The sequence below is a fragment of the Streptomyces sp. LX-29 genome (assembly GCF_029541745.1).
In the GTDB taxonomy this organism is placed as follows: domain Bacteria; phylum Actinomycetota; class Actinomycetes; order Streptomycetales; family Streptomycetaceae; genus Streptomyces.
Window position 1 is genome coordinate 7,581,431 of record NZ_CP089746.1, and the last position, 114,629, is coordinate 7,696,059.

Consider the following 114,629-nt stretch of genomic DNA (forward strand, 5'->3'; position numbering starts at 1 on the left):
CCGAGGTCTCCGCCGGCGCCGAAGCCGCCCCGCTCGCCGACTCGCGGGCCGGATCGGCGGCCGGGGCGGCCGCCGAGGAGGGAACGGGAGGCGCCTGCTGAGGGCCGCTCTTGTGGCAGACCTGTGCGTTTCCTGAGCGGGGGTGGGCACGCTCGCATCACGGCGTTTCCGGGCGAACGGCGCGGAACGCCGCGACCCCACCACCTCACCACCGGTGACGTTCCGAGGAGGAACCGTGAGCGCACAGCATGTCCCCGTCGTCTCGCTGGGCGATGTCGCGCCCGACCGCCGGCGCGGCGGAGAGCTGCGCACCCTGCTCAGCCCCAAGTCCGTCGGCTCCACCTCGGGCTTCCTCGGCGTGGCGGGCATCCAGCCGGGTGACTACGTCGCCGAGCACTACCACCCCTACTCCGAGGAGTTCGTCTTCGTCGTCCAGGGCAGCCTGGTCGTGGACCTCGACGGCACCCCGCGGGAGCTGCACGCCGACCAGGGTCTGATGGTGCCCATCGGGGTGCGCCACCGGTTCCGCAACGTCGGTCCGGTCCCGGCGCGTGTCGTCTTCCACCTCTGCCCGCTGGCCCCGCGCCCGGAGCTGGGGCACGTCGACACCGAAACCCATACCGGCTCCACCAGCGCCGTCGGCGGGGAGTGAGCGGGATGACCGCGCGTGTGGACAACTCCATCGTCATCCAGGCCCCGATCGACCTGATCTGGGACATCACCAACGACGTCGAGTCCTGGCCGGAGCTGTTCAGCGACTACGCGGCCGCGGAGATCCTGGTCCGGGAGGGCAACACCACCCAGTTCCGGCTGACCCTGCACCCGGACGACTGCGGCTCGTACTGGAGCTGGGTCTCCGAGCGCACCGTCGACCCCGCGACCCGCACCGTGCGCTCCCGTCGGGTCGAGACCGGTCCCTTCGAATCCATGGCCAGCGTCTGGGAGTTCACGGAGGTCGGCAGCGGCACGCAGATGCGCTGGGTGGACGAGTTCCATCTGAAGGCCGAGGCCCCCGCCTCCGCCGAGGCGATGGCGGCGCACATCAACCGCAGCACCCAGCTGCAACTGCGGGGCATCCGCGACCGGATCGAGGCTCGGCTCGCCGACTGACCGCTCGCCGTCCGGGCCCCGACTCAGCCCACCTCGTCGCCCGCGTGGCTCCGCCGCACCGGCGGCAGGAAGTCGCGGACCGGCGTCCGGTGCCACCACGCGCCGGTGGCGCGCAGCTCGCTCCAGGTCGTGAAGCGGTAGAGGTAGACCCGGGCCCGGACGTAGGTCGGCGGGTTGCCGGGGAAGGGGCTGGAGCGCAGCAGTCTCAGCGTCGCCCGGTCGTTGTCCAGCAGCTTGCCGACCAGCGGCACGAACCATGATCTGGCGTAGGCGGGGGAGAGCGCGGCGAACCACATCAGCCAGTCCAGCCGCAGATGGTACGGGGCGAACTGGCGCGGCAGCCGGCGCACGTCCCCCGGCTTCCCCCTGAACTCGTACTCCCGCCACACGGTGTCCTGGGTGACCACGGCCTCGTCCGTGCCCTCGATCACCACCTCGAAGCGGCTGCGGCTGATGGAGCCGAAGGCCCCGTAGGCGTTGACCAGGTGCAGCGGGTTGAAGGAGTAGTTCATCAGCTGATGGCCCGACAGCAGATTGCGGGCGGGCCAGTAGCTGAGCCACAGCGTGAAAGCGGTCACCGCCAGCACCAGTGCCGCGAACCACAGCGGGGCGGCGGGCGTCGACGGCGGCGCGGGCAGCGCCAACGCCTCGGCGGCGCGCCGGCCGTCGACCGCCGGCACCGCCAGCAGGATCGTCAGCCAGTTGAGCCAGGAGAAGTTGCCGGAGACCACCAGCCACAGCTGGGTGACGATGATCAGTCCGGCCGCCACACTCGCCACCGGCTGCGGGGTGAAGAGCAGCACGGGGAGGCCGAGCTGGGCGACGTGGTTGGCCGCGACCTCCACCCGGTGCAGCGGCCGGGGCAGGTGGTGGAAGAACCAGCTCAGCGGGCCGGGCATCGGCTGTGTCTCGTGGTGGTAGTAGAGGCAGGTCAGATCGCGCCAGCAGCGGTCCCCGCGCATCTTGATCAGCCCCGCGCCGAACTCGACCCGGAACAGCACCCAGCGCAGCAGCCACAGCACCAGCACCGGCGGGCCGGTCTCGTCGTTGCCGAGGAAGACGGCGAGGAAGCCCGCCTCCAGCAGCAGCGACTCCCAGCCGAAGCCGTACCACACCTGTCCGACGTTGACGATCGACAGGTACAGCGCCCACAGCACCGCCCACATGGCCATCGCCGCCCACAGCGGCACCGCGTCGGCCGCGCCCAGCAGCACCGCCGCCGCCAGCGCCGCACCCGACCAGGCGCAGCCGGCGAACAGCCGATCGGAGTAGCGGAGCTGGAAGAGGCTGGGGGCGCGGCGGAACGGCACCCGCTCCGTGAACTCCGGCACGGGCAACATGCCCCGCTCGCCGATCAGCGCCCGGAACTGGTTGCCGGCCACCACGAACGCCACCAGGTAGACGGCGGCCAGCCCGCGCTGGAAGACCAGCCGGCTCAGCCAGTAGTCGGCCGAGGTGAACCACTCCATACCGGCTGCTCCCTGCCCGTGTCCCCGCCTCGACGTGCGGCTATCCGTACCACCTCGACCGCCGTCGGGTCGCCTGGTACGGCCGGCGGCCCGGCGCGTTCGCCCGGCAGGGGGATCCGCGGCCGAGGGCCGCCCACCGGGTCACGGCAGGCCGGCCCCCGCGCAGTGCACGTCCCGTGCCGGCACCGCCCCGTCGACCAGGTACGCGGCCACCGCCCCGTCCACGCAGGCGTCGCCCCGGCTGGCGAAGACGCCGTGGGAGTAGTCGTCGTGCAGGGTCACCAGCCGGGAGCCGGAGAGGGCGCGGCGCAGTCGATGGGCGCCCTCGACGGGGGTGACGGGATCGTGCTCGGAGGCGACCAGCAGGACCGGCGGGAGGTTCGGGCCGCCGAGTGGGGTGCGCGCGGCCGGCCGGTGCGGCCAGTAGGCGCACACGTCCGCCTCCAGCCCGGTCAACACCGGCAGCGGGTCCAGCCGGCGGAGCCGCCGCAGCTCGGGGAGGAGCCGGCCGGCCTTCGGCCCCGGCCCGTCCGCGCACTTGACCGTGCGGTTGGCGGCCTCGTACGTCCGGGAGTCCGGGCCGTCGAAGGGGACGCCGGGGCGCAGTCCGACCACCGTGCCCTCGCGGAGGTAGCCGCGCAGCCCCTCGCCGAACGGGGCCCAGCGCTCGGTGCGGCCCAGCGTCCGGTAGACGGCCCGGTCGAAGGCCGCCGCGCCGAAGCCGTCCACCGGCCGGGCGGTGAGTCCCGCCCGCGCCCGGGTGTACCCGGCGCGCACCTCGGCCGCCGTGTCGCCCAGGCCGAAGCGGTCGTGGTGCCGGGCCAGCCAGCCGAAGAGCCGGGCGCGCTGCGCCAGCAGGGCACGGGCCTGACGCAGGTCGAAGTCGTACCAGTCCTCCGGCCCGACGACGCTGTCCAGCACCATCCGGCCGGTGCGGTGCGGGTACCGGGCGGCGTAGGCGGCCCCCAGATAGCTGCCGTAGCTGACGCCGAGGAAGGACAGCTTCGGCTCGCCGAGGGCGGCGCGTATCGCCTCCATGTCGCGGGCGGTCTCACGGGTCGACAGATGCGGCAGTGCCCCGCCCACGCCGGCGGCGCAGTCGGCGGTCATGCGGCGCAGCGCGGCGAGGTGGGCGCGCTCGGCGGCCGGCCCACGGGGGACGGGGTCGGCGCCGGGGGCGTCGGCGGCGAACAGGCCGCCCATCGGGCCGCAGTCGGCGGGCGCGCTGCGCCCGGTGCCGCGCGGGTCGAAGCCGATGACGTCGTAGCCGCGGCGCACCCGTTCCGGCAGCTTGGCGCGCTTGGTCACGGCGTACGACAGTCCGGCCCCGCCCGGTCCTCCGGGGTTGACCAGCAGGATCCCGCGCCGCTCGGCGGGCGTCCCGGAGGCCGGGACGCGGGAGACGGCGATGCCGAGGTGGCGGCCGTGCGGCCGGCGGTGGTCCAGCGGGACGCGCAGCGTGCCGCACTCGACGCGGTCCGGCGGGGCGGGGGCGGGGACGGAGGACGGGCAGGGGCCGAAGGCGATGCCGCCGGCGGTGGTGGCGTCGGCGGTGGTGGGGGCCGCGGCGGGGTGCGCGGCCGGGGGCAGCACGGTGGCGCACGCGGTCAGCGCGGCCAGCACGGCGGTGCGGCGAAGGGCGGGTGTCACGGCGGAGCTCTCTCGATCGGACGTATGTCAGTCAGTCAGATGACAATGAAAACGATTATCGATAACGTGGTGAGCGGTCAACCGCCGCCGTGACAGCGCCGTCGGTGCGCTCCGCCGCGCCCGGACGCGCCCGTCGCGCCCCGGCGGCGTCGCGGCCCCCACCGGGGCGCCGTCGACGGCCTCATCGAGACGAAGGAGAGACGTGGGTCACCTGCTGATGGTCGAGAGCTGGGTCGGGTCGATGAGCAGACTGCTGCCGCGGGCGATCCGCGAGGGCGGCCACGAGTTCACCTTCCTCACCCGCGATCTGCACCACTACCTGCGATCGGCCCCCGAGGGCACCGCCCACCCGCTGCTCGCGGCGCGCAACGTGCTGACCGCGGACACCAACGACCTCGACGCGCTGCTGCCCCAGGTCGAACGGCTCCACCACGTGCTCGGCTTCGACGGCGTCCTCACCTCCTGCGACTACTACCTGCCGGCCGTCGCCCGCATCGCCGGCCATCTCGGGCTGCCCGGCCCCGCCCCCGCCGCCGTCGAGGCCGCCTGCCGCAAGGACGCCACCCGGCAGGCGCTCTCCGCCGCCGGCGTGCCCGGCCCCCGGTACGCGGTCTGCGACGACTGGGCCGGCACCGCCGCCTCCGCCCGCGAGATCGGCTACCCCCTCGTCCTCAAGCCCGTCGACCTGTGCGCCGGGATGTACGTGCGGCGGGTGGACGACGAATCCGCGCTCTCCGCCGCCTACCGGGCCCTGGCCGACTTCCCGGTCAACGCGCGCGGCCAGCGGCGCTCCCCCCGGGTGCTGCTCGAAGAGCTCCTGGACGGGCCCGAGGTCAGCGTGGAGACCGTCTCCCACCGCGGCGCCACCCACGTCGTCGGCGTCACCGACAAGAGCGTCGGCGGCGCGCCCGCCTTCATCGAGACCGGCCACATGTTCCCCGCCGCGCTCGCCGCGGACGACGCGGCCGCCGCCGCGGACACGGCCCGCGCCGCCCTGGCCGCCCTCGGCCTGGACGACGTCGTCGCCCACACCGAGATCAAGCTCACCGCCGGCGGCCCGCGCGTGGTCGAGGTCAACCCCCGCCCCGCCGGCAACCGCATCACCGAACTGGTCCGCCACGTCACCGGCGTCGACCTCGCCGCCGCCTGCGTGGAGGTGGCGCTCGGCCGCGCACCCGAACTGACGGTGCGGGACACCGGCGTCCACAGCGCCGCCATCGGCTTCCTGGTGCCCACCGCCGCCGGCGTGCTGGAGCGGATCGACGGCGCCGCGCACCTCGACGGCGCGCCCGGCGTCCTCGAAACCCAGCTCGCCCGCCCCGGCACCACCGTCACGGCTGCCGGCAGCAACAACGACTACCTGGGACACGTCATGGCCGCCGACGCCGCCGGAACCGGCGCCCGCGCCCGCGTCGCCGAACTGCTCGCCGGCGTGCGGCCGTGTGTGGTGAGCCGATGACCACCGCCTACGACGCGCTCGTGCGCCGCGTGCGGGCCGGCGAGCTGGGCCCCGACCCGCGCCGGCGGACCGTCTCCGTCGCCTTCACCACCAGCCAGGCCGTACGCCACGCGGGGCGCGCCGGCGGCTACCGCAACGAGGTGCTCAGCCTGCGCCTGGACGAGGCCGTCGGTTCCTGCGCCGTGGAGCCGGGCGCGCTCCGCGCGAGCGCCCTGGACGACTGCGTCGGCGCCGACGTCGCCACGCTGCTGGACCACCCGCTGCGGGCGGTGCGGGTCGCCGCCCTCGACGCGTACCTCATGCACGCCACCCCGCACAGCCGACCCGCCGGCGGGGCCCGCCCCTGGCCGCTGCCGGGCGGCGACTCGCTGCTCAAGTCGCGGGCCCGCGCCCGCGCCGTCACCGAGCTGCTCGACCTGGAGCCCGGCCGCACCGTGCTGGTCGTCGGCGTCGTCAACTCGCTGCTGGAGCGGCTGCGTTCGCGCGGCCTGGCGTACATCCCCTGCGACCTCAAGGGCGGCAGCACCGAGTGGGGCGAGCCCGTCGCCACCGACGCCACCGCCCACCTCGACGGCTGCGACGCCATCCTCGCCTCCGGCATGACGCTCGGCAACGACGGCTTCGAGACGCTGCGCGCCCACGCCGCCCGGCACGACAAGCCCCTGGTGATGTTCGCGCAGACCGGCAGCGCCGTGCTGCCCCACTTCCTGGGGAACGGGGTCACCGCCGTGTGCGCCGAGCCCTACCCCTTCTTCTGGCTCGACGGCGGGCCGGGCTTCGTCTACCGCTACGGAGGCGCCCGATGACCGCGACCGCGCTCCGAGCCCCCACCGCCGACCCCGGGCTGCTCACCCTGCTGGGCCGCACCCCGCTCGCCCGCATCGGCTGCGACCTGCCCTGCCCCCAGCCCGGCTTCTTCGCCAAGCTCGAAGGGCTCGGCGCCGGCGGCATGAAGGCGCGGGCCGCCGTCTCCATGCTGCTCGGTGCCCGCGAGCGCGGCGAACTGCGCCCCGGCGCCCCGGTGGTGGAGTCCACCTCCGGCACCCTCGGCCTCGGGCTCGCCTTCGCCGGCCAGGCCCTCGGCCACCCGGTGGTGCTGGTCTGCGACGGTGAACTGGAGCCCGCCATGCGCCGCCTGCTGCGCGCCCACGGCGCCCGGCTGGAGCTCGTCGACCGCCCCGCCGCCGACGGCGGCTGGCAGGCCGCCCGGCTGGCCCGGCTGCGCGAGCTGCTGGCCGACCTGCCCGGCGCCTACTGGCCCGACCAGTACAACAACCCCGACAACGCCGCCGGCTACGCCTCGCTCGCCGCCGAACTCGCCACCGCCCTGGACCACCTCGACATCCTGGTGTGCAGCGTCGGCACCGGCGGCCACAGCGCCGGCGTCGTCGCCCCGCTGCGCCGCTACTGGCCCGCGCTGCGCCTCATCGGCGTGGACGCCACCGGCTCCACCATCTTCGGCCAGCCCGCCCGCGGCCGGCTGATGCGCGGCCTGGGCAGCAGCATCCACCCGCGCAACGTCGCCTACGAGGCGTTCGACGAGGTGCACTGGGTCGGGCCGGCCGAGGCCGTCGACGCCTGCCGCCGGCTCGCCCGCGCCAGCTTCGTCAGCGGCGGCTGGAGCACCGGCGCCGCCGCCCTGGTCGCCGCCTGGGCCGCCCGCGTCCACCCCGGCGCCGTCGTCGCCACCGTCTTCCCCGACGGCCCGCACCGCTACCTCGGCACCGTCTACGACGAGGACTACACCGCGGCCCACGGCGTCGACCCGGCCACCGCCGCCACCCGCCCCGTCGAGATCCCCCACCCCACCGCCGCCGAGGCCACCGGCTGGACCCGCTGCACCACCGTCGTCGACCCGCTGGGCGACACCGGGCCGACGGCCGCCGCCCCGGCGCCCCGCCCCGTCCCCGCAGTGGAGGCCACCCCGTGAAGAGCACCCTGCGCACCGTACGCCTCCAGCTCGCCGAACCGCTGCGCATCTCCCGCTCCGTGATGACGGCGCGGGACGCCGTCTGGCTCTCCCTCGAACACCGCGGACTGCGCGGCCACGGCGAGGCCGTGGCCAGCGCCTACTTCGGCCTCGACGCCGCCACGATCGGGCGGCTGCTCACCGACGCCGGCGGCGCGCTGGCACGGTTCGCCGACCCCGAGAGCGCGCTGGCCGCCCAGCGCGCCGGGGAACTGCTCCCGGAGGGCACCCCGCCGGCCGTCGCCGCCGCCGTCGAGTCGGCGCTGCTGGACCTCGTCGGCAAGCGCGCGGGGGCCGCGGTCCACCAACTGCTCGGCACCCTCACCCCGCCCGCCGCCGCGACCGCCCGCACCATCGGGATCACCGACCCGGAGCACGCCGCCGCGCAGGCCCGCCGGCTGGCCGCCGCCGGCTTCCGCCTGCTCAAGGTGAAGGCCGGCACGCCGGACCCGGAGGACGACCTGGCCCGGGTGGCCGCCGTCCGGCGCGCCGCCCCGGACCTCAGGCTGCTGCTCGACCCCAACGGCGCCTGGACCCCCACCGAGGCGCGGGAGCTCCTCCCGCGCTACGCCGACCTGGGCGTGGAGGCCGTGGAACAGCCCACCGCCCCCGGCGACCCCGAGGCCCTCGCCCGACTCGCCGAGGGCGCCCCCCTGCCCGTCATCGCCGACGAGGACGCCGTCGGCTACGACGACGCCCGCCGGCTGGCCGGCCGGGTGCACGGCGTCAACGTCAAGCTCGCCAAGTGCGGCGGGGTGCACGCCGCGCTGCGCATCGCCGAACTGATCGCCGGCAGCGGCACCGCGCTGATGCTGGGCTGCCTCACCGCGAGCTCGCTGGGCATCGCCCCCGCCGTCCACCTCGCCGACCGCGCCCGCTGGGTCGACCTCGACGGCCATCTGCTGCTCGCCGGCGACCCGTGGAGCGGGATCGGCGGGGCGGACGGGACCGTGCGGGCGAGCGGCCGGGCCGGCCTCGGCGTACGACCGGACCACCAAGAAGGGCACTTCCGTGAAGACGTGGCGTGAGCTGCGCGGATTTCCGTTCGCGATACGCCTGCTGTTGCTCAACCAGCTCGGTGTGAACACCGGCTTCTACCTGCTCGTCCCCTACCTCGCCACCCACCTCGGCGAGGACCTGGGCATGTCGGCGGCCGTCGTCGGCATCGTGCTCGGCGTCCGCAACCTCAGCCAGCAGGGGCTGTTCATCGTGGGCGGCTCGGCCGCGGACCGACTGGGGGCGCGCGGCGTCATCATCGCCGGGTGCGGGCTGCGCACCGTCGGCTTCGCGCTGTTCGCGCTCGGCGACGGGCTGCCGGTGCTGATCGCGGCGTCCGTGCTCAGCGGGCTCGCCGGGGCGCTGTTCAACCCCGCCGTGCGGGCGTATCTCGCGCGGGAGGCCGGGGACCGCAAGGCCGAGGCGTTCGCGCTGTTCAACGTGTTCGCCACCACCGGCGCGCTGCTCGGCCCGCTGCTCGGCAGCGTCCTGCTGCTCGTGGACTTCCGCGCCTCCGCGCTCACCGCCGCCGGAATCTTCGCGGTCCTCACCGTCGCCCAGGCGCTGGTGCTCCCGGCCCGCGAGACCCCGCCGGCGGGCGGCAGCGTGCTCGGCGACTGGCGCGAGGTCCTCGGCGACCGGGCGTTCCTCGCCTTCTCCCTCGCCATGACCGGCATGTTCACCCTGGAGAACCAGCTGTACCTGCTGCTTCCCGACGGCGCCCGGCGGGCCACCGGCTGGGAGGGGGCGGCCGGCGTCGTCTTCCTCACCGGCACCCTGGCCAACCTCGCGCTGCAACTGCGCATCACCCGCGCCCTGAAGGACCGGGGCCGCCGGACGGTGTGGATCGGCTGCGGACTCGCCCTGATGGCGCTGGCGTTCCTGCCCCCGCTGCTGACCGCCGGGGAACCGGCCGCCGAGGGCACCGGCGGGGCCGCGCTCGCGCTGCTGCCGATCCTCGCCGGGGCGCTGCTGCTCTACCTCGGACTCATGATCGCCCAGCCCTTCGTCATGGAGCTGATACCCGCCTTCGGCCGCCCCGAGCTGACCGGCACCCGTTTCGGGATCTTCTACGTCACCTCCGGGATCGCCGCCGCCCTCGGCAACACCCTCGTCGGCTGGGCCATGGACACCGGCCGGAGCGGGGCGGCCTGGCTCCCCTGGGTCTGCTGTGCCGTCTTCGGCCTCCTCTCGGCCGCCGGCGTCGGCTGGCTGCACCGCCTCCGCGCGGTGCCCGAGCACCAGCCGCCCCGCCCGGTGGCGGCGGCCGGCGGCGACACCGGCAGGCAGCGTGACGAGGTGACGACATGACGGCACGACAGGGAAACCTCCTCACCGACCACCCCGAGCTCTACGAGGCCCGCTTCCCCGACCCCGACCGGCTCGCCGCCCGCTGGGCGGAGGACCGGCTGCGGCACCACGGCGCCGGGCCGCGCGTCCTCGACCTCGGCTGTGGCACCGGCCGCGACGCGGCCCACCTGCACGCGGCCGGGCGTCGCGTGGTCGGCGCCGACACCTCCGAGGCGATGCTCGCCCACGCCCGCGACCACCACCCGGGACCCGAGTACGTCCACGCCGACCTGCGCGGGTTCGACCTGGGGGAGCGGGCGTTCGACGCGGTCGTCTGCCTGGACAGCGCCTTCCTGTACGCCCACACCAACGACGAGCTGGACGGGCTGCTGTCCTCCTGTCGACGGGCGCTCGCCCCCGGTGGGCTCTTGATCGCCGAGATGCGCAACGGCGCCTTCTTCCTCGGCCGCACCGAACTGCTCGACGCGCCCGCCGTCAGCCGCTTCACCTGGGAGGGCACCGCCTACCGCGCGGTCACCACCCTGCACGTCGACCGCGCGGCGCAACTGCTGCGCCGCCGCCGGGTGTGGACCGCCGACGACGGCCTCCCCCCGACCGAACAGCACTCCGCCTGGCGGCTGCTCTTCCCCCAGGAGCTGCGGTACGCGCTGGCCGCCCACGGATTCACGGTGCTGGCCCTGCACGACGGCCCGGGCCCGCGCACCGAGCCGCCCTGGCGGGAGGGCGATCCGGAGCCCGGCGCCACCGCCGACGGCGACCGGCTGCACCTGGTCGCCCGGCTGGCGGCTTCGTAGCGGCTTCGCAGCGGCTCCGGAACGCGACCGGCTGAGACCGGCCCGGCCCGCCGCCCACGGCGGTACGGCCTTCCGCCGCGACGGCCACCACGACGGCGCGGCCCGGCGGCCATCCGTCACCGCGCCCCACCCACCCCCCCACCACGGCACCCACCACGAGGAGATCTCATGACGCACACCCCGGACAACGAACGCCACCCCGGCCTCCACCGCCGTGGCTTCCTCGCCGCCACAGGCGGCCTGGGGATCGGCATCGGCGCGCTCGCCGTCACCGGCTGCGGCGACTCCGGCTCGGGCACCGCCGAATCCGGCACCAAGGGCGGCAAGCCCCAGCGTGGCGGACGCCTGCGGGCCGCCTTCGCCGGCGGCGGGGCCAGCGAGACCCTCGATCCACACCTGGGCAACCTGTTCGCCGACGCCGCGCGCGCCAAGGCCCTCTTCGACAAGCTGGCCGACTTCGGCGCCGACCTGTCGCCCCGGCCCCGGCTGGCCGCCCGATGGGAGCCGAACGCCGCCCTGGACCGGTGGACGATCACCCTGCGCCAGGCCGAGTTCCACGACGGCCGGCCGGTCACCGCGGAAGACGTGTTGTACAGCTACCGCCGTATCGCCGACCCGAAGAAGGCGTTCCGCGCCAAGGCGTCGCTGGAACCCATCGACCTCGACGCCAGCCGGGCGACCGGACCGCGGACCCTGGAGTTCCGGCTCAAGCGGCCGACCGCCGAATTCCCCAACATACTCGCCGCCTTCGGCGCGTACATCGTTCCCAAGGGATCCGGTGAGAAGGGCGAGTTCGACCGGCGCCCGATCGGCTCCGGCCCCTTCCGCTTCGAGTCCTTCGCCCCCGGCCGCTCCGCCGTCTTCCGGCGCAACGAGGAGTACTGGGACGGCGCCCCCTACCTGGACGAGCTGGAATTCGTGGTCGCCAACGAGGAGTCGGCGCGGATCAACGCGCTGCTCGGCGGACAGATCGAGTACGCCCACGAGCTCAACCCCACCACCGCCCGTGCCCACCAGGACGGCGGCCGGATCGAGATCGTACGGCTGCGCAACAGCGCCATGCAGGCGTTCGCGATGAAGACCGACCGGGCGCCCTTCGACGACAAGCGGGTCCGCGAGGCGTTCTTCCTCATCGCCGACCGCAAGGAGCTGATCGACGGGGCGCTGTCCGGGGCCGGTGAGATCGGCAACGACCTGTTCGGTAAGGGGTACACGTACTACGCCGACGGGCTGCCGCAGCGCGAACAGGACCTGGACCGGGCCCGCCACCTCCTCAAGAAGGCCGGCGCCGAGGACCTGCGGATCACCCTGGACACCTCCGACGTGGCGGCCGGCTTCACCGAGGCGGCCGGGATCTTCCGCGACCAGGCCGCCAAGGCCGGCGTGCGGATCAAGGTCAGGACCGGCAGCAAGGACAGCTACTGGGCCGACATCCTGGACTCCGGCACCCTGTGCTGCTACCGCTCCGGCGCCATGCCCATCGAGTCGCACATCTCCCAGCGGCTGCTCACCGACTCCACCACCAACGCCACCCACTGGCGGCACAAGGACTTCGACGCCCTCTACCAGCAGGCCCAGTCCACCAGGGACGACCAGCGGCGGGCCGCGCTCTACGAGAGGATGCAGCGCCGACTGCACGCCGAGGGCGGCTTCCTGGTGTGGGGCTTCGCCGACTGGATCGTCGGCACGGCCCGCACGGTGCGCGGCGTCGAGCGCCAGGCGCCGGCCAACACCCTGGACTGGGCGCGGTTCGACAAGGTCTGGCTGGCGACGGCGTGACCGGACTGCGCGGCTGGCTCGTCCGGCGGCTGCTGCTCGGTGCCGTGCAGATCGCGGCCGTGGTGCTGTTGGTCTTCGCGCTCACCGAGGCGCTGCCGGGCGACGCCGCCACCTCGCTGGCGGGCGACCAGCCCGACCCCGCGCGGATCGCCGCCATCCGGGCCGAGATGGAGCTCGACCGGCCGGCACACCAACGGCTGCTCGACTGGGCGGCCGGACTGCTCCACGGCGACCTCGGCACCTCGCTGGTCTCCGGCCGCCCGGTCACCACCTACCTCGGCGACGGCTTCGGCCCCACACTGCTGCTGGCCTCCCTCACCCTGGCGCTGCTGGTGCCGATCGCGCTGGGCCTCGGGGTGCTGGTGGCGAGCCGCGCGGGCGGCCGCACCGACCGGCTGATCGCCTCGGTCACCCTCGGGGTGTACGCGGTGCCGGAGTTCGCCCTCGGCGTGCTGCTGGTCACCGTCTTCGCGCTGCGCCTGGACTGGCTGCCGCCGACCGCCGTGGGCTACGGCACCGACCTGCTCGACCACCCCGCCGTGCTGGTGCTGCCGGTGCTGGTGCTGCTCTCCCGGCCGGTGTGCTCCCTCAGCCGACTGGTGCGGGCCGGGATGATCGACGCGCTGGCCGCGCCGCACGCCGCGCAGGCCCGTCGCTACGGCCTCTCCGAGACCCGCGTCCGCTACGCCCACGCCCTGCCGAACGCCATCGCGCCCGCGGCGCAGCAACTCGCCCGCACCGTCGACTGGCTGCTGTGCGGGGTGATCGTGGTGGAGGCGCTGTTCGTCATCCCGGGCCTGGGCACGGTGCTGATGAACGGGGTCGCGGAACGGGACCTCCCGGTCGTCCAGGGGCTCGCGGTGGTCTTCGGCGTCATCGCCGTCGTCCTCAACCTCGCCGCCGACCTCGTCGCGCGGCGCTTCTCCCCGCGGACGGAGGTGGCGGCGTGACCGAGCGTCCCCTCACCCCGCCTCAGCCGACACCGGCGGATCCCGGGCCCGGCGTGTCGCATACCCCGTCGGTGGCCCCTGGCGCTGGTGTGTCGGACACCTCGTCGGTGGCCGCCGGCACTGGCGTGTCGCACCCCCCGCCGGCCGCCCCCGACACCGGCGTGTCGGGCTCCTCGTCGCCCGGCCCCCGACCGGACACCCGCGCGTCGCGGATGTCGACCCGGTTCGGCCCGCGATGGTCGGGTCCTGCCGGCTCCGGCTCCGGCTCCCGCGCGGCGCGGCCCGGCCGCTATGCGCTCGGCGCCGTCCTGGTGAGCGTACCCCTGCTGCTCGCCCTGCTGGGGCCGCTGTTCGCCGGCGCCCCGGGGCCGCGTGCGGCCTCCTTCACCCTCGGCGGCGGCCACTGGCTGGGCACCGACTTCGTGGGCCGCGACGTCTGGCGACAGGTGCTGCTCGGCGGGGAGTCCGTGGTGCTGGTCGCCCTCGCGGCCACCGCGCTGGCCTACGCGGTGGCGCTGCCGCTCGGCCTGGGCGCCGCGCTCACCCACCGGTCCTGGCTGGAGGAGTCGCTGATGCGACCGCTGGACGTGCTGCTCGCGGTGCCGTCCCTGCTGGTGGTCCTGTTGGTGGCCGCCGTCAGCGAACCGGGGGCGGCCGGCCTCGCGCTGCTGGTCGCGCTGGTCAACATCCCCGACGCGGCCCGTATCGTCCGGGCCGCGGCGGCGCAGGCGGCCGCCAGCCCCGCCGTGGAGGCGCTGCGCATGCAGGGCGAGAGCCGGTGGCGGATCGCCTTCGGCTTCGTCGGCCGCTCCCTGCTGCGCACTCTCGCCGCGGATGCCGGCGTACGCCTCACCGGCGTGCTCTACCTCGTCGCCACGGCCGCCTTTCTGGGCGTGGGCGTCGCCCCCGACGCCGCCGACTGGGCGGTCATGGTCGACCGCAACCGCACCGGCCTCTTCGTCCAACCCTGGGCGGTCGTCGTGCCCGCGCTGCTGATCGTGGCCCTGTCGACGGGCACCAACCTGCTCTTCGACGCCGCCCTCGACGGCGGTCGCCGAAGCGAGAAGCGAAAGGAGCCGCGCCGGTGAACCCCACAGCGGACGACGCGATACCGGATCCCCCGACACCTCCCGCGGCGGCGGTGCGGGAGGGCACGGCCTCGGTGACCGCCGCGCGGCAGCCGGTGGCGGAGGTCGAGGACCTGCGCGTCGAGGTCGACGGCCGCGCGATCGTCGACGGCGTCTCCCTCCGCCTCATGCCCGGTCGGATCACCGCCCTCGTCGGCGCCTCCGGCAGCGGCAAGACGACCACCGGCCGCGCCCTGCTCGGGGAGTACCCCGAGACCGCGCGGGTGACGGGACGGGTGCGTGGGCCGGGGCGTGGCCTGGTCGGCTATGTGCCGCAACACCCGGCCTCCGTACTCAACCCGGCGCGCCGCGTCGGGGCCCTGCTCTTCGACATCGCCCGCGCGCGGACGGCGGAGGGGCCCCGGCGCGCGCGGCGGGCCGCGGCGCGGGAGCGGGTGCTGGACGCGCTGGCCCTCGCCCAGTTGCCGGACGGCGCCGAACTGGTCCGGCGCCACCCGCACCAGCTCTCGGGCGGCCAGCAGCAGCGCGTCGTCATCGCGCATGCCCTGCTGTCGGGCGCGCGCCTCGTGGTCGCCGACGAGCCGACCACCGGACAGGACGCGCTGACCAAGCGGCGCGTCGTGGCGGAGCTGGCCGCGCTCGCGGACCGGGGCATCGCGGTGCTGCTGCTCAGCCACGACCTGGAGGCGGTGCGGGAACTCGCCGACGAGGTCCTGGTGATGAAGGACGGGCACGTGGTGGAGTCCGGCCCGGCCGAGCGGCTGTGGCGTGCCCCGCGCCACGCCTGGACCCGCACCTTCCTGTCCGCCGCCGCCCGCCCCGAGCCGGCGGCGGCCATCGGACCGGACGCCCCTGCTCGCCGTGCGCCGGCCGAGCCCGCTGGGCTGACCGCCCTGGTGCGCCCTGAGCGGGTCGAGCCTGCCGGGTCGGGGGCGGTTGTTCGTCTTGAGCGGGTCGAGCCCGCCGGGTCGGACGCGGCTGTTCGTCCCGGGCCGGTCGAGCCCGCCGAGCCCGCTGGGCTGGATGATCCCGCGCGCCCCGAGTCGGCCGCGCCCCTGCTCCGGGTCTGTTCCCTCACCGCCAGACATGGCTCGGCCGTCGTTCTCCGGGACGCCGCGCTGTCCGTGCGGGCGGGGGAGTGCCTGGCCGTGGTCGGGCGCTCGGGAAGCGGCAAGACGACGCTCGCGCGGTGCGTGGCGGGGCTGCACCGGGAGTACGCGGGGGAGGTGCTGCTCGACGGCGTGGCGCTGCCGCGGAGTCTGCGGGACCGGAGCCGCGATCAGCTCGCCGCCGTGCAGTACGTGTTCCAGGACGCGCACGCCGCGTTCGACGGGCACCGCGCGGTGCTGGACCAGGTGGCCCGCACGGCGGTGCGGCTGCGCGGCCTCGGCGCGGACGAGGCGACGGCGGAGGCGCTGGAGACCCTGCGCGGGACGGGACTCGCCGCGGAGCTGGTCCGGCGGCGCCCGGGCGCGCTGTCCGGCGGCGAGCTCCAGCGGGCCGCGCTGGCCCGCGCGTTGCTGGCCCGGCCCCGCGTCCTGATCTGCGACGAGGTCACGTCCGGGCTCGACCCGGTCACCCGGCGGGACGTCCTCGACCTGCTCGCCGCCCTGCCGCGCGAACGGCGGGGAATGGCGCTGCTGCTCATCACCCACGATCTGGACGCGGCGGCGCTCGGCGGACGCGTCGTGGTGCTGGACGGCGGCGAGGTCGTGGAGAGCGGCCCGACCCGGGAGGTGCTGGCCGCGCCCCGGCACCCGTTCACCGCCGCGCTGGTGACGGCTGCCGGACGGGCTCAGTCCGCGCGCAGCAGGTGCCCGATGCCCGGATAGGTCAGCACCAGCCCGTCGCGGCTGAACTCGATGTCGCTGCTGAAGTCGCCGGAGGTGTAGCGGATGCGGGCGCCCCGCGCGGTCAGGCTGATGTGCTCGTAGGTCTGCGCCGACGGCCGGACCGTGAGGTCGGGCACCGACACCCAGGCCATCAGGAAGTCACGGCGGCCGGGCCCGGTGTGCAGCTGGTGGCGGAGCGTCGGCATGGCATTGGTCAGCGGGGACAGCCCCAGGTCGCAGTCGAGGGCACCGGCCACCTCGGGCAGCGGCTTGCCGTCGGCCGTCCAGGTCCCGCCGTCGCGGCGCAGGTCCAGCCGGTGGGTGGCGGAGGGGGTCTCGGCGGTCACCTGGAGCCGGCGCGTCACATAGCCCTGCCCGGTCTCCAGCTCGTACGTCATCCAGTACGGTCTCGGCCGCAATCCCAGCACCCGGCCGCGGGCCCGCAGCCCGGTGCCGGAGAGGGTGACCCACGCCGTCTCGTATCCGCCGCTCTCGGTGACCGCCCAGGTCAGGACGTGCTGATCGGTCATCGGTCTCCTCGGGACGATGCGAGCGGGACAGCGCGGCCGGACGGTGCGGGGCCACCGCCACAGCGCAGGCTACCCGCGTGGGGTGCCCGCCGCCCCGCATCGGGACAGGCGGCTCCGACCGCCGAGGCGACGCCGCCGCGGCGATGTCGCCAGGAAGATGCCGCTGGTGCGACCGGACGCGACCGGCCGGCGGCCGGATGCGATCGGCGGGGCGGCCGGTCCGATCGCCGAGTCGCTCCACCACGCCAGACCAGGCGCTCCAACGCACCCACGAAGGCGGTCCATCACGTTCGCCGAGGCGATCGACCACGCTCGCGGAGGTGATCGACCACGTCGCCGAGGTGATCGACCACGTCGCCGAGACGAGCGACCGCGGTCACCGGGGCGATCCCTCACCCCCGCTGAGGCGATCGACGCCGCTCGTGGACGCGATCGCCCACGCTCGCCGAGACGAGCGCCCACGCTCGCGAGACGAGCGCCCACGCTCGCCGAGGCGCTCCACCGCGCTCGCCGAGGCACCCTTCCGATCACTTAGGATCGCCAGAATGGCACCTCACGCACCTCATGACCCGTTCGTCCGCGTCCGCGGTGCCCGTGTGCACAATCTGCGCTCCGTCGACGTGGACGTTCCGCGCGACGCGCTCGTCGTCTTCACCGGCGTGTCGGGCTCCGGGAAGTCCTCGCTGGCCTTCGGCACCCTCTACGCGGAGGCGCAGCGGCGCTATCTGGAGTCCGTCTCGCCGTACGCCCGCCGGCTGATCCACCAGACCGAGGCGCCCAAGGTGGCGGAGGTCACCGGGCTGCCGCCGGCGGTGGCGCTGGAGCAGCGGCGCTCCGCGCCCACCTCGCGTTCCTCCGTCGGCACCGTCACCACCCTGTCGAACTCGCTGCGGATGCTGTTCTCGCGGGCCGGCACCTACCCGCCGGGCAGTACCGGCCGGCTGGACTCCGACGCCTTCTCGCCGAACACCGCGGCCGGCGCCTGCCCCGAGTGCCACGGGCTGGGCACGATCCACCAGGTCACCGAGGAGTCCCTGGTCCCCGACCCGTCGCTGAGCATCCGCCAGGGCGCCATCGCTGCCTGGCCCGGCGCCTGGCAGGGCAAGAACCTCCGCGACATCCTCGGTGCGCTCGGGTACGACCTCGACGTCCCCTGGCGCGAGCTGCCGCCGGAGGACCGCCGGTGGATCCTCTTCACCGACGAACAGCCCGTCGTCACCGTCCACCCCGAGCGCGAGGCCCACCGCATCCAGCGCCCCTACAAGGGCACCTACATGAGCGCCCGGCGCTACGTGCTGCACACCTTCGCGGACTCCAAGAGCCAGACGCTGCGCACCCGGGTGGGGCGGTTCATGGTGAGCGCGCCCTGCCCGGTGTGCCGGGGGCGGCGGCTGCGCGCCGAGGCGCTGGCCGTCACCTTCGCCGGACACGACATCGCGGCGCTGGCCGCGCTGCCGCTGACCGCGCTCGCGCGTGTGCTCGCCCCCGCCGTCGACGGCGCCGACGAGACCGCGGCGACGCTCGCCCACGACCTCGTCGCGCGCATCGAGGTGCTGACCGAGCTGGGGCTCGGCTATCTCAGCATGGACCGCGCCACGCCCACCCTCTCCGCGGGCGAGCTCCAGCGCCTGCGGCTGGCCACCCAGTTGCGCTCCGGCCTGTTCGGGGTGGTCTATGTGCTGGACGAGCCCTCGGCGGGGCTGCACCCGGCCGACAGCGCGGCCCTGTTGACCGTCCTGGACCGGCTCAAGGCCGCCGGGAACTCGCTGTTCGTCGTCGAGCACCACATGGACGTGGTGCGGCGCGCCGACTGGATCGTCGACGTCGGCCCGCGCGCCGGTGAGCTCGGCGGCGAGATCCTCTACAGCGGGCCCGTGCCCGGCCTGGCGGACGTCGCGGCCTCGGCCACCCGCCGCTACGTCTTCCCGGACGGGGAAGAAGGGGCCGTACGCGAGCCCCGCACCCCGGCCGGCTGGCTGCGGCTGCACGGCGTGACCCGGCACAATCTGCGCGACGTCGACGCCGAGGTGCCGCTGGGCGTGTTCACCGCCGTCACCGGGGTCTCCGGCTCGGGCAAGTCCACCCTCATCTCCCAGGTGCTCGCCGACGCGCTCGCCGAACACCTGGGCCTGGCCGGAGCGGAGGCCGAGGAACCGGAGCAGCCGGGCGCCGCCGCCCGCCCCGGCCTCGCCGACCTGCGGGCCGTCAGCGGCCTGGACGCCGTCGACCGGCTGGTACGGGTCGACCAGAAGCCCATCGGCCGCACCCCGCGCTCCAACCTCGCCACCTACACCGGCCTCTTCGACGCCGTGCGCAAGCTGTTCGCCGGCACCGAGGAGGCCCGCGCCCGGGGCTTCAACGCCGGGCGGTTCTCCTTCAACGTCGCCGGCGGCCGCTGCGACACCTGTCAGGGCGAGGGCTTCGTCGCCGTGGAGCTGCTCTTCCTGCCCGGCACATACGCCCCCTGCGCGGACTGCCGGGGCGCCCGCTACAACGCCGCGACACTCGAGGTCGGCTACCGAGGCGCCTCCATCGCCGACGTGCTGGGCATGACGGTCGACGCCGCGGCCGACTTCCTCGCCGACGTCCCGGCCGCCGCCCGCGGCCTGCGCGCCCTGCGCGAGGTGGGGCTGGGCTATCTGCGGCTGGGGCAGCCCGCCACCGAGCTGTCCGGCGGCGAGGCACAGCGCATCAAGCTCGCCACCGAACTCCAGCGCACCCGACGCGGCCACACCGTCTACCTGCTGGACGAGCCCACCACCGGGCTGCACCCGGCCGACACCGAGCTGCTGCTGCGTCAGCTGCACGGTCTGGTCGACGCGGGCCACTCCGTGGTGGTGGTCGAGCACGACATGGCGGTGGTCGCCGGCGCCGACTGGGTCATCGACCTCGGCCCCGGCGGCGGGGACGAGGGCGGCCGCGTCGTCGTGAGCGGCCCGCCCGCCACGGTGGCCCGCGCCGCGGCGAGCCGCACCGCCCCGTACCTGGCCGGGGCGGTGCGCGGACCGCAGCGCTGAGGAGCCGCCGAGGTCCCCCGGAGGTGTGGCCCGCCGGCCGTGTCGACGGGCCGGCGCGGCGCTACAGTTCGCCGCCGGGGATCGCGCGGCGGCGCGCCTCCGCCTCCTCCTTGGCCAGCTCCGACTTCCGGTAGCCGTAGGCGAAGTAGATGACCGCGCCGATGGCGAACCAGATGGCGAACCGCACCCAGGTCCGCCAGTCCAGGTAGGTGGTCAGCCAGATGGAGGAGGCGACCCCGACCAGGGGCACCAGCGGCATCCACGGACAGTAGAACTGGCGTGGCAGCTCGGGCCGTCGGTAGCGCAGCATGATGACGGAGACGCAGACCACCACGAAGGCCAGCAGGATGCCGATGTTGGTGAGCTCCGCCGCCTCGCCGATCTTGACGAAGCCGGCGATGCCCGCCGAGGCGAAGCCGACGATCCAGGTGACCCGGGTGGGTACGTGCCGGGTCGGGTGGGTCTTGGCGAACCAGTGCGGCAGCAGGCCGTCGCGGCTCATGGAGAACCAGACCCGGGTGACGCCCAGCATGAAGGTGAACATGACGGTGAGGATGCCGATGATCGCGCCCACCGCGATCACATCGGCGACGCCGCTGAGCCCCACCGCCTTGAAGGCGCTGGAGAAGCCGCTCTCCGGGTCGATGTCCGTGTAGTTCTGCATGCCGGTCAGCACCAGGCAGGCCAGCACGTACAGCACCATCGAGATGCCCAGCGAGTACAGGATCGCCTTCGGCATGTGCCGCTGCGCGTCCTTGGACTCCTCGGCCGCCGTACTCATCGCGTCATAGCCGAAGACCGCGAAGAAGACGGTCGCGGCGCCGGTGAACGCGCCGCCGAGGCCATAGGGGAAGAACGGCGTGTAGTTGTCGGTGTTGATGTGGAAGAAGCCGATCACGATGACCAGCAGCACCACCGCGACCTTCAACACCACCACGACCATCTCGAACCGGGCCGCGCTCTTGATGCCCAGGTTGAGCAGGTACGCCACGAACAGGCACAGGATCACGGCGAAGAGGTCGACCCGATGGCCCGGCCCGGTGCCCGGCGCGCCCAGCATCCAGGCCGGCAGGTCCGCGCCCATCTCGCCCACCAGGAACGAGAAGTAGCCGGAGATGCCGATCGCGACGACCGCGACGATCGCCGTGTACTCCAGCAGCAGGTCCCAGCCGATGAACCAGCCCGCGAACTCGCCGAGGACCGCGTAGCCGTAGGTGTAGGCCGAGCCCGCCTTCGGGATGAGCCCGGCGAACTCCGCGTAGCTGAAGGCGGCCGCCGCGCTCGCCACGCCGGCGATGAGGAACGAGATGAGCACCGCCGGTCCTGCGGTGCCGTTGGCGACCGCGCCCGCCAGCGTGAAGATACCGGCGCCGATGATGCCGCCGACACCGATGGCGGTGAGCTGCCACAGCCCCAGGGTGCGGGTCAGCCGCTCGCTCGTGGCCCCCTCGGGCTCCTCGATGTGGTCGATCGGTTTCTGGCGCAGTACGCCCGATCCCATTCGGAGTCTGGCCATGGTCTGTCCTCTCCGCCGACGCCGACTGCTGACGGCCGATGATGATGAAGCAGCCCGGAGGCCGTGGGAAGGCACCGCGCTGGACCATGGCCGGTTCCGGGCCCCGGCGCCGGCGGGGGTCGGCGGCGGGCGTGACCGGCCGGCGGCCGACGCCTCACGCCCGGCGGCCGACGCCTCACGCCCGGCGGCCGACGCCTCACGCCCGGCGGCCGAGGCCCGGCGCCTGGCGGCCGACGCCTGGCGCCTGGCGGTCGGGGCCTGGCGTGGCGCGGGTCGCCGGCCGTGCCACCCGCGGCCCCCGCGGCACCGGGGGCGTGTGCGCCGCCGCGGCCCGTGCGCCGGGTGCGGCGACCGGCCGCGCGGTGCCGACGGCGGGACTGCGGTCCGCCCCGCTCACCAGCCTCGTCCTGCGCGCTCCGCGCGGTGTCGGCCATGCACGCACCGTAGTCAGCCTCGGCCATCGGCGCAGCCGGGGCGTGGTATGCGGGTGATCGGGCGGACGCGGGGGCGCTGCGGCACACTGGTCACATGCCGGAGCTGCCCGAGGTCGAGGCACTCGCCGGGTACGTGGCCGAACACGCGGTCGGCCGGGAGATCGCCCGGGTGTACCCGGTCGCGATCAGCGTGCTCAAGACGTACGACCCGCCGCTGACGGAGCTGGAGGGCCGCTCCCTCACGGCCGCCGGGCGATACGGAAAGTTCCTGCACCTCGCCACCGGCGACGGCCCCCACCTGGTGATGCACCTCGCCCGCGCCGGCTGGCTGCGCTGGCGGGACGAGCTCCCGCCGGAGCCGCCGCGCCCCGGCAAGGGGCCGCTGGCGCTGCGGGTGCGGCTGGTCGAGCGGGAGGGCGCGGCCGGAGCCGGCTTCGACCTCACCGAGGCCGGCACGAAGAAGGGGCTCGCCGTCTACTGCGTCCGCGACCCGCGGGACGTCCCCGGCGTCGCCCGCCTGGGCCCCGACCCGCTCGACGCCGCCTTCGACTACGCCGCCTTCGCCGCCCTGCTGCGCGGCCAACGGCACCGGATCAAGGGCCTGTTGCGCGACCAGTCCGTCATCGCGGGCATCGGCAACGCCTACTCCGACGAGATCCTGCACGCCGCTCGCCTCTCGCCCTACCGCCTGGCCGACGACCTCACCGCGGAGGAGACGGCCACCCTCTACGAGGCGATGGGAACCACCCTGCGGGACGCCGTCGAACGGTCACGCGGTCTGGCGGCGGGGGAGCTGAAGGCGGAGAAGAAGACCGGCCTCCGGGTGCACGGCCGGACCGGCCAACCCTGCCCGGTCTGCGGTGACACCATCCGCGAGGTGTCCTTCAGCGACTCCGCGCTCCAGTACTGCCCCACATGCCAGACCGGCGGCAAGCCCCTGGCCGACCGACGACTGTCACGCCTGCTGAAGTAGCTTCCGGGTACGTGAGAGAGGTGGGCCGACCAGGGAGACCGCGAGGCGTGTGGCGGCCGGGGGTGGGCGGTCGGCCGCGCGGTGGGGTGCCGGCCAGGTGGGAGGTGAGCCGCTGCGCGGACGCCGTGGAATTCACCCCCTTGACGTGATCGCGTTCGATTAGGCTGAGGCCATGCTTTGACGCCTGCCCGGCATCCGGGCACCCCCGTGACTCCTTCGTCCGTCGCATACCGATCCGCGTCCCACGAAGGAGACCTTTCCATGAACACGTCGACCACCATCGACGTACCCGACGCCTTCGCGGCGTCCTACGGCGCACACGACCCCCAGGCGCGGGCCTGGGTCACCGCGCTGCCGCGACTCGCAGCCGACCTGCTCGACCGCTGGGAGCTGCGACTCGACGGCAGGGCCGCGTACGGCATGGCCTCGCTCGTCCTCCCGGTGCTCCGGGCCGACGGCACTCCCGCCGTGCTCAAGCTCCAGGAGCTCCGGGAGGAGACCGCCGGTGCCGCCGCCGGGCTGCGGGCGTGGCGGGGCGAGGGCGTGGTGCGCCTGCTCGACCACGACGAGGCCAGCGGCACCCAACTGCTGGAACGGCTGGACGGGTCCCGCTCCCTGTCCTCGGTCACCGACGACGCCGCCGCCATGCGGATCCTGGCCGCGCTGATGGCCCGTCTGGCCTCGGTACCGGCCCCCGACGGCCTGCGGCGGCTGTCCGACATCGCCGCCGCCATGCTCGACGAGGTCCCGCGGGCCGTGCCCGCCCTGCGCGACCCCGCCGAACGGCGCCTGGTGCGGACCTGCGCGTCGGCCGTGGCCGAACTGATCGGTGAGTCCGGCGACCGCCTGCTGCACTGGGACCTGCACTACGACAACGTCCTCGCCGGCGAGCGGGAGCCCTGGCTGGCCATCGACCCCGAACCGCTGGCCGGTGATCCCGGGTTCGAGCTGCTGCCGGCGTTGGACAACCGGTGGGACGAGGTGACGGCGACGGGCGACGTGGCGCGGGCGGTGCTCCGCCGCTTCGACCTGCTGACCGAGGCCGTCGGCCTCGACCGGGAGCGGGCCACCGGCTGGACCCTCGGCCGGGTGCTGCAGAACGCGCTGTGGGACGTCGAGGACGGCAAGACGTCGCTGGAGCCGGCCCAGGTCGCCATCGCCACGGCTCTGCTGCGCCGTTCGGCATAGGGCCGCGGCGGATGGCGCCGAGTCGTCCGCCGGGTGGCCTGCTGGGCCACCACCTGCTGAAGCCCGCCTGCTGGGAGCGCGCCGCCCGGCTCCTGTGCTGTCTGGTTCCTTTACTGCCCGAAGCCCGCCCCACCTGCGCCGCGCAAGGCTCGCGCTGTGGCGCCCGCGCCGTGGGCGGCTGGGCACCGGGGCACGGTCCGTGCCCCGGCGGCGTCGCGCGCCGTAGGGCCTTCGCGCCCCGTGGCCGTGCCCTCGCGCGGGCTCCCGGGCTCAAGGGCAGCCGGGTGCTCGCGCGGGGAGCCGGGCCCTCGCTCGGGCCGTCGGGCCGCACCGCGCGGGCTGTGGCGCGGGCCGTCGGGCTCAAGGGCAGCCGGGTGCTCGCGCGGGGAGCCGGGCCCTCGCTCGGGCTGTCGGGCCGCCCCCGCGCGGGCTGTCAGAGCCGCCCCGCGCGGGCCCGCTCGCCGGGTGAGCCCGTCCAAGGACCGGCCACCGGGCCGGAGCGCGCGCCGCAGACGCGCCCACGGCGTGCGCCCGGTCCGGCGGGGTGCTACGACGCGCCGTCCATCGCGGCGACAAGGCTCTTGGGACGCATGTCGGTCCACTGCGTCTCGATGTGCTCCAGACACTCCTGACGGCTGCTCTCCCCGAGGGCCACGGTCCAGCCCTCCGGCACCTCCGCGAAGGAGGGCCACAGCGAGTGCTGGCCCTCGTCGTTGATGAGCACGAGGTAGAGCGCGTCCGGGTTCTCGAACGGGTTGGTCATGGGCCTTCCCCTCAGGTCACAGGTTCTTGACGGCCCGTCGGATGAACGCCGCCCACCCGACCGGCCGTGTCACGACCGTATCTCGCGCGGCCACCGGAAGCGGTGGCGGGGGACCCCTGACGATGTGCTGTACGGGTCGGGTATGTCCGGGCACACTGGGCATCCCCCACTTTCTGTTCCGCCCGGAGGCTGCGGCGTCGGCGATCGCGAGGGGGATCGCCAACGGGGAGACGACGATGGCATGGAATCCACTGGTCAAACGGTTTTCCGCGCGACTACGCGAGGAGAACGCCCTGCTGCGCGCGGAGGCCGCCGAACTGCGCGCCGAACAGAGCATGCTGCGCGCGGAGGCGGAGCTCCCGCATCCGGTGGTGTCGGAACTGCTCGCCATAGCCGACCGGCTCACCGAACTCACCAAGGAGGGCGGCGCACCCGCCGACGCCGCCCAGGCCGCGGCCGCGCTGCGCTGGCTGGACGGCCGGCTGTCCCGGCTGCTGTCCGCCTGCGACGTGGCCGACGTCCACGACGAGGGGCCCGTCGACCCGGCCCGCCACCACGTCGTCGGCGTCCGTCCCGCCGACGACGGCCGTCCCGTCGGCTCGATAGCGGAAACCGTCCGCCGCGGCTATGCCTGGCACGGTCATGTGCTGCGCCACCAGCAGGTCATCGTCTACGTCGAGCCGGACCCCGACTGACCCGTGCCGAGCCGCTGATTCCGCTCTGGGCGGTCTGGACGTCGCCCGCCCGCCCCTGATAGCGCTGGTCCTGCCCCTGCCCCTGCCCCTGCCCCGCCCGACCGGCACATGACCGGTTCCGACTGCTGGGAGCACCCCCCCATGACCCCCCAACCCCTGATCATCGGTGGCGGCATCGCCGGCGTGGTGGCCGCGCTGGCGCTCCACAAGGCCGGGTTCGACCCGGTCGTCTACGAGGCGCGGCCCGAGACCGAAGGGGCCGACGACACCGGCGCGTTCCTGCTCGTCTTCGCCAACGGCCTGGCCGCGCTCCGGGCCGTCGACGCCCACCGAGCCGTATGGGACGCCTCCTTCCCCGCCGAGACCGTCACCTTCGTCAGCCCCACCGGCAAGCGCCTCGTCACCAGGCCCCTCGCGGGCTCGGCCCCGGCCCCCGCCCCGCCGGACTCGACCCGTACGCCGGGCCCGGACACGGCCCCGGACACAGGCGCGGGCGCGCGGCGGCACGCCGGGGCGGACGACGACGCCCTGGGCCCACGCACGCTCAAACGGGCCACCCTGTGCCGTGTGCTGCGCGCCGAGGCGGCACGCCGCGGCATACGGATCGAGTACGGCAAGCGCTTCGTGGCCGCCCACACCGGCCCGGACGGGTGTGCCGTCGCCTCCTTCGCGGACGGCGGACGAGCCTGCGGAGACCTGCTCATCGGGGCCGACGGCGTCCACTCGGCCCTTCGGAAGACCATCGACGCCGCCGCGCCCCGGCCTCGCTACACGGGCCAGAACACCGTCTGCGGCTACCGCCGAGCGACCGACCCCGCGCTCCCCGCCGACCTGATCGACGGGTACACCATGATCTATGGGAAGCGCGCCTTCTTCGGCTGCACCCGCGCACCGGACGGCGAGCTCTGGTGGTTCGCCAACGCTCCCGGGGCGGAGCTGAAGCGGGAGGAGCTCGCGACCGCGACCCCACGGCAGTGGCGGGACCGCGTCGCGGAGCTCTTCGCGGGCGACGACACGCCGGTCGCCGACCTCGTCCGCACCACCGACGGCCCCATCGTCGGCAGCAACGCCTACGATCTCGCCACCACGCCCACCTGGTCCCGTGACGCCATGGTCATCATCGGGGACGCCGCACACGCCGCCGCGCCCAACGCCGCCCAGGGCGCGTCGATGGCGATCGAGGACGGGGTGCAACTCGCCCGCTGTCTGCGCGATCTGCCGGACCGTGGGCGGGCGTTGGCGGCGTACGAAGGGCTGCGCCGGGAGCGGGTGGAGCGAGCGGTGGCCACCAGCGCCGCCATGGCCCGGCAGGTGGCGCCGGGCCCGGTCCAGCGCGTGCTGCGCGACGCGCTGTCGCCGCGCCGGCTGGAGCGCGGTGGGAACGGCGCCGACGACTGGCTCACCGGCCACCGCATCGACTGGGACGCGCCCGTCACGGCGCTCTGACACTCCCTCGGCCGCTCACGCGGTGCCCGTGTTCCGACGCCCCGCGGGCGCTCGCGGCGCGGTGCTCCGTCCCCGCGAGCTCGTTCCCTTGCGATGCTCCGTCGCCCGCGAGCCCGTGCTCTCGCGGCGCTCCGACGCCCGCGAGCCCGTTCCCTCACGGCGCTCTGACGCCCGCGGGCCCGTCCTCTCGCGTGCTCCGTCCCCCGCGCGCCCGTTCCCTTGCGATGCTCCGTCGCCCCCGGGCCCGTCCTCCCGCGGTGCTCCGTCGCCCGCGGGCCCGTCCCCTCAGGGTGCTCCACTGCCCGTGGGCCCGTTCCCTCACGGCGCTCTGACACCGCGGCCATGCCCGCCCGGCGTGCCGGGCACGGTGCGGACGCCCCTACAGGGCGGGGACGCCCCCGTGCCCCGACGCCCGCGCGGGCGCCCGTTCCCGTCCCGGGCACACCGTGTGCCGGCGCGGGTCACGAAGATCACTCGTGGTGCCGCACGCGCCTCACGTACGCTGCTGTTGTCAGGGGCGCGGCAGCGAGGGCGGGGGATATGACGATGCGTCGGCGCGGTCCGGCCGCGGAGGCCGTGGGCCGCCGCCCCGGGCGCCGTCCGCATACCGGGGGCGGTGGCGCGCGCCCGGGATCGCGGGGGCGGTGCTCAGGACTCCGCCTCCTCCAGTCGGAACCCCACCTTCAGACCCACCTGGTAGTGGCCGATCTTCCCGTCCACCAGATGGCCGCGGATCTGACCGACCTCGAACCAGTCCAGGTTGCGCAGGGTCTTGGCGGCCCGCGCCAGGCCGTTGCGGATCGCGTCGTCGACGCCTTGCTCGGAGCTGCCGACGATCTCGGTCACCCGATAGGTGTGGTGGGACATGGCGCTCTCCGCGTTCCGTGCGAGGGTTCGGTGGTCCCTCTCACCGTGCCGCACCGCACCCCACCGCGCGAGCCGGACGCCGCCCGAGGGGTAACCCGCCACCCGCGGCCGGGTGTGGACTTAGGGAACCACGGTCACCGGCCAGCGCCCCGCCTTGACCAGCCGCACCGCCACCGAGCCCACGATGCGGTGCCCGGCCTGCTCGGACGCGCCGACCACCACGGCGTCCGCCTTCAGCTCGTCGGCGGCGGTCACCAGGCCGTTGTACGGATCGCCGGCGAAGGTGTGGAACTCCCAGCGCACCTCGAAGACGCCGCGCAGCCGCTCCACCGACGCCTTGATCTCGGTCATCAGCTCCTCGGCCACCCCCTCGGTCGCCTCCGCCACCGGCGCCCCCAGCGCCGCGCCCGCCGTCAGCAGCGGCTGTACGTAGACGACGGCGAGCAGGGCGTGCTGCCGCCGGGCGAGCCCCGCGGCGTAGGCGGCGGCGCGCCAGGAGGAGTCCGAGCCGTCCACACCGACGACGATGACCTTCGGCCCGTCCGTCCCGCGTTCGAAGGACGCGGGCAGTTTGTCCACCACATCTGCGAGGCTAGCGCCAGAGCCGGTCAAGTGATCAACCGGCCCGCACTGGCGAGTCAGCGCACCATGATCGCCACCGTACGACAGGAGAAGTAATGGGCGGCACCCACCGGGGCGAACTACTCGCCATCAGTGACCTGCACGTGGCCTATGAGGAGAACCGGGCGATCGTCGAGCGGCTGCGGCCGGGCTCCGACGAGGACTGGGTGATCGTCGCCGGCGACGTCGGCGAGGTCTTCGCCGACATCGAGTGGGCGCTGGGCCTGCTCAGCGAGCGGTTCGCCAAGGTGATCTGGACGCCGGGCAACCACGAGCTGTGGACCCACCCCAAGGACCCGCTGGAGCTGCGCGGCGTCGCCCGCTACGAGCACCTGGTGGAGATGTGCCGGTCCAAGGGCATCGTCACGCCCGAGGACCCGTACCCGGTCTGGGAGGGCAACGGCGGTCCGCTCACCATCGCCCCGCTCTTCCTGCTCTACGACTACACCTTCCGGCTGGACGGCATCACCACCAAGGAGGCGGCGCTGGCCCACGCCCACGAGGTCGGCGTGGTCTGCACCGACGAGCACTTCCTGCACCCGGACCCGTACCCCACCCGTGACGCCTGGTGCCGGGCCCGGGTGGCGGAGACCGAGGCCCGGCTGGCCGCCCGCGACCCCGAGCTGCCGACCGTGCTCATCAACCACTGGCCGCTCACCCGGCTCCCCACCCGGGTGCTGCGCTACCCCGACTTCGCGCTGTGGTGCGGCACCGAGCTCACCGCCGACTGGCACCAGCGCTTCAACGCCGAGACGGTGGTCTACGGACATCTGCACATCCCCCGGGTGACCGTGGAGGACGGGGTGCGGTTCCAGGAGGTCTCCGTGGGCTATCCGCGGGAGTGGAAGCGGCACGGCCGGCTGCCGGACGACCCGCTGCGCCGCATCCTCCCCGTCCCGGTGCGCTGACCGGTCACTCCACCGGCGCTACGGCGTCGGTTGAGCCTCTCCTGAGCGACGCTGGCCACAGTGGGAGCCGGCGGCTAAGGAAGTGAGGCGACCATGGCCCATGTCCATGAAGACGGCAACGCGGTGCTTCGCGGCGGCCCCGCGGCCCTCTCGGCGGACCCCGCCGTCGAGAACGAGTGGATAGTGCGAGTGGAGGACCTGGAGCAGACCCTCAAGCTGCCCTGTGGCAGCCACTACGACCATTACGCGCCCACCGCGGAGTGGTTGGAGAGGTCCGGCCGGACGCTGCGGGTCTTCCGGTGGAGCCGCCGCACCTACGTGGCCGAGTGAGGCGCGCGGCGTAGACCGCGCCCCACCGCGCCGACGGAATCAGAGCCCGGAACCCCGAGCGGGGCGTCGCATGGCGACGCCCCGCTCCGTCGTGTGCCCGCCCGCCCGTTCGGCCGGCCCCGCCTTCCCCGCACCCGCCCTGCGTACACCTCCCCGCTCCCTTGCGTCCGGCACATGCCGTAGGGGTGTACCGGGATGGCCACCCCTACCTCCCCTGTCTTGGTGAGGGTGACCCCTAAGAGGCTTCAGGTGTCCTGTCATCGTGACCAACGCGCTGCCTAGGTTGAGGGCGACTCTGTTGCCCAACCCCCATGAAGGTGACCGATGATCACCATTCCGCAGGAAGGCGCCCGGATGGGCGTGGCGGTCGACGAGCTCGACGCGCTCAACGCGCCCGCCGAGGATCTCACGGCGCTCAAGCAGCTCGTCTACCGGCACCGCATCGTGGTCCTGAAGAACCAGCACCTGACGCCCGCCGAGTATGTGGCGTTCGGCCGGCGGCTGGGCGAGGTGGAGACGTACTACCAGCCGATGTACCACCACCCCGAGCAGAAGGAGATCTTCGTCTCCTCCAACGTGAAGGAGGACGGACAGCAGGTCGGCGTGCCGCAGACCGGGAAGTTCTGGCACCACGACTACTCGTTCATGCCGCGGCCGTTCGGGCTGACGCTGATCTACCCGCAGGTGGTCCCGCAGCACAACCGCGGCACGTACTTCATCGACATGGCGCGGGCCTACGAGAAGCTGCCGGAGGAGCTCAAGACCGAGATCAAGAACACCCGCAGTGAGAACAGCGTCCGCCGGTACTTCAAGATCCGGCCCAGCGACGTCTACCGCCCGGTCGTCGAGATCCTCGCGGAGATCGAGGAGGAGACCCCGGCCTCCCGGCACCCCACCGTCTTCACCCACCCGGTGACCGGCGAGTCGGTGCTCTACCTCAGCCAGGCCATCACCTGCGGGCTGGAGGACGAGTCCGGCAACCCGCTGCGGGAGGGCCTGCTGGAGGAGCTGTTCGAGGCGGTCGGCCAGTCCGACCCCACCTGCCAGCACGAGAACGTCCACCTTCAGCGGTTCGACAAGGGCGACATGCTGATCTGGGACAACCGCACGCTGGTGCACCGGGCCCTGCACACCGTCAAGCCCGAACCCACGGTCTCCTTCCGGGTGACCGTGCACGACGAGTTCGAGTTCTACCCCGGAATCGGCTGAGGAGGCCATGTGGAGTTCCCGAACGACGAGGCACTGCTGGAACGGGTGTTGCGGGTCTACAAGCCGCACTGTCGCTATCTGACCTCGGTCACCACCATCGCCAAGGGCGACCCGGGTGAGGCGGGCGGACAGGTCAGCGTCCGCGGCCGGTTCCACATCCCCGAGTCCTGCTACATCGACGACACCGGCCACTTCAACTCGGTGGAGTTCAACATCTGCTTCAACCAGATGTACTACTTCATCGTCGCCAAGTCGGTCAAAGAGCGGCTGGTCCACGCCCTGAGCGACTGGACCCTGGACGACTTCTGGGAGCGGCAGCTCCAGGACATGTTCCTGGTCGACTTCCGCTCCAGCTTCCGGCGTGCCATCACCACAGGTGACTTCTGGGGCCAGCTCGACCTCACCGGCGCCCAAGAGCGGGACGGCGGCAACGGACCGCTGCTGATCCTGAACACCGAGGTCCGCTACGGCGAGGACGAGACCGCCGCCTGCAACGGGAAGGTCCGCCTGGCCATCCGCAACCACAAGCCGTCCTCCGTGCCCACCGCGTGACCCCGTCCAGCCGACCCAGAGCAGGAGCCATGCCCTCTTCCATCGACGAGCCCATCGCCATCGTCGGTATCGGTCTGCGCCTCCCCGGCGGCAACAACACCCCCGAGGAGTTCGCCGAGTTCCTGCGCACCGGACAGTCCGGTGTGCGGCCCTTGCCCACGGACCGCTGGGACCCCGGACTGGAGTCCGACGACCCCGAGTCCAAGGGCACCATCCGGTGCGCGCAGGGCGGGTTCATCGACAAGCCCGACCACTTCGACGCGAAGTTCTACAACATCTCGCCGAAGGAGGCCGACTTCGTCGACCCGCAGCAGCGGCTGGCGCTCGAAGTCGGCTGGGAGGCGCTGGAGGACGCGGGCATAGACCCGACGCCCCTGCGCCACGGGCGCGGCGGCGTGTACATGGCCGTCAGCAACTTCGACTACGCCGGCGAGATGGCCGGCTACTCCAACCTGGAACTCAACAGCTACATGCCCACCGGCGCCACGCTGAGCGCGGTCGCCGGCCGGCTCTCGTACTTCCTCGGCTGGCGTGGCCCCTGCGTGACCGTGGACACCGCCTGTTCGGCCTCGCTGGTCGCGGTGCACCTGGCCGCCCAGGGTCTGCGCAACGGTGAGACCGACATCGCGCTGTGCGGTGGGGTCAACGCCATCCTCAGCCCGCGCCCCTACATCATGGCCAGCCAGTCGAACATGCTCGCCCCCGACGGGCAGTGCAAGACCTTCGACGAGTCCGCCAACGGCTACTGCCGCAGCGAGGGCGGCGCGGCCCTGATCCTCAAGCGGCTCTCCGACGCCCAGCGCGCCGGCGACCGCGTCTACGCCCTGATCCGAGGCTCGGCCATCGGCCAGGACGGCGAGAGCAGCTCCCTGATGGTTCCCAACGGCACCGCCCAGGAGGGGCTGCTCCGGGTCGCCCTGGAGTCCGCGGGGCTGCGGCCGCACGACATCTCGTACGTCGAGGCCCACGGCACCGGCACCCCGCTGGGCGACCCCATCGAGATCGGCGCCATCAGCGCCGTCTTCGGCGAGTCGCACACCCCGCGGGACCCGGTGACCGTCGCCTCTCTGAAGACCAACGTCGGCCACATGGAGTCCGCGGCCGGCATCGGCGGTCTCGTCAAGACCGCCCTCCAACTGCGGGACGCCGCCATCTACCCGCACCTGAACTTCACCACCCCCTCCAGCCGCATCGCCTGGGACACGGCACCGGTCGCGGTGCCCACCACCCTGAAGCCCTGGAAGGCCGAGACCCGACGGGCCATGGTCAACTCCTTCGGCCTCACCGGCGTCATCGCCTCGGTCGTCCTGGAGCAGGCCCCGGAGCCGGCCCCGCGGCCCGCGGAGGAGTCGCGGCGACAGGACGACGACGGCGCCCACCTCTTCACGCTGTCCGCCAAGACCGCGCCCGCGCTGCGCGGTCAGATCCAGCGCTACCAGCGGCTGCTGCGGGACGAGCCCGAAACCGACGTCGGCGACCTGTGCTACTCCGCCAACACCGCGCGGGCCCACTTCCCGCTGCGGCTGGCCGGCGTGGTCCGGGACCACGACGACCTCGCCCGACTGCTGGACCGCGGGCTGACCCGGGCCGCGCAGGGCGCGCCCGCCGCCGGGCCGGCCAAGGTGGCCTTCCTCTTCTCCGGCGGCGGCACCCAGTACGTGGGCATGGGCCGGCCGCTGTACGAGCGGTTCGAGGTGTTCCGCGAGCACCTCGACGCCTGTGACCGGCTCTTCGCCCCGCACCTGGGCCGCTCCATCCGGGACATGATCCTCGGCGACGCCGAGGACGCCGAGCTCATCCACCAGATCCGCTATATGCAGCCCGCCCTGTTCGCGCTGGAGTACGCGGTGGCGAAGCTGTGGCTGTCCTGGGGCGTGCGGCCCTCCGTGCTCGCCGGGCACAGCGTCGGCGAGATCGTCGCGGCCACCGTCGCCGGGCTGTTCACCCTGGAGGACGCCGTCGTCCTGATGGACGCCCGCGCCCGCTTCATGGACGCCTCGCCGCCCGGCGCGATGGCCGCCGTCGAGGCCGCCGTCTCCGAGGTCGCCCCCTATCTGGAGCGGTACGAGGACCTGTCCGTGGCCGCCGTCAACGGCACCCGGCAGATCGTGCTCTCCGGCGGCAAGGAGTCGCTCACCCAGGTCGAGGAGGCCCTCGCCGCCCGGGACATCAAGACCAAGCGGCTCGCCGTCTCCTGCGCCTCCCACTCGCCGCTGATGGCCGAGGGCGCCGAGGCGCTGCGCGAGGTGGTCGCCGGACTCACCTTCCACGAGCCCGAGTTCACCCTCGTCTCCAACCTGACCGGGAAGATCGCCGAGCCGGCCGAGCTGGCCACCCCCGACTACTGGGCCCGCCATCTGCGCGGCGCCGTGAAGTTCGCCGACGGCATGCGGGCCATCGCCGAGCGCGGCCGCCACGTCTTCCTGGAGACCGGCCCCGCCACCGAACTCATCGGCATGGGCAAACAGTGTCTGGAGGACGCGGCCGACCACCAGTGGCTCAACAGCCTCCACCCGGAGGACACCGACGCCACCGTCACCCGGCAGACCCTCGCCCAGCTCTACACCGCCGGCGCCCCCGTCGACTGGCCCGAACACCACCGCGGCCGCACCCGCCGCCGGATCACCCTGCCCACCTACGCCTTCGACCGCCGCCGGCACTGGCTCCCGGCCCCCTCCGGCGCCCTCCCGGCCGCCCGCGGCGGCTCCGACGGCCACCCGCTGCTCGGCGGAGAGGTCTCCGCCGAGGCCCAGCGCGCCGCCGGCGTGCGCGAGTTCGCCGCCCGCGTCGCCGCCGACCGGCCCGGCTACCTCGCCGACCACAAGGTGATGGGCAAGGTCGTCTTCCCCGGCGCCGGCTACATCGAGATGCTGCTGGCCCTCCAGGACGCCGTGCACGGCGAGACCGGGCTGCCGGTCACCGACGCCCGGATCCACGAGGCGCTGTTCCTCCCCGAGGACACCACCGTCGAGCTGCGCACCCGGCTGCGGACCCTGCCCGACGGCACCGCCGAGGTGGAGATCGTGAGCCTGGTGCCCGGCGAGGAGCCCGACGCCCCGGCCCTGGAGCGCACCCATGTCACCGCCACCCTCGGCACCGGACCCGCCCCGGAACTCGCCGAGACCGACGAGATCCTGCGCGGACTGACCCGGCAGCGCGCCGAACCCGACCGCCGACACCAGGCCGACGACCTGTACGCGGACTTCTCCGAGCTCGGCGTCGACTACGGCCCGACCTTCCAGGGACTGCGCCGGGCCGATGCGTACGGCACCGACCTGGCCGTCGGCGAGCTGCGCGGCCCCGCGTCGCTCACGGCCGAGCACCTGCCGCCGGCCATCCTCGACTGCGCCTTCCAGACGCTCGCCGCGCTCGCCGGCGACAGCGAGGTCGTCGCCATGCCGGTCGGCTTCACCCGCTGCCGGCTGCTGAAGAAGCCGCGCGGCGAACAGCTCCGCAGCATCCTGCGGCTCCATGTGCCCGAGGCGGACGCCGACACCGCCGGCGGCCCGGACGAGCCGCCCGCGCCCACCGCCGACCTGCTGATCCTCGACGGCGAGCGCACCGTCTTCGTCCTGGAGGGCCTGGCGCTGCGCCAGGTGGCCGGCGCCGCCCCGGACCGCGACCGGATGTACTCCGAGGTGCGATGGGTCAAGCGCTCGCTGCGCACCACCGACCCCGAACCGCGCCGGGCCCTGCTGATCGGCCCCGGACCGGAGGGCCTCACCGCGCTCACCGGGCCCGCCGCCGCGCGGGACGTCACCCTGGCCGTCGTCGACACCACCGCCGAGGCCGTGGAACAGCTCCGGGACCGGCCCACGGACGTCTGCTGGTTCTGGCAGCCCGCCCGCCCCGGCGAGGAGCTGCGCGAGGAGTGCGAGCGCAACTACCGCGACGTGCTGGAGCTGCGGGACGCCCTGGAGGAGATCGGCTTCGGCCGCGACCAGCGGCTGTGGCTGATCACCGAGGGCGGCCAGTGGGTGCCCGGCGACCGGCCCGGGGGCGAGGCCGGACACGCGCCACCGGCCGCCGCCACCCTGTGGGGCTTCGGCCATGTGATGTGGACCGAGTACCCCACCTACCGGGTCACCCTGGTCGACCTGCCCGCCGCGGGCGAGGACGGCTCCGGCTACCCCGCGCTGCTGGAGGAGTGGGCCGCCAACGACTCCACCGACTACCAGGTGGCCTACCGCGCCGGGCTGCGCCATGTGCGCCGGGTCTACGCCGAGACGGGCGGCCCGCGCACCGACGTCGAGCTGGTCGTCAAGGAGTACGGGCAGGTCAGCGGCGTGGTCCCGGTGCCGCTCCAGGAGCAGCCCGACCCCGAGGGCAGCCGGATCCGGGTCCGGGTGCGCGCCGCGGGCCTGAACTTCAAGGACGTCTTCAACGTCCTGGGTCTGCACCGGCAGTTCGCCGAGGAGGCCGGCACCGGGCCGCTGGAGCTGCCGCTCGGCCAGGAGTGCGCGGGCGTGGTCACCGCGGCCGGCCCCGACGCCGCCTTCCAGGTGGGCGACGAGGTCGTCGTCGCGCACCTCGGCTCGCTGCGCGGACAGGTGACCGTGGAGTCGGCGCAGGCGGTCGGCAAGCCCGCCCACCTGAGCTTCGCCGAGGCCGCGGCGCTGCCCACCGCCTTCCTCGTCGCCCATCACGCGCTGCACGAGCTGGCCCGCGTCCGGCCCGGGGAGCGGGTGCTGATCCACTCGGCGGCCGGCGGCGTCGGCCAGGCAGCGGTCCAGCTCGCCCAGCGGGCTGGAGCCGAGGTCTTCGCCACCGCCCACCCGGACAAGTGGCCGTTGCTGCGCTCCCAGGGCGTGCGCCAGGTGCTGGACTCCCACTCCCTCGACTTCGTCGACCAGGTGCTGGACGCCACCGACGGCAACGGCGTGGACATCGTCATCGGCGGGCTGAACAAGGACTTCGCCCAGGCATGCCTGCGCGCGGTGGCCCACGGCGGCCGCTTCGTGGAGCTGGGCAAGGTCGGCCTGCTGACGTCGGACGAGGTCTCCCGGCACCGCGCGGACATCGACTACCTCGACTTCAGCGACGTCTCCGCGGAACAGACCCGGCGGCTGGCCGAGACCACCCTGGCCTCGGTGGTGGAGCTGGTGTCCACCGGGGAGCTGACCCCGCCGCCCGTCACCGTGTACACCCTGGACGAGGTCGACGAGGCGTTCGGGGTGCTCAGCCGAGGCGCCAACATCGGCAAGGTCGTGATCGGCTTCGGCGCGGAGCGCTCGCCCGCCGCGGCCCCGATCGAGATCAGCCCGGACCACACCTACCTGATCACCGGCGGTTTCGGCTCACTGGGCCGGCTGGTCGCCGAGCGCCTCGCCGGACTCGGCGCCCGCCACCTCGCCCTGCTGGGCCGGCGCACCCCGCACGCCGAGGAACTCGCCGCCCTCCGCGCCCGGCTCGGCCCGTCCACCGAGGTGCTGGCGCTGGCCGGCGATGTCGCCGACGCCGCGGACGTCGCCCGGATCAGCGAGGAGCTGCGCTCCCGCCCACAGCCGCTGGGCGGCATCGTCCACGCGGCCGGTGTGCTCGCCGACGCGCCGGTGGCCGCGCAGACCTGGGAGAGCATCGACACCGTCTTCGGAGCCAAGGTCTACGGCAGCTGGCTGCTGCACCAGGCCGCGCTCACCCATCCCGAGCTGCGATTCTTCATCGGCTACTCGTCCGTCACCTCGGTGCTGGGCTCGCGCGGCCAGGCCAACTACGCGGCCGGCAACGCCTTCCTGGACACCCTGCTGGTGCGCCGCCACGCGGCCGGGCTCCCCGGCACCAGCGTCAACTGGGGTGCCTGGGGCGAGATCGGCCTGGCCGCCGGCATGGACGAGCAGCACATCGCCAACATCGAGCACCAGGGCTTCAGCTTCTTCAAGCCCACCGCCGGCGTCCGGGCGCTGTTCCGGCTCTTCGACGCCCCGCCGGCCCAGGTGACCATCGCCGAGGCCGACTGGGACCAGGTCGCCGCCTCGCGCCCGCAGACCAACGCCCTCTACCACCAGGTCGGCAGGGTCTCCGGGCCCGCCGCCATCGACGTCGACCTGGACGCGCTGCTGGAGCGGCCCCGGGCGGAGCGGCAGGAGGCCGTCACCCTGGTGGTGCGCCAGGTCATCGCCCATCTGCTGCACTTCGACGGGCCCGACGACGTGCCGCCGGACGCCCGCTTCTTCGAGGTCGGCCTGGACTCGCTGGCCGCCGTCGAGCTGAAGAACGCGCTGGAGCTGATCTTCCGCATCCCGCTCTCGGCCTCCAGCGTCTTCGACCACCCCTCGGTCGCCCAGCTCGCCGAGTTCATCGACACCCTGCTCACCACCACCGCGACCGAAGGAGCCCGATGATGAGCGGCGGGAGCGCCGCCGTGCCCCGGCTGCCCACGATCGCCGCCACCGCGGCCCACCACGCGGAGGCCCGGCCGGACCGCATCGCCATCGAGTGCGAGGGAGTCACGGTCACCTTCCGGGAGCTCCAACTGCGCAGCAACCGCACCGCGCACGCCCTGCTCGCCGAGGGGGTCGCCCGCAGCGCCCGGATCGCCTACCTGGGCAAGGACTCCGAGCACTACTACGACCTGCTGCTGGCGTGCGCCAAGACCGGCGCCGTGCTGGTGCCGGCCGACCCGCGACTCACCCCCGGCGAGATCGAGCACATCCTGGGTGACTCCGGGGCCGAGCTGCTGTTCACCGAGGAGGAGCACCTCCCCGCCGTGGCGGGCATCCGGGCCCGGCTGGGCGGGCTGCGCACGGTGATCCCGCTGGAGGCCACCGAGACGCACGGCAGCGGATTCCTCACCTGGAAGGCCGAGCAGCCCGACACCGACCCGGGCACCGGCGCCAGCCCCGGCCGTCCGCTGGCCCAGATCTACACCAGCGGTACCACCGGGGCGCCCAAGGGCGTGATGCTCAGCCAGGCCAGTTTCTGGGCCGTCAACGACCTGCTGGCCCGGCACCGGCTGGACTGGCTGGACTGGCGCGAGGACGACCGGAGCCTGAGCGTGCTGCCCGGCCACCACATCGGCGGGCCCTGGTGGTTCCTCCAGGGCTTCCGGGCCGGGGCCACCAATGTCCTGACGCGCAGCTTCGACGCGAAACAGATCATGGGGCTGATCCGCGACGGCGGCGTCACCACCACCCTGATGGTCCCCTCCATGCTCCAGATCCTGCTCGCCGAACCGGCCACCACCCCGGCCGACTTCACCGGTCTGCGCAAGGTGGTCTACGGCGGCTCGCCCATCCCCGAGCCGCTGTTGAAGGAGTGTCTGGAGGTGATGGGCTGCGAGTTCGCGCAGATATACGGGCTCACCGAGACCTGTGCCTCCGCGGTCTGCCTGCCCCCGGCCGACCACGTCCCCGGCAACCCCCGGCTGCGGGCCGCCGGGCGCCCCTATCCGGGGGTGGCGGTGCAGGCCGTCGGCTCCGACGGGAGCCCGCTGCCGCCCGGTCGGATCGGCGAACTGCGCATCGACACCCCGGCCGTGATGGACGGCTACTGGAACCGGCCCCGCGAGACCGAGCGCACGGTCGTCGACGGCTGGCTGCACACCGGGGACGCCGGCCATGTCGACGAGGACGGCTACGTCTACATCCGCGACCGCATCAAGGACGTGATCCTGGTCGGAGGGGAGAACGTCTACCCGGCCGAGGTCGAGGCGGCGCTGAGCCGGCACCCCGCGGTCGCCGAGGCCGCCGTGGTCGGCGTGGAGCACCAGGTCCGCGGAGAGGCGGTGCACGCGTACATCGTGCCCCGCCCCGGCCAGCGGCCCACCGCGCGGGAGCTGGTGCTCTTCCTCAAGGGGCACCTCGCCGACTACAAGACGCCCACCGCCTACGAGTTCGTCGACCGACTGCCGCGCAACGCGGGCGGGAAGATCCTCCGCCGCGCGCTGCGCGAGCGGGCCTAGGAGGGACCATGGACGCAACCACGGACCGGTCCGGCGGGCAGGACCTGCTGGACCTGCCCATGCCGCGACCGAGCGAGTGCCCCTTCGGGCCGTCACCGGAGTACGCCCGGCTGCGGGTGGAGGCCCCGGTGACCCGGGTGAAGTGCCCCACCGGGGTCACGGCCTGGCTGGTCAGCCGGTACGCCGACGTCCGCGAGGCGCTCGGCGACTCGGAGCGCTTCAGCAGCCGCCCCGGGCAGGTCGTGCACTTCATGGCGCACGCCGACCCCGACCGCCCGGTGGCGCCGGGGGAGTTCACCCGGATGGACGGGCCGGAGTACCAGCGCTTCCGCCGGCACATCGGCCCTGAGCTCGGCACCCCCAAGCGGCTGGACCAGCTCCGGCCGAAGGTGCAGCGGATCGTGGACGAGCGGCTGGACGCCATGGCGGCGGCCGGCACGACCGCCGACTTCTACCACGACTTCGCGGTGCCGGTCACGACCGCCGCGATCGGCACGGTGGTCGGGGTGCCCTACGCCGACCGGGCGCTGTTCCACGATGCGGCGGCGGTGGTGTTCAGCGGGCTCACCGACGCCCTGCAACTGGCCGAGGCGATCAGGCCGCTGCACGGCTACCTCTACGAGCTGGTACGGGAGCGTCGGAAGAACCCACAGGACGACGGGGTCAGCCGAATGATCGCCCGCAGCGCGGCGGCGGACGAGTCGTTCAGCGACATGGAACTGGTGTCGATGAGCGCGGTGATGCTGGTCGCCGGCTTCGACACCACCGCCACCGCCCTCTCGCACGGCATGCTCGCCCTGCTCGCCCACCCGGAGGAGCTGGCGCGGATGAGCGCCGACCCGAAGCTGATCCCGGGCGGGGTGGAGGAGATCGTGCGCTTCTTCGGCGGCGCGGCGGGGATCTTCCGCGAGGCCACCCGGGACACCGTGCTCGGCGGTCAGCCCATCGCCAAGGGTGACTATGTGATCCTGGCGATCCAGGCGGCCGACCGCGACCCCGGCATCTTCCGCGACCCCGACCGGCTCGACATCGCCCGGAAGACCACCGGACACCTGGGCTTCGGATACGGGGCACATCAGTGTTTCGGCCAGCAGACCGCGCGGGTGGAGTTGACAGTGGCACTGGAGACGATCCTGCGGCGCGTGCCCTCGCTGCGGCTCGCCGTGCCGCTGGCGGAGGTCCCGTTCAAGACCGGCACCCCCGTGGCCGGGCCCGCGGCCGTGCCCGTAGCGTGGGAGGCCATCCTGCCGGCAGAGAAAGGGCATTGACGATGAAGGTGAAGGTCGACGCCGATCGGTGCGTGGCCTCGGGGATGTGCGCGTTCAGCGCGCCTGAGGTCTTCGACCAGAATGAACACGACGGCGTGGTCGTGCTGTTAACGGAGCTGCCGTCGGCCGAGCACCACGACGCGGTCCGGAGCGCGGTCCGCAACTGTCCCAACATGGTGATCGCGATCGAGGAGTAGCCGGCGGGCACCCGCCCGCCGGTCGTGATCCCGACCCGCAGCGGCGGCTGTTGTGCGCGATATCGCGCACAACAGCCGCCGCTGTTCGTCGTGCCCCCTCATCTGTTCGATCGATTCGGTCGAATGGTTTCGGCCATTTCGTCGCGTGATCGAGGTCATGTTTGGCTTAATCGGTTAGGCGCATGCTTACACTGGCGGGTGTCGAGGCGCACGCCGGTATAGGAATTTCGGGCTGGCGCATCGGTTCGCTGGTACCCGGCGGTGCGGGGGAGGGGATATTGCTTATCGAGCGGGAATGTGAATTAGGGTTTCTGCAGGATTTGCTTTCCGGGAGGTACTCGAACGCTCCTCGGGTGGTGCTCGTGGAGGGGGCGGTCGGATGCGGTAAGAGTCGGTTGCTGGATGTCGTCGCGGAGCGGGTCGCGGACGCGGGCTGTCTCGTCCTGGCCTCCGCGGGCTGCGCCGTGGGGGCGCAGCAGCGGACCGGGCTGCTGCGGCAGCTGCTCGCCGGTCCCGCGCTGACCGATTCCGCCAGAATGAGGATGCGTTTGGTTCTGGATGAGTTGATTACTTCACGAGCCTCGCTCGAATTTCCTTCGAATCTCCCGGGAGCGGTACGGCTCGACGCGGTGGGAGACATCTGTTCGGCCCTTGTCGAGGCGGCGTGCGGTCGCCATGTGGTCGCTTTTGTCGACGATGTCGAAAAGGCCGACAAAGTGTCCTTGGAGTATCTTCTCGCAATCGGTAGGGAGCTTCGGTCCGCGGGAATGTCGCTGGTGTTCGCGGAATCCCTCGACCGCGATTCCAGCGACCCGGTCTTCCATACGGAACTGCTGCGGCAGGCGAGCTTCCAGCGAGTGCGGCTGGGGCGGCTGAGCCGCCACGGCGTGGACCGGATGCTGGCCGCCGAGATCAGCGAGCCCGCCGAGTCGACCCTCCACCAGGAGCTGTGGGCGGCCAGCGGCGGCAACCCGCTGCTGCTCCGGGCGCTGTTGGAGGAGCACCGGCTGAGCGGGCGGTCCGACGGCGCGGTCGAGAACGCGGACGGCGCCCTTCGACTGAGCGTCGGCGGCCCGTTCGCCCAGGCCGTCCTCGCCTGCCTGCACCGCAGCGGGGCGCAGACCGCCGAACTCGCGGCCGGCGCCGCCGTGCTCGGCGCGTACAGCACCCCCGAGCTCCTGGGCGGGCTGCTGGGGGCCGGAGCCGCCGTGGCGGCCCGGCGCAGCCAGGCGCTCAGCGAGGCGGGCATCCTCGACGGCGGCCACTTCCGACATCCGGTCGCCGAGGCGGCCGTGCTGGAGCACATCCTTCCCCAGCGCCGCCTGGAGCTGCACCGCAGGGCGGCACGGCTGCTGCACACCGCCGCCGTCCCCTCGCGGGAGGTCGCCCGTCATCTGCTCGCCGCCCGCCACACCGACGAGCCATGGGCCACCGCGGTGCTCCAGGAGGCCGCCGACGAGGCCCTGGAGCGCGACGAGGCGAAGTCCGCCATCGACTACCTGGAGTTGGCGTCCGCCGGCTGCCCCGACGAGCGGCTGCGCGCCTCGATCAGAATCAGGATCGCCTTCGTCACCTGGCGGCTGAGCCCCTTCATCGCCGAACAGCACCTGGCAGGACCCGTCGAGGCCGACCGCGCCGGACTGCTCTCCGCGTCCTCCGCCGAACTGCTCGGCAGGCTGCTGCTGATGCACGGCAGGACCGAGCCGGCCGGGCGGGGCCTCGCCCCGGGGGCACCGGGCGCGGTGGGCGCGGTGGGTGTGGTGGGCGCACCGGAGCACGCCCGGCGGCGGGGGCCGGGCGCCGAACCGGAGCGCGCCCCGGGCCCCCACCCCCTCCGCTCCTCCCCGGCGGCCCCGGCCGCGCTGCCCGCCCTGCTGGCGTCCAGCACCGTGTGGCTGCACCTCGGCCGGGGCGTCGACGGCTGCACGGTGGCCGAGGCGGAACGCGCCCTCGACGCCTCCCCGCTCATGGACACCACGCTGCCGACCGTGGCCAACTACCTCAAGGTGCTGTCGCTCGCCGGGCATCCGGAGCGGGCCGCGACGCGCGGCCGGCGGCTGTACGAGGAGGCCGGCCGCCGCGACGCTCCCGGTTGGCAGGCGCTGCTCTGCGCCGTGCTGGCCGAAGTGGCCCTGATGCGCGGCCGGTTCGCCGAGGCGGAGGAGTACGGACGGCTGGCCCTCGGCCACGCCCCCGTCCGCAACCGCAGCATCTTCGGCGTCGGGCCGACCGTGAGCCGCATCCTGGCCTGCACCGCCATGGGCCGCTACGCCGAGGCCGGAGTGCTGCTGGAACAGCCCGTCCCGGACGACCTGTTCAACAGCCTCGAGGTGCTGCCCTACCTACGCGCCCGAGGGCGCTACTACCTGGCGACCAGCCGCCACCACGCCGGGCTGGGCGACTTCCTGAGCATAGGGTGGCTCGCCCGGAAGTGGGGCGTCGACCGGCCCGCCCTGCTGCCCTGGCGGATCGACGCCGCCGAGGCGCTGCTCGCCCTGGGGCGCCGCGCCTGCGCCGAACACACCATCCGGGAGCAGCTGGCCGCCGTCGAGCAGAGCCCCGCACGCGTCCGCGGCATGGCCTGGCGCGCCCAGGCCGCCGTCGCCGACGAACAACAGCGGCCCCGGCTGCTGGCCCAGGCCGTCGACGAGCTCCACCCCGTGGGAGACGGCTATGAACTCGCCCGCACCCTGGCCGACCTGGCCGACGCCTACCAGACCACCGGAGATGTCGCCCGCTCCAGCATGATGAAGCGGCGCGCCTGGCAGATGGCCGGCGAGTGCGGAGCCCAACCGCTGTGCGACGCGGTCCTCCCCGGGCACCACGAGGAGGACTACCGGGAGTTCGGGCAGGCACCAGGCCAGGACAAGATCAGCGACTCGGAGCGCCGGGTGGCCGCGCTCGCGGCACACGGCTACACCAACCGCGAGATCGCGGCCAAGCTGTTCATCACCGTGAGCACCGTGGAACAGCATCTGACCCGGGTCTACCGGAAACTCAACATCAGCCGCCGACAGGACCTGTCCTCCGTCGACTTCACGGACCGGATCGACGAGTCGGCCTGAACGGACCCCGGCGCGCCGGGCTAGTCGCCCCGCGCGCCGGGGAACAGGCATTGCTTCTTCTTGCGCCTAAAGTACGTCGAGCTAGTCGCCCCGCGCGCCGGGGAACAGGTCGGTGAACGGGCCGACGGCGTCCGCCATGTCCCGGCCGAAGGGGGCGTCGAAGTCCCAGACCAGGAACAGCAGGAACGCGATGAGCATGCTGAACAGCCCGGAGAGCATCAGCTCGCGGGGCGAACGGCGGATCTGGAGCGTGAAGATGAGCCCGACGGCCAGCACCGCTCCCAGCACCAGTCCGAACCACACCACGCTCGGCATCGTCGGCCCCGCGCTCTCCCGCCGTGCGCCTCGCGCGTCGTCGGCCGCGGCCACCTGGTCCAGCAGCCCCGGATACGCCAGCGCCGCCTCCGCGCCCTCGCCCCGCAGCTCCGAGACGTCCCTGCGCACCCTGGCCAGGAGCTCGTCGCCGCGCTCGGTCAGCTCCCCCTCGTCGAGCATCACCCGCCACTCCACGTTGACGACGTGGTCCACATACGCCGCCACGTCCCGGCGGATCCGCTCCCGGCCCTGGGCCGGATAGGCGTCCGCCCGCAGACTCACCTCGTGCAGCGCCTGCGCCTCGGTCCGCACCCCGTCCTGCGCCGCGCCGCGCGACTCCCACACTCCGGCGATGGCGAGCCCGAGCACGATGGCGTAGACCACGCCCACCATCATCGTCATGTACTCGATCACGTCCGGGGTTTCGCTGGGGTCGTAGTCGTCGCTCACCCGGCGCTCCTTGGCGACCGTGATGACGACGACCACCAGACACGCCCCGCCCATCGCCAGCAGCAGTACCAGCCATTCGGACATCAGTTGACCTCCCGGGTCGTCAGCGGCCGCGCCTGCCGCCGGAGCCGGCGCGCGAGCGGGGGCGGAGGATGGCGGCCGCCAGCACGGCGGGAACCGTGAGCAGCAGGGTGAAGGTGACCAGCGAGGTGCGGCGCTCCGGCCGCTTCGGCAACGGACGGTGCTGGGCGCGCAGTTCGACCTGCGCGACGGTCGGCTTCGGCGACGGCGTCGGCCTGGGCTTCGGCGACGTCCTCGGGGGCGGCGCCGGCCGCGCCACCCGTGTGGGCAGCGGCTCCGGCGCGGGCCGGGAGATCGGCGGCGCGGGCGCCGGCGTGGGCCTCGGCGGCGTGGGGCTCGGTCGGGGCGGCAGCGGGGGCGTGGTGACCGGACTGGGCGTGGGCCGCGGGCTCGGCGTCGGTGTGGGGCTCGGGGTCGGCGTGGGGGTCGGCGTCGGCGTGGGGGTCGGTGTGGGGGTGGGGCAACGGTGCATCCGGGCCACGGCCCCGCCGGGGCCGGCGGAGGCGGTCAGACACCACCCCGCCCCGCGCGTCGTGGCCACGGCCCCGTCGTCGGCTGTCGCTATGGTGCCGGAGGACAGGGCCACGAAGGCCGCGGCCAGGGCTCCCGCCCGTCGGGCGCGCTTCCGTGTTTTCACGCGGAGATGGTGGACGAGCGGGGCCGCCCACCCGTCGCATCACCCCGATAATTAGCCCGATAGGGGGAGTTGGGGGCCGTATCTGCCGGGTCGGTGTTTAGACGTCGACCAGCCGGATGTCGGAGCGGAACTCAGGTGCCCGGCGACCTGCTGAGGAGCTCGCCCGCCGCCCCTCGACGGCGCCCGCGCCTCGACGCCCGGACCGCCGCGTCCCGTTCGCACGCTGTGGCCAGAGGCTCGCGCAAGGGTGAGTAACTCGCCGGTGAACATCGTGGTTTGTTCAAGTCTCGCTCAAGAGCGGGCCAAACGCGGGAGGATTCCGGAGAGTCCGGGGGCGGGCGCGCCTAACTTGTGCCGGTATGAGCGGTGATGCTGGTGGTCCCCCCGGGGTCGACGCATGGCTGCGCCGGCGCCAGTTGATGCGGGCCGGGGTCGGCGGCGTGGTCGCCCTGGGAACCGGGTCGAGGTGCGGAGCCTCGGCGGCGTCGAGCGGCGCCGCCGCTGTCGTCGCGGCCGCAGACTCCCGCCGGGTGGCCGCCGACCCCCGCGGGACGGGCGCCGACCCCTGCGTGATGGCCGTCGACCCCCGCGGGATGGTCGCCGCCCCCTGCGGGATGGGCGCCCGGCCGGGGACTCCGGAGGCGGCGCTGCGGGCGCTGGCGGCGGGGAACCGGCGCTGGCGGACGTTCCGCGAGCGCCATCCCGACCAGGGCCGCGCCGTGCGGGAGTCGCTGGCCGGCGGCCAGCATCCCTTCGCCGTGGTGCTGGGGTGCGTCGACTCCCGCGTCCCTCCGGAGCTGGTGTTCGACCAGGGGCTGGGTGATCTGCTGACCGTGCGGTCGGCGGGCGAGGTCCTGGACGAGGCGGTCCTCGGGAGCATCGCGTACGGGGTTCTGGAGCTGGGGGTCCCGCTGGTCGTGGTGCTGGGGCACCAGTCCTGCGGGGCCGTCTCCGCGGCCGTCCGCGCCGACGAGGGTGGATCGGAGCTGTCGGCCCATGTGCGGTATCTGACGGATCAGATCCGCCCGGTGATCGACCGCACCCTCCAGGGCGATGCCCGGGTGGACGCGGCGATCACGGCGAACGTGCGGCGGGTGCGGTCGCGCCTGGCCTCGGAGTCGGATCTCGCCGCGAAGATCACGGCAGGGGTGCTGGACGTCGTGGGGGCCCGCTACGAGCTCACCAGTCAGCGGGTTCACCGGGTCCGCTGAGAAAACCAGGACGGGCCTGCCCGTCCCACGAAGGGGACGGGCAGGCCCGTCTGCGGCCCTCTCCGGCGGCTCCTCGCGTGGGCTCGCCGGATCCGGGTCGGTCTCAGGCCGTCGCGGGCTCCGCCGCGTTGGCGGAGTCGGCGGGGCGGGGGATGCGGTGCAGGCCCTTGCGGTCGTAGAGGCGGGTGATGCCGAAGCCGAAGAGCAGGGCGGCGACCAGGGCGACGCCCATGGAGGTCCAGGCGCGGGCGAGGCCGGCGTCGGCCTGCGCGTCGAAGTAGAGGATGGAGCGCGCGCCGTCGGTGATCTGCCGCAGCGGCTCGAACTCCGCGAGGGTGCGGAAGAAGTCGGGCATCGCGTGGATCGGCACGGTCGCTCCGGAGGAGGGGACGGCCATGGCGACGAAGACCACGGTCGACAGCAGGAGGCCGGGGGTGCCGAAGACGGCGAGCAGCGCCAGGACGCCCACGCCGACGACCGCGATGGTGGCGACGGAGTAGAGCCACAGCAGGCCGCGGTGGGGGGCGTCCATGTCGAGGAGGCCGACCGTGGCGGCCTCGACCAGGGAGCCCATGAGGACGGAGAGCCCGAGCATGACGACGGTGTTGATGGCCAGCGTGCGCGCGCGGCTGGTGTGCTGGACGGGCTTGCGCAGGCGGATGGGGCCGTAGTCGCTGTGCAGGTAGCCCAGTGCGGTGTCGACCTGGGAGTGGATCACATTGGCGCCGAGCATGCCGCAGACGACCAGGACCAGCGCGTAGTAGAAGGCGCTCAGGCCCATGGCGCTGTGCGAGCCGAGCGGGTGGCCGACGGCCACCTTCACCGAGACGGGGTCGGCGAGCATCAGCTGGGCGGCCGGGGCGAGTCGGGCGCCCTGTTGGTCGGCCCGGCTGAGGAGGTCCTTGCCGATCTGGGCGGAGGCCGCGTGGGCGGCCTGCTGCGTCGCCTGACCGGCCAGGGAGGAGCCGATGCTGCCGGCGGCCTGGTTGGTCAGCACCGTCAGGGTCGGCCGGGCGACCTGCTGCTTCTGCTGCGGGCCGGCGAGCCCCGTCACCGCGGCGGTGAAGTCCTTCGGCACGACGAGCGCGCCGTAGACCTTGCCCTGCCCCAGCCGCTTGTCGGCCTCCTGTCGGCTGAGCACCTGCCAGTCGATGCTGTCGCTGTCCGCGGCGGACTTCTCGATCCCGGAGACGACCTGGTCGCCGAGGTTGAGGTGCTTGCCCTGGACATCGGCGCCGTTGTCGCTGTTGACCAGCGCGATGGGCAGATCGCGCAGGTTGCCCTTCGGGTCGACGTTGCCGCCGACGTAGAGCAGGGCGAACACGGTGGAGAGCACCGCGACGATCAGGCCAGCGCCGATCCACAGCCGTGGGCTGCGGAGCACGGAGGAAGGCTGAGGGGAAGGCATGGTGGCAGACTGCTCCAGTGCGATGACATTCCGTAACTAGATACTTAAGGTATCTAGCTGCTAGATAGTGACAGTATCGAGGTGGGGTGTCCAATCGCCTGCCGGCGGGGGCCCGGCCGCACCACCAGTCGAGGAAGTCATATGAAGATCTCGGAGCTCAGCCGCGTGACCGGCGTGCCGGTCGCCAGCATCAAGTACTTCCGGCGGCAGGGCCTGCTGCCCGCCGGCAGGGCGACGGCCGCGACGCTGGCCGAGTACGGGGAGGAGCACGTCCAGCGGCTGCGGCTGATCAAGGCGCTGACCACCCTCGGCGGGCTGTCCATCGCCGCCACCCGAGACGTGCTGGCCGCCGTCGAGCAGTCCGACAGCACCGAGGGGGCCCTCGGGGCGATCAGCTATGCCCTGCCGGTGCCCGTCGCGGAGTCGCCGGCGGGGGAGGCCGACGGGGAGGCGGAGGCCGAGGCGGCCGCCGAGGCGGACGTGGCGGACCTGATCGAGGCCATGGGCTGGCAGGTCCCCGATACGTCCCCGCACGTCCGCGGGCTGACGACGGCGCTGAAGGAGCTCAGGCGACTGAAGGCGGACTACCAGCTGGACCGGCTCCTCGCCTACGCGGAGCTGGCCCGCTCCACCGCCCGCCTGGACCTCCAGCGCGCCGCCGCCATCGACGATCCGGCGGCCCAGGCCGAGCGGGCGGCCATCGTCTTCGCCCTCTCCGCCCCCATGCTCGAACTGCTGCGGCGGCTCGCCCAGGAGGACCAGGTCCGCCGCCTCGCCGCGGGCGGCGACCTCGAGACCGAATGACCCCGAGGTCCGTCGCGCGCGGCGACGACCGGGGACGGCTCCGTCATGGGCCGGGCGGCGGACGGACGGCGCGCGGAGCCGGGGCCGGCCTGGGGCGGTCGCTCAGACGGCCCGCCACAGGGCGAGTGCCGACGGAGGCTCCCAGCCGCGCTGGGCGGTGTGCGCCTGGAGGCACGCATAGCCCGAGGAGCCGTAGGTGACCCGGTCCCCGGCCGCGTAGGCGGTGCCGACGGCCCATGTCCCGCCGGGCGGCGGGGTGGTCGCGGTGGCGGTCGGCGTGGGCGTCGGACCCGGGCCCTGGAACACGTTCAGCACGAAGTCGAAGGCGGCCTCCTTGGCCCCGCCGGTGTCCCGCACGGACATGAGCAGCCGGCGGTCGAAGATCGGGTCGGTGTTGTTGCGGGGCTCTCCCGGGAAGTACAGCTGGGTCGTCAGCACCGGCCTGCCCGGTGCCTGCAGCTTGACGTGGAGGTGCCGGGTGCGGCCCGGGTAGAGGCCCGGCACGATCGTGGTGAGCGCGAACGCGCCGCGGGAGTCGGTGAACTGGTGGCCGCGGAGGCGGAACCCGGCGTTGTCGTAGGCGCCGTCGGTGTCGGCCTGCCAGAAGTCCAGCAGGACCCTGGAGACCGGCTGGCAGGCGAGCCCGAAGACATAGCCGCTGACGGTCAGCCGGACGCCGGGCAGGCCGGGCTCCAGCAGACTGCTCCGCCGGGGCGAGTCGGGCTTGAAGTACGGGCCCTCGGTCTGCGGCGGGGTCGGGTCGTCCCCGTCGTCGCACGGCGGGGTGAGCGCGGGGGGCTCGCCGCTCCCGGTGAGGGTGCGGGCGAGCGCCGGTACGCCCATGAGGGTCACGGGCACCGCCATGCCGACGGCGGCCGCGGCGCGCAGCACCGTCTTGCGGCTGACGTGGGCGGGGTTGGCCTCGCTGTCCATGCCTGCTCCTCGTCGGGGGAGGTGAGGGGGGTCGGCAATGAACCTAGGCCGGCGTGTCCGCGGCTTCGATGGACGGGGCGCGGTGACCGTGGTGTTTTCGGAAGTCGCCCGGACTCGTCCCGGTCTCCCGCCGGAAGAAGCGGCAGAAGTAGGCGGGGTCGGCGAAGCCGGTCCGGACGGCGACCTGACGCACCGACAACTCGGTGCTGACGAGGAGGCGTTGCGCCTCGCAGACGCGGGCCTCCCGGAGCAGTCGGGCGGGGGTCCGTCCGGTGGCCGCCCGGACCGCCTCGGTGAGATATCCGGGAGTGACCCCCAGTCGCTCGGCGCACTCCCGCACGGACCCCACCGCCGTCTCGGTGCGGGCGACCAGTCGGGCGAACTCCTCGGCGACGGCCCCCGGGCGGGTGGGCGGCGGCGCCGCACCGGAGCCGCCCAGCCGTGCCGTACGGACGACCAGGATGTGCAGCAGGGAGCGCAGCACGGTCTCGAAGCCCGCCGTCCCCTGCCGGTACTCCTCGGTCAGTTCGGTCATCAGCCGCGCGGTCCGGGCGTGCGCGGACGCGTCGAGGCCGAGCCAGGGGCGCTCCCCGAGGCGGCGCAGCAGCGCCCGGTCGCCCGGGTGGTCCAGCAGGAAGTCCTCGGTGAACAGGACGACGGTGCCGTCCAGCTCGCGGACGTCGTCCCAGTGGTGCACCCGCCCGGGCAGGATCACGCACAGGTGCGGCGGGCGCAGCTCCCACCGGACCAGGTCCAGGACGTGTGTCCCCGTGCCGGCCGTGACATGGACGATCTCGTAGAAGGTGTGCCGGTGCGGGAAGGGCGCCCGGGACAGCGGGCCGATCGCGTCGAAGCTCCCCGCGGCGAACGGCACCGCGTCGGGCAGGGACACCTCCAGGCGGTGCAGGGGTGGTTCGCCGTCCCTGGGAGTGGCGCAGGGCGTCCCCGGTGTCACGGTGGTGTCGCGCATCGACCCTCCGGTGGCAGGTGCAGACCAATCGGGCGGCTCCACGATGGCACGGCCGCCGCCGCCGGTCACCGGGGCAAGCACGTCCCGCGCACCCGTCGGGTATGCGGTCCGGTCGCCGTGCGGCAGATGGATCAGCGGTCGGGTCCGTGCGGGTGCAGCGGCGCGGTCGCTGGTCCGCCGGCGCCGGCGGGCGACGCAGACTCGTGCCCATGGAGGTTGGGGTTCGCCGGCTGGCCGCGCAGTGGCCCGTGCTGGTGCCGCTGATCGCGATCGGGGTACTGGCCGCCACCTGGGGGCGGTCGCTCCCCGTGGCCGTGGTGGTGCTGGTGGACTGCTGTCTGGCGGGGGCGGTGCTGGCCGCCGTGCAGCACGCGGAGGTGGTCGCGCACCGCGTCGGGGAACCCTTCGGCTCCCTGGTCCTGGCCCTGGCGGTGACCGTCATCGAGGTCGCCCTGATCGTCACGCTGATGGCCGGCGGTGACGGCAAGGGCGCCACCCTGGCGCGGGACACCGTCTTCGCCGCCCTGATGATCACCTGTAACGGCATCGTGGGACTGTCCCTGCTGGTGGGCACGGTCAAGCGCCGTATCGCGGTGTTCAACGCCGAGGGCACCGGGGCGGCGCTGTCGACGGTGGCGACGCTGGCGGGGCTGAGCCTGGTCCTGCCCACCTTCACCACCAGCACCCCGGGGCCGCGGTTCTCCCCGGCCCAACTCGTCTTCGCCGCGCTGGCCGCACTCGTCCTGTACGGGCTGTTCGTCGCGACGCAGACCGTGCGCCACCGCACCTACTTCCTCCCGCTGACCGCCGACGGCGAGGTCATCGACGCCGAGGAGCACATCGAGCCGCCCACGGCGCGGGCCACGCGCGTCAGCCTCGCGCTGCTGGGGGTGGCACTGGTCGCGGTCGTCGGCCTGGCGAAGACCACCTCTCCGCTCATCGAACGCGGAGTGGCGGCGGCCGGCCTGCCCCAGGCGGTGGTGGGCGTCGTCATCGCCCTGCTGGTGCTGCTGCCCGAGAGCATCGCCGCCGTACGCGCCGCCCGGCGCGACCGCATCCAGACCAGCCTCAACCTCGCCCTCGGCTCGGCCATGGCCAGCATCGGCCTGACCATCCCCGCCGTCGCCGTGGCCTCCATCTGGCTCAGCGGCCCGCTGGTCCTCGGCCTCGGCGCCACCCACACCGTGCTGCTCGCCCTCACCGTCGCCGTCGGCACCCTCACCGTCGTGCCGGGCCGCGCCACGCTCCTCCAGAGCGGGGTGCACCTGTCCCTCCTGACGGCCTATCTCGTCCTCGCCGTCAGCCCCTGACAGCCGGCGGGGCGGGCTCCCGACGGGGAGCCACCCGCCCGACGCGCCCTGTCAAGCACCGTGGCGGACCGCGGCGGGCGCCCACTAGGCTTCCGGCGGCCAGGCACCGTCGACCGCGCGGCAGCAGACAAGGGGCGCCCATGACCTCGGAATCCATGGAATCCATCCCGCCCACGGTCCGCGAGGTGTACGGGCCCGCCGACCTCAGCACGGTCCCCGCCTTCGCGGGCGGCTTCATCAACTTCGGCCACTGGGAGGGCATCGACCTCACCCGCCCGCTGACGGTGGCGGACCGCGTCCTGAGCCAGCGGCAGCTGTACCGGCGCGTGCTGGAGGCGCTCACCCGTACGGAGGAGAGCGCGGGCCCCGCGCGGGCGCGGGGCAGCGTGCTGGAAGTGGGCTGCGGCCGGGGACTCGGCTGCGCCCTGGCCGTCGAGGAGTTCGCCTTCGGCGAGGTCACCGGCATGGACATCCATCCACAGCAGGTACGGCGGGCCACGGAGGAGAACCGCGAGCTGCTGGACGGCAGCCCGCGGCGGCTCCGCTTCCGCGAGGGCGCGGCCGAACACATGCCCTTCGAGGACGGACGGTTCGACGGCGTCTACAGCGTCGAGGCCGCCCAGCACTTCCGGGATCTCGCGGCCTTCGCCCGCGAGACCGGCCGGGTGCTGCGCCCCGGCGGCCGCCTGGCCCTCGCCGGATTCTTTCCGCCCGATGACCGCCCCGACGCCGAGGAGCGCCTGGCGGGGATACTGGACAGCTTCGCCAGCGGCCTGGACGTCGCGCACCCGCTCGACGCGCTGACCGACGCCCTGCGCGCGGCCGGACTCCGCGCCGTGCGGGTGGAGTCGATCGGGGCACAGGTATGGCCCGGCTGGGACCGCTGGCTGGACACCGCGGGCTACGCCGGGACCTGGTCGCGGAACTTCCTCACCGCCTACCGGGAGGGGCTGCTCGACTACTACCGGATCACCGCCGAGGCGCCGGCGGTGCGCGCCGGGCACCCGTGAGGAGGACGCCACCCCCGTGGGTGCCCTCCTCACACCTCCCGGCTACTCGGCTTTGCGGAGCGCCAGAGCCGCGCGCTTCACGGCCGCGGCGACGGACTCCGTGGCGCGCGGGTTGAAGACCGACGGGATGATGTAGTTCGCGTTGAGCTCCTCGTCGTGCACCACGTCGGCCAGCGCCCGGGCGGCGGCGAGCATCATCTCGGTGTTCACGGTGCGCGACTGGGCGTCCAGCAGGCCGCGGAAGACGCCCGGGAAGACCAGCACGTTGTTGATCTGGTTGGGGAAGTCGGAGCGGCCGGTGGCCACCACCGCGGCGGTCTGCCGGGCGAGGGCCGGCTCCACCTCGGGGTCGGGGTTGGCCAGTGCGAAGACGATCGCGTTCTCGGCCATCGCGGCGACGTCCTCGCCGCCCAGCACGTTGGGCGCCGAGACGCCGATGAACACGTCGGCCTCCCGCACCGCCTGCTTCAGCGTGCCGGTGACACCCTCGGGGTTGGTGTTGTCCGCGATCCAACGCAGCGATGCCATGTCAGAACTCGTGTCGGCGTCGACCAGGTCGGCCCGGCCGGCGTGCACCACGCCCTCGATGTCGGCGACCACGGCGTGCTTGACGCCGGCGGCGATCAGCAGCTTGAGGATGGCGGTGCCCGCCGCGCCGGCACCGGACATGACCACCCGCACGTCCTCGATGGCCTTGCCGACCACCCGCAGCGCGTTGGTGAGCGCGGCGAGGACCACGATGGCGGTGCCGTGCTGGTCGTCGTGGAAGACGGGGATGTCCAGGGCCTCGCGCAGTCGGGCCTCGATCTCGAAGCAGCGCGGGGCGGAGATGTCCTCCAGGTTGATGCCGGCGAAGCCGGGGGCGATCGCCTTGACGATGGCGACGATTTCATCAGAGTCCTGGGTGTCCAGGCAGATCGGCCAGGCGTCGATGCCGGCGAAGCGCTTGAAGAGGGCGGCCTTGCCCTCCATGACCGGCAGGGCGGCCATGGGGCCGATGTTGCCCAGGCCCAGCACGGCGGAGCCGTCGGTGACCACGGCGACGCTGTTGCGCTTGATGGTCAGGCGGCGGGCGTCCTCGGGGTTCTCCGCGATGGCCTGGCAGACCCGGGCGACACCGGGGGTGTAGACCATGGAGAGGTCGTCACGGTTGCGGATCGGGTGCTTGGAGGACATCTCGATCTTGCCGCCGAGGTGCATCAGGAAGGTGCGGTCGGAGACCTTGCCCAGCGAGACGCCCTCGATGCCGCGCAGCTTCTCGACGATCTCGTCGGCGTGCGCGGTGGAGGTCGCGGCGATGGTGACGTCGATCCGGAGCTTCTCGTGACCGGAGGCGGTCACGTCGAGGCCGATGACCGACCCGCCGGAGGACTCCACGGCCGTGGTCAGCTGGCTCACGGCGCTGCCACCGGCCGGCACCTCCAGTCGGACCGTCATCGAGTACGAGACGCTAGGCGCCGTTGCCATGGTGGTGTCGCTTCCTTCTCGTGTCACTGCTGCTGCTTCTGCGCGTACGGGTGCTACCGGGGCGGTCAGGCGTCGGCGGCCGCGGCGGCTCGGATGTGGGGGCGGGCGAGGTTGTCCGGGTGCAGGATCTCCCCGAGCTGCTCCGGGGTCAGCAGGCCCTTGGTCAGGACGAGGTCGTGCACCGCGGCGCCCGTGGTGAGCGCCTCCTGCGCGACGGCGGTGGCCTGCTCGTAGCCGATGTACGGGTTGAGGGCCGTGGCCAGGCCGATGGACTGGCCGACGAGGCGCGCCAGGTGCTCGCGGTTGGCGGTGATGCCGGTGACGCACCGCTCCGCCAGGGTCAGGCAGCCGGCCCGGAGGTGGAGGATGCTCTTGAGGAGGCTGTGGGCGATCACCGGCTCGAAGGCGTTGAGCTGCAACTGGCCGCCCTCGGCGGCGAAGGTGACCGTGACGTCGTTGCCGATGACCTCGAAGGCGATCTGGTTGACGACCTCCGGGATCACCGGGTTCACCTTGCCGGGCATGATGCTCGAACCCGCCTGGACGGGCGGCAGGTTGATCTCGGCGAGGCCGGCGCGCGGGCCGCAGGAGAGCAGGCGCAGGTCGTTGCAGGTCTTGGAGAGCTTGACGGCGACCCGCTTGAGCACACCCGAGAGCTGCACGAACGCGCCCATGTCCTGCGTGGCCTCGACCAGGTCGCCGGCGACGGTGAACGGGATGCCGGTGATCGAGCCGAGGTGGCGGCAGGCGAGTGCCGGGTACGCGGGGTGGGCGTTGAGCCCGGTGCCGATGGCGGTGCCGCCGAGGTTGATCTCGCTCAGCAGCGCGCACGCCTCGGTCAGCCGCGCCCGGTCCTCGTCCAGCATGACGGCGTAGGCGGCGAACTCCTGGCCCAGCGTCATGGGCACCGCGTCCTGCAACTGGGTGCGGCCCATCTTCAGGACGTCCGCGAACTCCTCCGCCTTGGCGGCGAACGCCTCACGCAGCACGTCCATGGCCTCCAGCAGGCGGGCGGCGGCGAGCCGCAGCGCCAGGCGGACGGCGGTCGGGTAGACGTCGTTGGTGCTCTGCCCGGCGTTGACGTCCTCCAGCGGGTGCAGGTGCCGGTACTCGCCCTTGGTGTGGCCGAGGAGCTCCAACGCGCGGTTCGCGATGACCTCGTTGGCGTTCATGTTGCTGGAGGTGCCGGCGCCGCCCTGGATGACGTCGACGACGAAGTGGTCGTGCCACTGCCCGTCGCGGATCTCCTCGCAGGCCCGCACGATCGCGTCCACCTTGCGACCGTCGAGCAGGCCCAGGTCGCGGTTGGCGAGGGCGGCGGCCTGCTTCACGGAGGCGAGGGCGGTGACGAGGTCGGGGTAGGCGGAGATGGGCGTCCCGGTGATGGGGAAGTTCTCCACGGCGCGCAGGGTGTGGACGCCGTAGTACGCGGCGGCGGGGACGTCGCGGTCGCCGAGGAGGTCGTGTTCGGTGCGGGAGGGGCCGGGGACGGGAGCCGACATGGGGTATCCGATCGGGGTGCGGTGGGGGAGCGGGGAGGAAACGTTTCAGCCGGCGGCCGGCGCGCCGTCGGTCACGGCCGGGCCGCCGCCGACGGTCGGGGTGTCGTCGGCGGCGGCCGGGGCGCCGACGGTGTGGCGCAGCGCGCGCGTCCGCCCGTCCCTGTCGTCCGCGTCGGGGGCGGCGAGCACGGTGGCGAGGACCGCGATCCGGGCCTGACCGGCGCGGAGGGTGCCGGTCAGCACGGCTCCGGCGGCGGCGAGGTCGACGGCGCCGCCCTGGGTGTAGATCTCGGCGACCGGTCCGGAGGGGACGCGGGTGGTGAGGGCGACGAGCACGCCCTTGGAGACCGCGGCGGCGACGGCGGCGGCCATCTCGGGAGTGGCGTTGCCCGCGCCGGTGGCGACCAGGACGATGCCCCGGGCCCCGGCCGCGACGGCGGCGTCGAACAGCACCGGGTCCGCGTCGCAGTGGTGCGTCACGATGTCGACCCGGGGGAGGGGGTCGCCGCCGGCCGGCAGGGGCAGCGGCGTGGGCCGCTCCGGCCGCCGGTGGACGAGGAGGCGACCGTCCTTGACGTCGGCGACCGGGCTGCCGGACGGGTCGGCGAACGCGTCGGCCGCCAGGGTCCGGACCTTCACGGTGCCTCGCGCCGCGTGCACCTGCCCGTCGAAGACCACCAGCACGCCCATGTCGCGCATCGAGGCGGTGCTCGCGGTCAGCAGCGCGTCGTGCAGGTTGCGCGGGCCGTCGCCGTTCGGCGCCTCGAGCGGGAGCTGGGCGCCGGTGAACACGACCGGGCGGGGGTCGTGGTGGTGGAGGTCGAGCAGGAAGGCCGACTCCTCCAGGGTGTCCGTGCCGTGCGTGACCACGATCCCGTCGACGTCGGGGTCGGCCAGCACCTCGTGCACCGTCCGCAGCAGGGCCAGCTGGTCGCGGGTGGTCAGCCGGGCGCTGTTCACGCTCATCAGGTCGACGACCCGTACCAGGACACCCTCCGGCACCGCGGCGGTGGCGAGCACGTCACCGCCTCGCGCGTCGGCGGCGAACCCCGACCCCTGCCAGCGGCTGGCGATCGTTCCGCCCGTGCTGATGACGACGACCTGTCCCACGTCTGCCCGTCCCTCCTCGATCGAGATCATGACGGCCGTCCACGGGGGCGTGGCGGCCGGGCACAGGGAGGATAGGACGAATCGCACGCAATTGGATCGCTGATTTGAGCGCGCGATCCGCAGAAGTGTGGCGGATAATTGCGCGGTGGATTCCATCGACAAGAATATCTTGCGTGAGCTCCAGAACGATGGCCGCCTGACCATCCAGGAGCTCGCCCAGCGCGTCGGTCTGACCCCCTCGCCCTGCATGCGCCGCGTCCGCCAGCTGGAGCAGGACGGCGTGATCCAGGGATACCGGGCGATCATCAACCCCGAGGCCGTCGGCCGGAGCTTCGAGGTCCTCGTCTCCATCGAGGTCAAGCGCGACCGCGAGGCGGTGGAGGCATTCGAGGCGGCCCTCCAGGACATCCCCGACGTCATCGAGGCCTACCGCCTCTTCGGCAGCCCCGGCTGCCTGCTGCGCATCGCGGTCGCCGACATCACCGCCTACGAGCAGCTGTGGATCGAGCGACTCACCACACTGGCGGGCATCACCGAGGTGAACTCGCAGATCATCATGAAGCGCGTCAAGGAGCCGAAGGGCCTCCCGGTCGGGCCGTGAACCAGGAGGCCGCCCGCGGCCGCGACCGGGACGGTCGCCGGCCGGCTACCCGTCGAGCTCGGTGAAGAGCGTCAGCTGAAGCGCGCCCGGTGCCTCGAGACGGGAGTTCAACGAGTTCCACGGGGTGACCGTGGGCTCGGCCACCACCTCCGCCCCCGCGGCGGCCAGCTTCTCCGTGGTGGCGGCGGAGTCGTCCACCTGGAAGGCGACCCGTATATGGCCGGCCGCTCGCCGTCCGACCTCGACCTCGTCGATGAAGGCGGCATGGTTGGGGTCGGTCAGCTCCAGGGTGGCCCGGCCGGCGTCCAGGATGGTGACCCGCCCGCCGGGGGAGGCGAACGCGCCGCGTTCGGTCAGCCCGAGGACGTCGCGGTAGAAGTGCAGCGCCTCGTCGTAGTCGGCTGCCGTGACCACCAGGCGGAGTTCGCGGACGGCGGGTTCGTCGGACATGTCAGCTCCTTGGAAGATCTCGCGTGCCGACACCTCAACCCCATGATCGTCCGGACGATTCCCCGACGGACGGGCCCCTGGCCCCCGTCAGTCCACCCGTGTGTCCCAGGCGTTGCCCAGCCAGCTGTCGTGGCTGGTGAGCAGGGCGACCAGGGAGGCGGTGACCCGCGGATCCCACCAGTCGGCCGGGGCCTCCAGCCCGAAGTCGCCGAATCCGTTCGCCCAGTCCAGCACCGTCTCCCCGTCGATCCGCCACTTCGTGCGGCGCGGGGTGCGCGCGACATCGCCGCCGCCGAGGACGCTGGCGATCACGATGGCCAACTGGATGGGAGAGATCAGCCACCACAGGGCCCACCACACCGGGTGGCCCTTCCGGCCGACGGCCGGCTGCCTCCCGGTCTGCCGCACGGTCCAGCGGGTGCGTATCGTCCCGCCCCGCGCGGCCGGATCGCGCTGGATGACCGCCAGCGACTCGCCCGCCGCGCCCAGCACCTCGAAGACCGCCGACTGCCCCTTGGCCGCCGATCTGGTGACGACCTGGGCGTACACCTGGTGGCGGTACGGGTCGGCCCACAGCACCAGATGACGCGCGCCCTGCTTGCGTGCCGCCTGGTACTCCTTCAGGCCCCCGCCGACCGGGAGGTGCCGCTCAGGGAAGGCGACGGTGCGGTGGGCGGCACGCTGCTCCTGGGCGAGGCCCTCGGCGATCCGTATCTCGCGAAAGACCCGACCGTCCTCCGGCTTGCTCCATTTCGACCTCGTACTGGTGGACACGCTCGGATCGTGCAGCCACAGAATCCTCCCCAACGCCCATCTCTCCCCTCGTGATCTCGTACGCGGGGGCGGACTCTACCCGTCGTGCCCTTCCCGGCCGCCGCCGCCCTTACCCGTGCGTACGCCCGGGCCGGTGCGGGCCGGGGCGTGACGCGAGGGCGGTGCCCGGCTCGGTGCCGCAGAACTCGGCCTGCACCAGGTTGGCCGGCATGGCCCAGTCGCCGTTGAGGTTGTAGGCCAGGGTGTGGCGCCCGTCGACGGTCGACACGACCGCCGACAGGGAGCCGAGCCAGCCGCCGTCGTGGCCCCAGACCGTGGTACCGCAGCTCGTCTGGTACTTCGCGAGGCCCAGACCGTAGCCGGCGGTGGGTTCCTCGGGGTGGGGCACCGTCGTCATCATGGCCTTGAGCTGCCTGGCGGGGAGCAGCTCGCCCCGGAGCAGGGCGCTGAGGAACCGGCTCAGGTCCCCGGTGGTCGAGATGATGTCGCCGTCCCCCCAACTCTGGGAGCCGTTCTGCGCCGTGACGTCATAGACCTTCGTCGCCTCGGGGTCGGGGGAGAGCGTCGAGTAGGCCCGGCTGCTGGGGCGGGGCATCGACGAGGTGTCACCGGGCAGGCTGGTGCCGCGCAGGCCCAGGGGCTCGATGACGCGCTCGCGGATCTCGTCCTCGTACGAGTTGCCGCTGGCCGCTTCCAGGATCAGCCCGGCCAGGACGTAGTTGGTGTTCGAGTACTGGTACCGGGTGCCCGGCGCGAAGTCCGGCTGGTGCGCCATGGCGACGTCCACGGCCTCCTGCGGGGTCCTGGTGTCGTAGCGGTGCTTCAGGAAGCCCGGGGCGTAGACGTACTTCTTCAGATAGTCGTCGTCGTTGGTGTAGTCGTACACACCGCTGGTGTGGTTGAGCAACTGCCGTACGGTGATCTTCCGCCCGTCGTGGCCGTGCCCCCGGACGACTCCTGGAAGCCAGCGCTCCACCGTGTCGTCCAGGCGGAGCCGGCCCTCGGCCTCCAGCTGGAGCAGCACGGTCGCCACGAACGTCTTGGTGATACTGGCGACTCGGAAGCGGTCCTCGGTGCCGCGCGGCTTCCCGGTCCTCAGATCACCGACCCCCGCGGTACCCCTCCAGACGCCCTCCCGGTCCCTCGCCCGGGCGGTGACACCGGGGATCCCGCCGTCTACCACGGCCTCCATCGCCCGCTGGACCGCCCCGTGCCCCGGGCTCCCGTCCGCGCTCCGGTCCGGACCGGCCCACGCGGGTGCCGCGGACGCCGTGGCGGCCATGGCCGTCATCGCCACGCCCACCACACCCGCCCGTACCGCTCGCCGAGTCCTCACACGCCTGTGCCTCATCGCGTCCCCCCGCTCCGGTGGAATGACCGCCGCCCTCGGCACAGGCCGTGAGATCTGCCACGCGCCCGACACCGCCATCGCCGAAGGCCGGCACAGAGGAAGACTCCGTACCGAGAGCGCGAGTTGCCTCAGCGGTGCCTCAGCGGCCTCGGCGGGGACCTTCACCGCCTGAACGCCCGACATGGTGTCCGCCTACGAGAGCAGGGCCGTGGCCCGCGCCTCCCGGTAGTGGGTCCATCGTGCGAGCCCGGTCGTGCACGCCGTGGGGCACCGGCGGCACACGGGGCAGTTCGTGGCGTGCACGATGAACGGAATCCAGGCCGCGCGGACCGGGTCCTCCCGGCCGCCGGTCGCCTCCACCAGCGCCGCGTGGAGGCGCAGCGCGTCGGTGAGGCCCCGGGTGGGGCCCGGCGGCACCCGCCAGTGCACGGTGGGGCCCTCGGTACGTCGGGCCGGTGGCACGGGCACGAAGGCACCGCGCCGGAGGACCGGGTGCGGCAGGGTCCACCCTTCGGCGGCGCCCGGGGCCACCAGCCAGTACCGGCACGCCTCGGCCGGGTCCTCGATCACCGCCCCGCTCTGGTCACCGAGCTGCTTGAGTACGTCGTCGGCGCTGTCGAGGCTCACGCGTACGGCGTCCCAGGTCAGGCCCGCGGGCTGCTTCACGGGCGCCGCGCCGGCCGGCGGGGTGATGGCGTTGATCGCCGTGGTGTGGCGGTGGTTCACCGGCTCCGCCCTTCCAGCGCGCGGCGGTCGGTGGCGATCTGGGTGAGGGGGTCGTACGGGGGTGGGTAGTGCGGTGCGCAGGCCGGGCAGGCGTGGATGATGCGGCCGGAGCCGGTGGCGCCGTGGACGTCGGCGACGATGACGGGTTCGGCCGTCATGCGGTCGCAGCGGTGGCAGTGCTTGACGGTGTGGCCGGCGGCCAGCAGCGCGGCGTGGAGCGTGGCGGGCTCGGTGAGGCAGCGGCCAGGGGTCGGCGGTACGCGCCAGTGCAGGCCCGGTCCTCTCGTACGGTCGGCCGGGGGCACGGCGACGTAGGCGCCCTTGCCGAGGACGCGGTGCAGCGTCCAGTCCGCGGCGGCACCGGGCGCCACGAGCCAGTACCACAGCGCGCATTTGCCGTCGGCGATGACGGCCCCGGAGTCCCCGCCGAGGAACGTCAGGGCGGCCTTGCCGATCAGTGCGGGGACTTTGACGGCGTCCCAGGAATGGCCTGCGGGTTGCGCCTCGACGTCTCCGCTATGGGATGGCATCCACGGGAGGGGGCGGGTCGTCATGGTCGGCTCCATGGACAGACGGTGTGCGGACTGTGCCATCGTGCCGACGTGAAAGGGCCGGAACTATCAGAGGTTTCTGACAGTTCCGGCCAAAGGGTGACGAGGCGCTACATGCCCAGCCAGGAACCGAACCCGGTGAACGTCTCGGGCATCGACCGCCGGGCGTGCGCCAGTCCGGTGTACGTCTCGCGCACCAGCGGGTGATAGCGCGTCTGCTGGGGAGCCACCTGGCGCGCCTTGCGCAGGCTGTCGAAGGACTCCTTGGTACGCCCCATCCACAGCTGCGCCCGGGCCACCTCGGCGTGGTGGTGGCTCACCCGGGACGGCGGCCAGTCGTCCGGCAGGGAAAGGTCCTTGGCGGCTGCCACCGCCTCCGGGAAGAGGTCTCGCTCGGCCAGGGTGGACACCTTGTGCACACGCACGTTGGTGGGTCCGAACGCCAGCCAGTGCGTCCTGACCGCCTCGCCCGTGCGTGAGGCGATCCGCTCAGCCGCCGCCAGGTGCGCGTCCGCCGTGTCGCCGTCCTTGCTTCTCGCCGACAACACTGCTGCGCCGAGGTGCAGTTGTCCGGTCACCACGTCGCGCTCACGGCTGGGTGGTGCCTGCTCCATGGTGGACATGCCCATCCGCACAAGCCGGTGGCCGGTCCCGTACTGGGCGGACCGCAGATACACCAGAGCGCGCATGTACTGGCGCATCCCGGAGAGCACGGGATCGGACGCGCGCTGGGCGGCCCACTCCACCCGGTCCAGTGCCACGGTGCACAGGTCGGCGTATCCGAGTTTCGCGGTGACGTCGTAGGCCGTGCGGTAGGTGCTGGCGAGGATCTGCCAGGACCGGTCCGAGCCGTCGGTGTATGCCGCGGCGGTGGCCTCGTGGACGAGCCCCGGAAGCTCGGCGGCCGCGGTCTTGAGGTCGGTGGCGCGCACGAGCGCGCACAGCCGCTCCGTGTCGCCGTGTAGTTCGTCGAGGCCGCGGGGAGCGACCTCGGGGTCAAGTCCGAGGTCGTAGACGTCGAGGGCCTCACGGATGGGCTGGATCAGACCGTCGAGCTGATCACGGCGAAGTTCCTCTATGTACGGCTGGCCGGTGAGGTCGGAGACAGGCACGGACAAGGCGCGGGCAAGGGCGCCGATGACGGAGGGGCTGGCGGGGAGGTTCCCCTGTTCGACCTTGGTGAGCGTGCTGTAGGAGACATGGGATCTGTCCGCGAGCTCACGTTGCGTCAGGTGGCGCGTCTTGCGCGCCCTCGCGATTCGTGCGCCGGTGTGCTCTTCGATGCCCTGTGGCATGCTGAACTCCGTTCTGCTGACATTCAGAACGGTACCCCTGGTCGGCTCCGGGGGTGGTGCGATCGGCCCCCACTCCGGTGGGGGCCGACGTGTGTCAGCCCGCGGCGGCCGGCACGTCGCGAGGGGTGGTCGGGCCGGGGTCGTCCGGGGTGGTGTCGCCCTCACGCGGCAGGGTGGCGCGGCGTCATCCGGGGACGAGCCTTCCGGTGGCCCTACATGCCGACCCAGGCGGCCATGGAGGCCAGGGAGTCGGAGGCCCGGCGCTGCCGCCGGACCAGCGTGCCGATCGTCTCCCGCATGAGCGGGTGGTACCTGGCCTGCTGGGGGGCCACCTGACGGGCCCGGCGCAGTGATCGCTCCGCAGCCGCGCCGCGGCCCATCTCCGCGTAGGCGCGACCCATCTCGATGTAGTAGCGCCCCATTCGGATCTTCGGGTGACCCGGCGGGAAGTGCAGCGCCTTGGCCTCCTTCACCGCCTCGCCCAGCTTGCCCAGCTCCACGCGGGTGGCGACGTCGAAGTGGATCACGTTGGTCCTGCCGAAGGACGTCCAGTACACGGTGGGGACGTCGCGTCCGATCTCCTCGGCGGCCTTCCGCGCGAGTTCCATGTAGCCCTTGACGTTGTCGCCGTTCTTGGCCTGGGCCGCGGCGATGGCGGAGGCCAGGTGGAGGCTGCCGGCGACGGCGAGCGCCGGCACGGATCGCGGCTCGTCGCACTGTTCGACCAGGCGGTGGCCGCGTTCGATGACCTTCAGCGACATGCGGTTGTTGCCCCGACGCAGCAGCATGCTGCTGCGCTTGCTCAACCGGATGGCCAGCAGCAGTGGATCCTGGGCCTGTTCCGCCATCCAGCCCATGCGTTCCAGGGCGATCGAGGCGAGTTGGTGGTAGCCGAGATGGTAGGCGAATTCGTACGACACCCAGTAGCACCAGCTCAGCGAGGTGCTGGCGCGCCGCTGTTGCTGACCCGGCGGCAACAGGCTCAGCGCGGTGGTGAGCTCGCCCAGCAGGCCCGGGAGCTTGGTGCCGATGTCCTTGTACTCCGTGGCGCACGTTCCCTCGCACAGGGCGTCGACGTCGGCGACGATCCGGTCGACGGGCCGGGGGACGATATCGGGGTCCGGACCGAGGTCGTACAGGTCCAGCGCGTCGGACAGCGGGCTGATCAGCTTGTCGAGGTGGTCCTGCTGCATCTCGGAGAGGTAGGGCTGGCCGTTGAGGACCGCCACGTCGACCTGAAGGACGCGAGCGACCGCCGCGACGAGGGTGGGAGTAGCCGGTGACAGCCCGGACTCGATCTTGGCGAGGGTGCTGCGATTGATGAAGGCCCGTTGCGCGAGCGCCGTTTGTGATAACTGGCGGATCTTCCGGTAGTCCGCGATCCGTGCGCCGGTGTGCTCGTCGATGCGCTGTGCCATGCTGGCTCCGTTCTGAACCCAAGACGTTCAGAACGGTACCCCTGGTCGGCTCCGGGGGTGGTGCGATCGGCCCCCACTCCGGTGGGGGCCGACGTATGTCTGCCCGTGGCGGCCTGGCACGGCGGTCGGTGCTGAGTCCGTTCGTCTCAGCCGCGAGGACGTCGCGAGGTAGGTCCCGCGGTGGAGGTCGATCATCCGTGCGGACGACATCTCGTCGTCGTGGTCCGGCAAGGATGGAGCCATGGCGATCGAGCTCTCTGTGAATGATGCAGCGCGTCCGGCCCCGCGCCGGGCATCCCGCCTTCGGCCGGGCGCTTGGCCGGGGCTCGCTGCCGCGGTATGGGGGCTCCTGTTCGCGGTACCCAGCTTCGCCTGGGCGATGGGATTCACCTTCGGCGCGCGGACGACGGTGGCGCCGTCCCTGGTGAAGCTCGCCGAGGATCGGGTGGCGTGGTTCGTGGCCGTCTTGTGGGTGACCGGTCTTCTGAAGGTCTTCGGGGCCCTGATCGGTGTCGGCCTGACACACCGGCGCGGCGGATGGATCGGCCGTCTCACGGTGTTCTGTGGCGGCGGCGCGGCGGTGCTGCTGGTCTGGCACGGTTGTCTCTTCGTCGTGCAGGGAGTGCTGGTCGAGGTCGGGGCCCGCTCCGTCGCGCCTGACCTGGCGGGGCTGACCCGCTGGTACCTCTGCCTGTGGGGACCGTGGTTCATCGTGGGCGGTGTGGCTTTCGCCGCCGCCACCACGCGGTATGTCCGCCGACTGGATCCCCGGGGAGAGGTGCGACGTTACGGTGCGGTGGGGGCGTTGGGCGCGTTGCTCCTGTCGTCGGGGTCGATGATCACCGGGATCGGCTGATGGCCGTCGCGTGGCCCAGGCCACCGCAGCAGTCGTCGGAGGGTGTTCAGAGCTCGGAGAAGTCCCCGTGCCGTCCGGCCCCCGCCGCGAACCGTTCGGCGCCGGTCAGGGCCTCCGCGAGGACGCCCTGACCGTGGCGGAGTTCGACCGTCAGGGCGGCCTCTTCGGGCAGCGCCTCCTGTTCCAGCAGAGCCGCCCTGTCCGAGCGGAGACACGCCTGCGGGTAGCGGGCCAGTTCGGCGGCGAGTCGCTCGGCCTCGGCACGGGCCCGGCCGCTCGGGACGAGGCGGTTGGCCAGGCCGATCGCGTACGCCTCGGCGGCGGGTACGGGGCGGCCCGTCAGCACCAGGTCCATGGCGCGGCTCGCGCCGATCAGCCGGGGCAGGCGGACCGTGCCCCCGTCGATGAGCGGCACTCCCCAGCGGCGGCAGAAGACGCCGAAGACCGCGTCCTCCTCGGCGACCCGCAGATCGCACCAGAGGGCCAGCTCCAGGCCGCCCGCCACCGCGTGACCGCTGACCGCCGCGATCACCGGCTTGGAGAGGCGCAGCCGGGTCGGGCCCATGGGTCCGTCGCCGTCGGCCGCGACCCGGTTGCCCCGCTCGCTCCCCATCGCCTTGAGGTCCGCTCCCGCGCAGAACGTCCCACCCTCCCCCCACAGCACCGCCACCCGGGCGCCCGGGTCCGCGTCGAAGGCGCGGAAGGCGTCGGCCAGCGCCGAGGCGGTGGGTCCGTCCACCGCGTTGCGGACCTCCGGGCGGGACAGGACGACCGTGGTGACCGGGCCCACCCGCTCGACGCGGACCGCCGTGCCGCCGGCGGGGGTGTCCGTCGCGCCCTTCGGGTCCGATGCGGTCAACGGACGTCCTTGAGGCGGGCGCGCTCCAGGATGGGGCCGGTGTCGGCGCCGGGAGGCAGCGTGCCGAAGGCGTGTCCCCAGTCACCGCCGAGCCGGGAGGCGCAGAAGGCGTCCGCGACCGCCGGGTGGCTGTGGCGCACCAGCAGGCTGCCCTGGAGGACGAGGGCCATCTGCTCGGCGAGCCGGCGGGCGAGCACCTGGGCTCGCTGAGGGTCGGCGAGTTGCGGGAGCAGCTCGCGCAGCCGCGCGATCGCCGCGTCCAGTCGGGCGTCGGCGCCCGCGGCGGCGTCCACCTCGGCCAGGAAGGCGTCCCACACGCCCTCCTCACGGCCCAGCGCGCGCAGCACGTCCAGGGCGGCGACATTGCCCGAGCCCTCCCAGATGGAGAGCAGCGGCGCCTCACGGTACAGCCGCGGCATGCCGGAGTCCTCGACATAGCCGTTGCCGCCCAGGCACTCCAGCGCCTCGGCGGCGTGCGCGCTGCCCCGCTTGCACACCCAGTACTTGCTCACCGCCAGCCCCAGCCGGCGCAGCGCCGCCTCCGCCGGGTCGCCGGCCTCCGCCCGGTCCAGGGCGGTGGCCAGCCGCAGCGCGAGCGTGGTGGCCGCCTCGGACTCGATGGCCAGGTCCGCCAGGACGTTCCGCATCAGCGGCTGGTCGATCAGCTCGGCGCCGAACGCCCGCCGGTGCTCCGCGTGGTGCATCGCCTGTCGCAACCCGGCGCGCATGCCGGCGGCCGAACCGATCACGCAGTCCAGCCGGGTCATGTTGACCATCTCCACGATGGTGCGCACCCCGCGGCCGGGCTCGCCGACCCGCCAGGCGAGGGCTCCCTCGTACTCGATCTCGGAGGAGGCGTTGGAGCGGTTGCCCAGCTTGTTCTTGAGCCGCTGGAGCCGGATCGGGTTGCGCGTGCCGTCGGGCAGGACGCGCGGCACCAGGAAGCAGGTCAGCCCCTCGTCGGCCTGTGCCAGGGTCAGGAAGACGTCGCTCATCGGCGCGGAGGTGAACCACTTGTGGCCGGTGAGCGCGTAGGAGCCGTCCGGCTGGGCCTCCGCCCACGTGGTGTTGGCCCGCACGTCCGAGCCGCCCTGCTTCTCCGTCATCGACATCCCGGCGATCAGCCCGCGCTTCTCCAGCGGGGGCCGCAGCCCGAAGTCGTAGGTACGGGCTCCGAGCAGCGGCTCGTACACGGCCGCCAGGTCCGGCTGCGCGCGCAGCGCGGGGACCGCGGCGTACGTCATCGAGATCGGACAGCCGTGGCCGGGCTCGGCCTGCGCGAAGGCGTAGAACTTGGCGGCGCGCACCAGATGCGCGCCCGCGCGGGGCTCGCTCCAGGCCGCCGCGTGCTGGCCGCTCTCGACGGCGACCGTCATCAACCGGTGGTAGGCCGGGTGGTATTCGACCTCGTCCACCCGGTGGCCGTACCGGTCGTGGGTGTGCAGCACCGGGGGGTTCTCCTCGGCCATCCGCGCCCACTCCTGCACCTCGGCGGAGCCGGCGCGCCGGCCCACCTCCCTGACCTCCGGCACACCCCACTCGGCTCCGTCCCGGCGCAGCGCCTCCAGCAGGGCGGCGTCGTCGGCGGTGCTGAAGTCGATCAGCGGCGGAGCCTGGTTGAGGACCTCGTGGGTTGCGCTCACAGCGACCTCCTGGTCGGCGGGGCGGGGCGGCAGGAAGTATTACGTTTCCATCATGCGTGATGGAGAACTGTAAGGGATAGGGTTTCCGGGTAGCCATGGAACACACCGCATCCGGCCCCGGCGCCGGCCCCACCACCCACGGCACCGGCACCGGCTCCACTCCCGACGCCGGGCCGCTCACGTTGCGCCCGCTGACCGCGCGCTCGGTGGTGCTCAGCACCCTGCTGGGCCACCACCCACCGCAGCTCCCGGCCCGCGCGCTGGTCCGGATCGGAGCGCTGTTCGGCACCGCGGAGGGCACCATTCGCACCGCCCTGACCCGCATGGTCGCCGCCGGCGACCTCGAACCGCACGACGGCGGCTACCGCCTCACCGCGCGGCTGCTGGCCCGCCAGGCGCGCCAGGACGAGAGCCGTGCCCCGCACACCCGGCGCTGGAGCGGCGGGTGGGAGATCGCCGTGGTCACCTCGGAGCGCCGCCCGGCCGCCGAGCGCGCGGCGCTGCGCCAGGCGATGGCCGAACTGCGCCTCGCCGAACTGCGCGAGGGCACCTGGCTGCGCCCCGACAACCTGCTGCGCCCGCACCCGCCCGTCGTCGCCGCACAGTGCACGCTGCTGACCGGCGCTCCGCGGGACGACCCGGCCGCGCTGGCGGCGCGGCTGTGGGACCTGGACGGCTGGGCGCGGCACGCGCGGGCGCTGCTGTCGGCCCTGGACCGCGCGGACGGTCCGGCCGCGCGCTTCACGGTCGCCGCCGCGATCCTGCGCCATCTGCTGGCCGATCCGGTGCTGCCCGGTCGGCTGCTGCCCGCCGACTGGCCGGGCAGGGAACTGCGGCTGCGCTACGACGAGTTCGAGCGGGAGCTGCGGGCGCTGCTCCCCCGGCACACCGGAGGGTAGCCGGGCCGCACGGGAGGGAGCCCCCGGTCAGGCCGACTCGCGCACCACCAGCTCGGTCGGGAGCACCACCGCCGGCTCCACCTCCTCGCCGCCGGCCAGCCGCAGCAGTTGGCGGGCCAGCAGCCGGCCGAGGTGGGCGATGGGCTGGCGGACGGTGGTCAGCGGCGGCTCGGTGTAGCGGGCGGGCTCGATGTCGTCGAAGCCGACCACGGCCACATCGTCGGGAACCCGGCGGCCCGCCTGGCGCAGCGCGTGCAGCGCGCCCATGGCCATCAGGTCGGAGGCGGCGAAGACCGCGTCGAGATCGGGCCGGTGGGCGAGGAGTTCGCGCATCGCGCGGGCGCCCGACTCGCGGGTGAAGTCGCCCACCGCGACGTACCGCGGCAGCTCCGCGGCCTCCATCTCGGTCCGGTAGCCGGCGAGCCGGTCGATGCCCGCCACCATGTCGCGCGGCCCGGCGACGGTGGCGACGCGGGTGCGGCCGGAGTCGAGCAGATGGTGTACGGCGGCGGCCGCACCCCGCTCGTTGTCCACCCCGACGTACGGCGGCGACTGCGGTCCCAGCAGGCGCTCGTTGCAGACGACGGGGATGCCCATCCGGGCCAGCCGGGCCGGCAGCGGGTCGGTGCCGTGCAGCGAGGCCATGATCACCCCGTCCACGTGCCGGGCCAGTGCGAAGCGTTCGATGCGCTCCCGGCTGGCCGCCGAGCGGGCCATCATCAACACCAGTTGCTTGTCGGCCTCCTCCAGCTCCTGACTCACCCCGCGCACGATTCCGGGGAAGAACTGGTCGTCGGAGAAGACCCGCCCCGCCTCCTCGGACAGCACGAGCGCGAAGGAGTCGGTGCGTTGGGTCACCAGGCTGCGCGCCGCCTGGTTGGGCACGTAGCCCAGCTCCCGTATCGCCCGAAGCACCGCCTCCCGACTGTCCTCGGCGACCTTGGGGGAGCCGTTGACGACGCGGGAGACCGTGGCGCGCGAGACGCCCGCGTACAGTGCCACGTTCTCCAGGGTCGGCCGGGTCCGGTGCATGCGCGAGTACCTCATTCGGGTGTCGTCGTACGAATGTCCTACCTGGTGGGGTGTGCGCCGTCCATGGTCGCAGCACGGTCAAGAGGCCCGGGAGCCATGGGCATAGGGCGGTCTTGCGCGTGTTTCGGAAGGGGTCTGAGACTGCGCCGTGGCCGCGTGGCGACGGATCGCGCGGTGAGCGCTCCGCGGACAGGCGCACGCGCGCCCGCGGAGCGGCCCCCCTATTCGAGGAGAGACCTTGAGCAACCTACGGACGATGGCCAAGCTCGTCGGCAACCGACAGGGCGTTCTGCTGGTGTCGCTCTGGCGGAGGGTTCTCACCCCCGTCTGCCGCGCGGCGTTCCTGACCTCGGCGGTGCACAACGGAGTGCTCCGGCTGCTGGCGGACCAGCCGCGCACCGCCGAGGAGCTGGCCCTCGCGCTCGGCGCGCCCGCCGAGGCCGGCCCTCGGCTCCGGGGCTGGCTGGACGTGGGCGTCGAGCTGGGCGAGCTGGGCCGCCGTGGCGACCGTTACCGGCTCCGCGGCCGGCTGTCCAGGGCGCTCGTCCGCCCGGGTAACGAGGCGGTGGCCGCCTCCCTGGAGCAGATGGTGAGCTACCAGATCCCGGCGCTGCTCCACGCGCCCGCCATGATCAAGGACGGCCGGCGGCTCACCCTGGGCGACATGGACGGCGAGGTCACCGCGCGGGCGAGCCGGGTCCTGGAGCCGTTCATCGAGGCGGCCATCGAACGTGTCGTGGACCGCGGCCGACCGGTCCGGCTGCTCGACATCGGCTGCGGCACCGGCGTCTACTCACGCCACGCGGCGCGCCTCAACCCGCTGCTGACCGGGCTGGCCGTCGACCTGCAACAGGACGTGGCGGATCAGGCGGCGGCCAACCTGGCCCGCTGGGGGCTGGCCGACCGGGTCGACACCCGCCGCGCCGACCTGCGGGAGCTGGAGCCGGGGGAGCCGTTCGACCTCGTGATGATGCACAACAACATCTACTACTTCTCCGAGGGGGAGCGGGTCGCCGTGCTGGAGCGGGCCCGCCGGCTGCTCGCGCCCGGCGGGCGGCTGCTGTTGACCACCTCGTGCCGGGACGGGAACGTGGGGCTCCGCATCCTCAACCTCTGGTTCGACCTGGCCGACTTCGGCGGCCCGCTGCCGCACCACCACGAACTTCTCGCGCAGCTGGAGGGAGCGGGCTTCACCGAGGTCCAGGCCACCCGGCTGATGCCGGGTCAGGCGTTCCGCGCCTTCGTGGGCGTGAACGGCTGATCGGCCCGGCGGTTGGTCGGCTGGGCTGTTGGTCGGCCCGGTGGTTGGGCGGTCCGGCGTCTGATCGCCCGGCGGTTGATCGGCCCGGTGGTTGGTCGGTTCGGCGTCTGGTCGATCCGGTGCCGAGCGTGGTGAGGGTGCCGCCGGAAGCCGTCTCGTACCGCCGCAGACCGGCGTCAGGCCGCCGACGCGTTCTCCTCCAGGAGCGAGGCGTGGTGGCGCCGGGTGACACCGGGGTGGGCGCGGAGCCAGCCCTTGAGCTCGTTGCGGCCGTACTCCGCGAACAGGGGGTTGTTCGGGTCGCGGGTGGCGCCGGGCGCCGACTGCGCGTGGGCGAACGGCAGCGGCTTGACCCGGGCGTCCAGACGCGGGTTGTAGAAGAACGGCACCGAGAAGCGCTCGCGTTCGCTGGGCGGACTGACCACCCGGTGGTGCGTGGCCTTCAGATAGCCGTCGGTGGCCACCTCCAGCAGCTCGCCGAGGTTGACCACGAACGCCCCGGGGATCGGGGGCACGTCGTGGAAGGCGCCGTCGGCCCGCTCCACCTGGAGCCCGCCGATGTCGTCCTGGAGCAGGAGCGTCAGGAAGCCGTAGTCCTTGTGGGCGCCCACGCCCTGGTCGGCGCCGTCGGGAGCCCGCCCCGGGTAGCGCACCATCTTCAGGTGCAGATGCGGCTCGTCGCGGAAGATGTCGTCGTAGAAGTCCGGCGGCGCGCCGATCGACGCCAACAGCTCGTGCAGCAGCCGGTTCGCGATGTCGCTCAGCCGGTCGACCCAGCGCAGGGCGGTGGTGCGCAGCTCGGGGAGGGCCTCGGGCCACTGGTTGGGGCCCTCCAGCCACCAGTACGCGGGGTCGTTCGGGCCGGGGATCCGCGGCGGCCGCTCGGCCCCGATGTCGAGCTGGTCGCGCCAGTCCCGGCTGCCCCCGGTGTGCTCGTCGCCGATCCGCGTGTAGCCGCGGAAGTGCGGGGACTCCAGGTTGGATATGGCGAGCCGGTCGGCTTCGGGGAGCGCGAAGAAGTCGCGCATGACCCGCAGCAGCTCGGCGGTCTCCGCGTCGGTGATGCCGTGGCCGGTCAGCTGGAAGAAGCCGACGTCGTGGGCGGCCGCATGGAGTTCGGTGTGCAGTCGCGCACGGGCCTCCGGCCCGCGGGAGGCGGCGGAGAGATCGATCACGGGCAGCTGCTGCGACATGGGTACATCCGCGAGGTTGAGGCCCGGCGCGGTCCGCTGATGGGCGGGCCGCACCGCGACGGTGTCCGGGTGAGACACGGCGCGGCACCGGGTGAAGGCTGAAGGGAGGTGACCGTTCGCGGGGAACGGTAGGTGACGGGTGACGGGTCAGCCAGTGCGCAAACAGGACATGCTCGTGACGCGGACGAAGTCCACGTAGCGGCGGCGGACGAGCGGAATCATGTCTGTCACATTACTTCCGCGTGTACGGCGAGTCGGTGACGGGCGTCACATTCAGGCGATCTTTTATGTCATCAAAGTCTCACTAATACATGGTGGCTACTCTTGGCTGACCTGCGGCTTCATGGAGTGACCAGAAGTGGGGGTGGCCGGGGTGGTCGTCGGCGGACGGGGATGCCGCCGACATTGCCAGCCGACGTGCCAGCGGACATGTCAGCAGACGGGTCAGCGGACGGGTCAGCCGGCGAGCACGCGAGCACGGCAGTGCGCGGGGCTGCCCCAGGCCATCCGGAGAGCACGGGCCTTCCGGAACCAGAGGGACAGTGGGTACTCGTCCGTGTAACCGAGCGCCCCGTGCAGTTGAAGCGCCGCCCGCGCGGCGTCGTACGCGGCTTCGCCCGCCGCGACCTTGGCGGCGGCGACCGCGGCACCGGCGTCCCGCGCCCCGCGGGCCAGCGCCACCGCCGCCCCGTACAGCAGCGGACGGGCGAACTCCAGCGCCACGTGCACGTCGGCCAGCCGGTGCTTGACCGCCTGGAAGGAGCCGATCGGGCGGCCGAACTGAGCGCGCTGCTTCGCATATGCGACGGTGCGATCCAGCAGTGTCAGCCCCACGCCCAGCGTCTGGGCCGCGGTGGCGAAGGCGGCCCAGTCCGTGGCCCGCGCGGTCGCCGCCGCCACCGCGCGGCCCCGCGCGAGCACCGTGCCGGCCGGGACCGGTCGGGCCAGCCGGCGCGCCGGGTCGAAGGAGGGCTGCACCGGGCTGTGCCCGGCCGCCAGTCGCAGCGTCGGCCCCTCGGCCTCGACGACGAACACCGCGTCCGCGGCGTCCGCGTCCAGCGCGTACGGGCCGCCGGCGGGGGCGGCCAGCGTGACCGAGGCCCGACCGGAGGCGATTCGCGGCAGCCAGAACCCGGCCGCCGCGCGGGCGGACGACTCGGTGATGTCGTCCGGGCCCCTGGCGGTGTCGTGCGCGTCCTTGGTCGCGTCGTCCGCGTTGCCGGTGGTGCTGCCTGGGTTCTGGGGGTTGTGGCCTGTGCTCGGGGCGGTGCTGTCTGGGTTCTGGGGGTTCTCGCCTGTGCTCGGGGTGGTGCTGTCCGGGTTCCGGGGGTTGTGGCCCGTGCTCGGGGTGGTGCTGTCCGGGTTCCGGGGGGTGTCGCCCGTGCTCGGGGTGGTGCCGCCCAGGGCCTGGGCGTTGTCGCCTGGATCCCCGGCGGAGGCGTCCGCCTCTTCGGCGAGGGCTGTCAGCAGGGCCGACGCGGCGACCGTCTCGACCAGTGGCCCCGGCACCGCGTGCCGCCCGGCCTCGATCAGCGCGACCGCCAACTCCACCGGCAGCGGGCCCACGCCCTCGTACGCCTCCGGTACGGCCAGGGCGAAGACGCCGGCGTCCGAGAGCCGGGTCCACAGCGCGCGGCCGGGGCCGTGCTCGCCCGCCGCCCAGGCGCGCGCGACCGCCGGGGTGTCGGCGGCCGACAGCATCCGGTTCAGCGTCCGGGCGAACTCCCTCTGTGCGTCGTCCAGGTCAAACCACATGCGCGCCCCCGAGCCCGCCCGCCGTCATCGGCGCCCCCGGTCCAGGCCGAGCAGCCGCTCGGCGATGATGTCGCGCTGGATCTCGTTGGTGCCCGCGTAGACCGGCCCGGCCAGCGAGAAGACGTAGCCCTCGGCCCAGCGGCCACCCCCAGGGGCGTCCGCGGCCGCGTCCGACAGCTCCCCGTACGGCCCCAACAGATCCAGCGCCGTCTCATGCAGAGCGAGGTCCAGCTCTGACCAGAAGACCTTGTTGACACTGGCCTCGGCGGGGTTGTCGGCCCTCTGGCGATCGGCCGCCCGCGCGGTGGCGGCGGTCGCGGCTCGCCGGACGGTAGCCCGCGCGGAGGCGCGCGTGCCGCTCCGTGTCTCAGCCGCCCGTGCCTCACCCGCCCGGGTCTCAGCCGCCCGCGAGGCGGCCGCTTCGGTCTCCCGTGTCGCGGTCGCGCAGGCGCGCAGGTGGTACGCGCGGGCGGCGATGACCGCGTCCGCGACCCGGTCGCGCAGCGCCGTGTCGGCGGGGTCGGCGCGCTCCCGCCACAGCGCCGCCAGCCGCGCGGCGGCCGCCGTGAACCGCCCCGGCGAGCGCAGCGTCAGCCCGCGCTCGCTGCCGGCGGTGCTCATCGCCACCCGCCAGCCCTGCCCCGGCTCGCCGATCACATCGCGGTCCGGGACGAAGACGCCGTCCAGGAAGAGCTCGGCGAAGGCCGGTTTGCCGTCGAGTCGGCGGATCGGGCGCACCGTCACCCCCGGCGCGTCGAGCGGGAACATCACATACGTCAGCCCCTGGTGCGGGCGCTCGCCCGCCGGCCCGCCGCGGAACAGTCCGAAGGCCCGATCCGCAAAGGCCGCCCGTGAGGACCAGGTCTTCTGCCCGTACAGCAGCCAGCCTCCGGAGGTCCGCCGGGCGGTGGCGCGCAGCGCCGCGAGGTCCGAGCCGGCCTCCGGCTCGGACCATGCCTGGGCCCAGATCACCTCGCCGTCGGCCATGGGCGGCAGTACCCGGGCGCGCTGCTCGGCGGTGCCGTGCGCGAAGAGGGTGGGGGCCAGCAGTTGGGTGCCGTTCTGGCTGACACGGCCGGGCGCCCCGGCCGCGTAGTACTCCTGCTCGAAGAGCAGCCACTCGGTGGTCGACGCCCCCCGGCCGCCGTAGCGCCGCGGCCAGGAGACCACCGACCAGCCGTTCGCGGCCAGGATGCGCTCCCACGCGCGGTGCGCGGCGAAGCCCTCGGCGGTCTCCAGCGAGGGCAGCGGGGCGGTGGGGACGTGCGCGGCCAGCCAGGACCGCGCCTCCGCGCGGAAGGCCGCTTCGTCCGGGCTGGGGTCCAGGTCCATGGAGCGCCGCACTCCTTCCCTAACAAGTGTTTGGTAGGTTACCGTGCGCATGTGACGGACAACAGGGCGCGGTACGTCCCGGGACACGGTCTGCTCACCGGGCGCACCGCCGTCATCACCGCCGCCGCGGGCAGCGGCATCGGCGGCGCCACCGCCCGCCGCTTCCTGGAGGAGGGGGCCCGGGTCGTCATCGGCGACGCCCACGCACCCCGCACCGCGCGGGCGGCCGGGGCGCTCGCCGAGGAGTTCGGCGCGGAGCGCGTCGCGGGCATGGCGTGCGACGTCACTCGGGAGGACGCCGTCGCCGCACTGCTGGACCTCGCGCGGGAGCGCCACGGACGGCTGGACATCGTGGTGAACAACGCGGGGCTCGGCGGCACCGCAGAACTGGCGGACATGACCGACACGCAGTGGCACGCCGTGGTCGACACCACCCTCAACGGCACCTTCCGCTGCACCCGCGCCGCGCTGCGCCGGATGCGCGCGGACGGCCGCGGCGGCGTCATCGTCAACAACGCCTCCGTCCTCGGCTGGCGCGCCCAGGCCGGCCAGGCCCACTACGCGGCGGCCAAGGCCGGCGTCATGGCGCTCACCCGCTGCGCCGCCGTCGAGGCGGCCGTCTTCGGGGTGCGGATCAACGCGGTCGCGCCGAGCCTGGCCCTGCACCCGCACCTGGCGAAGGTCACCACCGCGCGGGTGCTCACCGATCTCGTCGAACGGGAGGCGTTCGGTCGGGCCGCCGAGCCGTGGGAGGTCGCCAATGTCATCGTCTTCCTGGCCAGCGACTACTCCTCGTACATGACGGGCGAGACGGTGTCCGTGAGCGGGCAGCACCCGTGAGGCGACAATGGCCGCGTGCCGAACATCAAGAAGACCGCCGTGAGCGCCGCACCGGAGCGGCGCAGGGAGCTGCTGGACACCGCCGCCGAGGTGTTCGCCGCCCAGGGCTACAACGCGACCACCGTCCGCCGGATCGCGGACGAGGCGGGCATGCTGGCCGGCAGCCTCTACTACCACTTCGACTCCAAGGAGTCGATGCTCGACGAGATCCTCTCCACCTTCCTGAACGAGCTGTGGGCCGGCTATGACGCGGTGCTCGCCGCCGACCTCGGCCCCCGGGAGACGATCGAGGCGCTCGTCACCGAGTCCTTCCGGGAGATCGACCGGCACCGCGCGGCGGTCGCCATCTACCAGAAGGAGTCCAGACAACTGTCCGCGCAGCCGCGCTTCGGCTACCTCGCCGAGTCGCAGGTGCGGTTCGAGAAGGCGTGGCTGGGCGCCCTGGAGCGCGGTGTGGCGGTCGGGGCCTTCCGCGCCGACCTCGACATCCGACTCGCCTACCGCTTCGTGCGCGACACCGTCTGGGTCGCCGCCTCGTGGTACCGGCCGGGCGGGCAGCACAGCCCCGAGGAGATCGCCCGCCAGTATCTGTCCATGGTGCTGGACGGCATCGCGCCGCGCGAGTGACACACCCCCACGACCGGGCCCGCACGGGCGTCCACGGCCGCTGCGCACCACGGCCGCCGCCGTCCGGCCCGGGACCATCTCCACGAACGGAGGAGCGGCCATGACCGAGGCATACATCGTCGAAGCCGTACGCACGCCCGTCGGCAAGCGCGGCGGCGCCCTGTCCGCCGTGCACCCGGCCGATCTCGGCGCCTTCGTGCTGCGCACGCTGATGGACCGCGCGGGCTGTGACCCGGCCGCCGTCGACGACGTCGTCTTCGGCTGCCTGGACGCGGTCGGCCCGCAGGCCGGGGACATCGCGCGGACCAGCTGGCTGGCCGCCGGACTCCCGGAATCGGTGCCCGGGGTGACGGTCGACCGCCAGTGCGGCTCCTCCCAGCAGGCCGTCCACTTCGCCGCCCAGGGCGTGCTCTCCGGCACCCAGGACCTGGCGGTCGCCGGCGGTGTGCAGAACATGTCCCAGGTGCCGATCGGCTTCGCCAGCCGGCAGGCCACCGAGCCGCTCGGGCTGTGCGAGGGGCCGTTCGCCGGCTCCACGGGCTGGCGGGCGCGGTACGGCGACCAACCGGTCACCCAGTTCCACGGCGCCGAGCTCATCGCCGAGCGGTGGGACATCTCGCGGGAGGAGATGGAGGAGTTCGCCCTCCGCTCCCACCAGCGGGCGGTGCGCGCCGCCGACGAGGGCCGCTTCGACCGCGAGATCGCGGCGTACGGGGAGACGTCGGCCGACGAGGGTCCCCGCCGCGACACCTCGCGCGAGAAGATGGCGGCCCTCAAGCCGCTGCGCGAGGGCGGCCGGATCACCGCGGCGCTCGCCTCCCAGGTCTCCGACGGCGCCGCCGCGATGCTCCTCGCCTCCGAACGCGCGGTGCGCGACCACGGCCTGACGCCGCGCGCCCGCGTCCACCACCTGTCCGTACGCGGCGAGGACCCGATCCGGATGCTCACCGCCCCGATCCCGGCCACCGCCCACGCCCTGCGCCGCACCGGCATGACCATCGACGATGTCGACCTGATCGAGATCAACGAAGCGTTCGCCCCCGTGGTGCTCGCCTGGCTCAAGGAGACCGGCGCCGACCCCGCGCGGGTCAACGTCAACGGAGGAGCCATCGCCCTGGGCCACCCCCTCGGCGCCACCGGAGCCCGGCTGATGATCACCCTCCTGCACGAACTGGAGCGCACCGGCGGCCGCTACGGGCTCCAGACGATGTGCGAGGGCGGCGGTCAGGCGAACGTGACGATCATCGAACGGCTCTGAGCGCGCCGTCGCGGTGGGCCGGGGTTCCGTACGGCAGCCGCGTGGGCGGGAGCGTGCGCCCGGGCGGGCGTGAGGGCGCGCTCGGGTGAGTGTGAGGGCGCCTCGCGCGGAATCGGCTCATTTCGTGCGGGGTGCGGGGTGCGGGGGCCTCTTGTACGGGGTGTGGGGGCCTCGTAGTGCCGCGCGCGGAATCGGTTCATCCGCGTGTCCGCGCGAGGCCCCGGAGTGTCGCCCGCGGAATCCGCTCGCCCGCGCGGGCGAGCGGCGCGCCGGAGTCCCCCGCGGCACCGGCTCACCCGCGCGGGCGCGTGACGCTCCCCGCGCGCCGACGGCCGCCGCGCGGGACGCGGTCGACCGTCATGCCCGCGTGGCGGGTTCACCCCCGCGCGGGGAGCCGGGACAACACCTCGGACGCCTCGGTCATGACGCGTCCGACCAGCTCCGCGCACGACGGCAGGTCGTCGACGCGGCCGACGACCTGCCCGGAGGCCATCACCCCGAGATCGGTCCTGCCGTCCACCATGGACGCCTTCAGCAGCATCGGGGTGTTCGCGGCCAGCAGCACCTGGCTCCACGACAGACCCCGGGCACGCCGCAGCGCCGCGCCGTCGCGCAGCAACTCCACCCAGCCGAGCCCTGACAGCCGCCGGAAGGACGCGGCGTGCCGCACGGCGCGGAACAGCGCGGCGGCCCGGCCGGAGCGCTCCAGGGAGGCCACGAGCTCGCTGCGGAGTATCCGATGGGGCAGCCCGTCCACCCGGGTGGTGACGATGGCGTCCGCCGCCGCGGACGCCAGATAGCGGGCCTTGACGGCGTCGGGGACCGTGCTGTCGGAGGTCAGCAGGAAGCGCGTGCCCATGGCGACGCCGGCCGCGCCGTAGGCGAGCGCGGCGACGAGCCCGCGCCCGTCGCAGAAGCCGCCGGCGGCGATGACGGGGATGTCGACGGCGTCCACGACCTCGGGCAGCAGCACGGTGGTGGCGACCCCTCCCGTGTGTCCGCCGCCCTCGCCGCCCTGCACCAGGACCGCGTCCGCGCCCCAGGCCGCCACCTTCTCGGCGTGCCGGCGGGCGCCGACCGACGGGATGACGACCACACCCGCGTCCTTCAGTCGGGCGATCAGCGCGCGGGAGGGGGCGAGCGCGAAGGAGGCGACGCGCACCCCCTCCTCGATGAGGATGCGCACGCGCTCGGCCGCGTCACCGGCGTCGGCGCGCAGATTGACGCCGAAGGGCGCGTCCGTACGGGACCTGACCTCGCGCACCGCCGCCCGCAGCCGCTCCGGGGTCATGGTCGCGGAACCGAGGACGCCCAGCGCCCCGGCGTCGGCCACGGCGGAGACCAGCCGGGGCCCGGCCACCCAGCCCATGCCCGGCTGCACGATCGGATGGCGCACGCCGGTGAGCCGGGTCAGCGCGGTCGGCAGTGCGGGCGGGGCGGCGGTCACGCCCGCACCTCCCGATGGCGGGCCCCGCGCGGGTCGAGCACGTCCCTGATCAGACGCAGCTCCTCAGGCGTGGGCTCGCGGGTGTACGGGACCTCGTCGGGCACCGCCAGCGGGAATCCCGTCGCCTCCCGCACCTGGTCGACGCCGACGCCGGGGTGCAGCGAGCGCAGCCGCATGGTGCGGTCGGGGGTCTCGAAGTCGAGCACGGCGAGGTCGGTGACGACGCGATGGATGTGGTGGTAGCGGGTGGCCGAGGGGCCGGCGGCGGCCGCGCGGTCGTACCCCACGCCGCAGACCATGTCGACCCGCTCGACGAAGACCCGGCGGGTGTGCCGGGGGATCCAGTAACTGGTCGGGTGGTTGAGGGTGTTGACCGGGGCACCGCGCACGCCCAGCAACTGCCGCAGGGGCTGCTTCCAGTCGCCGATGCAGGAGATGTTCTGGTTGCCGTGCCGATCGAGCTGGGCGGCGCCCATCATCACGTGCCGTCGGCCGCCGGTGACCAGCGCCAGATGCCGCCGGTACGGCAGCCAACCCTCCACGACGCCCGGCTCGGCGCCCACGAGCATCGCCTCACCGTCGGTGAGCAGCAGGCCGGGCGAGAAGGTGGCCTTGGCCAGCCGGGCGCCGATGCCGGGCACCGTGCCCATCGGGCTGGCGAGGATCTCGCCCGCCCCCCGCCACACCTCGGCGCAGGCGACCACGCAGTACTCGGCGCGGGTGGCGGTCACGCGTCCTCCTCGGTGAAGGCCGCCACGGCGGCCTGGTAGTCGTCCTCGGTCCCGGACAGGAACCGCGCGGTGAACTCCCGCCAGGCGGCGGGGTCGGCGGCCGCCACGGCGTACGCGCGCTGGAACGCCTCGTCGCGGCCGTAGTCCGGGGCGCAGGAGGTGAAATGCGCGCCACGGGGGGCTTCGATGACGCCGGTGACCGCGTCGCGACGCAGGAGCAGCGTCTGCGGTACGCCCGCTCCGCGCGGGGCGGTGTCGCCCGCACCGCCTCCCAGCCTGGGTCGGCCTTCACCCGAACCGCCGCCCGGAACGCCCCCCGCGCGTGCCGTGCCGTCGCCCGCACCGCGTGAACCGCGACTCGCGCGGGCCGTGCCGTTGTCCGCACCGCGTGAACCGCGACTCGCGCGGGCCGTGCCGTTGTCCGCATCGCCTGAATCGCCGCTCGCGCGGACCGTGCCGGCTCCCGCGCGGTCGCCGGCGGGCCGCTCCGCGCCCAGCAGGTCCGCGCTGGCCACCACGCGCTCACACGACACGTACGCCTCCGTCGCCGCCTCGCAGAACAGGTCGTCGAAGTACGGATCGGGGCCGAGGTACTGGCCGTTGCCCTGCGCGTCCGCGCGGTTGAGATGCACCAGCGCGGCGTCCAGCCGCAGCGCCGGCACGGCGGCCAACTCCTCCCCGTCCCCGTAGGGCGATCTGACGGTGCGCAGACCGGGGTTGACCGTCATCACGTCCGAGCCGAGCCCGGCCCGCACCGGCATGAAGGGCACGCGGTGCACGGCGGCGGTCAGCCCCCACATCACCATCGCCTCGTCCAGCTCGGTCAGTTCGAGGTCGCCCCGCTGCCGTGCCGCGCGGAAGTGGGGTTCCAGGGGGATCGAGTCGAGCGTGGCGAAGGCCGTGACGAGCCTGCGGATCCGGCCGGCGGCGGCCAGCAGACCGACGTCCGGGCCTCCGTAGGAGACGACCGTCAGATCGGTGACGTTCGAACGCAGCAGGGCGCGCACGAGCGCCATCGGCTTGCGCCGCGCACCCCAGCCGCCGATGCCGACGGTCATGCCGCTGGAGAGTCGTCCGACGGCCTCGTCGGCGGTCATGGTCTTGTCCGCGCGTACGGCACCCGCGGCCGTGCCCGTGCCTGCACCCGCACCCGTGCCCGCGTGTGCGTCCGCGTCGGCGGCGGGCGGCTCCGTGGCGTCCGCGACGGTGGCGCCCGTGCCCCCGACCTCCGGGGGTGTGTCGTTCCCGGTCATGGCCGTCGCTCCCGGTCGTCGAAGGCGTCACGGACCCGCTGGGCGACGCCGTCGAGCGCCGCTTCGAAGGTGAAGCCCTGTTCGTAGCGGTAGCTGCGCCGCACGTCGACGGCGTCCAGGCCCTCGATGCCGTTGATGGCCGCCTTGGCGAGCCGCAGCAGCGTGCCGTCCTTGGCGGCGATCTCGCGGGCGAGCGCCAGGGCTGTCCGGTCCAGATCCGCGCGGGGCACCACCGACCACACCGAGCCGTGCCGGTGCAGCTCGTCCGCGGTGGCGGTGCGCGAGGTGTAGTACAGCGCGCGCATCAGGTGGCGGGGGACCAGGCGAGCCAGGTGTGTGGCGGCGCCGAGCGCGCCGCGGTCCAGCTCGGGCAGCCCGAAGACCGCGTCCTCGCTGGCCACGATCGCGTCCGCGTTGCCCACCAGGCCGATGCCGCCGCCCAGGCAGTAGCCGTGCACGGCGGCGACGACCGGCACCTCGCAGTCGTAGACGGCGGCGAAGGCGGCGGCGCAGCCCCGGTTGGCCCCGAGCAGCGCCGCGTGACCGGCCGCGCGCCGTAACTCCTTGATGTCGACACCGGCGTTGAAACCCCGGCCGGCGGCGGTCAGCAGGACGCAGCGGTTCCCGGGATCCGCGCCCGCGCGGCGGACGGCGTCGGCCAGGTCGTACCAGCCCCGCACGGGAAGGGCGTTGACGGGGGGATAGTCCACGGCGACCACGGCGACGCCCGGTTCGGGAACGGTGGTGGAGACACCCATGAGCAGATCCGCTACCTTTCCACCAAACGTTTGTTAGGTGCGAAGGTAGCAGCGGATCGCGCGCCGCGGGAGGTGCCCCTTGGCCGTCACCATCGACCTCTCCGGCCGCGTCGCGCTGGTCACCGGGGGCACCCGCGGCGTCGGCGCGGGCATCGCCCGCGCCCTGCTCGCCGCGGGCGCGGAGGTGGTGGTCTGCGCGCGCCGACCGCCCGACCACCCCGTCGCTACGGACGGCCGCACCGCCCGCTTCCTCCCCGCCGACCTGCGCGACCCGGCCGCGGCGGAGGCGCTCTTCGCGCGGCTCGGGAAGGACTACGGACGGCTGGACACCCTGGTCAACAACGCCGGCGGCACCCCCTATCGGCTGCTCGCGGACGCCACCGCGGGCCATGTCGTCCGTGTCGTCGAGCTCAATCTCCTCGTACCGCTGACCGCCTCGCTCGCCGCCTACGCGCAGATGCGGGAGCAGCGCGGCGGCGGGAGCATCGTGATGATCGGCAGCGTCAGCGGCAGCCGGCCCTCGCCCGGCAGCGCGGCGTACGGGGCGGCCAAGGCGGGGCTGGAGAGCCTTGCCCGGTCCATGGCCGCGGAGTGGGCGCCGACCGTGCGCGTCAACACCGTCGTCCTCGGCATGGTCCGCACCGAACGGACCGCGATGCACTACGGGGACGAACAGGGGGTCGCCGCGGTCGGCCGCACGGTGCCGATGGGCCGCCTAGCGGAGCCCGCCGAGGCCGGCGACGCCTGCGTCTTCCTCGCCTCCGACCTGGCCGCGTACATCAGCGGGGCGAGTCTGCACGTCCACGGCGGCGGTGAGCGCCCGGCGTTCCTCGCCGCCGCCAACGCACCCACGACCTGAACGAGGAGCCGTGATGACACGAGAGGAACCGTGGTGAACGGAGTCTGCGCGGGGCGCGTCGTCGCCGTCACCGGCGCGGGTCGCGGGCTGGGCCGCGCCCACGCGCTCGCCTTCGCCGCCGAGGGGGCGCGCGTCGTCGTCAACGACCTGGGTGTGCGTCCGGACGGGGAAGGGGGCTCCGCCGACCCGGCCCAGCGGGTGGTCGAGGAGATCAGGGCGGGCGGCGGCCAGGCCGTCGCGCACGCCGGCGACATCGCCACGGTGGACGGCGCGGACTCCCTGGTCGCCACCGCGCTCGACGCCTTCGGCGGGCTGGACACCCTGGTCAACAACGCGGGGTTCGTCCGGGACCGGATGCTGGTCAACCTCGACCAGGCCGACTGGGAGGCCGTGTTGCGCGTCCATCTCACCGGGCACTTCCTGCCGCTCCGGAGCGCCGCGGCGCACTGGCGAACCGAGGCCAAGGCGGGGCGGCAGCCCGTCGCCCGGGTCGTCAACACCGCTTCGGGAGCGGGGCTGGCGGGCAGCGTGGGGCAGAGCGGCTACTCCGCCGCCAAGGCCGGGATCGTCGGCCTCACCCTCGTCGCGGCGGCCGAGCTGGGCCGGTACGGGGTCCAGGTCAACGCCGTCGCCCCGGCTGCCCGCACCCGGATGACCGAGCACGTCTTCGCGGAGACGATGGCCGCGCCCGCCGACCCGACCGCCTTCGACGCGATGGCTCCGGGGAACGTCTCCCCTCTGGTGGTGTGGCTGGGCTCAGCCGCCTGTGCCGGCGTCACCGGCCGGGTCTTCGCGGCGGAGGCCGGGCGGATCACCGTGATGGAGGGTTGGCGCCCAGGCCCCACCGTCGACAAGGGAGCCCGCTGGACCCCGGCCGAGGCCGGCGCCGCCGCCACCCGACTGCTCGCCTCCGCCGAGCCGCCCCAGCCGGTCTACGGGGCGGAATGACCCGAGTGGTTGAGCCCGTGGACTGCCCTCCCCGGCCCCGGGGTGGCTGAACCCCCACCCGATGGTGGCTGAACCCCACCCGAGGGTGGCTGAACCCCACGGTGGGGTGTTGCCAACACCACCCCACGACAGGGGTCCAGGGCCATGGGCGGGAGCTCGCCGGCCCGGCACTCTGGATGCGCGGGGACTCGACCGCCACGCACACCCGGGGGGTACGGATGGACACACACGCCGCGGACCGCCGCGGACCGGTATCCGTGCCGTTGCGCGGACGGGGCAGGATGTCAGCGTGCGGACCTGGCCGGCTGATCGGCGGTCAGCCGGCCGCGGACGAAGTCGACGGCCTCGTCCATGGCCACGACGGCCGCCGGCAGGCCCGGCACCGCGAGCTGCCAACAGTGAGTGACGTCGGGCCAGGTGCGCAGCGCGGCCCCGCACACGGGGAAAGCGCCGGAGCCCGCGCCCCGGCACCCCGCACTCGCACTCCTGCACCCCGCACCCGCACCCCTTGCACCCCGCACCCCCGGAGGGCCCACGGCATGATCACCGCACAGGACGTCGACGGAGCGCTGCGCACGGGAGCGCGCATACCGCCCTGGGCGGCCGAGGACTTCGGTCACACCGTCTCCCGGCCACCGCTGGCCGTGCTGACACCCGGTTCGATACGGGACGTCAGGGAGGTGCTGCTCGCCGCCGGGGCGCACGGCATCCCCGTCGCGGCGCGCGGCGGCGGGCACTCGCTGCACGGCCAGGGGCAGGCCGCCGGCGGGTATGTGATCGACATGCGGGGCCTCGACCGGGTGCTCCGGGTGACCGAGGACGCCGTGACGGTGGAGGCCGGGGCGCTCTGGTCCGAGGTGGTGGCGGCCACCCTGCCGCTCGGCCGGACCCCACCGGTGCTGACCGACTACCTCGGCACCAGCGTCGGCGGCACCCTTTCGGTTGGCGGCATCGGCGGCATGAGCCACCAGCACGGTTTACAGACCGACGGGGTGCTGGCGCTGGACGTGGTGACCGGGGCGGGGGAGGAGGTGAGGTGCTCGCCGGAGCACCGCCCGGAGCTGTTCGACGCGGTGCGCGGCGGGCTCAGCCAGTGCGCCGTCATCGTCCGGGCCACCCTGCGGTTGGTCCCGGCCCCGTCCCGGGTCCGCCGCCACCAGCTCCGCTACCCCCACCTGGCCCCCTTCCTGGCGGACCAACGTCGGCTGGCCCGCGACCGCCGGTTCGACTACCTCGAAGGGCAACCGGAGGCTGCGGCGGACGGCGGGTGGCGCTTCATGCTGGAGGCCGTGGCGTACGACTCCGCGGGGCCGGCGGAGGACCGCCGACTGCTGGCGGACCTCGCCCACGAGCGCGGCACCGAGGAGGTGGAGGAGCTCGGCTACGGCGAGTTCCTGCACCGGATGGCGCCCGGAGAGGAACTGCTGCGCTCGACCGGGGAGTGGTTCCATCCGCACCCGTGGCTGAACCTCTTCCTTCCCGGGGACAGGGCCGAGGAGATCGTCACGGACACGCTCGCCGGGCTCAGCGGCGCGGATCTCGGCCCGTCCGGGCTGGCCCTGCTCTACCCGGTGCCCACCGCGCTGCTCCGCACGCCGCTGGTGCGCAGGCCGCCGGGGGAGCTGATGTACCTCTTCGCGCTGTTGCGCACCGCCCCGGACGGCGACCCGGAGACCCGGGACCGGCTGATCGCGGCCAACCGCGCGGTCTACGAGCTGGCGCGGGCGCGCGGCGCGGTGGCCTACCCGGTCAACAACCTGCCGATGTCCGCGGCCGACTGGCGGACCCACTTCGGGGCCGCCTGGGAGGAGTTGACACAGGCGAAGCGGCGCTACGATCCGCGGTCCGTCCTGACCCCGGGGCACGGGCTGTGCTGAACACCCGGGCCGCCGGGGAGGGTTGGGCCGTGCGGTGCGCCGACGTCTCCCCACCGCCGCGGGGACGCGGGACAGGTGCCTCGTGGCGCAGGTGCCTCGCAGCGCAGGCGCCTCGTGGCGCACGTACCTCGCGGCGCAGGTGCTCGCATTCAGGTGCCTCGCGGCGCACGTGCCTGGTGGCCCCATCGCCGGCCATACCGCGCCCGGCGATGGGGGCCGCTGCCGCCGGCCGGCTCAGATGCTGACGCCGTGGGCGCGCAGGTAGCCCAGCGGGTTGATATCGGAGCCGTAGTCGGGGCCGGTGCGCACCTCGAAGTGCAGATGGGGGCCGGTGGTGTTGCCCGTCGAACCCGACCGGCCGATCTGCTGACCGGCGTTGACCGGTTTCCCGGCCCGCACCGACAGCTGAGAGAGGTGTGCGTACTGGCTGTACTTTCCGTCGGGATGGCGGATCACCACCTGGTAGCCGTAGGCGTCCGCCCAGCCGGCCGACACGACCTCGCCGGCGGCGATGGCCTTCACCGACGTGCCGATCGGCACCGGGAAGTCGACGCCCGTGTGGTAGCCACTCGCCCAGCTGGAACCCTGGACGCGATAGGCGGTGCTCGGGCCGGTGCCGCCGACCGGGGCCGTGAAGCCGGACTTCGCGGACTGCCGGGACTCGCGGGACCGCTGCTGGCCCCGGTCGGCCCGGTCCCCGGCCTGCTTCCCGGCCTTGTCGTCCTTCCCGCGCTTCCCGCTCTGGGAGCCCCCGCCGCCCGGGGACTTCTTCGCCGGGGCGCCCTCCTTGAGGGAGAGCCGCTGGCCGGGGTGGATCAGGTCGGGGTCGTCGCCGACGACCTCGCGGTTGACGGTGTAGAGCGTCTGCCAGCCGCCGTCGACGTCCTGCGCCTCGGCGATCCCGGACAGCGAGTCGCCGCCGACGACCACATACGCCCCGGCCTTGCCGCCGGAGCGCCCCGGCAGGCTGGTCGGCTCGCTCTTCGGTGTCGCCCCGGGCTTCTTCTGGGACGTACGGGCCGTGGCGGAGGTCTTCTCGGTGGACGGCTTCGCGCCCGACGCCGCCTTGGGCTCGGCCTCCGGTGTGCGCCGTGGTGCCGCGCCGTCCCGGGTCAGCCCAGCCCGCTGGGAGCAGACCGGCCATGCCCCCGGGCCCTGGCCGTCCAGGACCCGCTCGGCCACCGCGATCTGCTGGTCCTTGCTGGCCAGGTCGGCACGGGCGGCGTAGGCCGTGCCGCCGTACGCCTCCCAGGTGGACTGGGTGAACTGCAGCCCGCCGTAGAAGCCGTTGCCCGTGTTGATATGCCAGTTGTTGGTGGACTCGCAGGCGGCCACCTTGTTCCAGGTGTCGACGGAGGCGGCGTGCGCGCCGGTCGCGCCGACCAGCGGGATGGCCAACCCGGCGCCGCTCGCGGTGACGCTCAATGACGCCCGGGAGACCCGATTGGGACGGTATCGGCGGTGACGTCCGCGTGCAGGCATGAACCGCATCCTCTCGACCGGGGGCAGGGGTGCGTGAGCGTCCCCATGTGATGCCCTCAAAACTCGCCAACCGCGCCGGAGGCACAGCGTAGGGCGGCCGATTTGAGCCCTACAACCCCTACAGGGGGACTCGGGGAGGCGATGCGGCGCAGGGCGGGAGCGCATCGGCATATGCTGCGACGCTCCCGCCCCTATGTGACCTGCGTCATATGGATGTTTGTGTCCGCGAAACCCTCGTTCGGCTCATCTCCGTTACCAGACAGGCGAGTTGAGTCGTCACCTGGTCAAGCGCAGGGTGACGATCTGGTGCGGCCGCAGCTCGAGCCGGACGGACTCCGCGTCGTGGTCGGCCGGGCCGGTGGGGCGCTCCAGCAGATCGCAGACCGAGGCCGAGGCGAGGGGGAAGCCGGCGGACAGCCGGGTGCGGACGCGTCCGCCGCGCGACTCGTACAGCCGCACCACCACATCGCCGCTGCCGTCGTCCGCGAGCTTGACCGCGCTGAGCACCACCGCGTCATCGCCCACCGCCACCAGCGGCTCCACCACGGCGTCGCCCGGCACCCGACGCTCGGGCAGGTTGATGCGGTAGCCCTCGCGCACCGCGTCGCCGACGGTCGCCCCCGGTGCCAGCGCGTAGCGGAAGCGGTGCGCGCCCTGGTCGGTGCGCGGGTCGGGGAAGCGCGGCGCGCGCAGCAGCGACAGCCGCACCGTCGTGGTGGTGCCGGTGTCGGCCTCGCGGACCGTGCGGGTCACGTCGTAGCCGTAGGTGGAGTCGTTGACCAGCGCCACGCCCCAGCCGGGCTCCTCCAGGTGGACGAAGCGGTGCGCGCACGCCTCGAACTTCGCCGCGTCCCAACTGGTGTTGGTGTGCGTGGGCCGGTACAGGTGGCCGAACTGGGTCTCGGCCGCGACGCGGTCGGCGTGCAGATCCAGCGGGAAGGCGGCCTTGAGGAACTTCTCCGTCTCGTGCCAGTCCACCTCGGTGTCGATGTCCACCCGCCGCTCGCCCGCCGGCAGCGCGATCCGCTGCTCGACCCGCGAGGAGCCGAAGGAGCGCACCAGGCGCACCACGCCGTCCTCCAGCAGCTCCAGCGACTCGAGATCCGTCAGATCGGTGACGGTGTTGCGGTAGAAGTGGTCGACGTCCCAGGCGTCCCACATGTTCGGGAAGTCGGGATGCAGCTGGAGCAGGTTGGCGGCCGCGCCCGGCGCCAGGGTCTCCCGCTCCGCCGCCAGGTCGTACACCGACACGATCAGCCCGCGCGCGTCGATCTCCACCCGCAGCAGCCCGTTCTCCAACACGAAGCCGAGCCCCTCGCGGGGCGCCGCCGACACCGGGGCCGCCCGGGTGCCCGGCTCCACCGGGGCCGCGCCGCCGCCCGGCACGCCGCCGCGCGCGTGCGGAGCCGCGTTGAAGACGACCGTCGTACCCGCCTCGGCGTCACCGGCCAGCGCGGACTGTGCCGCCCCGATGATCCCCGTCAGTTCCTCGGCGACCGCCACGTACCGTTCCTCCGCCTCGCGGTGCACCCAGGCGATCGAGGAGCCCGGCAGGATGTCGTGGAACTGGAGCAGCAGCACCGTCTTCCACAGTCGGTCCAGCTCCTCGTACGGATAGCGGAACCCGGCCCGCACCGCCGCGGTCGCCGCCCACAGCTCGGCCTCCCGCAGCAGGTGCTCACTGCGCCGGTTGCCCTGCTTGGTCTTCGCCTGGCTGGTGAGCGTCGCCCGGTGCAGCTCCAGATACAGCTCGCCCACCCACACCGGGGCGTGCGGATACTCCGCGTGCGCCCTCTCGAAGAACGCCGACGGCTTCTCGAAGGCCACCCGCGCCGAACCCTCCAGGTCCGCCAGCCGCCGGGCGCGCGCCAGCATCTCCCGGGTGGTGCCGCCCCCGCCGTCGCCCCAGCCGGTGGGCGCCAGCGAGCGCGTCGCCGCGCCCTTCTCCTGGAAGTTGCGCACCGCGTGCGCCACCTCCTTGCCCGACAGCTGGGCGTTGTAGGTGTCGATCGGTGGGAAGTGGGTGAAGACGCGGGTGCCGTCCAGGCCCTCCCACCAGAAGGTGTGGTGGGGGAACTTGTTGGTCTGGCTCCAGGAGATCTTCTGGGTCAGGAACCACTTGGCGCCCGCCTGCCTCACCAGCTGCGGCAGCGCGGCCGAGTAGCCGAAGGTGTCCGGCAGCCACACCTCCTCCGTCTCGATCCCGAACTCCTCCAGGAAGAACCGCTTGCCGTGCACGAACTGCCGGGCCAGCGCCTCCGAGCCCGGCATGTTGGTGTCCGACTCCACCCACATGCCGCCCACGGGCACGAACCGGCCGTCCGCGACCGCCTTCTTCACCCGCGCGTACACCTCCGGCCGGTGCTCCTTGATCCAGGCGAACTGCTGCGCCTGCGACATGGCGTAGACGAACTCCGGCTCGTCCTCCAGCAGCGCCGTCATGTTGGCGGTGGTGCGCGCCACCTTGCGGACCGTCTCCCGCAGCGGCCACAGCCACGCCGAGTCGATGTGCGCGTGCCCGACCGCGCTGATCCGGTGCGCGGACGCGTGCGCGGGTGCGGCGAGGACACCCGCGAGCCGCCCGCGGGCGCTCCCCGCCGTACCGCACACGTCCTGGAGGTCGACCGCGTCCAGCGCCCGCTCGACGGCGCGCAGGATCTCCCAGCGGCGCGGCGAGTCCTCCGACAGCTCCGCCATCAGCTCGCCCAGCACCTCCAGGTCCTGCACCAGCTCCCAGACCGTCTGGTCGAAGACCGCCAGGTCCATCCGGGCCAGCCGGTACCGCGGGGCGCTGCCCGCGGTCTCCCGGTCGCCCAGCTCGGTGGGGAGGAACGGGTGGTAGTCCAGGATCACCGGATTGGACGCCGCCTCGATGTGCAGCTCCACCGCCTCGCCGCCGACCGCCGGCGCCGCCACCCGCACCCACTGGTTGCGCGGGTTGAGCCCCTTCACCGGCGAGCCGTCCGGACGGTAGACCAGCCCCTCGCACTGGAAGCCCGGCATGTTCTCGTCGAACCCCAGGTCCAGCAGCGCCTCCACGGTGCGCCCGGCCCACGCCTGTGGCACGGTGCCGTTGACCGTGAACCAACTGGTGCCCCACGGCGGCCCCCACTGCGCGCCGACCTCGATCGGCGTGCGCGGGGCCGCCAGGCCCTCGGCGACGGGCACCGGCTCCCCGGGCGCGTTCCAGACCCCGACCGTCAGCGGCACGGACTCCGGGTACACGGCCGGGCGGATGCGCTCCTCCAGGACGCGCTTGAGGCGGGCTTCGGTGACGGCACGGTCGCTGTGCATGAGGTCGGGCGCTCCTTACGGCTCGGTGATCAGGGGGTGGCCACCGCGGTGACGGTCACCAGTCGTACGAGACGGCGGACGGGGCGGAGGAGGCGAACAGCTCGTCGACGGCCCGCACCTCGATGCGGGTCGCCGCCTCGCCGTCCACCCGGCGCAACGCGGGGACGTAGAACGCGGTGCCGCAGGTCCCACCGAGGAACCGGCGACCGCCCCCGGGCAGCACCTGGTGCAGTTCGTAGTGGCGGACGACGCCGGACGACCGGTCCCAGACCAGCCGGAGCGCCGCCGTTCCATCGGAGTTCTGCTGCCCCGCCGCCACCTTCGGCACACCCGGCCGCGCGGGGACGGCCGGTGCGGCGTTCCACACCGCCAGGCCCCCCAGCCGCCAGCGCACCGAGCCGCCGTCGGGCGCGGTGAGGCGCACCCCCAGGGCGTGCACGGTGCCCGCGCGCCGACCGGCGAGCCGCTTGCCGGGGCGCAGCGTGACGGTGGTCCAGCCCCCGCCGCCGGCCGGCAGCGTGCCCGCCGGGAGGTACGCGAAGCGGTACGGCCGGCCGGGCGCCCCCGGCTCCTCCAGGGCCACCGCCAGCTCCACCCGGACCGCGGCCGAACCGGAGTCCGCGCGGTGCGCCAGCTCCACCACCGTCTCCGCCGCCAGCGGCAGCCGCACGGAGTACAGCTCCACCGTCGCGGGGGCGTCCAGCGCGCCGGAGACCAGCAGGCTGGAGCCGCCCCGCCAGGCGTCGGCGAAGTCGAAGCCGACGGCCGGCCGGGCCCCGGAGGTGCGCACCACCCAGCGCCGCCCCGGCAGCCGGTCCTGGAGCCCCAGGTGGTTCCACTCGGTCGTGGAGAGCGCCTCGCCCGCCTCGTACCACCCCAGCCCGTGGCCGGTGTTGAAGCTGGTGGCGAACGGCAGCGCGGTGACGGTCGAGCGGTCGGCGACCGACAGCGCGGGCGCCCGCCAGGAGCCGGTGCCGCTGCCGGGCGCGGACGGGTCCAGCGAGGGACCGGTCCAGAAGCGGTCGTCGCGGGCGTGGAAGGCGGCCGGTGCGCGCTGGCCCGCCGGCTGGCTGGTCCAGGTCCACTCCGGCCGGTAGAAGCCGTACGACACCACATGGGACCCGCTCGCGGGGACGATCGCGTCCCAGTCCACCGGGGTGTCCCAGCCGCGCGACTCCACGTCGACGCCCGCCCACAGCTCGTACCGGTCGCGGCCCAGGCTCCGCGCCAGCCGGCCGGACGCGGCCAGCCCCGAGCGCGTCCAGTTGAAGTTCACGAACATCGAGTCGCTGGCCCGGAAGAAGGAGTCGTTGCGCGAGTTGAGCGCGTTCTGCCAGCTCACCGCCCCGGACTCGACCATGGAGTCGTACCAGGTCACCCGCAGCCCGTCGGCCCGCTCCCGCAGGTGGAGCAGGAAGTCGCGCATGTCGGTGGCGAGTCGGGTGTCGCCGCCGCCGGTCTCGGCGTTGACGAACCAGCCGTCGAAGCCGTACGCCCGCGCCACCTGGAGCAGCTTGTCCGCGATCGGGAAGCCGCCGTCCGGACCGCGCCGCACCAGGTCCCGGGTCCACTGGAGCTGTCCGCCGTACGCCGCCGGCGGCAGGAAGACGTTCCCGAGGACGGGTACGCCGTTGCGGTGCGCGGCGTCCACGACGGGCGCGTTGGGGGCCAGGATCAACCCCTCGCCCGAGGAGCCGCCCCAGAAAACCAGTTCGTCGATGTAGGCCCAGTGGGTGAGCGCGTAAGCGTCGGCCTTCGTCGCGCCCTGCGAGGGGTTGAGCGAGGTGGGCGCGAAGGCCGCCAGCGCGCTGACCCGGGCCTGCCCGGCGCGGGCCGTCGGGTTCGGCGGCACCGGGGTGAAGCGCCGCGCCAGCGGCACGGTGGCGGTGTTGTACGGCAGGTCCGCGTCGTCCTCCGGCGTCCACCTCGCCAGGCTGCGCCACACCACCCCGACGCCGGGGCTGCCGGCCGGAAGGCTGTCGGGGAACCAGTACGCGGCGTACGGCTGGAGGTCGGCCGCGGCGCCGGATCCCCCCGGGCCGGCGGCGGGGGCCGCGGCGGCCGCGCCCGCGGGGAGCGCGGCGGCGGCCGCCGTGCCGGCGCCGGCCAGCAGCAGACCGCGGCGGGTGGGGCGGGGTCGTGCGGGTCTGTCGGTCATGGTGTGCTCCGTAAGTTATTGGGCGGCCCGGGAGGGCCGGATGTGGCTTATGGGGTCTTGCCTTCAGTGGCTCCCAAGGAGTGGCCGTCCGGCTCTCCGGGGCACCCTGGCTGCTGATTGAGATGTGCGCGCTGTGTGCGGTCGCTGGTTACGGAGATGACAGCGGGGTGTTCCTCGGGCCGATGGCATGCCGAACGGTGCGAGGAGGGGCGAGTGAGCGAGCGGAAGGCCCAGGTATGGGCCGGTGTCGATGCCGGCAAGGGCCACCACTGGGCGGCGGTGGTCGACGAGACTGGCGCGACGCTGTGGTCGAAGAAGGTCGAGAACGACGAGTCGGCGATCCTGACCGCGTTCGGTGAGATCCTCGCCCTGGCGGACCGGGTCCACTGGGCGGTGGACATCTCCGGCACGTCCTCCGCGCTGCTGCTGGCCCTTCTCGCGGCGCACGGCGAGCGGGCCGTCTACGTGCCCGGCCGCACGGTCAACCGCATGTCGGGCGCCTACCGGGGCGAGGCGAAGACCGATGCCCGTGACGCCTATGTCATCGCCGAGACCGCACGGCACCGCAACGACTTCGCCGCGATCGACGTGCCCGCGCAGTTGGCCGCCGACCTGGCGCTGCTGACCGCCCACCGATCGGACCTGGTTGCCGACCGTGTGCGGATGATCAACCGCCTGCGCGACGTGCTCACCGGTGTCTTCCCCGCGCTGGAGCGGGCTTTCGACTACTCGGCGCACAGGGGCGCGCTGGTGCTGCTGACCGGCTACCAGGCCCCCGCGGCGATCCGCCGCCGCGGCCGGGCGAGGCTGACGGCCTGGCTCGCCAACCGCAGCGTGCGCGGCGCCGACGCGGTCGCCGTGACCGCATTGGAAGCAGCCCAGGCCCAGCAGACCGCACTGCCCGGCGAGGACATCGCCGCGCAGATCGTCGCGGACCTGGCCGCGCAGATCCTGGCCCTGGACAACCGGCTGAAGCGGATCGACAAGCAGATCCGCGAGACCTTCCGCAGCCACCCGCAGGCAGAGATCATCGAGTCCTTGCCCGGTATGGGCCCGATACTCGGCGCCGAGTTCGTCGTCGCGGCCGGCGACCTGTCGGCCTACGCCGACGCCGGACACCTCGCCTCGGCTGCCGGGCTCGTGCCCGTCCCTCGCGACTCCGGACGCCGCACCGGCAACCTCCACCGGCCTAAGCGCTACAGCCGCCGCCTGCGCAGGGTCTTCTACATGTCCGCGCAGACCAGCATCATCCGCGAGGGCCCGAACCGCGACTTCTACCTCAAGAAGCGTGGCGAGGGCTGCAAGCACGTCCAGGCCGTCATCGCGCTGGCCCGCCGACGAGCGAGTGTGCTCTGGGCACTGCTGCGTGACGGACGGATCTTCACCTCCGCCCCGCCGGTCACGCAGGCGGCTTGACTTCGTCATTGAGACTCCTTGGGAAGAGGGACATCAGCCGATCCGCTCTGTCGTCAGGACGTCCGTGATGCCGCGGGCCGCGAGGTGCGCGGCGTCCGCCGCCCGCTCGGCCAGCACCACCGCCGGCCGCAGGCCGCGCGTCGCGGCCCGCATCCACGCCTCGAAGTAGGCGCCGCCGGGGGCGCACACCGCGCGGTCCGGTCCGGCCGCGCGCTCGCCGCCGTCGAGCTCGGCGGCTACGTCCAGGACCAGCGCCGTGGTGCGCGGCGCCGGCCCCCTGGACGTGTGCGGCGGCCGGTCCCGGACGAAGGCGGCGAGCGCCTCGGCGGCGGGCTTGCGACGGCGGTCGTTGGTCAGCAGGCCCAGGCCGTACTCCAGCTCCGGGAAGTCGGCCAGCGCCCGGTCCACGTCGTGAGAGCACCACCAGGTCACGCCCCACAGGTCGGGGCAGTCGAGCGCGTGCTCCAGGGTCGCGAGGGTGAAGGCGGCGGCCCGCTCGGGCGGGATGTGCGGCGCCGGTGCGCCGACCTCCTGGAGCCACACCGGCCGACGCGGATCGTCCGCCCACGCCTTCGACAGCTCGATCAGGTAGGCGGCGTGGAGCTCGGTGGCGGCGCCCTGGGGTCCGTGGCGCTGGGCCGTGCCGTTGAAGACCCAGGAGTGCACGGCGGTCGCCGCGCCGATCCGGGCCGAGTGCGCCGGGGTGAAGGGGTGTCCGTCGTGGTACCAGGCGGCGTCGTACGAGGCGTGCAGGTGCAGCCGGCCCGGCGCGCCCTTCTCGCAGGCGTCCAGCATCCGCCGCAGCCAGTCGGCGGCCTGCTCCGCGGCGACCCGGTCCGGGTCGGGGTGCGGGGCGGCGGAGAACTGGTTGATCTCGTTGCCGACGGTCATGCCGATGAAGTTGGGCCGGTCCGCGAGGGCGGCGGCCAGCGTGCGCAGATACGCCGCCTGGCCGTCGACCACCTCCGGGTCGGTGAACAGGTTGCGGCGGTGCCAGGTGGTGGTCCAGGACGGCACGAAGTCGAAGCTGGACAGATGACCCTGGAGCCCGTCGACATTGACGTCCAGGCCCCGCTCGGCGGCCGCGTCGACCAGCGCCACGAGCTGTTCGACGGCGCGCGGCCGGATCAGGGTGCGGTTGGGCTGGAAGAGCGGCCACAGCGGGAAGACCCGGATGTGGTCCAGGCCGAGCTCGGCGATGGAGTCCAGATCCGCGCGCACCTCGTCCAGGTCGAAGTCCAGCCAGTGGTGGAACCAGCCGCGGGTGGGGGTGTAGTTGACGCCGAAGCGCAAGGAAGTCAGTCCCTTCAGCCGTGGGGTGTCCGGCGTGGCCCGAACGGGCCAGACCGGGGCGGCGGGGTGGTTCAGCCCTTGACGGCGCCCTCGTCGACGCCCTTGAAGAAGTACCGCTGGAGACAGACGAACATCACGACGAGCGGGGCGACCGCGATGATCGTGCCGGCCGCGACCAGTCGCGGGTTGTTGGCGAAGGTGCCGTGCAGATAGTTCAGCCCGACGGTCAGGGTGAACTTGTCGGAGTCGGAGAGCACGATCAGGGGCCACAGGAAGTCGTCCCAGGCGCCCATGAAGGCGAAGACGGCGACGACCGCGAGGGTCCCCTTCACGGACGGCAGCGCGACACGGGTGAAGCGCTGCCAGACGTTGGCGCCGTCGATCACGGCCGCCTCTTCGAGCTCGTACGGCACGTTGGAGAACGCGTTCCGCATCAGCATCACGTTGAGCGCGCTCACCGCGCCGGGCAGCACCACCGCGATGAGGGTGTTGTTGAGCTCCAGCTCCCGCATGGTGGTGAACTGGGCGATGATGATGGACTCCAAGGGGACCAGCAGTGCCATCACGAAGGCCAGCGTGGCGGCCCCGCGGCCGCGGAAGCGCAGCCGGGCCAGCGCGTAGCCGGCCATGGCGGCGCCGACGCAGTTGGTGACCACGTTGGCCAGCGCGACCTTCAGCGAGTTCAGCGCGTAGTCCCAGACCGGAATGGTGTCGGCGACCCTGCGGTAGTTGTCGAGGGTCGGCTCCTCGGGGAGGAAGCGCGGCGGCGAGGTGTAGATGTCCTCCGTGCCGCCCTTCAGCGAGGTGGACAGCTGCCACACGAACGGCCCGACGGTGATCGCCAGGACGAGCAGCAGCAGGACGTAGCGCAGCGCCTTCTCCCAGCCGGAGGTCCGCATCAGTGCCTCCCTCCCCGGTCGGACCGGCCTTTCCGGTGGTTCGGGTCGCCCCGGTCGTCCCGGTCGGTGCGCAGCACCAGCAGCATCAGCAGCAGCGCGATGGCGAAGACGACCAGCGAGATCGCGGAGGCGTAGCCCACCCGGCCGTTGAGCCCGGTGCCCACCCGGTGCACCAGCATCACCAGCGTGGTGTCCTCGCCCGCCGGTCCGCCGCTCGGCCCGGCCAGCAGGTAGACCTCGGCGAAGACCTTGAAGGCGGCGACGGAGGAGAGCGCGCCGACCAGCACCATGGTGGAGCGCACGGACGGCACGGTGACGCTGAGGAAGCGACGGAAGGCCCCCGCGCCGTCGACCGCGGCCGCCTCGTGCAGCTCGCGCGGCACGTTCGACAGCGCGGCCAGATAGATGATCATGTAGTAGCCCAGCCCCTTCCACACCGTCAGGGCCATCGCGCTGAACAGCAGCAGCCACTGGTCGCCGAGGAACTCCACCGGGCCCGCGCCGAGGAACTCGAGCATGGCGTTGACCAGCCCCCGGTCGTCCAGCATCCAGCCCCAGATCAGCGAGACCACGACGAGCGAGGCGACGACCGGGGTGTAGAAGGCGGACCGGAAGAACGCGACGCCGGGGATCTGCTTGTGCACCAGCAGCGCGAGCAGCAGCGGCAGCAGCACGGTGCAGGGCACGACCAGGGCCACGTACAGCAGGCTGTTGCGCAGGCCCACCCAGAACTGCTCGTCGTCCAGCATGGTGCGGAAGTTCTCCAGCCCCACCCAGTCCCCGTCGGTCAGCGTCCGCTTGTCGGTGAACGCCGTGGAGACCGTGGTGAGGAACGGATAGAGGCTGAAGGCGGTCACGACCACCAGGCCGGGCAGCAGGAGCAGCCAGGGGCTGCCGGCCCAGTGGGTGCGTACGGCTCGGCGGCGCGGCGGCCGGTCGCCCGGCCGGGGCGCGGCGGGGCGCTCCGCGGGGTCCTCGGCGGCCGGTCGGGTGGGCGCGGTGGCGGGGCGGCCCATCAGCCCTGCCGCAGCAGCTTGTTGCTCTGCTCGACGGCGTCGTCCAGCGCGTCCTGGGGCGACTTCCTGCCCTGGAGCGCCTTGGCCACCTCGTTCTGGAGCACGGTCTTCATCTCGTCGCTCATGACGACGGGGGTGTAGTTGACGGCCCCCTTCAGCATCCGGGCCGCGGCGACCCGGACCCGGCTCTCGTCGCTGCCGTCGTCCCTGGACCAGTACGCCTGCTCCAGCGATCCCCTGGTGCTGGGGAAGATCGCGACCTCGTGGGCGAAGGACTCCTGGTTCTCCTTGTCGGTGATGAAGTGCGCGAAGGCGACGGCCGCCGCCTTGTGCTCGCTCTGCTCGTTGACCGCGAGGCCCATCACGTACATGTTGGGCTTGCCGGTGTTGTTGGGCGCGTCGGTGATGCCCAGGTTCTCGTAGAGGCTCGGCGCGTCCCGCTTGAAGGTCTCCAGGTCGTGGGCGCTGCCCGGATTCATGGCGACCTTCTGCTCCAGGAACCGCTGACCCGCCTTCTCCGGGGTCATCGTCAGCGCCTGCGAATCCAACCCGCCGTTGTCGTACAGCTCCTTGTACTTCGTCAGCAGCTCGACGCCCTTGGGCTCGTTGTAGGTGAACTCGGTCGCGTCGGCATCGGTCAGCCTGACGCCGTAGCGGCCGAAGTCCTCGACGGTGGGGGTGCCCGCCAGGGTGGCGACCTTGCCGTCCGATGACTTCGCCATGGCGTTGGCGTGCGCGAAGAGTTCGTTGAAGCTCTTCGGGGGCTTCTCCGGATCCAGCCCCGCCTTCCGGAAGAGCGCCTTGTTGTAGAAGAGCGGGCCGGTGTTCAGATACCAGGGGAAGGCATAGGTGCCGTCCAGGCCGGGAAGCGCATTCCCCCGCCACGCCTCCGGGGTGTACTCGCCCTTGAACCTGGCGCTCGCCTCGGACTTGTCCAGATTCATCAGCAGACCGGCCTTGGCCAGTGGATACGCCAGGTCGGGGGAGACGTTGACGACATCGGGCAGATCACCCGCACCGGCGTCCGCGCTGAGCTTCTCCGCGTAGTTCTCGGCCGGCTGGTCCAGCCACGTGACCTCGACGTCCGGGTACCGGTCCTCGAACTCCTCGATCAGCTTGTTGAAATAGTCCTTGAAGTTCGCCCGCAGGTTCCAGGTCTGGAAGCTGATCTCGCCCTCGATCCGGCCGTTCGCGCTGCTTCCACCCCCGCCGTCACCCGATCCGCAACCGGTCAGCAGCAGTGCCGACAGGGCGAGCGGCACGGTGGTGGCGATGGCTCTACGGGAGAGAGGCATGGCGGGCGATCTCCTTCGGTCGGGCCGGGAGGCTGCGTCAAGAAGCTGCACCCGTACGGTGGTTCGAGTCAAGACTTCCGCAACGAACTAATGCGCTTTAGTCTGTTGGTACTCAAGCGCTTTAGCTGAACTCCGCTCCCCACCGGGCGGACGGCTCGGGCGCGGGATGCTGATCTGTGTGTCGCACGGCTCCAGGAGGACCTCGATGCGCCGGACCCCGGCCCGACGCCCCACCATGAAGGACATCGCGCGCCGCGCCGGCGTGTCGGAGAGCGCGGTCTCCTTCGCCCTGAACGATCGGCCCGGTGTCTCACCGGCCACCCGCGACCGGGTGCGGCGCGTCGCCGAACAGCTGGGCTGGCAGCCCAGCACCGCCGCCCGCGCGCTCTCCGGTGAGGGCTCGGCCACGGTCGGGCTGGTGCTGGCCCGACCCGCCTCCACCCTCGGCGTGGAGTCGTTCTTCCTGCAACTGGTCTCCGGCGTGCAGGAGGCGCTCTCGCCGCGCCGACTCGGGCTGCTCTTCCAGGTGGTGCCGGACCTCGACGCCGAGTGCGCCACCTACCGCCGCTGGTGGGCCGAACACCGCGTGGACGGGCTGCTGGTGGTCGACCCCCGCGCCGCCGACCCACGCCCGGAGCTGCTCACCGCGCTCGGCCTGCCGGCCGTGGTGATCGGCACCCTGCCCGCACCGCTCGCCGACCGGCCGGCGATCTCCAACATCTGGGCGGACGACACCGGCGCCATGGCCTCGATCGTCGACCACCTCCACGAGCTGGGGCACCGCCGTATCGTCCACATCGCCGGGCTGCCCGACCTCGCCCACACCCGCGACCGCGTCGACTCGCTGCGCGCGGAGGCCGCGCGCCGCGGGCTCGCCGACGTCTGCTCGGTGCCCACCGACTACTCCGACGCGCAGGGCGCGGCCGCCACCCGCCGGGTGCTGGCGCAGGACCGGCCACCCACCGCCCTCGTCTACGACAACGACGTGATGGCCGTGGCCGGGCTCGCCGTCGCCGCGGAGCTCGGCCTCGCGGTCCCCGCCGACGTGTCCATCGTGGCCTGGGACGACTCGGTGCTGTGCCGCAGCACCCACCCCTCGCTCACCGCCCTGGTCCGCGACACCGCCACCTACGGGCGGCACGCCGCCGAGCAGCTGATCGCGCTGCTCGACGGCGGGCCGGCGGTCTGCGTCCAGGACGAGCTGCCGCGACTGGCGCCGCGCGCCAGCACGGCTCCGCCGCCGGCCTGAGTCGAGGCCGGCGGCGGAGCCGGAGGGCGAGCCGTGTGACGGGTCCCGGGCCGCCTGCCCGGGGCCGCGCCCTACGCCGGCACCGCCAGCGACAGCGCGAAACGGCCCTCGCGGTCCGTCCACCACTGGCGCAGCGCCAGCCCGGCGGCGGCCAGCTCGGTCCGCACGCTCTCCTGCCGGAACTTCGCGGAGACCTCGGTGCGCAGCTCCTCCCCGGCGGAGAAGTGCACCGCGAGATCCATCGAGGGGAACTTGACGGTGAGCGCCGCGCGGGCGCGCAGCCGCATCTCGATCCACTCCTGCGCGGGGTCCCAGACGGCGACGTGGTCGAAGTCGGCGGGGTCGAAGTCGGCGCCCAGTTCGCGGTTGAGGACGGCCAGGACGTTCTTGTTGAACTCCGCGGTGACCCCCTGGGCGTCGTCGTAGGCCGCCACCAGCGTCGCCTCGTCCTTGACCAGGTCGGTGCCGAGGAGCAGCGCGTCACCGGGCTCCAGCAGATCGGCCACGGCGGTGAGGAAACGGTTCCGCTCCGGGGGCAGCAGATTGCCGATGGTGCTGCCCAGGAACGCCAGCAGCCGCGGGCCCGGTGTGTCCGGCAGCTCCAGCCCCTCCTGGAAGTCGGCGACCAGGGCGTGCACATGCAGGGTCGGATGCTCGGCCAGCAGCCCCTCGCCCGCCTGCCGCAGGGCGCTGTCGCTGACGTCCACCGGGACGTACGAGTGGAGCTGTGGCAGGGCGCGCAGCAGATAGCGGGTCTTCTCCGAGGAGCCGGAGCCCAGCTCGATGAGGGTGCGGGCGGCGGTGGTCGCGGCGATGTCGGGGGCCCGCTCGATGAGGATCTCCCGCTCCGCCCGCGTCGGGTAGTACTCGGGGAGCTCGGTGATCCGGTCGAACAGCTCGCTGCCGCGCGCGTCGTAGAACCACTTGGGCGGCAGCTGCTTGGAGGTGCGGGTCAGGCCGTCGGCCACGTCGGCGCGCAGCGCGGCGGACGTGGTGTCGACCGGGAGGGTGCGAGTCAGACTGAACGGGCTCACGCGGAGGGCTCCTTGAGCGGGGTACGGAGTACGTCGGTGCGGGTGGCGCTGAGCAGGGTGTGGTCGGGGACCTCCGTCCAGAGCGGATCGTCGTCGTACGGCTCGGAGGCGACGACGACGGACCGGCCCGGCTCGGCGCGGTACCAGAGCGTGTCGCCCCACGCGGTGGCGGCGATGGTCTCGCCGTCGGTGAGCAGCAGGTTCAGCCGGGAGTCGGGCGCGGCCGCCGCGATCTCCCGGGTGGTCTCGGCCAGCGCCTCGGGCGCCGGGTAGCCGTCCCGGAGCCGGTGCAGCAGCAGCGCCCACACCAGCGCGGAGTCGCAGCGCGCCTCCAGCAGGAGCAGTTCGCCGGCCGGGAGCCCGGCGGCGAGTCGGGACAGCGAGTGCGGCCAGCCGCGGATCGCCCCGTTATGGCTGAACAGCCAGTCGTCCCCGGCGAACGGTGCCGCGGCCGCCTCCCCGTCGGCGCTCGCCTCGGTGGCGTCCCGTACGGCACCGAGCAGCGCGCGCGTGCGCACCACCCGGGCCAGGTCCGCGAACGAGGCGTCGGCCCACATCGGCCCGGCCCGGCGGTAGCGCGCGGGCCGCGGGTCGCCCGGGGCGTACCAGCCGACGCCGAACCCGTCGGCGTTGACCGTCCCGTGCACCTGTCGACGGGGCGCCCACGCCTGCCGGTAGAGCGAGTGCGGCGGACGCACCAGGACCTCGCCGATCGCCACGTCCGGCCCCAGGTACGCCAGGTGTCGGCACATCAGTCCGTCCTCCCTCGCGCGGCGTCCACGCGGTGCCCCGACGGGCTCGGCCCGGTGAGGGCGGACCGTCGGGCCTCCGGGCGTCGCGGTCGGGCCGCGGCGCCCCTCGACGGGGTGTGGGCGTCAGGCATCGCGGGCCTCCCGTTCCGCGTCCCGCGCGGTGCGGAAGCCGGAGAAGATCTGCCGCCGGATGGGCAGGTCCCAGTTGCGGAAGGTGCCGCGGCAGGCGACCGAGTCCACGGCGAAGGAACCGCCGCGCAGCACCTTGTAGGTGCCGCCGAAGAAGACCTCGGAGTACTCGCGGTAGGGGAAGGCGGCGAAGCCGGGGTAGGGCAGGAAGTCGCTGGCCGTCCACTCCCACACGTCGCCGATCAGCTGTCGCACGCCCAGCGGCGAGGCGCCGCGCGGATAGCTGCCCACGGGGGCGGGCTGGAGATGGCGTTGGCCCAGGTTGGCGAGGTCGGGGGTGGGGTCGGCGTCGCCCCACGGATAGCGCCGGGAGCGGTCGGCGTCCGGGTCGTGCCGGGCGGCCTTCTCCCATTCCGCCTCGGTGGGCAGCCGGCGCCCGGCCCAGCGGGCGTAGGCGTCGGCCTCGAACCAGCTCACGTGCAGCACCGGTTCGGCCGGCGGCACCGGCTCGGTCACCCCGAAGCGGCGGCGCAGCCACTGGTCGCCCTCGCGGCGCCAGAACAGCGGCGCGTGCAGCCCGTGCTCGCGGATGTGGGCCCAGCCCTCGGCGGTCCACCACCGCTCCCGCTCGTAGCCGCCGTCCTCGATGAACCGCTGGTAGGCGGCGTTGCTGACCGGCACCGTGTCGATGTGGAAGCCCGGCACCTCGACGCGGTGCGCGGGGCGCTCGTTGTCCAGCGCCCAGGGCTCGGCGGAGGTGCCCATGGTGAAGGGGCCGCCGGGGACGAAGACCTCGGCGGGCAGCGCGGCGTCGACGGGCCCCGGCGGCGGGGGCGCGTGCAGGACGGCCGGGCCGCGCCGCAGCTGGTGGGTGATGAGCATGGTCTCGTCGTGCTGCTGCTCATGCTGGGCGATCATGCCGAAGGCGAAGCCCGCGTCGACCAGCGGATCGCCGTGCAGCGCGGCGCGCTCCAACACGTCCAGGACCCGGCCGCGCACCTCGCCGACGTAGCGGTGCGCCTCGTCGGGCGGCAGCAGGGGCAGCGAGGGGCGCGTGGCGCGGGGATGCTCGAAGGCGTCGTAGACCGAGTCGATCTCCGGGCGCAGCGCCTCCCGGCCGCCGACGGCGCGCAGCAGCCACTGCTCCTCCTGGTTGCCGATGTGGGCGAGGTCCCAGACCAGAGGAGACATCAGGGGGGAGTGCTGGGCGGTGAGATCGCGTTCGTCGACGCAGAGGGTGAGGGCGCGGGTGCGCTCGCGGGCGGTGCGCAGCGCGCGCTCGGCCCGCTCCCGTATGGCATCCGGATCGAGCGGTGCGGAGCCCTCGTGGGCCGCGGGCGTCTGGTGGGGGGTGGCGGCCTCGGGCGCGGTCATGGCCGGCGCTCCTTCCCAGTGGGGGCGGCCCCGGCGACGGGGGCCGTCAGATCGTCGGCCGGACATCGGCCACGGGCGACGTAGCGGTCGGTGAAGTCGGCGACGGCGGTGAGGATCCGGTCCGAGGCGCCGATGCGCGGCAGGGCCTCCAGGGCGGTGGCGAAGCAGCTGACGGCGGCGGCGTGCAGCTCGGGGTCGGTCAGGGCGTGCCGGGCGGCGTTGCGCCAGAGGGCGTTGCGCGGTGCCGGCGCGCCGCCGGCGGTCTCCGCCAGCGGCTTGACCACGCGGTAGACGGTCTCGGCCGCCTCGGGGTCGTCGAAGAGCGCGGCGGTGACGGCGAGCGGGACGATCCAGCCGTCCTGGCCCGACTGTGCGTCGATCATGCGCAGTTCGAGGTGTCCGCGCGGTCGGACCGGGGGGAAGAGGGTGGTGATGTGGTAGTCGAGATCCTCGATGTCCGGTGGCCGGGGCCGTCCGCGCCGCACCCACTGACGGAACGTCAATCCGTCGGCCAGCGGCCACGGTCCGTGGTCGGAGCGGATGAACATCACCGGCGCGTCCAGTACATACGCCGACCAGGCGGCGCGCGGATCGGCGCCGTCGGGCGGGGCGAGCGTGCGACCGGGGTCCATGGCGGCCCAGACGGCCTGCCGGGTCGAGCGGTAGCCGGTGGGAACCCCCTGCGCGAGGGGGGAGTTGGCGAACGCTGCGGTCAGCACCGCGCCCAACAGATGGGCCAGCCGCCAGCGCCGCCCCACCCCCAGCGGCCCCGGCTCGGCGTGGCCGGCGTCCACGCAGACCTGTACCGAGGCCGTGCAGCACATCATGGAGCGCCCGGCCGTTCCGAAGCGGTCGAAGTACCGCTCCATCGAGGCGTAGCGGTGGTCGGTGAGCACCCGGCGCGGCGGGTGCCAGGGGTTGTGGCCGTGGCCGGCGATGCCGAGCCCCACGCGGGCCAGCAGATCGCGCACCAGGGCCAGATCCGCGGAGGTGTCCGCCACACAGGCGGTGAGCGAGGCGCAGGGGCGGGAGCTGAGCTCCAGCTGGCCGCCGGGTTCGAAGGTGAGCGCGGAGCGCAGCGGCAGTTCGCGCAGCGCGGCCACCGCGGCGTGGAGCCGGGCGGGGGCGACGGGAGTCGCCGGGTCGCGCAGGTCGTGCATGAGCCATTCCAGCTCGATGCCGATGAATCGGGGTGGTCCGGTCTTGAAGCAGATGCCGCGCACATGGGCCTCCATGTCGGCCTCGGCGGGCGAGATCCCGCCCGTCCGCATCGCGGCGCGCATCGCCTTGTCCTCGGGCACAGCCATCTCCTGTCCCGTCCCGGTGATCGGCCCGCGGGGTGCGAGCCGGTATGCCGTCCTCCACCTAAACGTGCCATGGTCGCCGGGCTCAAGAGTGCCTACAGAGTTACACAAGAGTTCACGAGGCGCAGGGCGAGACAGCAGTCACACGTGCACCCTGGGTGACCGGCGGCGCCCCGGACGCTTCCGCGCACTCCGACGCGCCTGTTCCCCGGAGGCCGACCGACCGCTTAGTATGCCGCGCGGTGCGGCAACGCGCGCCACGAGGACCGCTTGTGGGAGGCCGTCTGATGCGGGCATGGCGAGTACACGAGAACGGCGAACCGCGCGAGGTGATGCGGCTGGAAGACGTGCCCGAGCCGGTCGCCGGCCCCGGCGAACTGCTGGTGCGGGTGCGGGCGGCCAATGTGAACTTCCCCGACGCGCTGCTGTGCCGCGGCCGGTACCAGGTGCGGCCACCGCTGCCGTTCACCCCCGGCGTCGAGCTGTGCGCCGAGGTGCTCGCGGTCGGCGAGGGGGCGCGGGGCGAGGTCGGGGCGCGCGTCCTGGCCACGCCCGTGCTGCCCGCGGGCGGCTTCGCCGAGCGCACGACCGTGTCCGCCGCGAGCGCGCTGCCGGCCCCGGAGACGCTGGACGACGCCGAGGCCGCCGCGCTCCACATCGGTTACCAGACCGGCTGGTTCGGGCTGCACCGCCGGGCCCGGCTCCAGGCCGGCGAGACGCTGCTGGTGCACGCCGCCGCCGGCGGTGTCGGCAGCGCCGCCGTGCAACTCGGCAAGGCGGCCGGGGCCACCGTCATCGGTGTCGTCGGCGGCGCCGAGAAGGCGCGGGTCGCCCGCGAGCTGGGCTGCGACCTGGTCGTCGACCGGCACGCCGAGGACGTCGTGGCCGCCGTCAAGGAGGCGACGGGCGGTCGGGGCGCGGACGTCGTCTACGACCCGGTCGGCGGCGCCGCCTTCACCCAGTCCACCAAGTGCGTGGCCTTCGAAGGCCGGATCGTGGTCGTCGGCTTCGCCGGCGGCACCGTCCCCACCCCTCCGCTCAACCACGTCCTCGTCAAGAACTACGCGATCCTCGGCCTCCATTGGGGGCTCTACCACACCCACGACCCGGCCGCGGTGCGGGCCTGCCACGACGCGCTGACCAAGCTCGCCGCACAGGGCGCCATCGCCCCGCTGGTGAGCGAGCGGGTCCCGTTGGAGGCGGCGGCCGACGCGGTCCAGCGGGTCGCCGACGGCGCCACCACCGGCCGCGTGGTCGTCGTCCCCGGCCCGACGGGGGAGGCGCGATGACCCACGATGACGCGATGGCCCACGGCGACCCGGGGACGGGTGGCTCGGCCGAGGCCGACGAGAACCTCCGGACGGGTGGCGGGGCCGACACCGACGGGTACGCCCGGCCGGGCGGCGGCACCGACGCCGACGAGGCGCGCCGCAGGGTGCGCGAGCTGCTGGCCGCCCATCCGCCCGAGACCACCCCTCGGCTCGCCTTCCTGCGCGCCCGCTTCGACGCCGGACTGGCCTGGGTGCACTACCCCGAGGGCCTCGGCGGACTGGGCGCGCCGCGCGCCCTCCAGGCCGTGGTGGACGCGGAGTTGGCGGCGGCCGGCGCCCCCGACAACGAGCCCCGTCGGATCGGGATCGGACTCGGCATGGCCGCCCCGACCATCCTCGGCTACGGCACCGACGAGCAGCGCCGTCGACTGTTGCGCCCGCTGTGGACCGGGGAGGAGGTGTGGTGCCAGCTGTTCAGCGAGCCGGGCGCCGGCTCCGACCTCGCCGCGCTCGCCACCCGTGCGGTACGGGACGGCGACGACTGGGTGGTGGACGGCCAGAAGGTGTGGACGTCCAGCGCGCACCTCGCCCGCTGGGCGATCCTCATCGCCCGCACCGACCCCGAACTGCCCAAGCACCGCGGCATCACGTACTTCGTCTGCGACATGACCCACCCCGGGGTCGAGGTCAGACCGCTGCGGCAGATCACCGGCGAGGCCGAGTTCAACGAGGTCTTCCTCACCGGGGTGCGGATCCCCGACAGCGCGCGGCTGGGCCCGGTCGGCGAGGGCTGGCGGGTGGCCCAGACCACCCTGATGAACGAGCGGGTCGCCATCGGCGGCGGCCACGTCCCGCGCGAGGGCGGCATGATCGGCATCGTCGCCGACACCTGGCGCGACCGCCCCGAACTCCGCACCCACGACCTGCATCAGCGCCTGCTGCGGCTGTGGGTGGAGGCCGAGGTCGCGCGGCTGGCGGGTGAGCGGCTCGGGCAGCGGCTCGCCCACGGCGAGCCGGGTCCCGAGGGGTCGGCCATGAAGCTCGCCTTCGCCCGGCTCAACCAGGAGATCAGCGGACTGGAGGTCGAGTTGCTCGGGGAAGAGGGCCTCGGCTACGACGACTGGACACTGCGCCGCCCCGAACTCGTCGACTTCACCGGGCGCGAGGCGGGCTACCGCTATCTGCGCGCCAAGGGCAACTCGATCGAGGGCGGCACCTCGGAGGTGCTGCTCAACATCGTCGCCGAACGGGTGCTCGGGCTGCCGCCGGAGCCACGCGCCGACAAGGACGTCCCATGGAAGGACCTGCCGCGATGAGCACGCCCCGATCCGAAGCGCCCCGACCCGAAGCGTCCCGTTCCGAAGCGTCCCGTTCTGAAGCGCCCCCTTCTGTAGCCCCCCGTTCCGACGCGCCCCGAGCCGCAGCCCCCCGCGCCGAGGCACTTCGCCCCGACGCGTCCCGGGCGGGGACTCCGCACCCCGCCGACCTGCTCTACTCCGAGGCCGAGGAGGACCTGCGGGCGGCCGTGCGGGCACTGCTCGACGATCGCTGCCCGCCGTCCGCCGTGCTCGCCGCGGCCGAGGCGGGCCGTCCGTACGACGCCCCGCTGTGGGACACGCTCGGCCGCGACATCGGCGCGGCCGGGCTGCTGGTGCCCGAGAAGCTGGGCGGCCAGGGCGCCACCGCGCGGGAGGCGGCCGTGGTCCTGGAGGAGCTCGGCCGCTCCGTCGCACCGCTGCCGTACCTCACCAGCGCCGTCCTCGCGGTGCGGACCCTGCTCGGCTGCGACCCGGAGACGGAGGAGGAGGTGCGGGGTCTGCTCGGCCCGATCGCCGCCGGCCGCGCCACCGCCGCCCTGGCCGTGCCGCTCTCCACCGCCCCCGGCGGCGCGCCGCGGCCGACCGTACGGGCGGACGTCGACGGGCGGCTCACCGGGCGGGTCACCGGCGTGGCCGGGGCGACCGGCGCGAGCACGCTGCTGGTCCCCGCCGACAGCGGGCTGTACGCCGTGGCCCCGGACGCCGCCGGGGTCCGGACCACCCCGGTCACCTCCCTGGACCTCACCCGCCCGCTCGCCACCGTCGACCTCGACCGGGCGGCCGCCCGGCGGCTGGCGCCGGCGGACCGCGCCGCGGCCGCGGTCGACCGCGCGCTGCTCACCGGCGCCGGGCTGCTCGCCTCCGAACAGCTGGGCCTCGCCGAGTGGTGCCTGGCGGAGACCGTGCGGCACACCCGCGAGCGACACCAGTTCGGCCGGCCCGTCGGCTCCTTCCAGGCGCTCAAGCACCGGATGGCCGCGCTCTGGCTGGAGCTGGTCTCCGCGCGGGCCGTGGCCCGCAACGCGGCCGACGCGCTGGCCACCGACAGCCCCGACACCCCGGTGGCGGTCGCGGTCGCGCAGGCGTACTGCGCCCGCGTCGCCGTGCACGCCGCCGAGGAGTGCGTCCAACTGCACGGCGGCATCGGGATGACCTGGGAACACCCCGCGCACCTCTACCTCAAGCGCGCCAAGAGCGCGGAGATCGCGCTGGGCACCCCCGGCCGGCATCGCGAGCGCCTCGCCCTCCTGGTCGACGTCCCGGCCCCCACCAGCTGAAAGGCCCAGGCCGGCACCGACCCGGAGCTTCCGGCCCGGTGCCGGCCCACCCCTCGCCGTGAGGTTTAATTGCAAACTGTTCGCAATAAAGCAAGATCTTCAGCAGGGGTGTGGGGGCATGACGGCCCGGACGATACGGACGGTGGCCGCCGCGGTGACGGCGGCGACTCTACTGGCGGGCGCCACGGCCTGCTCGACGCCGAGTGACGGCAAGGACGGTGGCACCGAGGCCCTCGTCGTCGGCATCGCCAACGAACCGGAGACCCTCAACCCCCTTCTCGGCTACGGCAAGGACGGCAACTCCAAGATCTTCGAGGGGCTGCTGCGCCACGACGCCGGGATGAGGCTCGTCCCCGCGCTCGCCGCCGCCCTGCCCAAGGTCACCGACGACGGCCGGACCTACACCTACACCCTCCGCCGGGGCGTGACCTTCAGCGACGGCGAGCCGCTGACCGCCGACGACGTGGTCTTCACGTACCGGACCATCCTCGACAAGAAGACCAACAACCCCTCCAAGGGGGAGCTGGACGCGATCGAGTCGGTCCGCGCCAAGGGCGACGACACCGTGGTCTTCACCCTGAAGTACCCCTACGCGGCCTTCGCCGAGCGCACCGTGCTGCCCATCGCCCCCGAACACGTCGCGGGCGGGCAGAACGTCAACACCGGGCCCTTCAACACCGCGCCCGTCGGCACCGGCCCGTACATGCTCACCCACTGGAGCAAGGGCGAGAAGATCAGCTTCAAGGCCAACCCGCACTACTGGGGCGGCACGCCGAAGGTGAAGAAGCTCACCATGGCGATCATCAAGGACGACGACATGCGCGCCACCCGGCTGCGCTCCGGCGACCTGGACGGCGCGATCCTGCCGCCCAACCTCGCCAAGACCTTCGCCAAGGACAAGAGCAAGCGGACCATCACCGCCAAGACCACGGACTTCCGCGCCGTCACCCTCCCCACCGACAACGAGGTCACCGGTGACACGGCGGTGCGCCGCGCCCTCGACCTCGCCGTGGACCGCCGCGCGATGGTCGCCGCCATCCTCGAGGGCGCGGGCACGGAGGCGTACGGCCCGGTGCCCGGGGGCAGCCGGTGGTTCGCCAAGGGCACCGAGCGCGCGAACGACCTCGCCAAGGCCCAGCGGATCCTGGACGAGGCCGGCTGGAAGCCCGGCGAGGACGGCGTCCGGGAGAAGGAGGGACAGCCCGCCGCCTTCACCCTCTGGTACCCCTCCGGCGACAAGCTCCGTCAGGAACACGCCCTCGCCTTCGCCGCCGACGCCAGGAAGGCCGGCATCAAGGCGACCGTGCAGAGCGGCACCTGGGAGGTCATCGAGCCCCGTATGAAGAACGACGCGGTGCTCGCCGGCGGCGGCAACCCCGCCGACCCGGACTTCGACCTGTACAATCTGCTCCACTCCTCCCTCGCCGGTGACGGCTTCAACAACATGGCGCGCTACGCCAACGCCGACGTCGACCGGGCCCTGGAGGAAGGCCGGCGCAGCGGCGACCAGGACGAGCGCAAGCGCGCCTACGACACCGTCCAGCGCGAGCTCGCGGACGACCCCGGCTATGTCTTCCTCACCCACGTCGACCACCGCTATGTGATGCGGGACGACTGGGACGGCCCGAGCACCCAGGTCGAGCCGCACGACCACGGCCTGGGCGCCGGCCCGTGGTGGAACGTCGAGGACTGGGCCCCGAAGAAGTGACGCCCCGCCAGACCGGCCCCCGGCTGCCCTGGGGGCCGATGGCGCGCATGGCGGGGCGGCGACTGCTGTTCGCCGTCCCGGTCCTGGCCGCCGTCACCTTCGGCGTCTTCGCCATCGCCGCCGCGTCGCCCTTCGACCCCGCGCACGCGTACGCGGGGTCGGCCGGGCTGAGCGCCGGCCAGGACACCCTCGACCAGCTCCGCGCCAACCTGCACGCCGACGACCCGTTCACCGTCCGCTGGTGGCGCTGGCTCACCGCCGCGCTCCACGGCGACCTCGGCGACTCCAGCGCGCTGCGCCAGCCCGTCTCCCAGGTCATCGGCGAACGCGTCGGCTGGTCCGTGCTGCTGTGCGCGGTCGCCTTCACGCTCGCCCTCGTCCTCGGCACCCTGCTCGGCGTGCTCGCGGCCCGCCGTCGCGGTGGCCTCCTGGACCGCGCGGTCACCGGCGCCGCGTACGCGCTCGAAGCGGCGCCGCCGTTCTGGATCGGGCTGCTCGCCGTCTGGTTCTTCGCGCTCAGGCTCGGCGTGCTCCCGGCCGGCGGCCTCACCGACACCGGCAGCGACGTCGTCACCGCGGACCAGGTCGCCCGCCATCTGGTGCTGCCCGCCGCCGTGCTGGCGGTCTCCCAGCTCCCGTGGTTCGTGCTGTACGTGCGGCAGGGTGTCGGCGACGCGCTGGAGGAGGACCCGGTGCGCGGCGCCCGCGCCCGCGGACTGAGCGAGCACACCGTGCTGCTCCGGCACGCCCTGCGCAGCGGACTGCTGCCGGTGCTGACCCTCGTCGGCTCCCGGGTGCCCGAGCTGATCACCGGGGCGCTGCTGGTGGAGACCGTCTTCAGCTGGCCGGGCATCGCCTCCGCCACCGTCGAGGCCGCCACCAGCGTCGACTTCCCGCTGCTGGCCGCCCTCACGGTGCTGGCCACCGCCGCCGTGCTGGCCGGCAACCTCCTCTCCGACCTGCTGTACGGACTGGCCGACCCGAGGGTGGGGTTCGATGGCTGACCGCCTCCCCCAGGAGCCGGCGAAGACCGCCGGCGCGCCCGACACGGTCTCCACCCCCGGCACCGTCTCGGCCCCCGGCACGGTGACCGCCCCCGGCACCGAGGCCGGGTTCGCGTCCACCGGGGCCGGGTTCGCGTCCGGCGCCGAGGCGCCGGTGGTCTGGCGTGACCGGGGCCGGGCGCGGGACGGCTTCCGTACGCTGCGTGTGCGGGTGTCGGCCGTGCTGGTCGGGGTCGTGGTGCTGGCGGTGCTGCTGGTGCCGGCGCTGGTGCCGCTGGACGAGCAGGCCGTCGATCTGACGTCCAAGCTGCTGCCGCCGTCGGCCGCGCACCCCTTCGGCACCGACGACGTCGGCCGCGACCTGCTGTTGCGCAGCGTCTACGGGCTGCGCGTCTCGCTGCTGGTGGGCGTGGTCGCGGCACTGGTCGCCACGCTCGTCGGCACCGCGATCGGCGCGCTCGCCGGGGCCCTCGGGGGCTGGGCCGACCGGCTGCTGATGCGGCTCGTGGACCTCTTCTCCTCGGTGCCCCATCTGCTGCTGGGCATCTTCGTGGTCGCCATGTTCCGGCCGGGTATCTGGCCGGTGATCGCCTCCGTGGCGCTGACCCACTGGCTGTCCACCGCCCGGATCGTGCGTGCCGAGGTGCTCTCGCTGCGCTCGCGCCCGTACGTCGACGCGGCGATCTCCGGAGGCGCCTCGCGCTGGCGCGTCGCGCTGCGCCATCTGCTCCCCGGTGTCGCCCCGCAGGCCGGTCTCGCCGCCGTGCTCATGGTGCCGCACGCCATCTGGCACGAGTCGGCGCTCTCCTTCCTCGGGCTGGGGCTGCCTGCCCACGAGGCGAGCCTCGGCACGATGGTGCAGAGCGCGCGCGGCTCGCTGCTCGCCGGTGACTGGTGGCCGACGCTCTTCCCGGGCCTGTTCATCATCGTCCCCACCCTCGCCATCGCCGGCCTCGCGGGCGCCTGGCGGGAGCGGATCAACCCGCGCCGGCGATCGGAGCTGATGCTGTGACGACCATGTCCCGGCGCCTCGCCGCGAAGGGGCGCCCCACGCCGGGAGCCCCCGCGAACAGTGCCGCCGCGAAGGGCGCCCCCGGGGGCGACGTCCCCCTCAAGGCGACGTCGGACGCCCCCGTGCTGAGCGTGCGCGACCTGTCCGTGCGCTTCCGGATGCGCGGCGGCCGGCATGTGGCGGCCGTGAGCGGGGTGAGCTTCGACCTGGCGGCGGGGGAGTGCCTGGCGCTGGTGGGCGAGAGCGGCTGCGGCAAGTCCGTGCTCGCCTCGGCGCTGCTCGGGCTGCTGCCCGGCAACGCCCAGACGGCGGGCAGCGCCCTGCTGGACGGGATCGACCTGCTCGCCGCCGACGAGCGCACCCTGGCCCGCACCGTGCGCGGCCGCCGGGTGGGCCTGGTACCGCAGAGCCCGGCCGCCCACCTCACTCCGGTGCGTACCGTGCGCGCCCACCTGGAGGAGACCGTACGGGAGCTGACCGGCACCGCGCGGGCGGAGCTGCGGGCCGCCGCCGAGGCGGCCGCCGCGCGGGCGGCGTTCCCCGCCGACCACCTGGACCGCTATCCGCACCAGCTCTCCGGCGGCCTGGCCCAGCGCGCCGCGACCGCGCTCGCCCTGGTCGGCGACGCGCCGCTGCTGCTCGCCGACGAGCCGACCACGGGGCTCGACCGCGACCTGGTGGAGCACACCGTCGACGAGCTGCGCCGGCACACCGACGACGGACGCGCGCTGCTGATCATCACCCATGACCTGGCGGCGGCGGAGCGGATCGCGGACCGGGTGGCGGTCATGTACGCGGGCCGCATCGTCGAGATCGCCGACGCGGCGGCCTTCTTCGGCACGCCCGGCCCCCGCCACCCGTACGCGCGCGGGCTGCTCGCCGCGCTCCCCGAACGGGACTTCACGCCGATCCCCGGCATGCCGCCGGAGCTCGGCGCGCTCCCCGCCGGCTGCGCCTTCGCCGCCCGCTGCGACCGGGCCACCGAGGTCTGCGGCACGCTCCCGGCGCCGCGCGACGGCGTCGCCTGCCACCACGCCATGGAGGCCGCCCGTGCTTGAGCTCCGCGAGATCACCGCCGGATACGACCGGCGCGCCCCCGTCGTCCGGGGCGTGTCGCTGAGCGTCGCCCCCGGCGAGGCGGTCGGGCTGCTCGGCCCCAGCGGCTGCGGCAAGTCGACGCTGGCGCGGGTCGCCGCCCTGCTGCACCGCCCGGACACGGGCACCGTCGTCCTCGACGGGGAGCCGGTGCGCGGCTGGCGCCACCGCGCCCCGCGCGCCCAGCGCACCGCCTACGGGGTGGTCTTCCAGCAGCCGCGGCTCTCCGCCGACCCGCGACTGTCGCTGCACGCCCTGATCGCCGAGCCGCTCCGCGCCACCGGCCGGCGCGCGGAGGCCGCCGCGCGGGTGGCCGAACTCGCCGACGCGGTGGGGCTCTCCGCCGAGCTGCTCGCCCGACGGCCGCACGAGGTGAGCGACGGACAGCTGCAACGCGCCTGTCTGGCGCGGGCCCTGGTGCTCCGCCCACGCTGGCTGGTCTGCGACGAGATGACCGCGATGCTGGACGCGTCGACCACCGCCGCGCTCGTCGCCGTGGTCGAGGAGTATCGCCGCGAGACCGGCGCCGGGCTGCTCGCCGTCGGCCACGACCCCGCGCTGCTGGACCGCTGGTGCGACCGCAAGGTCGCCTGGAATTCCCTGTTGGCAGACAGTTGCCGAGCTTCCCGCGGATGAACCTTCGGCCGATGTCCCCGCCCACATCGCCTCGTGAGAGTGCCTCCGCGTGGACGAGCTGCTGCCCGGCCCCGAGGGGCATGATCGGAGAGAAGGCGGCCGACCTGATCCGCCGCGGCGACTGACCGCGAGGACCAGGCGGCCGACAGAGGGGACGCGGCGCGCGTCGGGCCTGAGGCTCCACACCGGGCGGGCCGGTGCGTCGTCACAGCAGCCCGGCCGCCACCCTCAGGTCGGCCACCAGGCCCTGGTACACCGCCTCACGGTCGTCCGCGCGCAGCACGGCCGAGGGGTGGATGGTCGCCACCAGACACTCGCCCGACGGCGCGTAGCCGTCCACGGCCGGGCACGGCAGCAGCATCCCGCGCTGTCGCGTCACCCGGAACGAGGGGCCGAGCAGCGCCTTCCCGGCCGTGGCGCCGAGCGCGACGATCACCTCGGGGTCGACCAGCCGCAACTCGGCGCCGAGCCACGGCCTGCACGCCGTCAGCTCGTGCAGGTTCGGGGTCTTGTGGATACGGCGTTTGCCGCGCTCGGGGACGAGCGTGAACTTGAAGTGCTTGACGGCGTTGGTCACGTACGCCTGGTCCTGGTCGATCCCCGCCTCTTCCAGGGCGCGCGTCAGCACCCCGCCGGCCGGGCCGACGAACGGCCGCCCGCGCCGGTCCTCCTGATCGCCCGGCTGCTCGCCGACGAGGACGATCCGCGCACCGGCGTCGCCCTCCCCGAAGACCGTCTGGGTGGCCTCCCGGTGCAGCGGGCAGCCCCGGCACTCCGCGGCCGCCTTCCGCAGCGCGGCCAGCCCGCCCCTGCGCGGCACGAACGGCTCGGCGGAGTACGCCTCCTCCGGCTCCGCCCCGTCCTCACCCTCGACGTCCGCCATGGGTTTCCCGGGGTCAGCCCTGCCGACCGCGTCCGCTGAGC

General features: G+C 73.7%; 95 protein-coding genes and 3 pseudogenes (2 of these 98 running past the window's edge). 51 read left to right on the forward strand and 47 right to left on the reverse strand.

Annotation, left to right across the window (positions count from 1 at the left end; all coding sequences use genetic code 11):
* The 3 genes from LRS74_RS31260 to LRS74_RS31270 form a co-directional block, all read left to right on the forward strand.
* On the forward strand, window positions 1-101 hold the final stretch of the coding sequence (locus tag LRS74_RS31260; RefSeq protein WP_277744155.1) for an AfsR/SARP family transcriptional regulator. It extends 1,849 nt beyond the left edge of the window; only the last 101 of its 1,950 coding nucleotides appear in the window; its start codon lies beyond the left edge, outside the window; it ends in the stop codon at window positions 99-101.
* Window positions 102-235: 134 nt separating this feature from the next.
* The gene (locus LRS74_RS31265) at window positions 236-652 is read left to right on the forward strand and encodes a cupin domain-containing protein (protein ID WP_277744156.1); all 417 of its coding nucleotides are present in this window, start codon (window positions 236-238) and stop codon (window positions 650-652) included.
* A 5-nt stretch (window positions 653-657) separates the two neighbouring features.
* On the forward strand, window positions 658-1,110 hold the full coding sequence (locus tag LRS74_RS31270) for an SRPBCC family protein (protein ID WP_277744157.1): 453 nt from the start codon (window positions 658-660) through the stop codon (window positions 1,108-1,110).
* Between the two features lie 23 nt (window positions 1,111-1,133).
* Here the strand turns inward: LRS74_RS31270 and LRS74_RS31275 are convergent, their stop codons facing one another.
* Both LRS74_RS31275 and LRS74_RS31280 read right to left on the reverse strand, forming a co-directional pair.
* Window positions 1,134-2,579, reverse strand: coding sequence for a lipase maturation factor family protein (locus tag LRS74_RS31275; protein ID WP_277744158.1), 1,446 nt, complete (start codon window positions 2,577-2,579; stop codon window positions 1,134-1,136).
* Between the two features lie 141 nt (window positions 2,580-2,720).
* The gene (locus LRS74_RS31280; protein WP_277744159.1) at window positions 2,721-4,229 is read right to left on the reverse strand and encodes an alpha/beta hydrolase; all 1,509 of its coding nucleotides are present in this window, start codon (window positions 4,227-4,229) and stop codon (window positions 2,721-2,723) included.
* Between the two features lie 202 nt (window positions 4,230-4,431).
* Here LRS74_RS31280 and LRS74_RS31285 point away from each other — a divergent pair, with 202 nt between their 5' ends.
* The 10 genes from LRS74_RS31285 (at window position 4,432) to LRS74_RS31330 (ending at window position 16,407) form a co-directional block, all read left to right on the forward strand.
* Window positions 4,432-5,688 (forward strand): ATP-grasp domain-containing protein, encoded by a 1,257-nt coding sequence (locus LRS74_RS31285; protein ID WP_277744160.1) that lies wholly within the window; start codon window positions 4,432-4,434, stop codon window positions 5,686-5,688.
* Window positions 5,685-6,494 (forward strand): DUF364 domain-containing protein, encoded by an 810-nt coding sequence (locus LRS74_RS31290; RefSeq protein ID WP_277744161.1) that lies wholly within the window; start codon window positions 5,685-5,687, stop codon window positions 6,492-6,494. Before LRS74_RS31285 ends, LRS74_RS31290 begins: the two co-directional genes overlap by 4 nt.
* A complete protein-coding gene (locus tag LRS74_RS31295) occupies window positions 6,491-7,618 on the forward strand; it encodes a pyridoxal-phosphate dependent enzyme (protein WP_277744162.1) in 1,128 nt (375 codons plus the stop codon). The genes LRS74_RS31290 and LRS74_RS31295 overlap by 4 nt, the downstream gene beginning before the upstream one ends.
* Entirely contained in the window at window positions 7,615-8,685 is a 1,071-nt protein-coding gene (locus tag LRS74_RS31300; RefSeq protein ID WP_277744163.1) for a dipeptide epimerase, read from the forward strand. Before LRS74_RS31295 ends, LRS74_RS31300 begins: the two co-directional genes overlap by 4 nt.
* Window positions 8,669-9,964, forward strand: a complete 1,296-nt coding sequence (locus LRS74_RS31305; RefSeq protein WP_277744164.1) for an MFS transporter — start codon at window positions 8,669-8,671, stop codon at window positions 9,962-9,964. The genes LRS74_RS31300 and LRS74_RS31305 overlap by 17 nt, the downstream gene beginning before the upstream one ends.
* A complete protein-coding gene (locus tag LRS74_RS31310; RefSeq protein WP_277744165.1) occupies window positions 9,961-10,758 on the forward strand; it encodes a class I SAM-dependent methyltransferase in 798 nt (265 codons plus the stop codon). The genes LRS74_RS31305 and LRS74_RS31310 overlap by 4 nt, the downstream gene beginning before the upstream one ends.
* Before the next feature lie 168 nt (window positions 10,759-10,926).
* Window positions 10,927-12,537, forward strand: a complete 1,611-nt coding sequence (locus LRS74_RS31315; protein ID WP_277744166.1) for an ABC transporter substrate-binding protein — start codon at window positions 10,927-10,929, stop codon at window positions 12,535-12,537.
* Window positions 12,534-13,487 carry an ABC transporter permease gene (locus LRS74_RS31320; RefSeq protein WP_277744167.1) on the forward strand — a complete coding sequence of 318 codons (954 nt, stop codon included), beginning with the start codon at window positions 12,534-12,536 and terminating at the stop codon, window positions 13,485-13,487. The genes LRS74_RS31315 and LRS74_RS31320 overlap by 4 nt, the downstream gene beginning before the upstream one ends.
* Before the next feature lie 107 nt (window positions 13,488-13,594).
* On the forward strand, window positions 13,595-14,575 hold the full coding sequence (locus LRS74_RS31325) for an ABC transporter permease subunit (protein ID WP_277744168.1): 981 nt from the start codon (window positions 13,595-13,597) through the stop codon (window positions 14,573-14,575).
* Window positions 14,576-14,670: 95 nt separating this feature from the next.
* On the forward strand, window positions 14,671-16,407 hold the full coding sequence (locus tag LRS74_RS31330; protein WP_277745016.1) for an ATP-binding cassette domain-containing protein: 1,737 nt from the start codon (window positions 14,671-14,673) through the stop codon (window positions 16,405-16,407).
* Here LRS74_RS31330 and LRS74_RS31335 read toward each other — a convergent pair.
* The gene (locus LRS74_RS31335; protein ID WP_277744169.1) at window positions 16,371-16,937 is read right to left on the reverse strand and encodes a putative glycolipid-binding domain-containing protein; all 567 of its coding nucleotides are present in this window, start codon (window positions 16,935-16,937) and stop codon (window positions 16,371-16,373) included. The genes LRS74_RS31330 and LRS74_RS31335 overlap by 37 nt on opposite strands.
* Before the next feature lie 545 nt (window positions 16,938-17,482).
* Between LRS74_RS31335 and LRS74_RS31340 the strand changes: the two genes are divergently transcribed.
* On the forward strand, window positions 17,483-19,954 hold the full coding sequence (locus LRS74_RS31340; protein ID WP_277744170.1) for an excinuclease ABC subunit UvrA: 2,472 nt from the start codon (window positions 17,483-17,485) through the stop codon (window positions 19,952-19,954).
* Between the two features lie 61 nt (window positions 19,955-20,015).
* Here the strand turns inward: LRS74_RS31340 and LRS74_RS31345 are convergent, their stop codons facing one another.
* Window positions 20,016-21,470 (reverse strand): amino acid permease, encoded by a 1,455-nt coding sequence (locus LRS74_RS31345; protein WP_277744171.1) that lies wholly within the window; start codon window positions 21,468-21,470, stop codon window positions 20,016-20,018.
* Between the two features lie 528 nt (window positions 21,471-21,998).
* Between LRS74_RS31345 and LRS74_RS31350 the strand changes: the two genes are divergently transcribed.
* Both LRS74_RS31350 and LRS74_RS31355 read left to right on the forward strand, forming a co-directional pair.
* Window positions 21,999-22,877: a DNA-formamidopyrimidine glycosylase family protein gene (locus tag LRS74_RS31350; protein ID WP_277744172.1), complete on the forward strand. Its 879-nt coding sequence runs from the start codon at window positions 21,999-22,001 to the stop codon at window positions 22,875-22,877.
* Between the two features lie 261 nt (window positions 22,878-23,138).
* Window positions 23,139-24,065, forward strand: coding sequence for an aminoglycoside phosphotransferase family protein (locus LRS74_RS31355; protein WP_277744173.1), 927 nt, complete (start codon window positions 23,139-23,141; stop codon window positions 24,063-24,065).
* A 547-nt stretch (window positions 24,066-24,612) separates the two neighbouring features.
* Here LRS74_RS31355 and LRS74_RS31360 read toward each other — a convergent pair.
* Complete coding sequence (locus LRS74_RS31360) at window positions 24,613-24,828, reverse strand: MbtH family protein (protein WP_277744175.1); 216 nt, start codon at window positions 24,826-24,828, stop codon at window positions 24,613-24,615.
* Window positions 24,829-25,064: 236 nt separating this feature from the next.
* Between LRS74_RS31360 and grpE the strand changes: the two genes are divergently transcribed.
* The gene (grpE, locus tag LRS74_RS31365; protein ID WP_277744176.1) at window positions 25,065-25,523 is read left to right on the forward strand and encodes a nucleotide exchange factor GrpE; all 459 of its coding nucleotides are present in this window, start codon (window positions 25,065-25,067) and stop codon (window positions 25,521-25,523) included.
* 141 nt (window positions 25,524-25,664) lie between these two features.
* The gene (locus LRS74_RS31370; protein ID WP_277744177.1) at window positions 25,665-26,969 is read left to right on the forward strand and encodes an FAD-dependent monooxygenase; all 1,305 of its coding nucleotides are present in this window, start codon (window positions 25,665-25,667) and stop codon (window positions 26,967-26,969) included.
* 648 nt (window positions 26,970-27,617) lie between these two features.
* On the opposite strand, the gene LRS74_RS31375 is transcribed toward LRS74_RS31370, so the two are convergent.
* Both LRS74_RS31375 and LRS74_RS31380 read right to left on the reverse strand, forming a co-directional pair.
* Window positions 27,618-27,836 (reverse strand): dodecin, encoded by a 219-nt coding sequence (locus tag LRS74_RS31375; protein WP_277744178.1) that lies wholly within the window; start codon window positions 27,834-27,836, stop codon window positions 27,618-27,620.
* A gap of 120 nt (window positions 27,837-27,956) precedes the next feature.
* Entirely contained in the window at window positions 27,957-28,418 is a 462-nt protein-coding gene (locus LRS74_RS31380; protein ID WP_277744179.1) for a universal stress protein, read from the reverse strand.
* A gap of 95 nt (window positions 28,419-28,513) precedes the next feature.
* Between LRS74_RS31380 and LRS74_RS31385 the strand changes: the two genes are divergently transcribed.
* The 9 genes from LRS74_RS31385 (at window position 28,514) to LRS74_RS31425 (ending at window position 43,886) form a co-directional block, all read left to right on the forward strand.
* A complete protein-coding gene (locus tag LRS74_RS31385; RefSeq protein WP_277744180.1) occupies window positions 28,514-29,365 on the forward strand; it encodes a metallophosphoesterase in 852 nt (283 codons plus the stop codon).
* Between the two features lie 93 nt (window positions 29,366-29,458).
* Complete coding sequence (locus LRS74_RS31390) at window positions 29,459-29,695, forward strand: DUF5988 family protein (RefSeq protein WP_144385970.1); 237 nt, start codon at window positions 29,459-29,461, stop codon at window positions 29,693-29,695.
* Between the two features lie 354 nt (window positions 29,696-30,049).
* Window positions 30,050-30,904, forward strand: a complete 855-nt coding sequence (locus LRS74_RS31395; RefSeq protein ID WP_277745017.1) for a TauD/TfdA family dioxygenase — start codon at window positions 30,050-30,052, stop codon at window positions 30,902-30,904.
* A gap of 9 nt (window positions 30,905-30,913) precedes the next feature.
* Window positions 30,914-31,456, forward strand: a complete 543-nt coding sequence (locus LRS74_RS31400) for an FcoT family thioesterase (RefSeq protein WP_277744181.1) — start codon at window positions 30,914-30,916, stop codon at window positions 31,454-31,456.
* 29 nt (window positions 31,457-31,485) lie between these two features.
* The gene (locus tag LRS74_RS31405) at window positions 31,486-37,797 is read left to right on the forward strand and encodes a type I polyketide synthase (RefSeq protein ID WP_277744182.1); all 6,312 of its coding nucleotides are present in this window, start codon (window positions 31,486-31,488) and stop codon (window positions 37,795-37,797) included.
* A complete protein-coding gene (locus LRS74_RS31410; RefSeq protein ID WP_277744183.1) occupies window positions 37,797-39,356 on the forward strand; it encodes a long-chain-fatty-acid--CoA ligase in 1,560 nt (519 codons plus the stop codon). The genes LRS74_RS31405 and LRS74_RS31410 overlap by 1 nt, the downstream gene beginning before the upstream one ends.
* 8 nt (window positions 39,357-39,364) lie before the next feature.
* A complete protein-coding gene (locus tag LRS74_RS31415; RefSeq protein ID WP_277744184.1) occupies window positions 39,365-40,624 on the forward strand; it encodes a cytochrome P450 in 1,260 nt (419 codons plus the stop codon).
* A 2-nt stretch (window positions 40,625-40,626) separates the two neighbouring features.
* Window positions 40,627-40,821, forward strand: a complete 195-nt coding sequence (locus tag LRS74_RS31420) for a ferredoxin (protein ID WP_144386118.1) — start codon at window positions 40,627-40,629, stop codon at window positions 40,819-40,821.
* A gap of 767 nt (window positions 40,822-41,588) precedes the next feature.
* Complete coding sequence (locus LRS74_RS31425; protein WP_277744185.1) at window positions 41,589-43,886, forward strand: LuxR family transcriptional regulator; 2,298 nt, start codon at window positions 41,589-41,591, stop codon at window positions 43,884-43,886.
* 81 nt (window positions 43,887-43,967) lie between these two features.
* On the opposite strand, the gene LRS74_RS31430 is transcribed toward LRS74_RS31425, so the two are convergent.
* Together LRS74_RS31430 and LRS74_RS31435 are read right to left on the reverse strand one after the other, a co-directional pair.
* The gene (locus LRS74_RS31430) at window positions 43,968-44,735 is read right to left on the reverse strand and encodes a DUF4239 domain-containing protein (protein WP_277744186.1); all 768 of its coding nucleotides are present in this window, start codon (window positions 44,733-44,735) and stop codon (window positions 43,968-43,970) included.
* A gap of 19 nt (window positions 44,736-44,754) precedes the next feature.
* Window positions 44,755-45,369, reverse strand: a complete 615-nt coding sequence (locus tag LRS74_RS31435; RefSeq protein WP_277744187.1) for a hypothetical protein — start codon at window positions 45,367-45,369, stop codon at window positions 44,755-44,757.
* 359 nt (window positions 45,370-45,728) lie between these two features.
* Here LRS74_RS31435 and LRS74_RS31440 point away from each other — a divergent pair, with 359 nt between their 5' ends.
* Window positions 45,729-46,580, forward strand: a complete 852-nt coding sequence (locus LRS74_RS31440) for a carbonic anhydrase (protein WP_277744188.1) — start codon at window positions 45,729-45,731, stop codon at window positions 46,578-46,580.
* Window positions 46,581-46,683: 103 nt separating this feature from the next.
* On the opposite strand, the gene LRS74_RS31445 is transcribed toward LRS74_RS31440, so the two are convergent.
* Window positions 46,684-47,964, reverse strand: a complete 1,281-nt coding sequence (locus LRS74_RS31445; protein WP_347178178.1) for a YhgE/Pip family protein — start codon at window positions 47,962-47,964, stop codon at window positions 46,684-46,686.
* A gap of 165 nt (window positions 47,965-48,129) precedes the next feature.
* Here LRS74_RS31445 and LRS74_RS31450 point away from each other — a divergent pair, with 165 nt between their 5' ends.
* The gene (locus LRS74_RS31450) at window positions 48,130-48,792 is read left to right on the forward strand and encodes a MerR family transcriptional regulator (protein WP_277744190.1); all 663 of its coding nucleotides are present in this window, start codon (window positions 48,130-48,132) and stop codon (window positions 48,790-48,792) included.
* 102 nt (window positions 48,793-48,894) lie between these two features.
* On the opposite strand, the gene LRS74_RS31455 is transcribed toward LRS74_RS31450, so the two are convergent.
* On the reverse strand, window positions 48,895-49,725 hold the full coding sequence (locus LRS74_RS31455) for a carbohydrate-binding protein (RefSeq protein ID WP_277744191.1): 831 nt from the start codon (window positions 49,723-49,725) through the stop codon (window positions 48,895-48,897).
* 43 nt (window positions 49,726-49,768) lie between these two features.
* Window positions 49,769-50,695 (reverse strand): helix-turn-helix domain-containing protein, encoded by a 927-nt coding sequence (locus LRS74_RS31460; protein WP_277744192.1) that lies wholly within the window; start codon window positions 50,693-50,695, stop codon window positions 49,769-49,771.
* Between the two features lie 209 nt (window positions 50,696-50,904).
* On the opposite strand from LRS74_RS31460, the gene LRS74_RS31465 reads away from it, so the two are divergent.
* A complete protein-coding gene (locus tag LRS74_RS31465) occupies window positions 50,905-52,005 on the forward strand; it encodes an ionic transporter y4hA (protein WP_277744193.1) in 1,101 nt (366 codons plus the stop codon).
* A gap of 140 nt (window positions 52,006-52,145) precedes the next feature.
* Window positions 52,146-53,015, forward strand: a complete 870-nt coding sequence (locus tag LRS74_RS31470) for a class I SAM-dependent methyltransferase (RefSeq protein ID WP_277744194.1) — start codon at window positions 52,146-52,148, stop codon at window positions 53,013-53,015.
* A 42-nt stretch (window positions 53,016-53,057) separates the two neighbouring features.
* On the opposite strand, the gene LRS74_RS31475 is transcribed toward LRS74_RS31470, so the two are convergent.
* From LRS74_RS31475 to LRS74_RS31485, 3 genes are all read right to left on the reverse strand, one after another.
* A complete protein-coding gene (locus tag LRS74_RS31475; RefSeq protein WP_277744195.1) occupies window positions 53,058-54,482 on the reverse strand; it encodes an NAD-dependent malic enzyme in 1,425 nt (474 codons plus the stop codon).
* Window positions 54,483-54,547: 65 nt separating this feature from the next.
* Window positions 54,548-55,984 (reverse strand): aspartate ammonia-lyase, encoded by a 1,437-nt coding sequence (aspA, locus tag LRS74_RS31480; RefSeq protein ID WP_277744196.1) that lies wholly within the window; start codon window positions 55,982-55,984, stop codon window positions 54,548-54,550.
* Between the two features lie 45 nt (window positions 55,985-56,029).
* Window positions 56,030-57,124 (reverse strand): asparaginase, encoded by a 1,095-nt coding sequence (locus LRS74_RS31485; RefSeq protein ID WP_277744197.1) that lies wholly within the window; start codon window positions 57,122-57,124, stop codon window positions 56,030-56,032.
* 115 nt (window positions 57,125-57,239) lie between these two features.
* Between LRS74_RS31485 and LRS74_RS31490 the strand changes: the two genes are divergently transcribed.
* Window positions 57,240-57,695 (forward strand): Lrp/AsnC family transcriptional regulator, encoded by a 456-nt coding sequence (locus LRS74_RS31490; protein ID WP_277744198.1) that lies wholly within the window; start codon window positions 57,240-57,242, stop codon window positions 57,693-57,695.
* 45 nt (window positions 57,696-57,740) lie between these two features.
* Here the strand turns inward: LRS74_RS31490 and LRS74_RS31495 are convergent, their stop codons facing one another.
* The 7 genes from LRS74_RS31495 to LRS74_RS31525 form a co-directional block, all read right to left on the reverse strand.
* Window positions 57,741-58,145: a VOC family protein gene (locus LRS74_RS31495; RefSeq protein WP_277744199.1), complete on the reverse strand. Its 405-nt coding sequence runs from the start codon at window positions 58,143-58,145 to the stop codon at window positions 57,741-57,743.
* A gap of 87 nt (window positions 58,146-58,232) precedes the next feature.
* Window positions 58,233-58,919 (reverse strand): hypothetical protein, encoded by a 687-nt coding sequence (locus LRS74_RS31500; protein WP_277744200.1) that lies wholly within the window; start codon window positions 58,917-58,919, stop codon window positions 58,233-58,235.
* 109 nt (window positions 58,920-59,028) lie between these two features.
* Window positions 59,029-60,210: a serine hydrolase domain-containing protein gene (locus tag LRS74_RS31505; RefSeq protein WP_277745018.1), complete on the reverse strand. Its 1,182-nt coding sequence runs from the start codon at window positions 60,208-60,210 to the stop codon at window positions 59,029-59,031.
* A gap of 252 nt (window positions 60,211-60,462) precedes the next feature.
* On the reverse strand, window positions 60,463-60,996 hold the full coding sequence (locus LRS74_RS31510; RefSeq protein ID WP_277744201.1) for a hypothetical protein: 534 nt from the start codon (window positions 60,994-60,996) through the stop codon (window positions 60,463-60,465).
* Window positions 60,993-61,550, reverse strand: coding sequence for a hypothetical protein (locus LRS74_RS31515; RefSeq protein ID WP_277744202.1), 558 nt, complete (start codon window positions 61,548-61,550; stop codon window positions 60,993-60,995). Before LRS74_RS31515 ends, LRS74_RS31510 begins: the two co-directional genes overlap by 4 nt.
* Window positions 61,551-61,657: 107 nt before the next feature.
* Complete coding sequence (locus tag LRS74_RS31520; RefSeq protein WP_277744203.1) at window positions 61,658-62,842, reverse strand: helix-turn-helix transcriptional regulator; 1,185 nt, start codon at window positions 62,840-62,842, stop codon at window positions 61,658-61,660.
* 212 nt (window positions 62,843-63,054) lie between these two features.
* Window positions 63,055-64,260, reverse strand: coding sequence for a helix-turn-helix transcriptional regulator (locus tag LRS74_RS31525; RefSeq protein WP_277744204.1), 1,206 nt, complete (start codon window positions 64,258-64,260; stop codon window positions 63,055-63,057).
* 241 nt (window positions 64,261-64,501) lie between these two features.
* Here LRS74_RS31525 and LRS74_RS31530 point away from each other — a divergent pair, with 241 nt between their 5' ends.
* Window positions 64,502-65,116 (forward strand): DUF3995 domain-containing protein, encoded by a 615-nt coding sequence (locus LRS74_RS31530; RefSeq protein WP_277744205.1) that lies wholly within the window; start codon window positions 64,502-64,504, stop codon window positions 65,114-65,116.
* 46 nt (window positions 65,117-65,162) lie between these two features.
* On the opposite strand, the gene LRS74_RS31535 is transcribed toward LRS74_RS31530, so the two are convergent.
* Window positions 65,163-65,975, reverse strand: coding sequence for a crotonase/enoyl-CoA hydratase family protein (locus LRS74_RS31535; protein WP_277744206.1), 813 nt, complete (start codon window positions 65,973-65,975; stop codon window positions 65,163-65,165).
* Entirely contained in the window at window positions 65,972-67,618 is a 1,647-nt protein-coding gene (locus LRS74_RS31540) for an acyl-CoA dehydrogenase family protein (RefSeq protein WP_277744207.1), read from the reverse strand. Before LRS74_RS31540 ends, LRS74_RS31535 begins: the two co-directional genes overlap by 4 nt.
* 95 nt (window positions 67,619-67,713) lie before the next feature.
* Here LRS74_RS31540 and LRS74_RS31545 point away from each other — a divergent pair, with 95 nt between their 5' ends.
* A complete protein-coding gene (locus LRS74_RS31545; RefSeq protein WP_277744208.1) occupies window positions 67,714-68,517 on the forward strand; it encodes a PaaX family transcriptional regulator C-terminal domain-containing protein in 804 nt (267 codons plus the stop codon).
* Between the two features lie 27 nt (window positions 68,518-68,544).
* Here the strand turns inward: LRS74_RS31545 and LRS74_RS31550 are convergent, their stop codons facing one another.
* Window positions 68,545-69,549 (reverse strand): LacI family DNA-binding transcriptional regulator, encoded by a 1,005-nt coding sequence (locus tag LRS74_RS31550; RefSeq protein ID WP_277744209.1) that lies wholly within the window; start codon window positions 69,547-69,549, stop codon window positions 68,545-68,547.
* 238 nt (window positions 69,550-69,787) lie between these two features.
* On the opposite strand from LRS74_RS31550, the gene LRS74_RS31555 reads away from it, so the two are divergent.
* Window positions 69,788-70,810 carry a class I SAM-dependent methyltransferase gene (locus LRS74_RS31555; protein WP_277744210.1) on the forward strand — a complete coding sequence of 341 codons (1,023 nt, stop codon included), beginning with the start codon at window positions 69,788-69,790 and terminating at the stop codon, window positions 70,808-70,810.
* 176 nt (window positions 70,811-70,986) lie between these two features.
* On the opposite strand, the gene LRS74_RS31560 is transcribed toward LRS74_RS31555, so the two are convergent.
* The 3 genes from LRS74_RS31560 to LRS74_RS31570 all read right to left on the reverse strand — a co-directional run bounded on the left by LRS74_RS31560 (window position 70,987) and on the right by LRS74_RS31570 (window position 75,090).
* The gene (locus LRS74_RS31560) at window positions 70,987-72,003 is read right to left on the reverse strand and encodes a 2-oxoglutarate and iron-dependent oxygenase domain-containing protein (RefSeq protein WP_277744211.1); all 1,017 of its coding nucleotides are present in this window, start codon (window positions 72,001-72,003) and stop codon (window positions 70,987-70,989) included.
* Between the two features lie 456 nt (window positions 72,004-72,459).
* A complete protein-coding gene (locus tag LRS74_RS31565) occupies window positions 72,460-73,758 on the reverse strand; it encodes an acyl-CoA dehydrogenase (protein ID WP_277744212.1) in 1,299 nt (432 codons plus the stop codon).
* A gap of 24 nt (window positions 73,759-73,782) precedes the next feature.
* Window positions 73,783-75,090, reverse strand: a complete 1,308-nt coding sequence (locus LRS74_RS31570) for an acyl-CoA dehydrogenase family protein (RefSeq protein WP_277744213.1) — start codon at window positions 75,088-75,090, stop codon at window positions 73,783-73,785.
* Window positions 75,091-75,141: 51 nt separating this feature from the next.
* On the opposite strand from LRS74_RS31570, the gene LRS74_RS31575 reads away from it, so the two are divergent.
* From LRS74_RS31575 to LRS74_RS31585, 3 genes are all read left to right on the forward strand, one after another.
* Entirely contained in the window at window positions 75,142-75,930 is a 789-nt protein-coding gene (locus LRS74_RS31575; RefSeq protein WP_277744214.1) for an SDR family oxidoreductase, read from the forward strand.
* A 15-nt stretch (window positions 75,931-75,945) separates the two neighbouring features.
* Window positions 75,946-76,557 (forward strand): TetR/AcrR family transcriptional regulator, encoded by a 612-nt coding sequence (locus LRS74_RS31580; protein WP_277744215.1) that lies wholly within the window; start codon window positions 75,946-75,948, stop codon window positions 76,555-76,557.
* A 100-nt stretch (window positions 76,558-76,657) separates the two neighbouring features.
* Window positions 76,658-77,815 (forward strand): acetyl-CoA C-acetyltransferase, encoded by a 1,158-nt coding sequence (locus tag LRS74_RS31585; protein ID WP_277744216.1) that lies wholly within the window; start codon window positions 76,658-76,660, stop codon window positions 77,813-77,815.
* Window positions 77,816-78,191: 376 nt separating this feature from the next.
* Here the strand turns inward: LRS74_RS31585 and LRS74_RS31590 are convergent, their stop codons facing one another.
* The 5 genes and pseudogenes from LRS74_RS31590 to LRS74_RS31610 all read right to left on the reverse strand — a co-directional run bounded on the left by LRS74_RS31590 (window position 78,192) and on the right by LRS74_RS31610 (window position 82,004).
* Window positions 78,192-79,262 (reverse strand): nitronate monooxygenase, encoded by a 1,071-nt coding sequence (locus LRS74_RS31590; RefSeq protein ID WP_277744217.1) that lies wholly within the window; start codon window positions 79,260-79,262, stop codon window positions 78,192-78,194.
* Window positions 79,259-79,993, reverse strand: coding sequence for a CoA-transferase (locus LRS74_RS31595; RefSeq protein WP_277744218.1), 735 nt, complete (start codon window positions 79,991-79,993; stop codon window positions 79,259-79,261). Before LRS74_RS31595 ends, LRS74_RS31590 begins: the two co-directional genes overlap by 4 nt.
* Window positions 79,990-80,223, reverse strand: a pseudogene (locus LRS74_RS31600) (acyl CoA--acetate/3-ketoacid CoA transferase subunit alpha); the annotation flags it as partial. The pseudogene LRS74_RS31600 and the gene LRS74_RS31595, both read right to left, overlap by 4 nt.
* A 267-nt stretch (window positions 80,224-80,490) precedes the next feature.
* Window positions 80,491-81,051: pseudogene (locus tag LRS74_RS31605) on the reverse strand (CoA-transferase); the annotation flags it as partial.
* Window positions 81,052-81,242: 191 nt separating this feature from the next.
* Window positions 81,243-82,004: an enoyl-CoA hydratase family protein gene (locus LRS74_RS31610; protein WP_277744219.1), complete on the reverse strand. Its 762-nt coding sequence runs from the start codon at window positions 82,002-82,004 to the stop codon at window positions 81,243-81,245.
* Between the two features lie 79 nt (window positions 82,005-82,083).
* On the opposite strand from LRS74_RS31610, the gene LRS74_RS31615 reads away from it, so the two are divergent.
* A complete protein-coding gene (locus LRS74_RS31615) occupies window positions 82,084-82,863 on the forward strand; it encodes an SDR family oxidoreductase (RefSeq protein ID WP_277744220.1) in 780 nt (259 codons plus the stop codon).
* A 33-nt stretch (window positions 82,864-82,896) separates the two neighbouring features.
* Complete coding sequence (locus tag LRS74_RS31620; RefSeq protein WP_277745019.1) at window positions 82,897-83,811, forward strand: SDR family oxidoreductase; 915 nt, start codon at window positions 82,897-82,899, stop codon at window positions 83,809-83,811.
* Window positions 83,812-84,095: 284 nt separating this feature from the next.
* On the opposite strand, the gene LRS74_RS31625 is transcribed toward LRS74_RS31620, so the two are convergent.
* On the reverse strand, window positions 84,096-84,251 hold the full coding sequence (locus LRS74_RS31625; protein WP_277744221.1) for a hypothetical protein: 156 nt from the start codon (window positions 84,249-84,251) through the stop codon (window positions 84,096-84,098).
* A gap of 99 nt (window positions 84,252-84,350) precedes the next feature.
* Here LRS74_RS31625 and LRS74_RS31630 point away from each other — a divergent pair, with 99 nt between their 5' ends.
* A complete protein-coding gene (locus LRS74_RS31630) occupies window positions 84,351-85,688 on the forward strand; it encodes an FAD-binding protein (RefSeq protein WP_277744222.1) in 1,338 nt (445 codons plus the stop codon).
* 234 nt (window positions 85,689-85,922) lie between these two features.
* On the opposite strand, the gene LRS74_RS31635 is transcribed toward LRS74_RS31630, so the two are convergent.
* The 3 genes from LRS74_RS31635 to LRS74_RS31645 form a co-directional block, all read right to left on the reverse strand.
* Window positions 85,923-87,170: a transglycosylase family protein gene (locus LRS74_RS31635; RefSeq protein WP_277744223.1), complete on the reverse strand. Its 1,248-nt coding sequence runs from the start codon at window positions 87,168-87,170 to the stop codon at window positions 85,923-85,925.
* Window positions 87,171-87,446: 276 nt separating this feature from the next.
* Window positions 87,447-90,464, reverse strand: coding sequence for a glycoside hydrolase family 38 C-terminal domain-containing protein (locus tag LRS74_RS31640; protein ID WP_277744224.1), 3,018 nt, complete (start codon window positions 90,462-90,464; stop codon window positions 87,447-87,449).
* Window positions 90,465-90,519: 55 nt separating this feature from the next.
* Entirely contained in the window at window positions 90,520-92,622 is a 2,103-nt protein-coding gene (locus LRS74_RS31645; protein ID WP_277744225.1) for an endo-beta-N-acetylglucosaminidase, read from the reverse strand.
* A 213-nt stretch (window positions 92,623-92,835) separates the two neighbouring features.
* Here LRS74_RS31645 and LRS74_RS31650 point away from each other — a divergent pair, with 213 nt between their 5' ends.
* Window positions 92,836-94,038 carry an IS110 family transposase gene (locus LRS74_RS31650; protein WP_277743477.1) on the forward strand — a complete coding sequence of 401 codons (1,203 nt, stop codon included), beginning with the start codon at window positions 92,836-92,838 and terminating at the stop codon, window positions 94,036-94,038.
* Between the two features lie 33 nt (window positions 94,039-94,071).
* Here the strand turns inward: LRS74_RS31650 and LRS74_RS31655 are convergent, their stop codons facing one another.
* From LRS74_RS31655 to LRS74_RS31670, 4 genes and pseudogenes are all read right to left on the reverse strand, one after another.
* Entirely contained in the window at window positions 94,072-95,340 is a 1,269-nt protein-coding gene (locus LRS74_RS31655; RefSeq protein WP_277745020.1) for a glycosyl hydrolase, read from the reverse strand.
* A 62-nt stretch (window positions 95,341-95,402) separates the two neighbouring features.
* Window positions 95,403-96,215, reverse strand: a pseudogene (locus tag LRS74_RS31660) (carbohydrate ABC transporter permease); the annotation flags it as partial.
* Window positions 96,216-96,229: 14 nt separating this feature from the next.
* Window positions 96,230-97,246 (reverse strand): sugar ABC transporter permease, encoded by a 1,017-nt coding sequence (locus LRS74_RS31665; protein WP_277744227.1) that lies wholly within the window; start codon window positions 97,244-97,246, stop codon window positions 96,230-96,232.
* Window positions 97,246-98,541 (reverse strand): sugar ABC transporter substrate-binding protein, encoded by a 1,296-nt coding sequence (locus LRS74_RS31670; RefSeq protein WP_277744228.1) that lies wholly within the window; start codon window positions 98,539-98,541, stop codon window positions 97,246-97,248. The genes LRS74_RS31665 and LRS74_RS31670 overlap by 1 nt, the downstream gene beginning before the upstream one ends.
* A 205-nt stretch (window positions 98,542-98,746) precedes the next feature.
* On the opposite strand from LRS74_RS31670, the gene LRS74_RS31675 reads away from it, so the two are divergent.
* Complete coding sequence (locus LRS74_RS31675; RefSeq protein ID WP_277744229.1) at window positions 98,747-99,790, forward strand: LacI family DNA-binding transcriptional regulator; 1,044 nt, start codon at window positions 98,747-98,749, stop codon at window positions 99,788-99,790.
* 71 nt (window positions 99,791-99,861) lie between these two features.
* On the opposite strand, the gene egtD is transcribed toward LRS74_RS31675, so the two are convergent.
* From egtD to egtA, 4 genes are all read right to left on the reverse strand, one after another.
* Window positions 99,862-100,824, reverse strand: coding sequence for an L-histidine N(alpha)-methyltransferase (egtD, locus tag LRS74_RS31680; RefSeq protein ID WP_277744230.1), 963 nt, complete (start codon window positions 100,822-100,824; stop codon window positions 99,862-99,864).
* Window positions 100,821-101,576, reverse strand: coding sequence for an ergothioneine biosynthesis protein EgtC (gene egtC, locus LRS74_RS31685; RefSeq protein ID WP_277744231.1), 756 nt, complete (start codon window positions 101,574-101,576; stop codon window positions 100,821-100,823). Before egtC ends, egtD begins: the two co-directional genes overlap by 4 nt.
* Before the next feature lie 123 nt (window positions 101,577-101,699).
* A complete protein-coding gene (egtB, locus tag LRS74_RS31690; protein WP_277744232.1) occupies window positions 101,700-103,079 on the reverse strand; it encodes an ergothioneine biosynthesis protein EgtB in 1,380 nt (459 codons plus the stop codon).
* Complete coding sequence (gene egtA, locus LRS74_RS31695; RefSeq protein ID WP_277745021.1) at window positions 103,076-104,362, reverse strand: ergothioneine biosynthesis glutamate--cysteine ligase EgtA; 1,287 nt, start codon at window positions 104,360-104,362, stop codon at window positions 103,076-103,078. The genes egtB and egtA overlap by 4 nt, the downstream gene beginning before the upstream one ends.
* A gap of 308 nt (window positions 104,363-104,670) precedes the next feature.
* Between egtA and LRS74_RS31700 the strand changes: the two genes are divergently transcribed.
* The 8 genes from LRS74_RS31700 to LRS74_RS31735 all read left to right on the forward strand — a co-directional run bounded on the left by LRS74_RS31700 (window position 104,671) and on the right by LRS74_RS31735 (window position 113,705).
* Window positions 104,671-105,672, forward strand: a complete 1,002-nt coding sequence (locus LRS74_RS31700) for an NADPH:quinone oxidoreductase family protein (protein ID WP_277744233.1) — start codon at window positions 104,671-104,673, stop codon at window positions 105,670-105,672.
* Complete coding sequence (locus LRS74_RS31705; RefSeq protein WP_277744234.1) at window positions 105,669-106,970, forward strand: acyl-CoA dehydrogenase family protein; 1,302 nt, start codon at window positions 105,669-105,671, stop codon at window positions 106,968-106,970. Before LRS74_RS31700 ends, LRS74_RS31705 begins: the two co-directional genes overlap by 4 nt.
* The gene (locus LRS74_RS31710; protein ID WP_277744235.1) at window positions 106,967-108,250 is read left to right on the forward strand and encodes an acyl-CoA dehydrogenase family protein; all 1,284 of its coding nucleotides are present in this window, start codon (window positions 106,967-106,969) and stop codon (window positions 108,248-108,250) included. The genes LRS74_RS31705 and LRS74_RS31710 overlap by 4 nt, the downstream gene beginning before the upstream one ends.
* 118 nt (window positions 108,251-108,368) lie before the next feature.
* Window positions 108,369-109,958 carry an ABC transporter substrate-binding protein gene (locus LRS74_RS31715; RefSeq protein WP_277744236.1) on the forward strand — a complete coding sequence of 530 codons (1,590 nt, stop codon included), beginning with the start codon at window positions 108,369-108,371 and terminating at the stop codon, window positions 109,956-109,958.
* A gap of 38 nt (window positions 109,959-109,996) precedes the next feature.
* Entirely contained in the window at window positions 109,997-110,962 is a 966-nt protein-coding gene (locus LRS74_RS31720) for an ABC transporter permease (protein WP_277745022.1), read from the forward strand.
* Entirely contained in the window at window positions 110,955-111,974 is a 1,020-nt protein-coding gene (locus LRS74_RS31725) for an ABC transporter permease (protein WP_277744237.1), read from the forward strand. The genes LRS74_RS31720 and LRS74_RS31725 overlap by 8 nt, the downstream gene beginning before the upstream one ends.
* A 158-nt stretch (window positions 111,975-112,132) precedes the next feature.
* Window positions 112,133-113,032 carry an ABC transporter ATP-binding protein gene (locus tag LRS74_RS31730; RefSeq protein ID WP_277745023.1) on the forward strand — a complete coding sequence of 300 codons (900 nt, stop codon included), beginning with the start codon at window positions 112,133-112,135 and terminating at the stop codon, window positions 113,030-113,032.
* Window positions 113,025-113,705 (forward strand): ATP-binding cassette domain-containing protein, encoded by a 681-nt coding sequence (locus LRS74_RS31735; protein WP_277744238.1) that lies wholly within the window; start codon window positions 113,025-113,027, stop codon window positions 113,703-113,705. The genes LRS74_RS31730 and LRS74_RS31735 overlap by 8 nt, the downstream gene beginning before the upstream one ends.
* Window positions 113,706-113,910: 205 nt before the next feature.
* Here LRS74_RS31735 and LRS74_RS31740 read toward each other — a convergent pair whose 3' ends face one another.
* Complete coding sequence (locus LRS74_RS31740) at window positions 113,911-114,588, reverse strand: UdgX family uracil-DNA binding protein (protein WP_277744239.1); 678 nt, start codon at window positions 114,586-114,588, stop codon at window positions 113,911-113,913.
* A gap of 13 nt (window positions 114,589-114,601) precedes the next feature.
* Window positions 114,602-114,629, reverse strand: the end of a protein-coding gene (locus tag LRS74_RS31745) for a hemerythrin domain-containing protein (protein WP_277744240.1). Its footprint extends 536 nt past the window's final position; 28 of the gene's 564 nt are visible here — the last part of the coding sequence; its start codon lies beyond the right edge, outside the window — the gene reads right to left on this strand; the stop codon is at window positions 114,602-114,604.

Coding starts and splice junctions, on each gene's coding strand:
- LRS74_RS31505 (WP_277745018.1), bottom strand. CDS start 60,210: ATGACGGCCATGGCCGCCACGGCGTCCGCGGCACCCGCGTGGGCCGGT.
- LRS74_RS31455 (WP_277744191.1), bottom strand. CDS start 49,725: ATGGACAGCGAGGCCAACCCCGCCCACGTCAGCCGCAAGACGGTGCTG.
- LRS74_RS31545 (WP_277744208.1), top strand. CDS start 67,714: ATGGAACACACCGCATCCGGCCCCGGCGCCGGCCCCACCACCCACGGC.
- LRS74_RS31550 (WP_277744209.1), bottom strand. CDS start 69,549: ATGCACCGGACCCGGCCGACCCTGGAGAACGTGGCACTGTACGCGGGC.
- LRS74_RS31360 (WP_277744175.1), bottom strand. CDS start 24,828: ATGACCAACCCGTTCGAGAACCCGGACGCGCTCTACCTCGTGCTCATC.
- LRS74_RS31530 (WP_277744205.1), top strand. CDS start 64,502: ATGGCGATCGAGCTCTCTGTGAATGATGCAGCGCGTCCGGCCCCGCGC.
- egtB (WP_277744232.1), bottom strand. CDS start 103,079: ATGACCGCGCCCGAGGCCGCCACCCCCCACCAGACGCCCGCGGCCCAC.
- LRS74_RS31290 (WP_277744161.1), top strand. CDS start 5,685: ATGACCACCGCCTACGACGCGCTCGTGCGCCGCGTGCGGGCCGGCGAG.
- LRS74_RS31350 (WP_277744172.1), top strand. CDS start 21,999: ATGCCGGAGCTGCCCGAGGTCGAGGCACTCGCCGGGTACGTGGCCGAA.
- LRS74_RS31520 (WP_277744203.1), bottom strand. CDS start 62,842: ATGCCACAGGGCATCGAAGAGCACACCGGCGCACGAATCGCGAGGGCG.
- LRS74_RS31640 (WP_277744224.1), bottom strand. CDS start 90,464: ATGCACAGCGACCGTGCCGTCACCGAAGCCCGCCTCAAGCGCGTCCTG.
- LRS74_RS31565 (WP_277744212.1), bottom strand. CDS start 73,758: ATGTGGTTTGACCTGGACGACGCACAGAGGGAGTTCGCCCGGACGCTG.
- LRS74_RS31420 (WP_144386118.1), top strand. CDS start 40,627: ATGAAGGTGAAGGTCGACGCCGATCGGTGCGTGGCCTCGGGGATGTGC.
- LRS74_RS31355 (WP_277744173.1), top strand. CDS start 23,139: ATGAACACGTCGACCACCATCGACGTACCCGACGCCTTCGCGGCGTCC.
- LRS74_RS31415 (WP_277744184.1), top strand. CDS start 39,365: ATGGACGCAACCACGGACCGGTCCGGCGGGCAGGACCTGCTGGACCTG.
- LRS74_RS31570 (WP_277744213.1), bottom strand. CDS start 75,090: ATGGACCTGGACCCCAGCCCGGACGAAGCGGCCTTCCGCGCGGAGGCG.
- LRS74_RS31485 (WP_277744197.1), bottom strand. CDS start 57,124: ATGATCTCGATCGAGGAGGGACGGGCAGACGTGGGACAGGTCGTCGTC.
- LRS74_RS31465 (WP_277744193.1), top strand. CDS start 50,905: ATGGAGGTTGGGGTTCGCCGGCTGGCCGCGCAGTGGCCCGTGCTGGTG.
- LRS74_RS31475 (WP_277744195.1), bottom strand. CDS start 54,482: ATGGCAACGGCGCCTAGCGTCTCGTACTCGATGACGGTCCGACTGGAG.
- egtA (WP_277745021.1), bottom strand. CDS start 104,362: ATGCGCGCCGCGATGCGGACGGGCGGGATCTCGCCCGCCGAGGCCGAC.
- LRS74_RS31340 (WP_277744170.1), top strand. CDS start 17,483: ATGGCACCTCACGCACCTCATGACCCGTTCGTCCGCGTCCGCGGTGCC.
- LRS74_RS31375 (WP_277744178.1), bottom strand. CDS start 27,836: ATGTCCCACCACACCTATCGGGTGACCGAGATCGTCGGCAGCTCCGAG.
- LRS74_RS31725 (WP_277744237.1), top strand. CDS start 110,955: ATGGCTGACCGCCTCCCCCAGGAGCCGGCGAAGACCGCCGGCGCGCCC.
- LRS74_RS31635 (WP_277744223.1), bottom strand. CDS start 87,170: ATGCCTGCACGCGGACGTCACCGCCGATACCGTCCCAATCGGGTCTCC.
- LRS74_RS31715 (WP_277744236.1), top strand. CDS start 108,369: ATGACGGCCCGGACGATACGGACGGTGGCCGCCGCGGTGACGGCGGCG.
- LRS74_RS31405 (WP_277744182.1), top strand. CDS start 31,486: ATGCCCTCTTCCATCGACGAGCCCATCGCCATCGTCGGTATCGGTCTG.
- LRS74_RS31295 (WP_277744162.1), top strand. CDS start 6,491: ATGACCGCGACCGCGCTCCGAGCCCCCACCGCCGACCCCGGGCTGCTC.
- LRS74_RS31710 (WP_277744235.1), top strand. CDS start 106,967: ATGAGCACGCCCCGATCCGAAGCGCCCCGACCCGAAGCGTCCCGTTCC.
- LRS74_RS31335 (WP_277744169.1), bottom strand. CDS start 16,937: ATGACCGATCAGCACGTCCTGACCTGGGCGGTCACCGAGAGCGGCGGA.
- LRS74_RS31585 (WP_277744216.1), top strand. CDS start 76,658: ATGACCGAGGCATACATCGTCGAAGCCGTACGCACGCCCGTCGGCAAG.
- LRS74_RS31740 (WP_277744239.1), bottom strand. CDS start 114,588: ATGGCGGACGTCGAGGGTGAGGACGGGGCGGAGCCGGAGGAGGCGTAC.
- LRS74_RS31525 (WP_277744204.1), bottom strand. CDS start 64,260: ATGGCACAGCGCATCGACGAGCACACCGGCGCACGGATCGCGGACTAC.
- LRS74_RS31705 (WP_277744234.1), top strand. CDS start 105,669: ATGACCCACGATGACGCGATGGCCCACGGCGACCCGGGGACGGGTGGC.
- LRS74_RS31675 (WP_277744229.1), top strand. CDS start 98,747: ATGCGCCGGACCCCGGCCCGACGCCCCACCATGAAGGACATCGCGCGC.
- grpE (WP_277744176.1), top strand. CDS start 25,065: ATGGCATGGAATCCACTGGTCAAACGGTTTTCCGCGCGACTACGCGAG.
- LRS74_RS31460 (WP_277744192.1), bottom strand. CDS start 50,695: ATGCGCGACACCACCGTGACACCGGGGACGCCCTGCGCCACTCCCAGG.
- LRS74_RS31425 (WP_277744185.1), top strand. CDS start 41,589: ATGTCGCTGGTGTTCGCGGAATCCCTCGACCGCGATTCCAGCGACCCG.
- LRS74_RS31345 (WP_277744171.1), bottom strand. CDS start 21,470: ATGGCCAGACTCCGAATGGGATCGGGCGTACTGCGCCAGAAACCGATC.
- LRS74_RS31430 (WP_277744186.1), bottom strand. CDS start 44,735: ATGTCCGAATGGCTGGTACTGCTGCTGGCGATGGGCGGGGCGTGTCTG.
- LRS74_RS31610 (WP_277744219.1), bottom strand. CDS start 82,004: ATGGGTGTCTCCACCACCGTTCCCGAACCGGGCGTCGCCGTGGTCGCC.
- LRS74_RS31395 (WP_277745017.1), top strand. CDS start 30,050: ATGGGCGTGGCGGTCGACGAGCTCGACGCGCTCAACGCGCCCGCCGAG.
- LRS74_RS31275 (WP_277744158.1), bottom strand. CDS start 2,579: ATGGAGTGGTTCACCTCGGCCGACTACTGGCTGAGCCGGCTGGTCTTC.
- LRS74_RS31645 (WP_277744225.1), bottom strand. CDS start 92,622: ATGACCGACAGACCCGCACGACCCCGCCCCACCCGCCGCGGTCTGCTG.
- LRS74_RS31560 (WP_277744211.1), bottom strand. CDS start 72,003: ATGTCGCAGCAGCTGCCCGTGATCGATCTCTCCGCCGCCTCCCGCGGG.
- LRS74_RS31665 (WP_277744227.1), bottom strand. CDS start 97,246: ATGGGCCGCCCCGCCACCGCGCCCACCCGACCGGCCGCCGAGGACCCC.
- LRS74_RS31700 (WP_277744233.1), top strand. CDS start 104,671: ATGCGGGCATGGCGAGTACACGAGAACGGCGAACCGCGCGAGGTGATG.
- LRS74_RS31470 (WP_277744194.1), top strand. CDS start 52,146: ATGACCTCGGAATCCATGGAATCCATCCCGCCCACGGTCCGCGAGGTG.
- LRS74_RS31370 (WP_277744177.1), top strand. CDS start 25,665: ATGACCCCCCAACCCCTGATCATCGGTGGCGGCATCGCCGGCGTGGTG.
- LRS74_RS31630 (WP_277744222.1), top strand. CDS start 84,351: ATGATCACCGCACAGGACGTCGACGGAGCGCTGCGCACGGGAGCGCGC.
- LRS74_RS31410 (WP_277744183.1), top strand. CDS start 37,797: ATGAGCGGCGGGAGCGCCGCCGTGCCCCGGCTGCCCACGATCGCCGCC.
- LRS74_RS31270 (WP_277744157.1), top strand. CDS start 658: ATGACCGCGCGTGTGGACAACTCCATCGTCATCCAGGCCCCGATCGAC.
- LRS74_RS31440 (WP_277744188.1), top strand. CDS start 45,729: ATGAGCGGTGATGCTGGTGGTCCCCCCGGGGTCGACGCATGGCTGCGC.
- LRS74_RS31315 (WP_277744166.1), top strand. CDS start 10,927: ATGACGCACACCCCGGACAACGAACGCCACCCCGGCCTCCACCGCCGT.
- LRS74_RS31390 (WP_144385970.1), top strand. CDS start 29,459: ATGGCCCATGTCCATGAAGACGGCAACGCGGTGCTTCGCGGCGGCCCC.
- LRS74_RS31720 (WP_277745022.1), top strand. CDS start 109,997: ATGGCGCGCATGGCGGGGCGGCGACTGCTGTTCGCCGTCCCGGTCCTG.
- LRS74_RS31450 (WP_277744190.1), top strand. CDS start 48,130: ATGAAGATCTCGGAGCTCAGCCGCGTGACCGGCGTGCCGGTCGCCAGC.
- LRS74_RS31385 (WP_277744180.1), top strand. CDS start 28,514: ATGGGCGGCACCCACCGGGGCGAACTACTCGCCATCAGTGACCTGCAC.
- aspA (WP_277744196.1), bottom strand. CDS start 55,984: ATGTCGGCTCCCGTCCCCGGCCCCTCCCGCACCGAACACGACCTCCTC.
- LRS74_RS31515 (WP_277744202.1), bottom strand. CDS start 61,550: ATGACGACCCGCCCCCTCCCGTGGATGCCATCCCATAGCGGAGACGTC.
- LRS74_RS31495 (WP_277744199.1), bottom strand. CDS start 58,145: ATGTCCGACGAACCCGCCGTCCGCGAACTCCGCCTGGTGGTCACGGCA.
- LRS74_RS31730 (WP_277745023.1), top strand. CDS start 112,133: ATGCGCGGCGGCCGGCATGTGGCGGCCGTGAGCGGGGTGAGCTTCGAC.
- egtC (WP_277744231.1), bottom strand. CDS start 101,576: ATGTGCCGACACCTGGCGTACCTGGGGCCGGACGTGGCGATCGGCGAG.
- LRS74_RS31670 (WP_277744228.1), bottom strand. CDS start 98,541: ATGCCTCTCTCCCGTAGAGCCATCGCCACCACCGTGCCGCTCGCCCTG.
- LRS74_RS31310 (WP_277744165.1), top strand. CDS start 9,961: ATGACGGCACGACAGGGAAACCTCCTCACCGACCACCCCGAGCTCTAC.